Raw genomic sequence first — 87,058 nt, 5'->3', positions numbered from 1 at the left:
CTGCGAAAGTAGCTCATTTGGTAGAGCACGACCTTGCCAAGGTCGGGGTGGCCGGTTCGAGCCCGGTCTTTCGCTCTAAAGCCTGACTGATTATTCAGTCAGGCTTTTTTATGCATGCAACTTTCTGTACGCCACGAGGTAACAAGTAAAGAATATCCGTATAGCAACTTCCTTTTTCTTTTTCTACTATGCCAAGCGGCTTATCCAGGTCAGGAGATAAGCAAATCCAGCAAATGCTTCACTAAAATTTCCGCTGGAAATGCACCACTTTAGCTATTCTTGTATATTACATTTTCAGTATGGGTTAGGAAATCATTTCATGGCATATACACAACAAGCATGGGCCATATAAAGTATTTCACTATGGGGAACCCTCCGGCCCGGATTTACCATGGCTGCATTTGAACACTGCATATGAATGGGGCAATTGGATATTACTGTATAAAAGAGAGAAGGCATCGTTTTAAACGATGCCTTCTCTCTTTTATATGTTCTGAATCCTTTACTAATAATCCCCACTGGCGCCGCCACCACCACCGGATCCGCCTCCATACTGCATGTCATTGCCTGCAGGTTGTGCGCCTGGTGTATAGGTTTGTGCAATGATCAGGGATTCCAGCCGTAGTTTATCTGCCAGGGAAGGATCTTCGGATTCTTCATAGGTAAAACCATGTTTAGGTTCTTTTAGGTAACGGATCAAAGCCCAGGCGGCTACGGTCAGTACCAGTCCGCCCAGTGTCATCGCTGTTTCCAGCGGCATTACACTGTGATAGTAACGGATGGTGAATACAATAGCGGCGAGCAGGATCATACCGGTACGGAGCAATACCGCATTTTTATGACGGATACCGAGGTAGAGATATACAACCGGTATCACAACGGTATAGATCCAGAAAAATAATGCGCCGGGAATACTTTCTCCTTCTTTCAGTTGGAGATCAAACATCGCATCGCTCAGCTCCCGTACCACAAAGTAGTTGCCGGCAAGATAGAGTGTGAGCAGTGACAATACGGAGATAGCCGTGAGGCAGTGATGGTAATGCCTGCTGAAATGGTAGGCCGCTATTTTCTTTGCGGCAATATAAACAGCCAGTGAAATGCCCATGATCAGAAACGGCGTGATGATTTTGGCGGCCGGACCCAGTTTAACGGCTATATTGAATATAAGCCCCAGGAAGGCCAGGTAACATACGCTGGCTACTACCATGTCGGCAAAGCGTAAAGTAGCTACAAAAGTGGTGATAAACACCAGGCCGAGAACAGTTTCCACAGAAGGATGATTGGTAATGAAAGCGCTGCTGCAAATGAGTCCGAGGGCGCTCCATAGCAGGGCATCATCTACGCCTGCACGGAATAATTTTTTCTCACGGATAAATAATTCCAGTGCGCCGTAGCATGCGAGACCGGCGAAAATGCAGAGTCCTGCGAACCCGCTTTCATTTTTGATCGCCTCCAGCAACATGAGTGTGAGGAGGCCAAGCGAAAAGGAAACGATGATGGTGGTCAGTATAAAGAGACCAACTTTAATGATCGGGTTGGGTGTGTAAAAGTTTACCGGGTGGGCCGTTTCGATGGCCTTGTAGGTGGCAGCACTGATACAGTCTTTCCGCAATGCTTTTTCTGCTGCTTCTTTTATTTCCAGGTTGTCGAGGGTCTGGCTGTTATATGCTAGCATGTTTAATTTTTTTGTTGAGGTTAATCAAAAGCACAATTACACCGATGGCGGAGCCGATAAAATAGAGGAGCCCCAGGTAGAGGGCGCCGATATCGTCGATGGCGACCAGGGAGCGCACTACCACTATGCTAAAGCCGATATACCCATATAATACACTGATCAATACAAAGTAAAAGGAGCGGTCGCGGAAGGCTTGCTGAAGGATGAAGTATACCACCCCTGCGAGGCCCAGGCCAAAGATCAGCCAGCTCACATCAAACACGCACATGGCAGCAATTAACGCAATGAAAATAATGTGCGCACCAAAGTTCTGGTAAGTGAATGCAAAATGTTTTTTGAGATTTTTAGTGGTAGATATAAACGCCAGGGCTATCAGGAAAGCACCGAGAAAGATGCCGGTGTAAATGATCCGCTCACTGCCAAAGTCGTTGGCAGAAAGCACCTGGAACGGTGTTACCGCAATACCCAGCCAGGCGGCCAGGTTGGTGACCGCCATTGATAATACACCGAGATGATCAAAATAATAGGCGCTTAAAGTAAGCACCGCCAGTGGGATAAAGGTGGCCAGTCCGTATGCCGTACCAAAGGCAGTGTATTGAAACTGCAGGTACCCGATAAAGGTGATGAAAGTCAGACAGCCTAACAGTAACGCATAATCGAAAAATGCATTGGGCGAGCTGACTTTTGCCCAGGAGAAAGGTGCTTTTTTCCGGATACAGTAACTGAAGCAGCCGGCGCAGATTACACCAATGATCAGCAGGATTACCTGGTGTCCGATGGTATCGATATTTTTATAGATCAGGATGCCCAAACCTCCGCTCAGCAGGAGTACACCGAGGTACAGGAGGGTTTTTATTTCCCAGTGGAGAGAGAACAGTTCCTGTGCTTTCGCCGTTTTTACCGCCGCAAGTTCTGTATCATTTACCAGGTTTTCTGCGTGGAGTTTTTCAAAGATTTTTTGATTCATAGATGGCGTTAAAGAAGTTGGAATTAACAATCATTACCCGCTGCAATATACAATATCAGCGCACAAAACGATATATTGTGATACAGGGAAAATGACGAACAGTCCTGCTTTTATAAAAAACAACACGGTGACATGAAAGAATACAACGCTTCTTTATTCGTGAAATTAACAAGTGAATTGGGTGAAGGTGCTTGCTGGTGGCCCGAAAGGAGCAGCTGGTGCTGGGTAGATATTATGGGCCATACCATTTATATGCAGGATACGGATGGTCGTTTGCGATCTTTTGATGCGGGTGGTTATGTGACAACGCTGGTACGGGTAACTGGTCGGGATGAGCTGCTGGTGGGGTTGAAAGACGGTGTTGCTTTTTTTTCACCGGAGCAGGGTGTGGGAAAGCGGATAGCGGTACTGGAAGAAAAGGACCGGGTGCGTTGCAATGATGGTAAATGTGATCCGGCCGGGCGGCTCTGGATTGGCACGATGCAGATGCCGGCAGAAGAGGGCACGGGCAACCTGTATTGTATCACCGGATCCGGGGCGCCGGTACTAAAGCTGCCGGGTGTTACCATTTCCAACGGGCTGGTATGGAAAGATGATAAGATGTATTACAACGATACGTATACCCGAAGTGTGCAGGAGTTCAGTTATGACGCAGCCGGGGGTACGATTGCCTTTACAAGGATAGCTGTGCACATTCCGGCTGAACTGGGCTGGCCGGACGGTATGGCGATAGACAGCCACGGTATGCTCTGGATTGCGCATTGGGGTGGTTATGGGGTGTATTGCTGGAACCCGGAAACAGGAGAATTGCTTGGCAAGGTGGAGGTGCCGGCGCCACATGTATCTTCCTGTGCATTTGGTGGGCCGGAACTGGATGAAATGCTGATTACAACGGCCCGGGAACACCTCACTGAAGAGCAGATAGCGGAATATCCCCTTAGTGGGAGCGTGTTTCACGTAAGGCTACCTATTAAAGGCTTACCTGCCAACTACTTTAAGTATTAATTATTTTTACATATTAATGTTTCACAGTTTTCTGTTATATTATTAGTATATTTGCAGACGGAATCAGCTTTTTCAGGGTATTTTAATACCATTTCATACTATCTTATATCAACTTCCCTTTTGCATAAGATACTTCCCTTTAGTATGCTACCGCTAGAAAACATCATGTAAAAAATAATTATGATCATGAAGGATTTTAAAATTATTGACAACAAAGAGGCCAGACAGTTTGAGGCGCATATCGCTGGACAGATGGCTAAAGTTATTTACGAAAGAAACGGAAGCCGCATTTTCCTGACAGGTGCAGAAGTGCCACCGGTACTGGAAAAACAGGGTGTATTGCCAATGATGCTGGGAAAAGTAATGGAGGAGATTTCTGCACAGAATATCCGTATGGTACCTTCCAGCAAGAAAGTGGCAGAATTTGTACGCAGTAATCCTCAATGGAAAACGCTGCTGGCACACGGTTTACACATATAGCTCTTTATTTTACATTTGACATTTAGTTATTTAATTATTTGCCGGCCATCTTTATTATCAGAAAACTAGAATGGCGGAAGATTCATCAAACACGAGACCAGTCAAATAACTAAATAACTAAATACTCAAATGCCCTTCTACTTGATGCCCATCTTCAATTTCACGTCCGGCATCAAATCATCGGCTGCTGCGGATACCAATACCGCATCTCTGGAGTTATCAATCACCAGCGTATAGCCTTTTTCGTTAGCCACCGCTTTTAATAACTTTTTTGCTTTATCCATAATAGGCGTCAGTAACTGCTGTTCACGCTGATTCATTGCGTCTTCAGACATTTCCTTATACTTCTGGATATTGGCTTGTAAGCCTTTTAGCTCGGAAATTTTCACTTCCTGCATGGCTTCACTGAGTTTGGTACTCAGACTATCATATTCTTTTAATTTCTTCGTGTATTCTGCTACCAGCTGCTGGCCGTCGGCATTGAGTTTTTCCTGTAAAATATTTAAGGAATCACCTGCCAGTTTACTTTCCGGCATAAAGGCAATCATTTGTTGAAAATTAATATAGCCCGTTTTGGATTGGGCAAAAAGTGCAGTACTTCCTAACAGTGACAGGCAAAGTGTACAGATAAATTTCATCGGGATAATTTTCACAATAATAATAGTCCAGTTGTGAAATATTCTTTAACATGAATATAATGTAATGTTAAAATGAGTGGAATTACTAACATATGAAAGTCGCCTGAGGAGAAAATGCGCTGGCGAACGATTTACCGGGAAAAACATTTCTACGGTACATATCTCCCTATAATATTATTAATCATGAGTTTATGTATTTAAGATCCGGCAGCGCAAAGAAATATTTGCCCAAAAATAGGGGTAAGTACTTAGTAAGGTGTCGTATAATAAATCAGTTCAATTGGCAGAAGGAATTATATTTGACGTTAGATATCAAACCCTGAGCATGGAATTTATAAATCCGGGTAACACTGCAGTACCGGAAATGGAAAACTCATTAACTTTTGAACAGGTTTTTAAAACACATTTTAAAGGCTTGCATGCCTATGCATGTACGCTACTGAAAGATGAAGTGATGTCGGAGGAGATGGTACAGAACGTCTTTTGTAAACTCTGGGAAAAATCAGGTGACATAAAAATAAAGCAATCTGTTTCGGGATACCTGTACCGGGCGGTATACCATGAATGTATCAATTATCTGCGTCATCAGAAAGTGAAAGCCACGCATCAGGCGCATACCAAATACCAGATGAACAACGATCAGGATATTGGCAATGCCTCTGGTAAAGTGATGTTGCGCGACCTGGAAGAGAAGCTGGAAGCCGCTTTGATGGCATTGCCGGAAAAGTGTCGTACCGTTTTTCAACTGAGCCGCTTCGAAGAACTGAAGTACCAGGAAATAGCAGATCGCCTGGATATCTCTATAAAAACTGTGGAAAATCAGATGGGCAAAGCACTACGCTTATTACGACTCAACCTGGTAGATTTTCTGCCCTTGTTATTAATTTTGCTCCACCTGTAAAAGCGCATCCGTGAACAAACAATCCAATCATATAAACGACGACCTGCTGGTAAAACATCTGCTGGGCATTGACACGCCCTCAGAGAAAGCAGCAGTAACCACCTGGCTGGCAGAAAAGGAGGAGCACCGGCGCTATTTTGAACACTTCCGCCTTATCTGGGAAGAAAGCCGTAAGCTGGCCGCTGTAAGCACCGTGAATGAAAATGATGCCTGGTCACGATTCCAGCAACGGGTAGGCACCAACGAAAATACCACCCGCATCGTAAAACTGGATACCGGCATCTCCTGGCGCCCTATTCTACGTATTGCTGCGGTATTAATCATCCTGGCCGGTGCAGCCGGTGCATGGTTTATCTCACAACAACGTAATCAGCCACTGATACTGGCTTCCGGTGAACAGATCAAACAAGACGTTTTACCGGATGGCTCACAGATCACCCTGAATAAACAATCCCGTATCACCTATGCCGGCAACCGTAAAGAACGCCAGGTAAAACTGGAAGGAGAAGCCTTTTTTAATGTAGCGCAAGACCCGGGAAAGCCATTTGTAATCAAAGTAAACGAAGTAACTGTTACCGTACTGGGTACCTCTTTCAACGTGAAAAGTACTGCCGGTAAAACAGAAGTGATTGTAGAAACCGGTGCAGTAGAAGTGACCAAGAATAACAACAGCGTACAACTGAAACAACATGAAAAGGCAATAGTGACCGCAACAGAAAAAGCACCGGTGAAACAAAGTAATACCGATGAACTGTACAGCTATTACCGCACACAAACTTTTGTATGTAATGATACCCCTTTATGGAAACTGGTAGAGATCCTGAATGAAGCATATGGTGTGAACATCGTGATTGCCAATCCGGAAAAACGCAATCTGCAGATTAATTCTACCTTTACCAATAGTTCGCTGGATAGTACTTTACAGGTAATCGGGCTTACTTATGAGATCGCCGTGGAAAAACAGGGATCACAAATTATACTGAAATAATAATCGCCTTCGTACTGTATGTTACTACCAAAGCATTTGCTGACGTTATTTTTTATCTGTTGTTTTTCTTTACCGCTGTCCGCCCAGCAATTGCTGAATAAAACGGTGAGTATAGAAGTAAAGGAGCGGCCACTCGCGGAAGTATTGACCACTATCAGTAAGCAGGGCAATTTTTATTTCTCTTATCTTACTACCATCCTCCCGCAGGACAGCCTGGTAAGCATCTCCGTAAAAAATAAAACAGTCAGACAGGTACTCGATATTTTGCTGAGTGGGGATTATCAATATAAAGAATCGGGAAATTATATTATTCTCCTGAGAAAAAATCAGGGGCAGGTATATTACCTGATCAGCGGGGTGGTCACGGACCGGAAAACAGGACAGCGGCTACCGAATGCCAGTGTCTATGAACGACAGCAACTCATCTCCACATTAACAAACAGCGACGGTTACTTCAGGCTGCGGTTAAAGGATAAATATCCTTCCGCAGCCATTAGTGTTAGTAAGGACCTCTATGCAGATACCTCTTTGTTACTCACTACAGGCTATGACCAGGAAATTGCGGTGAGTATAGCTCCTGCTACCTATCAGCTGAAAGTAGTGGATATCACCGGGCATGCACAGGTAGAAAAAACCTGGTTTGGCAATATGTTTTTATCCTCCCGGCAGAAATTAACCAGTTTGAATATTGGTGGCTTCCTGGCCGATAAACCTTACCAGGTATCACTTACACCAGGACTGGGTACACATGGTCGTATGAGTGGACAGGTGGTGAATAAATTTTCCATGAATGTACTGGGTGGTTATGCCGCCGGGGTAGATGGCGTGGAAATTGGCACTGCTTTTAATATCGTGAAAAATGATATGCAGCATGTGCAGGTGGCCGGCATATTTAACATAGTAGGTGGAAAAACCCGTGGTGTACAATTGGCAGGTATGCACAATAATGTACTGGATTCTATGATCGGCGTACAAGTGGCGGGTATCAGCAATATCACAGAAGGCAATATGAAAGGTGTGCAGCTCACCGGCGCCATTGGCCAGGTATATGGCAACATCGATGGGGTACAGGTAGGCGGCATTGTGAGTGTTACAAAAGGCAATAGCAAAGGCTGGCAGGTATCAGGAGCTATGAACTATAATGGTAAAGATATTGACGGTGTACAGTTGAGTGGTATCATAAATGTGAACCACAAAGATGCGAAGGGCGTGCAGCTGGCAGGCGCCGGAAATATTAACCACGGCGTGATGAAAGGTGTTCAGATCGGAAGTCTTTTTAACTACGCCCGGGAAGTAAGAGGTGTGCAGATTGGCCTGGTAAATATTGCGGACAGCGTTACGGGGTACAGTATCGGTATTCTCAATATTGTGAAACACGGCTATAAGAAAGTATCCGTGTTCAGTACGGATGTACATCCGTTTAATGTGGCCTGGAAAGCGGGCCGCAGTGAGTTGTACAGTATCATTTTTGGTGGTTACAGTCCTGGTACAAACAATACTTCGTGGTCGCTTGGATATGGTATCGGTAAAGTAATTCCGTTTAATAAAGTATTGTCGTTGTCAACAGAAATAACCGCGCAAAATGTTTTTCTGCAAAGCTGGAAAGAGAATACAGACATCTACCGTTTACAGCCTTCCCTGAATGTAAAATTAGGGAAGCGCATTATTTTATTCGCGGGTCCTTCTTATGCGATCAATGTGCGCGATGAAACTTCTCCTGCTTCAGCAGCGGGTTTGGGGGCGCACTATCCTACTGTGAAGCTTGGAGATCATGTTTCTTCATGGTTAGGCTGGCAGGCAGGTATCAGTCTTTTTTAATTTTCATTTTTCTGCATAGGGGTAGAAGTTCTTCAACGTGTCGTTATATCGTACGAAATAACAAATACACATGAGAACATTTTATATCAACAGCCGGATCATTTGCTTTTTTGTTGCCCTTTTATGTTTAGCCACAACAGCTTACGCACAGCATCCGCTCACAAGTCCCGCACATATAGGATTGGTATATCCATTGAGCAGTAACGGTAAAAACGCTGCCGCCTATACGAATCATTTTTCCCTGAATATTATAGCCGGTGTTTCCAAAGCAGAAACGGGTGTAGCGGTCGCCGGTATTTCCAATATCATCAAAGATAGCGCTACCGGTGTGCAGGTAGCCGGATTCTCCAATCATATCGGTAAAACATTTCATGCGGTTACCGTAGCAGGTTTTATGAACCAGGTGAAAACAAGTGCGGATGGTGCGATGGTAGCAGGTTTCTTAAACTTGTCCGGTAGCTTGCATGGCTTTCAGATGGCGGGTTTTGGCAATCTGGTTTCCGGTGATGTACAAGGTACGCAGGTGGCGGGTTTCATGAATACGGCAGCCAACAATTCGCAGATACAGGTAGCAGGTTTTGCCAACATGGTAAAGAAAGATGCGAAGGTGCAGGTGGTTGGTTTTATGAACAAAGCAGAAAATGTGCATTCGCAGGTAGCGGGTTTTATCAATATTGCAAAGAAGGTAAAAGGTGTGCAGGTAGCTGGTTTGATCAACATTGCGGATAGCAGTGAATACCCGATCGGTTTAATCAATATTGTAAAGGGTGGAGAAAAACAGGTGAGTCTGAGTATTGATGAAACGGCGACCACCATTGCTTCCTTCAAGTCGGGTGGCAGGGTGTTGTACGGCATACTGGGTGTGGGTTACAACCTGAAAAATAACCCGGATCCTTTATATGCTTTGCAGGCGGGTATTGGTGCGCATCTTCCTTTGCTGTCTCATTTCAGGATCAATGCAGAAGCCACTACGATGGTACTCACAAATTTTAAATCGGGTTACTATCACCGTCAGTCGTTGGGTATTTTTCCCGCCTACCGTTTTGGCAGCAGGGTAGAAGTATTTGCTGGTCCTACGTTTAATTTCGTGGAAGCAGAAAACGGAGTAGGTGTAGATCTTACCAATCATTACATCTGGTCCAGGGACAAGCGTAACGACCGGTTCAACGGTGGTTACATCGGAGGTACCGCAGGTGTGCAGGTAAAGCTGTAGAGAGTGGAAAGGAGGTATCAAAAGTAATCGTTGACAGCTATTACTTTTGATACCTTCTTTTCTTATTTTTTCAGGGAGTACTTCAGTACGTTGCCTGCCATCATTTCGGGTGTGATGATATCGCCGGCGTCGAGTGTAAAGTCTGCCGGGCCTGCAATGCCTTCCTTATTCAGTGTCGTGATTTTTCCGGAGGCCAGGTCCAGTTCCAGTATGACGCCTTTCTTTTCAAAAGCTATCCAGTCGGAAAAGATCAATGTTTTACGATTGGCTGTCAGTGCCAGTCCGTCGTAGTAGCCGAGGCGACCGGTCAGGGTGGTGAATGTTTTTTCCGCCGCGCCCATATCGATATAGCCTAATTGTCCGTCTGGTTTATTATCGTTGCCGAATCCGCATACATAGAGTCTTTTGCTTTTTGCATCGTATACAATGCCATTGGCGCCATTGATGGGATTGGTATACACCAGTTCTTCCGTACGGGGATTTTTTCCGAGATGTACCAGGAAGATCTTGTTCACATCAGTGGCAGATACTGCCAGGGTAGAATCGTTGAGGGCGGTAATATCATTCAGGAAGATGGAGGCCGGTGCGAGATCAATATTATACAATTCTTTACCGTTGTCCAGATCATATCCTTTTACTTTATCCACATCGGCGACAAAGAGCGTGTGATGCAGTACAAATGCGCCTTTCGGGGCATCCAGTCCTTGGGCGAAGATAGTGCTGCCGCCTTTTTTATCCATGCGGAAAATGATGCCGTTGCCGTCTTTTTTGGTGGGATCTCCGCCTTCGCCGATATCGGCAATGTAATAGTAATTATTGTATACCGCTACGCTTTCCGGTGCTTTCATAAAGGCGGTTTTATTCAGTTGCTGTTGGGCAAAGGTGTGGCTGGAGAGCAGGATGCTGGCTGCTGTCAGTGCCAGTGAGGGGAATTGTTTCATCGTTGATTTATTTTTATCAAAGGTATAAAGGCGGGGTGTCAGGCGGGTAACAGGAACGGTTCAAAAAATAGCATTTTTGGTTCGTTGTGCATTTTTGGGTGTGGTACCATACTGTTGCCGGTATTGTTTTATAAAGTAAGATACATTTTCAAATCCGCATTCCCAGGCAATTTCATTGACATTTTTTCCGGATTGGAGCAGCAGGTGACGGGCGTGTTTCAGCCGTTCTTCGTTGATCCATTTTTTTGGAGGGGCATTGTACAGTTTGGAGAATTCTCTTTTGAAGGTGCTGAGACTGAGGCCGCACATTTTGGCATATTCTTCCAGGGTAAAGGGTTGTACCAGGTTGTCGCGGATAATGGTGGAAATATTTTCCGCGCTGCTATCGAACATTTGCTGCAGAAAAGCCTGCACCCGTTCCTGCAGGGGGCCAGATAGCAGCAGCAGCAACACTTCATGAATTTTGAGTTCCAGCAGTTTGGTGGTATGGTGGCCGGGTTGTTCCAGGTATCGAAGGATGGCGTTACGGATCTCCAGTACGGCATTTTCGCAGGTCACTACCATAGGCCCGGCAGATCCGGGCGATGGGGTCTTTCGGTTATCGTCATCTTCCGGAAGAAAAGAACGGAGGAGGGCATCATCCATACAGAGGAGGAGCGACTGGTAATCGGCGCCTCCGGTAATAAAATCAGTCATGAAATACACGCCTCTTTTCAAGAGTACCAGGTCGCCGGCATGGGCAATAAGGTCGCCATCGGCGAGGTGTATATGTTTGGTACCCCGGAGAATAAATACCAGGGTATTTTCTGTGAGAAATCCTTCTTCCCGTCCGGGCTCATCGGCCTGTCTGAACCAGGCTACTATTGATTTACCGGCATGGTGCAGCTGTACGGCGGGGATATTTTCAAAAGCCTTCGGATAACGCGCTAACATGAAGTAAAATTACGGATTAGCGTGGAATTATATGTTATGGCATTGTATTTGGTAAAATGAAGTTAAAAGCAAGTCAATATGAAAACATGGTTATACCTGCCGCTGTTGTTACTGGGTTTTATATTGCCCGGTTGTACCAAAACAACAAATGAAGTGGTGATCCCCAATCAGACCATTTTATACGAATTAAACCCCGGCGACTGGAAACAGGATACCAACGGGATGTATTACTTCGTAATCCCGGTACCCGAATTGAAGAATGTGAATCAGACTGATGGCGTGATCGTTTCTTTGGCCCGCTATGCGCCCAATTCATCCGAGGAGCCACAGAATTATGAGCTACTGCCGCAGGTATACAATAGCCAGACTTACTTAGTGACGCACAATGCCCAGGCAGTTGAAATCGATATCAAAGGACAAAACGGTACGGCTTCCACGCCACCGGCTACCAAAGTGAGGGTGAAAATAGTACTGATACCTTCTGTTCAGTAAATCAGCTTTACCATTTCTCAACATATATATACAGGGCTTCCGTGAAAACGGGGGCCTTTTTTGTTGGCGGTTTCCGCCTGCCATTGCACAACCGTAATAATAAGATAACGACCATTCTTCACAGGAATTAGCAGATAGCAGCAGATTTTTACTATTTTCCACCTTTCGTATAAATCCCTTACAGTGTACATGAAAATTTGTCAAACTAATGGATAACAGAAGAGATTTTATTAAGAAAGCAGCGCTGCTATCCGGTGCTGCCGGCGTTTTTAGTGCCTTGCCTGCCTCTATTCAACGGGCAATGGCCATTGATCCCAAGCCTGGTACCACATTCCTGGATGCGGAGCATGTGGTGATCCTCATGCAGGAGAACCGCTCCTTTGACCACTGTTATGGCACCCTGCGGGGAGTGCGGGGCTATAACGATCCCCGTGCAATTCAGCTGCCCAACAGAAACCTGGTGTGGCTGCAGAGCAATGCCAAGAATGAAACGTATGCTCCTTTCCGGTTAAACCTGAAAGACACCAAAGCCACCTGGATGAGCAGTTTGCCGCATTCGTGGGGGAACCAGGTAAATGCCCGTAACAATGGGAAGTACGACAAGTGGTTGCTGGTGAAAAAATCCGGCAATAAAGAATGGGCGCCTATGCCGCTCACCCTTGGATATTATAACCGGGAAGATCTTCCGTTTTACTATTCCCTGGCAGATGCTTTTACTATCTGCGACCAGAATTTCTGTTCTTCCCTGACAGGTACCACGCCGAACCGCCTTTACCTGTGGACCGGCACCCTGCGCGATGAACAGAATGCGCAATCCAAAGCCAATGTATGGAATGAAGATGTAGACTATGGCCGGGAAGCGCATTGGACCAGTTTCCCGGAACGCCTGGAAGACAATGGCGTATCCTGGAAAATTTACCAGAATGAAATCAGTGCCGCCGGATTGGAAGGCGAGAAGGATGGGATGCTGGCCAATTTTACCGATAACCCGATAGAATGGTTTGCCGCCTTTAATGTTCGTTTTGCTACCGGTCATATTCAATACCTGCAACGCAGGCTGCAGGCATTGCCTGGCGAAATAAAAGAACTAGAAACTAAGCTGGCCACCGTTTCCGGTGAAGAAGCGGAGAAGCTGAAGAAAAAGCTGGCACAACGTAAAGAAGAGCTGACGCGCACTACCAGCGACGCAGAAAAGTTTACCCGGGCCAATTTCGAGAAGCTGTCGCAGCGCGCCCAGAACCTCCACAATAAAGCATTTACCACTAATATAGCCGATCCGGACTACCACGAACTGGAAACCCTGAGGTACAAGGACGGTGATACCGAAAGAACCGTAGAAGTGCCGAAAGGAGATATCCTCCACCAGTTCAGAACAGATGTAAACGAGGGCAAACTGCCTACCGTATCCTGGCTGGTAGCACCGGGCGAGTTTTCTGATCACCCTGGATCGCCCTGGTATGGCGCCTGGTATGTATCGGAAGTACTGGATATATTAACCAAACAGGAAGAAGTATGGAAAAAGACCATCTTCATTTTATGTTATGATGAAAATGATGGCTATTTCGACCACGTACCGCCATTTACCGCACCGCATAAACCCGGCACCGGTAAAGTTTCCGCAGGCATTGATACTGGTATTGAATACGTAACAAAGGAAGAAGAGCAGGCGAAGAAATACCTGGGAGCAGATGAGATCCACGAGAGCCCTATCGGACTGGGTTACCGGGTACCTCTGGTGATCGCTTCTCCGTGGAGTCGTGGTGGTTATGTGAACTCACAGGTTTGTGACCATACCTCTATCATTCAGCTGATGGAGCATTTCCTGCAACACAAAACAGGGAAGCCCATTAAGGAAACTAATATTTCCGCATGGCGCCGTACGGTGTGCAGCGATCTGACCTCCGTATTCCGGCCTTTCAATGGTGAAAAAATTACCGTGCCTTTCCCGGAAAGGAATGAGTTCATAGAAACGATCTACAACGCAAAATTCAAGAAGCTGCCGGATGAATTTAAACTGCTGACAGCTGCTGAAATAGAGAAGATCAATACAGATCCGGCCAACGCAGAATGGATGCCTAAGCAGGAAAAAGGAACGCGCGTTTCCAATGCACTGCCTTATGAATTATATGTAGGAGGCAAGCTGGGAGCAGATAAGAAAACTTTTGAGATCAGCTTTGAAGCGGGTAACAAGATCTTTGGTAAACAGGCGGCAGGCTCACCTTTCAACGTATATGCACCGGGTAAATACTTACAGGAAGCCACGCAAACTATGGAGCCGGTACGTACCTGGTCTTATGCGGTAAAAGCAGGAGATCAGCTGAAAGATACCTGGCCATTGGCGGCTTTTGATGCGGCACATTATCACCTGAGGGTATATGGTCCCAATGGCTTTTTCCGGGAATTTGCCGGAGATGCCAATGATCCGCAGGTAGAAGTACAGTGTGGTTATCAGCGCGGGTTGACCAACAGTAAGAAACTGACCGGCAGCGTGGAATTGAAGTTGATCAACCATGGAGCGGCCGCAGTTACTTTTGCGATCAATGATCTGGGTTATCACAAAGGAGAGCTGAAGAAAACGGTGGCGGGCCGCACTACCGCTACATTGGTAATAGATCTGTCTAAAAGCCAGGGCTGGTATGATTTCTCCGTGAAGACAACGGGTAGTGCTTCTTTTGAGCAGCGTTATGCCGGCAGGGTGGAAACCGGCAAGGAAAGCATCAGCGATCCGGTGATGGGAAGAGTATAAAAATAAGCAGTACGATAAAAGAGAAAGGGGCTTCATTATAGGAAGCCCCTTTCTCTTTTATGGTTTTGGATACTTTTAAATTTTTCGCTATTGGCGTGGGATTACGGATTACACTTTGAACTAAATTATGCGCTTCTTGTTATTTGTTTTTTTGTATATTAACGGGAGCGTTATTGATCCCGTTGCCTCGAATCTGTCGCCATATAAAAGAATTATTTAAATCATCCAAAATCCTTCATTATGAAACTTTCCTCCCGTCACCTGCCCTTGATGTTTTTATTTGCTGCCCTTGTGGCTTTTGCCGCCTGTTCCAAAGATGGCGCGCAGGGTCCTGCCGGAAATCCGGGTGCAGCTGGCCCTGCCGGTCCTGCTGGTCCCGCTGGTGCTAATGGTCCCAAAGGAGATACCGGTGTTGCCAATGTAATTTATTCACAGTGGTTAAATGTGACATTTGATACCATCCGGGATCAGAACAACGTAGCTACCACTGATGGTTTTGTTGGCTTTGTAGATGTTCCTAAACTGACTAAAGACATCCTTACCAAAGGAACAATCAATGTTTATTTTAATCTCGATTCTGCTGATCACCCTTATATTGTGCCTTTACCTTATGTAGATCCTTACCTGTTTGTAAGCTTCCGTGCGGAAGAAGGCGGCCTTACTATCATTGCCAGCCATGATTTTTCAAGTGGTAATTTCCCGGGTCAGAAAATTATCCAGCAGTTCCGTTATGTGCTGATACCAGGTGGAGTAGCTGCGCGTAGTGCGAATGTGGTAGATTGGAAAGATTATAAATCTGTTCAACGTTACCTGGGACTGAAAGATTAGATAGCTATAAATATATTAAGAAATATAAAAGTCCTCCTGCGTTTTGCAGGGGGACTTTTTGTTGCCGTATATGCACAGTTTGTTCCCTGCCAGCTACGTCGATGGCCCTTTTAGCGGCTGTAAGCGGGCTTATGGGAACCGGCTTTCATTTTGCAGGATGTCCGGTATGAAAAGGCTATTACTGATTACATTGTTCGCTTACATCCTGCAAGGCTGTAGCTCCCCTTCTGCTCCTGCAACGTCAGATGCGCACATCAGCCCGGTGAATACCGGTATTACGCGTGAAAATGCTTATAACGACCTGTTCCTGGACAGTTCGGCGATCGCTGCGTTTATTACTGCTGAAAAGCTGGATGATACTACTGCCAACCGGCTGCGTAGTTTTTATAATGCCCGCAACTTTGAGTTCGCCTGGCTCGACAGCCGTGGACCTGTAGAACAGGCGGCCGCTTTCCGCAGTTTGTATAACTACAGTAAAGACAGTACCAGCAACCGGGCACTGGATAAGCGACTGAATGCACTTATGGATGAAGACAGCCTGAGCATCAGCGCCGGCGACAAAGAAATGGTTAAAACAGAACTGCAACTTACCTGGCGGCTGATCAACTATTTCAGGGAAACAGGCGGCAGCATTGACCAGCTGGAACATATGGTACCAGCACAACGTTATCCCGCCATGGCGCTGGCAGACTCTATGTTAAAAACAGATGATAAAGTATTTCCGGCAGTAGCTGCTATGAAAGCCCCACTTAAAGCTTACCGGGAATACGCTGGTAAGGGCGGCTGGGTGCAAATACCGGATATAAAGAAGGGACTAAAGAAAGGTCAGTCATCTCCCGAAATAATAGCCGTGAAAAAACGACTTTCCCTCACAGGTGAGCTGAAAAATAATGACAGCAGCGCCGTATTCACCGATGAACTGGAAACAGCCATCAATGCTTTCCGTAACAGTAACGGGTATACGCAAAACGGTGTGCTGAATGATACCGTGGTGAAAGCCCTGAATGTGCCCGCTGAAGAGCGGCTGCAGCAGTTACTGGTGAATATGGAACGCATGAAGTGGATGCCGGTGAAACCACAGGGGAAGCTGATCCTGGTGAACATACCTGCTTTTGTACTGCATGTAACGGACGGGGATAAACGCTTATTTGATATGGACATTGTAGTGGGAAAAGAAGGGCATAGCACTACTATGTTTTCCGGTATGCTGAACCAGGTAGTGTTCAGTCCTTACTGGAATATTCCCCGGAGCATTGTCAGAAAAGAGATCCTGCCGGCTATTCAACGGAATAAGAAATACCTGGCTTCCAAGCATATGGAAGTAACCGGGGAAGCGAACGGTTTACCCGTGATCCGCCAGTTGCCCGGCCAGCATAACGCACTGGGTAAGGTGAAATTCCTGTTTCCCAATAGTTATAATATCTACTTTCATGATACGCCTGAGAAGGGTTTGTTTGAGCGCGATAACCGGGCTTACAGTCATGGTTGTATCCGGCTGAAAGATCCGGTAAAAATGGCGCAGTTTGTTCTGGAAGACTCTCCTCAATGGACGAACGAAAAAATAGACAGTGCTATGAACAGCGGAAAGGAAAAGTTTGTAGCAGTAAAGAACCCGGTGCCGGTCATCATTACCTACTTCACGGCATGGACAAACGGAGACAAATTATACTTTGCCTCCGATGTATATGGACATGATGCGGTCTTTAAAGAAAAATTATTTAAGTAATCAGGAGGCGGTGCTGCCTTTAACGAGGATCCTGGTATGCGCGGAATAATATTTATCCGGGCTGTACAGGAACAGGCAGGTGCCATTTCTGATACTTCCGATTACTTTACGGTGGATATTTTCGGGGATAGCAGGGCATCCCAGGCTGCGGCCGATATAGCCCTGTGCTTTGCCCAGATTTTCATTTACATAATTGGCGCTGTGCATTACAATACCTCTGCTGAGGGCATTGTCATTGATACCGGCTTCTTCGCCTTCCAGTCGAAGGGATAAGCCATGTTCACCATTATAGGTATCGCCGGTGATATAGAAACCAAGGCTGCTCTTAAAGCTGTTCATCTGGTTTGAAAAAGCATTGGCGATATCTTTACCGGAATTTCTGCCATGAGATACCAGCGTGTTGAAGAGTAACAGTTTATTTTTAAGATCTATTACAAACAAACGCTTTTTGGTGCTGGGTAGGGAGAAGTCGATAATAGACAACACATCGGGATTTTTAATCCGGCCGCTCTCTTCCAGGTGTTCGTAGCCAATCATGGCATTATCGAACGCTTCCCTGGAAAGACCGAGGGTATCCAACCGCATGTTATCGTATAGACTTTCCCGTTGGGAAGAATCCACTTTTACTGCTGTTGCCGGTTGAATGGCCGCAGTAGATTTTTCCGGTGTGGTAAGGTTTGTAAAAAGAAATGCAAAGCTGCAAATAGTAATAACAAAAATTAACGGTTTGATCGTTTGCTTCACTGTCATGTTCACACTCCGTGTTTTAATTTGGTTTAGAGAAAAGGCATAAGCTCCAAAGATAACGATTTTTGCAGTGGGAATGTCTTGAAGAAGGCCGTCTGAGGCCGCTCCCGGACATTTTTTAACATGCTGTTCACATACATGAAAAATGTGTATAAGTGGCAAATTTTCGTTAAATGCCGGACAATATCAGTATAAGCGTATGTTTTGTAGTTTTTATCTTTGAGGAGACGTTTTGTAAGAAGAGAAAACTGCCATAAAAAAGAAGGGCCGGTTATTATTGCCGGTCCTTTATTATTTCCCCCGGAATCGTTAATTTTCTTTAAAATATCCATCATGCCAGAATTACCCGATTTGCAAGCGTTTAAGCACAACCTTGAAAAGAAACTGCTACATAAAAAGCTCACCACCCTCACGGTGAAAAATGCGAAGAAATTACATACTACAGAGAAGGCCCTGAAAGAGGCGTTGGAGGGACAGCCGCTGGATCATATTCAACGGGTGGGGAAAGAACTGCATTTTGTATTTAAAAACGGGCATGTGCTCGGTATGCACCTCATGTTGCATGGGAAATTGTATTTCTTTGATAAAGAAAATGAACAAAAATATACGATAGTAGAATTGTTGTTTACCGGTGGCGACGGGCTGGTGCTTACGGATTTCCAGGGTGCAGCGAATATCTTCCTGGACCCGGAACCTAAAACCGCGCCGGACGCTTTATCGAAAGAATTTAATGAAAGCTATCTGAAAGAGCAGCTGGCCAAAAAGAAAATCAATATAAAAAAATATCTGCTCGATCAGCATAATGTACTCGGTATCGGAAACGCTTATGCGGACGATATTTTGTGGGATGCAAAGATTTCTCCTTTTTCTATCTGCAATAAAATTCCGGATGCGTCTATCAAAGCATTATTGAAATCTATCAAAAAGATCCTGGAAGGGGCAGAAAAGAAGATCCTGAAAAGTAACCCGGACATCATTAATGGGGAGGTGAGGGATTTTATGCTGGTGCATAACGCCAAATTAACGGAAAGCCCCGATGGTGCGCCCATTAAGAAGGACACTGGTGGTGGCCGCAAAACCTATTATACAGATGAGCAGGTGTTATTTGAGTAGGGTGATTAATTGTTGTGCATTCTGCAAAGCATAGCCGTGGCCGTCGTTGTTAAAGAAAGCCCAGACGGTATGTTTATCCTGTTGCCATTCTTTTATTTTCCCTGCATATTCCGTGATGAGTTTTTCCGGGTATAAGGCATCATATCTGCCATTGGGGCCATGGAAGCGGAGATAGATGTGTTTGGCGGTAATTGTTTCTGCATATGGCCACCTGTTTCCGGAGAGGGCGATGACCCATGCGATCTTGTATTGCTGCAACATCGCAGTGGCTTCTTCCGACAACCAGCTTTTATGCCGTGCTTCCAGTGCAAAATGATAATCACCATAGTTTTTTGTGAGTACCTGGAAAAAATGATCTGCCCTGTCTGCCTCGAAAGCTGCAGAGGGCGGGAGTTGCAGCAGCACCGGTCCCAGGTGCTTTTTAAAAGGATTAAAGAGGTCGAAGAATTTTGGGAGTGATTCTTCCGGATCAGTCAGTCGTTTTACGTGGGTCACATAGCGGCTGATTTTCGGACAGAAATAGAAACGTGCTGGTACTTTTTCGATCCATCCTTCCACGGTAGATAACCGGGGCAGGTGATAGAAGCTAGTATTGATTTCTGTTACCTTAAAAGTTTTGGCGTACCAGGAGAGATAATCAGTGGGCTTCAATTCCTTTGGATAGAATATTTCCCGCCAGTGCCGGTAGCTCCAGCCGGAGGTGCCTATATGGATGCCTGTAGTTGCCATGATCTTTTACTGGCACTCTGCAAATGTTGTTCCCATATATAAGTGCGTTAAAGCCGCACCAACCGAATGATGCCGCTTTAGCGCGTATGTCCGCAGGCGTAATGGTTTCAGGCAGAAAGGGCTACTTCTCCCGCTTTTTCTTTGGGCTCGTAAATGCCGGCTGCAATCTTTTCCACAAATGCTTTGGGGAAAAATTTCGGCAGCCATGCATTCAGTTTGTTGGTGAAGCCGGGAATAATTTCTGCTTTCCCTTTGAAGAGCCCGTCTACCGCTATTTTGGCCACTTTTTCTGCGGTCATATTGAAGCGGTTGGCCACGTTGCGGGTGTATTCTCCCATCCTGGCGCGGTTTACAAAATCGGTGTCGGTACTACCGGGGCTTAAGGCGCTGACCGAGATGCCGGAGTGTCTTAGCTCATACCGGAGCCCACGTGTAAACGACAAGGCAAAGGCTTTGGTAGACGCGTAGATATTCAGGTAAGGAACGGTCTGGTAAGCCGTTGTGCTGGCCAGGTTGAGCAGGTAAGCCCTGGGGAACTGCCGCAATACCGGGATATAAGCGTAGGATAAACCAACCTGTGCTTTTATATTTACATCGATGATGTTGAATTGCTCTGCAAGGGTGAGTTGTTCGAACGGACCATTGATCCCATAGCCCGCATTATTCACTACTACAGAGAGCAGTTCATGATAGGGGCTGGTCCAGCCGGTGACACGTTGCAGTGCCCCCGGCGCCGACAGATCCTGATGCAACGTATGTGCGTGTACGTGATACCGTGCAGAGAGTTCTTCTGCAGTAGCAGCCAGTGCTGCTTCGTCAATATCTACCAGCAACAAATTATAATTTCTTTCTGCCAGTTGCGCTGCAATAGCTTTACCTATTCCTTTTGCTGCTCCGGTGATGAGTGCGTATGACATGCGATAATATTTAGAGGGATGGAGTATTCACTTCTGCCAGGCTTTCGGAACGGGCTTTTACATTCACCCATTGTGGTCTTCCGCCATAGAGATGTTGTTTGAGATGCGCCAGTTTGTGATAGAATGGCGTTGGGCTATTGGCCGTTTTAGGTGCGTAGGCGCCGGTGATAATCGGAATGTACATCACTCTCCTGCGGCTCTTTTCGCCGGTGTAGGGCGACTGCTGTACACGGTGCCAGAGGCGTCCATCATGTACGGTAAGATCGCCGGCGGAGATATCGAAACCTACTTCTTTTTTATCCGGGTTGTTATCGATGAAGTATTTCTTCCTGAATAATAATTTCAGCAGGCCTTGTTCATGTGTACCGGGGAGTACTCTTAATCCACCATTGTCCAGCGGGCAATCGTCCAGGTGAATACCTACATTCAGCATAGGGAGGATGCGGGTGCCGAGGAACAGATCACGCGGGCTGTCGGTATGCCAGCCGAGTTGTTTGAACTGGCTTTCGGTGGTATTCACATAATGATTAACTACCAGGCCGTCTTTTTCATTTTCACCAATCCTGCCGGTATAGGGGCCTAAGAGGCTGGTGAGACTCTGTAATCTTTTATCTCTCACCAGTTCACGTAAGGCGTTGCTATAGTGTGATGCGAATGCAATGCGTTGGATCAACGGGCTGCCGTCCACGTCGGTACCGAATTTCAGCGGAATACCATTTACTTTCTGGATGTTGTTGCGGAGCAGAAGTTCCTGCACCTGTTGCAGTTCATTGTGTACAATGGACAATTCATTTTTGTCCAGGAAGCCTTTAAACTGGATAATGCCATGTTGACGGAAATAGTCAAGATGTGCTTCAGTTACGCCGTCGGTGAGGCGGAATACGGGTTGGTTTGTCGTTTTCATGACGATGACTTTTTAGTTGACAGTGATAAATCAGTTGTTGAAATAGATGATGCTATAGCGGCGATTGGTGGAGTGGCCGCAGGTAGGAGGGGAAATTAACAACAACAATAAGATGCCGCTTTGGTGGGGCGGTATAAGAACGCACTTATCTGGTGCGGGTTTCGGTGATTTTGATCTGTGTTCATGGTGATATCGTTTTATTAGTCTACCATTCTTGTAGACAAATATAAGCATGTCGGTTAATTTACCAAAAAATATTTTTGCGGGAGTGGGTCAACTATTGGTGAGCAGCTGTTCATAGTCGCCACTGGTATCAATATCCACCGCGCCCTGTGGAAAATCGACAGTAGCCACCTGGTCGGGGTGGGCCAGTAGTATCTTTTTGGCGCCCTCCTGCCCACTGAGGGCCAGCAGCTGTGGAAAAAATGATTTATCAAACAAGGCAGGCGTACCAATGGAATCGCCATAGGAACATGCAACGATCGCCTTGCCGGAGGTATTTTTGAGGGCGTACATTTCTACCAGCAGGTTGGTGGTAATAAAGGGCTGATCGCATAGCAGGAGCAGCGCATTGCTTACTTGCGGGGCAATGCGGCGCAGTTGCTGTAATCCTGTCTGGATAGATCCGCCCATGCCGGCGGGCCAATTGGGGTTGACGACGGTATGTACCTTTTCATTGACCAGTTGTTCCCTGATCTGGGTAGCGAATGCGCCGAGTACGACTACAACAGGAATATTATTACCGGATTCACGGGCGGTATGAACGACGTTAAGTAAAAGACTTTTATTTTGAAAGGTGAGTTGTTGTTTGGGAGTACCGAGTCTTTTTGAGGCGCCGGCGGCCAGGATGATGATACCAGTTGTTTCCATTATAGTTGTTGTTGAAGGATGATTTGTTGTTCGCGGGAATGGATGGCGGTGGTTCTTTCGCGCAGCGAGGTGGCGGCAGCAGCGGAGAGCACGGACTTGATTTCGCTGATCACGGACAGCGCGATTTCTTCGGCGGTTTCTGCGCCTAAATCAAGTCCGGCGGGGCCGTGTATGCGTGCCCGTTGTGGACGGGTGATGGAAATGCCATTGTCCATCAGTTCGCCCAGCATGCGTTGCAATTTTTTTGCGGGGCCCAGCACACCGATATAAGGTATGGGTAGTGGCAGGAGCTGAGCCAGCAGTGCCAGGTCGTAGTTGTAGTTATGCGTCATCAGCACAGAGGCGGTGTATGCGTCTGTATGAACCAGTGGGAGTACCTGGGCTGGTTTGGCAGTGATTACCTGTGTGGCGTCGGGGAAACGGTTGGTGGTAGCGTAACCGGGGCGTCCGTCGATTACAATGGTATGCCAGCCGAGGAGAGCGGCCATTTTCACCAGCGGGATAACGTCGTTACCGGCGCCGGCAATCAGCAGTTGTGGCGCTGGTGGAATAAAGGCGGTATGCGTAGTATAGTCGTTACCGGTAGAGAGGTATGTTTTGGTGAAAGAGCATTGTGTTTGTAATGCGTGGTGTGCATCGGCGGTAATTGCATTTTGCAGATGGCAGTCGGGTATGCAGTGCTGCATTTGCCCGTTGGCCGTGAGTACCAGGCAGGTGCCGGGTTGTGGTGCTTTGCGCTGGTGCAGGCTAAACAAAGTTACAAGTACGGCAGGGGTACGGTGTACCGTGATTTCCTGCAGCATGGCTACCGGGTTGTCCGGGTCTTCTGTGTTTACGGGTTCCAGCAGGATATGGATGATGCCATTGCATCCCAGGCCTATGCCCAGTTTAGCATCGTCTTCATCATTGGTGTCGTAGGTGACCAGCATCGGGCGTTGCTGCATCATGACCAGTTGTGCTTTGCGTAAGGCATCGCCTTCGAGGCAGCCGCCGCTGATAGCGCCGGTAAGGGCGCCGTTTTCTGTAACAAGCATTTTTGCACCGGGTTGGCGGTAAGCCGATCCCTCCACATGTACCACGGTGGCCAATGCGGTTTTAAGCCTCTGGCGGCAGGCGGCGTGGTATGATTTTACGATATCTTCGAGTTCTTTCATGTTGTCATTTTATTTTCCACTTTCCATGGCTGATTCCCTTTATTATCGAGCACTTTATCCGGGGTAATGGGCAAATCGCGTACCCGCTTGCCGGTGGCATTGTATACTGCGTTGGATACAGCGGCGGCAAAGCCGATCAGCGCTATTTCTCCCATCCCTTTGGCTCCCATGGGATTGATATAAGGATCTTTTTTATTGATAAAATACACATCTGTAGGCGGTGTATCTGCATTTACCGGAACATGATAATCTGCATAGTTGTTGTTCACAAACCGGCCGAAACGATGATCCAGTATGGCCTCTTCTGTGAGCGCCATCCCGATACCGCCCACCACGCCGCCGATCATCTGGCTGCGGGCAGTTTTAGTGTTTACAATAGTGCCGGCATCTGCCACACTCACAATATGCTGAATACGTACAACGCCGGTGGCCGGATGTACATGTACTTTGGTGAAATGCACGGAGAAGGAGTACATGGAATATTGGTCCCTTTCTTTTCCGGCCTGGGAAGTAGCGGTAACAGTGACTTCCTGTTCAGCGCCTTTGAAATCGGGGCCGCTGATGCCCAGCGATGCCAGCTTTTGCAGTAATGCCTGACATGCATCTGTTACAGCGCTACCTACGGTAGATACGGTAGAAGAGCCACCCTGCTGTGGAGCAAACGGATAGCGGGATTCACCGAGCATGAATTTTATTTTTGAAGCCTGGATGCCGGTTACATCTGCCGCTATCTGCACCATGGCGGTAGCGGTACCGGGGCCAATGTCGCTGGCGGCACTCTGCAGTACCAGGGAACCGTCTGATTTCAGTGTAGCCGATACCGTAGCTTTACCACGATAAGCGCCGAATGTGCCGCTACTCATGCCATAGCCCACCAGCATTCCATTTTCCTGCAGGCTGCGGGGCACGGCATTACGATTCGCCCATCCTATTTTTTCTGCGCCGAGCAGATAAGCTTCTTTTAAATATTTACTGGAGAAAGGCAGGTTTCTTTCGGGATCTGTATCAGCGTGGTTCAATACCCGGAGTTGCAGGGGATCCATGTGCAGCTTATCTGCCAGTTCATCGATGGCGGATTCCAGTGCAAAAGCGCCGGTGGCCTCGCCGGGGCCGCGCATCCATACAGGGGTACTCATGTTCAGCGGCACCAGTTGATAACGGGTATTTACATTGGTGCAGGCGTACATGAATTTACTCATGGCAACGATGCCTTCTGTGAAATCTTCGTAAGGAGATGTAATAGCTACCGCTTCGTGGGTAATACCGGTAAGTTTGCCATCGGCCGTAGCGCCAAGGCTGAGTTGCTGCGTGGCATTTGGACGATATCCTACCAGGGTAAACATCTGCTCCCGCGTAAGCATCAGTTTCACCGGCTTGCGTATCTTCTTAGCCGCCAGGATGGTGGCCACTTCCATTGGCCACACCCGCAACGCCATTCCGAAACCACCGCCTACAAATTCAGAATGCACGGTGATGTTCTGTTCCGGCAACTGAAATAGTTTCTTCATGGTATCCTGCACATTTTTTACGCCCTGTGTTTTGGCATACAGTACCAGTGTGTCTGGTGTATCCCAGTGGGCGATGATACCACCCAGTTCCATAGGATTATGCACTTCCAGTGGAATGGTATAGGTAGCATCCACTGTTACAGGGGCTTTCTTCCAGGCGTCAGCTTCGCCGCGCAGGTAGTCTTTCATACGGTTGTTCTGAAAGGCTTTGTTCATGCTGGCGTTCATATCTGTATGATGCGTTTCCTGGTTGTATTGTACTTCCACCAGGGAGGCCGCATATACGGCGCGTTCCAGGGTATTGGCCACTACTACTGCTACCGGCTGGCCATTGGAATAGATGCGGTTGTCTTTAAATATTTTGAGTCCGTCTTTGGCACCGGCTTCAGCGTTTTTATATCCCGGCACCGGTGGTGCATTGAGATGGGATACTACGTCCTGTACGCCGGGCGCTTTCAATGCTTTTGTGGCATTGATACTGCTGATGGTGCCACTGGTAATAGGACTGCATACCAGTGCGGCATAAAGCATATCTGGCAGGTGGTGGTCAGCGAAATATTTTGCCCCGCCGGTTACTTTCAGGCGGCCATCCACGCGGTCCATAGACTGTCCTGTTTGTTGCTTTTTCATACGGTGGCGGCTTTAAGTAAGGCTGTTTGAATACTGTTGAGCGATAAGCCTGTTTTAAAGGCGTTATGCGGATAAGTTTTGGCAGATTGTATCGCGATGTTGGCGGCGTACCGGAAATTTTCTTCCGTGGGTGCTTTACCGGTCAGTGCTTTCTCTGCTTCATACAGGCGCCAGGGTTTATGTGCTACGCCGCCCATTGCCAGGCGGGCGCTCCGGATCTCGTTGTTGTGGATATCCAGTGCGGCAGCCACGGATACCAATGCAAAAGCATAGGAGGCGCGGTCACGTACTTTCAGGTAGTATACATATTTCGTATAGTCGTTAGCAGGAATTTCCACACCAGTGATCAGTTCTCCTTTTCCCAGGTTATTATCCAGTTGGGGAGTGTTGCCGGGCAGGCGGTGGAAATCGTGGAACGGGATGCGGCGGCTGCCTTTGGGACCTGTTACCAGTACGGTAGCATCCAGGGCAGCCAGTGCTACACACATATCGCTGGGATGTACGGCGATGCAGCTATCGCTGGCGCCAAAGATGGCATGCATGCGGTTGATGCCGCCGATAGCGCCACAGCCGCTGTTTGGATTACGTTTATTACAGGGCATGGTGGTATCGTAAAAGTAGGAGCAGCGGGTGCGCTGCATCATGTTTCCACCTACGGTAGCCATATTGCGGAGCTGCTGGGAAGCACCGGCCAGTAAGGCCTGCGACAGCAACGGGTATTGCGATTTTACGGTATCGTGTGCTGCCAGTTCACTGTTGAGTGCCAGGGCGCCGATGTGTAATGTCGCTCCGTTTACCTGGATCTCTTTCAGTGGCAGCCGGTTGATGTCTACCAATTTTTCGGGTGTGGTAACGCCGCTCTTCATAAGGTCGAGCAGGTTGGTGCCGCCGGCGATGAAGCGGGCGGAATTATCTTTTGCCACCGCATCAATAGCCGCTTTCAGGCTGGCGGGGCGTATGTAGGAGAATTGATTCATACGGCGGTTCCTCCCTGTTTTACATCCATAATAGCGTTTACAATATTATCGTAGGCGCCGCAGCGGCAGATATTTCCACTCATAAATTCGCGGATCTCTGTGGGAGATCCGGCATGTCCTTCCCGGATACAGGCCACGGCAGACATGATCTGGCCGGGAGTACAATAGCCGCACTGGAAGCCATCGTGTTTGATGAATGCTTCCTGTACAGGGTGGAGCTGATCGCCGTTTGCGATTCCTTCTATGGTAGTGATTTTTTTACCTTCCTGCATGACTGCGAGCGTGAGACAGGAGTTGATGCGCTGACCATTTACATGAACGGTGCAGGCGCCACACTGCCCGTGGTCGCAGCCTTTTTTGGTACCGGTGAGTTGTAGTTGTTCCCGGAGGAGGTCAAGCAGGGTAACGCGCGGCTCTACCGACAGCTGTACTTTTTTGCCGTTTATTTCCAGGCTCAGCGGCATCTTCTCAAAAATGCCCGCGATGGCTTCATCGTGCTGGGCCGCTTTCATGACCAGTGGCGGTGTGAGGGCCAGGGCCATCATGGCGGAAGACTGTTTCAGGAAGTCGCGCCGGGCTTCATGTTTTTCCTTTTTTTGCGGATAGTTTTGTTGGTCGTTTTCCTGTGGCATTTGCTACCAGATTTAATCACTAATAAGTTAGCAAATAAATCTGGTATTTCAGACTTTAATGGAGGAATGAAGTAGCGTTTTTTTATGGGTGGCTGCGCTTATCGAGTTGTAATAAGTCCTGTTTTATGCATAATCAATACCCGTAATTACGCAGTAGCTGTTTTACTTTCGTAACATTATGCGGATTATTTTATTACTGGGCCTGCTATGGATCCTGCATCCGGCGTGTGCCCAACAAAAAAGGGAAACGACTATGAGCGGAACGGCTATTTTCACTGCAGCGGCAACGAATGATACAAACGCCATCAAAGCGGCTATTGCCAGTGGCGCATCTCTCGAAACAAAAGACGACCAGGGAAGAACACCATTGCTGGTGGCTACGTATAAGCATCATACCGCCAGCGCGGCATTGCTGGTAGCGGCGGGCGCGGATGTAAATGCGCAGGACCGGCTGTTGAATTCCCCGTTTCTATATGCAGGAGCAGAAGGATATGCGGATATGGTGAAACTGTATATGAACGCCGGCGCGGATTACAAAGTCTATAACCGTTACGGTGGGTCTGCCTTGATTCCCGCCTGCGAGCGTGCGCATATCGAAGTGATCGCTTTGTTGCTGAGTGATAAAAATTTCCCGATAGATCATATCAACCGGCTGGGCTGGACAGGCTTGCTGGAAGCAGTGATCCTTGGGAGCGGCGGAGCGGAACATCAGCAGGTGGTGAAGATGCTGATTGCAGCAGGAGCTAATCTGAATATAGGTGATAAAGACGGTGTTACGGCATTGCAACATGCGAAAAGCAGAAGATATAAAGCGATCGTGCAGATGCTGGAACAGGCCGGAGCGAAGTAGTTTTACGCCTGCTCTTTAGGTGTCAGTTTTTTATTGATCAGGTAATAACCGGCAGAGAGTGCAATGATGAGGGCAGCCAGCGCGATTTCAGACATAGGGTTACCTTCAAAGATATCGAGCATGAGTATTTTCCTGCTTACAGCAATCATGCACACCATGAGAATGATCCTTATTTTCACTTCATGACTTTTTTCAAATACTTTCACGGTTTCCAGGATTTCGAGCGCCAGCAGCACGTTGAAAAAGAGCAGGATCATGCTGCGTCCGTATTCCGGTGCGTAGGTAAATCCTATATCCTGTATGCGTTTGATTAGCCCGGTAACCGTGAGCCATAGCAGCTCTATGATCTGAAAAGTAATATAGAACATGCCGATGCCGAGCAGGGTATAACACGTATATTTCTCAAAAGTACGGAGTGCTTTTTCCATGGTGCTGGTTTGCTGAGGTTCTTAGTTAACAAGCACTCCCGGTAAATAGTTTATAACCGGTATTTTTTCCCCGCATGCTGCGTTTCAAAATCTTTAAGTTGTTGTTGTAAAATTCTTTTTTGTAACATATAGGATTTCAGGTCCAATCCACCGGCCCTGGCAGATTCCAGCGTACGTAAGGCCTGGTGCAGTGCCATGAAGGCTTTTCGTAACTTATAGGTTTCTGATGAGCGGAATGCCACTACATCGGGCGCTTCGCGGAGTACATCCAGCGAAAATCCTCCTGCTACCCAGGCATTGAAATCATGACCGATTACTTCCATGCTGCCGGTATCCAATGCACCGTAGCCGGTGAGATAAACGGCGGGATCACCGGGTTCACAGTGCAGGCAGATGGCAGCCCCTCCGCTGTTATCGCCGATACTGATCCAGGAAGGAAGATAGCGTTGTACTTCATAGTCTGCATTGCGTTGCAGCAGTATGCCGGTGCCATATAACAACACCAGGTCGGTAGCGGGCAAGTCTTCCTGCATGGATGCCTGCGACAGGAAATCGCGGTAGGCACCCGGCAGTGTGATGCCGAGTGCTTTTTCGATCGCTGTCATCCTGTTATTATCCATTGCTTTTCAGATGTGCGAGCCACTGTTGTGCAAATTCATTTTCCGGTTCGAGTTGCAGCAGTTGCTCGAAAGATGCGATGGCAGCAGGGATTTGCTCCATATGATAAAACAGCACGGCGCGGTTCAGGTGCACATAAGGATTCTCCGGGGCAATGGCCAGTGCTTCGTTATACACGGCTAGTGCTGCATCGTATTGTTCCAGCAACATGAGGATAGAACCTTTATTCATGAGTAGGCCGGCTTCGGCGGGCGCCAGTTCCAGTCCTTTATTGGCGTATAACAGTCCTTCCTGCAGGCGGCTATATACGCTTTGTTGTATCGCATCATTGGGACCATTATCTTCCATTTCTGCAATAGCCGAATTGGCTTCCTGTAATATCTGTACTACCTGTTGCTCGTACCAGGCGGCGCTTTTTTCCACTTGTTCAGTGAAGGGTACTGCTTCCAGGTCTATTTCTTCTTCCGGGTCTGCGGTGGGTTTCATTTTGTCTGCTGCGGGAGCGTACCACCATTGGCAGAATTTACCCAATTCACCACCTACAGGCAGTTCGTCTGCCGGCGGTAATCCATCTTCCTGGATAGCGTCGTTGGCAACCACCAGGTCCTGTATGGCTTCCAGTGCTTTATAGTGAATAGGTTCGCCTTCCTGTTCTGCCTGCATTACCATATAGGGCAGCAGTTGATACCAGAGGCCGAGCAGGTCTTTATCTTTCTGTTCGCCTGCCAGTTCCGCTACTTCATGCGCCAGTGAAAAAGTATCGATCTTTTCCGGCACAAGGGCATCATCCCCGGTGAGGGTGCCATTGGCTACCAGGCTGGCCCAGAGGGCAGATCCGGCATCACAGTAAAGTATATACGTTTGGGTGGGGAAGTCGAAGTTGGCGTATCCGGCTACAGGATTGGTTTCCTGGTCCCATTCTTCGGTGGGGCGCTGGTAAATAAAACTGAATTTCTGACTGGCAGCCAGTGCATCAAACCATGCGGAATGTGCGGAATAGTCAGGATGCGCAGTTATCGGAAATGTATATACGAAATGATATTTGATCAACAGGTCCATTACGCGGAAATGGGTAAACCCGGTGTCGAACTGCTGTTGTAATTTGTACAGATTAAAAAAGAGGCTCCTGCGGTCCAGTCCTTCTTCCTGGCTTTTGTCCAGGCAATAAACGGAAAGTTCCACCAATGTTTCAATTTCATGCATCGCCATATGTAAACTTGCTTTGGTGCAAAACTACGCGAATTTATCTTATTCAGGATCAGGGCGATGCAGGGAGGAGCCTGATCCTGAATAAGAGGTTCGGTTGTTTACTTCAGCAATACATTCTTCACGTATTTAAAGCTCTGCGTAACGCTGGTAAATGGTTCTATGGTTATTTTATCCTGTTCTACGAAGAGGTGTTTTACACCCGCCAGTTTGGCCTGTGCAAAGATTTTTTTGAAGTCGATGCTACCTGTGCCTACTTCTGCGAAGGAAACGCCGGAAAGCAGTTCCATGGAAGTTTTATTTTCGGTACCGGCTGCGGTAAGACTGGCAGTATTAGCTTTATCCATGTCTTTCACATGCCAGGCCACAAATCTGCCGGGTGCTTCTTTGAACAGGGTAATAGGATCGTGTCCTGATTTTACTGCCCAGAAGAGATCCAGTTCAAAGGTAACGAGGGAAGGATCTGTTTCTTTCAGCATAATTTCATAGCCGGTGCTGCTGCTGTCTGCCAGTTTTTTAAACTCCCAGAAGTGGTTATGATAGCCGATTTTCAGGTTGGCTTTCTTACATTGTTCGCCGGCCTTGTTCAGTTGTTCGGCCATGAATTTATAATCGTCTGCACCGAGATGCTTATCCCAGAGGGAGAGGGGCAGTACGGGTACAATGAAGTATTGTTGTCCGAGTGCTGCAGCAAGGTCTATCTGCGGCTGTAATGCGTCCGCATTGCCATTGCCTTTGGTGAGGTAATCATTGAGCTGGTAATGCCCGCTGGGTGTGTTTAGTTTATATTGTTTCAGGAGGGCGCTGAGTGCTTTGGGTTTCAATCCCCAGAATTCACCTTTGTCGCCGCTACCCTGGTATCCGTAAAAGGTTTCTACTTCCTGGTAGCCGATGCCCGCTACTTTGGCGAGGGTACCTTTGGGATCTTTTTCCAGCTGATCGCGGAGGGTATATAACTGCAGTCCTATTTTCTTTGGCAGGGCAGGGTTGCCGGTCATGGCAGACAAACTGCCGGGTAGCATCATAGCAGCGGCCATCAGCCCTGTTTGCTGGATGAAAGAACGTCTTGAAGTATGCATGTCGGTATTGTTTGTAACGTGGGTGAATGTATAATTACTGAAGTGGTTATGCATAGCAATTTAAGAAAACGATTTAATCTTGTTGATTTTTTTTAAAAAGATATGGGGGAAGTAATACTTTTTTGCGAAAACAGCTGGAATAATATAACAAGCAGGCAGTTTTTATAACGGAAAAATACGCACGCAGATTTTTTTATTTTTGGTTGTATTGCTTTGTGGTAGATGGTTTCATGGGTTTGTTACTGCGTCATTACAGCAGGCTTTTTTATCTGCATAAATTGTGGTGGGAATTAATTAAATTGTTAGGAGTTACTTATCCAAAACCGCGTTTAAAATGAATTTTTCTTTCCCCAACGTAAAGCAGGCAGCCGAAGAGGTCAGGAAGAAATCGAAGGTCAGGGAATGGATAGAAGCTGCTCTCTTTGCTGTGGTTGCCGCTACCCTCATCCGTACTTTTATCTTTGAAGCGTTTGTTATCCCCAGTGCTTCCATGGAAAAGACCCTGTTAATCAATGATTTTATTTTTGTCAGCAAAATCAGTTATGGCCCACGTATCCCGATAACGCCACTGGCCTGGCCTTTCACCCATCACACCATGCCCTTTACCAAAAGTACCCGGCCCTTTTCCACTGCAATACAATGGCCTTACAGGCGCTTGCCCGGCTTCAGCGACATCCGCCGGAATGATGTGGTGGTATTTAATTATCCCTGCGGGGATACGGTATTGAAATCCATTACCGGGGAAGATGAGGACTACTACACGAATATGCGTTCGCCGGGACCGGAGTATGTGCATAAGAACTTTCCGCCGCCGCTTACCCGCCCGGTAGATAAAAGGGAGAACTGGATCAAGCGCTGTATTGCCATTCCGGGCGATACCATTCAGATCATGGATGGAGTAGTGTATATCAATCATGCTCCCACAACTCCTCCTGAGCATTTTGAAGCAAAGTATTATGTGACTATGCCGGATGGAAAAGAACTGACAGATTCCATGAAAGATGTACTGGGAACAGATCATATCCAACGTACTACCGGCGATTCCACCATGTTTATCTATAACCTTACGCCCGCCAACGTAGACACGCTGAAAGCCATGGGGGGTAAGATAAAACGTTATGTATTTGATGCGTTTGCAGATTCGCGGGTGTTTCCTTTTGATACTAAACATTACGAATGGAACGAAGATTGTTTCGGGCCATTGTATATCCCGCAGAAAGGCGCCACTGTGAAGCTCGATACACTGACGCTGCCTTTTTACAGCCGTATTATCAGCACTTATGAGCATAATACCCTCCGGGTAGTGGATAATAAAATTTACATCAACGGCCGGCAAACGGATACCTATACTTTCAAAATGAATTACTACTGGATGATGGGTGATAACCGCCGGGAGTCAATGGATTCCCGCTTCTGGGGATATGTACCGGAGGATCATGTGGTGGGAAAAGCGTGGATTATCTGGATGAGTATTCATAATAACCGCATCCGCTGGGGCAGGTTGTTTTCGGCGATCCGGTAATCGCCGGCAGGTAGTCATCTCCTGTTTTTTTTCCGGAGATGACTACCTGCGGCGGTACTATTTTGTTTGCGCTGTTTTTTCCCGTACTTCTTTTAACAGTCCATCGAGCGCGGCTCTGTCGAGCATTTTTCCTTTTACTACCAGTCCATAAATTTTTTGCGTGTTGTGGATATCTGCTACCGGGTTAGCATCCAGTAACAGGATATCTGCTTTTTTCCCTGGAGCAATAGCGCCGTAGTTGGTTTTATGCAGGAAGGCCGGGGAGTTGATCACTGAGGCCTGTAAAGCCTGGAGCGGTGTGAGTCCGGCTTTCACCATCAGCGCCAGTTCCTGGTGTAAACCGATACCTGGAAAATCGAATGAATTAAGATAGCCTGCATCGGTACCTGCCATGATGGTTACACCGGCTTTATACAGCAGTGGTAATACAGCAGATGATTTTTCGTACAGCATTTTCCGCCATGCAATGGCGGCGCTATCGTCTTGTGATACCCGTTTTACGCGCATTTCATACGTACGTTGCAGTCCTTTGCCGATGTATTGCAGGTAAGGATCATGCTGATGATTATCCTGATCGAAGTAGGCCAGCAGATGTCCCAGTGTAAGCGTTGGCGTTATGAACGTACCTTTTTCTGCCATGTGGCGGTAGGTGTTCATGGCTGCGGCGGTATCAAAGTTGTTAAGGATATATTTATTGATGTCTTTTCCTTTTATTTCACCGTTGGCGATGGCGCGTGCAAAGGCGGCATCATCTTTTACACCGGCTTTCCATGCATAGGTTAAATGTTCTACGGAGCTCAGTCCGGCGTCTGTTACCTGTTGCATGCTTAATACATAGGGTACGTGTCCGGAAATAGCGAGACCTCTTTTCCTGGCTTCTTTCAAAGCTTCCAGGTAGATATCCGGTTTGATGGTGTTTTCTGTGATCTTAACAAAATCCACTTTCAGTTTTTGCAGGGAATCCAGAGCCTGTTGCAGTTCTGCGGAAGTGCCGATTTCGAGGTCGCCCAGCCATACGGATTTATAGCCTTCCAGTTTAGGGCCGGAGGTGAAAATAGTTGGACCCTGTAATTGTCTGTTGTTAATAGAATCACGCCATTGTATAACATTCAGGCTGATATCAGCTGCGCAATCGCGGATAGTGGTAATACCATGGGCGAGATACAGCGGCAGGAAATTTTTGTTTTCTTCGGCCAGTGTGTCGCCGCCACCAAAGTGCATATGCATATCCCATAATCCGGGCATGGCATATCTGCCTTTACCATCTACGGTTTGTGCCGCCTGGTATTGGCCGGCCTGTTTGTTATTCATCACTTCCACGATGCTGTCGTTGCGTACTGCAATAGCCTGGTTGGCGGTGATGTTACCGGTTTTCACATCAATGATACGGACAGACCTGATCAGCAGGTCTGCCTTTTTTTGCTGGCTGAATGCGGCTACGCCACAGAGCAGGGCCAGGGAGGAGAAAAGTATTTTTTTCATGGTTCAGTTAAGTACGTTTTTTTAAATTGATCAATGCGGCGCTGCTGATGAACACAATGCCCAGTATACATACACCGGTCCAATGCCCGTAACTCCAGGCCTGGGCGCCCATCAGGGAACCCACGGAGCCGCCGGCAAAGGCGTTGGAAATATAGATGGTATTCAACCGGCTGCGAGCTTCGGGCACCAGTGCAAATACTTTCGACTGGTTGGAAATATGTGTCACCTGCATGCCTATATCCAGTAATATCACGCCGATGATTAAACCGGTGAGCGAGCCTGCAGAAAATCCCATGATCACAAAAGCCAGCAATGCGCCGATGATGCCGAGGCGGATAGCATACTGCGGACCTTTGTTATCGGCCGATTTACCGGCCATAGGAGCTGCCAGTGCGCCGCAGGTGCCAATCAGTCCGAAGAGCCCTACCATATCGCTTTTATAGTGAAAGGGAGCGCCTTCCAGCAGGAATACCAGTGTTGTCCAGAAAATGCTGAACGCGCCAAACATAAAGAAGCCGGTAAAGGCAGCCTGTCTTAAAGCAGGCAGTTCTTTCGTGAGTGTGCCCAGGGAGCGCATCAGGCTACCATAACTACCTTCAAAGGAAGGTGGATTTTGCGGCAGTTTTAGCGCCAGTACAATCCATAACAGCACCATGGCTATACTTCCGGAGAAAAAGACCGCCTGCCATCCGTAATGCGCACCAATGATGCCGCTCAATGTTCTTGACAACAGGATGCCGATCAGTAATCCACTCATTACCCTGCCCACAATTTTTCCCCTGGTGGCATCCGGCGCCATCGATGCGGCCATCGGTAGCAACAGCTGCGGTACAGCAGAAAAAAAGCCAATCAGCAAACTGGCAATCAGCATCATCCAATAGTTGACAGCCATCGCTGCCATGCCCATGAAAACCGCTGCTCCGGCCAGTTTAAGGAGGATCAGCTTTTTACGCTCTGTTTTATCTCCCAGGGATACAATAAACAGCAGTCCGAGTGTATAACCCACCTGTGTAATGGTAGCGATCACACTGATCTGTTGTTCATTCACCTGGAAGGAAGCTGCCATCTGCAGCAACAAAGGCTGATTATAATAAATATTGGCTACTACCAGTCCGCAGGTTACGGCCATCAGTACTACCAGCATATTGTTCACCGTTGTTCCCGCTTGCCGGGCTTTACTCAAAATCACCTGTTCCATACTGCAAAGGTATCCCCGGCAGGTGGCGGAAAATGGTACAGGTTATAATATCAACGGTACATTTTATAACTGGCGCCGGAAGTCCAGCGGGGTAAGCGAAGTATATTTCCGGAAGAAACGGGAGAAATAAGAGGTGTCGTTAAAGCCCAGTGTAAAGGCAATTTCCTTTACATCCATATCTGTGAGGATAAGCATCCGCTTTGATTCCAGCAGTAAGCGTTCGCGGATATAGGCGCCGGCAGTTTTACCCGTTTCTTTTTTACATACCTGGTTCAGGTAACTGGCGGTAACATGCAGTTGCGCGGCAAAATAGGCTACTTCATGATATTGGGCATAGTGCTTTTCCAGCAGCAGGAGAAAACGGTTGATGAGATGATTGGCTGCGGCAGCCACTTCTTCCGGGTGAACAGCAGCATACCAGCGTTGCAGCAACAGTAGTACAATCTGCAGGCGGTGCTGGATAATAGCGGCGGCGGTTTCTGTTTCCATGAGCTGCAGTTCCTGGATCAGCTGCCCGTACTGCACTGTTTCCAGTTTCAGGACCGGAGGGGAATCTGGTGTGAAGAAAGGCCATAGCGGACCTTTCTGTAGCATGAAGGCGGCCGAAAACATCACCTGGTAGCCGCTGGTGTTTTTAGCCAGACGCCAGTGGTGGGCCTGACCGGGAGCCAGAAAAAAAACAGTGCGTGGACTTACTTTATAATCATGAAAATCAATGGTGTGAATGCCGCTACCCTGGCCGATTATCAATAACATAAAGAAATCGTGCTTATGTGCTTCGGGGATCACCGTCATATTGATCGGTGTATGATGAACGATTTTAAAATCCTCTTTTTTATAAGGGAGGTTAAATATTTTTTCTATGCCTAAAATGGGTAGTGACATATGGCAAAAATACGGATTAAGGTGTATGAATTCGTAATTTCGCGCTATGCCCGTATTACACCACTCTGATTATCAGGCGCCTTTTTTATTGCGAAATCGTCATATGCTGACGATCTATCCTTCTTTATTCCGAAGCATCCAGCCAGTGGCATACCGCCGGGAAAGGATCATTACACCCGATGCAGATTTCCTGGACCTGGATTTCAGCGAACAGGGAAATAGAAGCATCGTCCTTATTTTACATGGCCTGGAGGGGAATGCCAGCCGCAAGTATGTGTTGGGCATGGTCCATATTTTTAATGGGGCGGGATTTGACACGGTATCCATGAACTTCCGTGGATGCAGCGGAGAGCCTAATAAAAATCTGCGGTTTTATCACAGTGGAGAAACCGGGGATCTGCATACCGTGGTGCAGTACCTTGTGTCGCTTGGAAAGTATGATGCCATCCACCTGGTAGGTTTTTCACTCGGGGGAAATGTGACCCTGAAATACCTGGGAGAGCAGGGAGCTGCGCTGGACCCTCATTTGAAATCGGCAGTGGCTATTTCTGTGCCCTGCGATCTGAAAAGCGGTTCTGCCGAGCTGGAGAAAAGACACAATATTATATATATGCAGCGTTTCATCCGCGACCTGGGAGAAAAGCTGCGTTTAAAAGAACAGCAATTTCCCGGAAGTATCCGGTTGGATCGTTATGCAGAGATCCGCTCTTTCCGGCAATTCGACGACCGTTATACCGCGCCCATGCATGGTTTTAAAGATGCGCTTACCTATTGGGAGCAGTGTAGTTCGCGGCCCTTACTGCGGTATATCCGCATTCCGGTGCTGGTGATCAATGCAAAGGACGATCCTTTCCTGGGGAAAGAATGTTATCCTTACGATATTGCGGCAGAGAGTCCGTATGTATTCCTGGAAACGCCACACCAGGGCGGACATGTAGGCTTTGTAAAGTTCGGGGACGACTTTTACTGGTCTGAAAGAAGGGCATTGGCGTTTATAAAGGAAATGTAGGAGATACGCTTATAAGAGGTCATTCGTGTTATTTGTATTTCTGCTGCTTTTTTATAATTTACATCTGAACGGTGTGCACACTTTAAATCTTGTTATTCTCATATGGAGCGAATGCCATCCGAAGAAGAAGTGTTGTTGCGGATGATAGGAGGTGATGAATTGGCTTTTTCCAGTATTTACCGGCACTACCATTCTTCTCTCTATATCTACCTGTTACGCTTTTGCAAAGTGCCTTCCCTGGCGGAGGACCTTGTGCATGATGTATTCCTGAAAGTATGGGAAATCAGGGAGCGTATCAATCCACAACTTTCTTTCTCCGGGTATCTTTACCGCATTGCGCGTAACCATGTTTTCAAGACCATTGCGAAACTGAGCACTGATGAGCAGATGCGGGAGCAATTATTTCTGCAGTTATCGCATCATGATGCCGGATTAACGGATCTGGCAGTCCGGGCCCGGGAATACGACCGGCTTTTCCAGGAAGCTTTGAGCCGTATGACAACTCAGCGTCTGAGTGTATTCCGTCTTTGCCGCCAGGAAGGCAAAACCTATGATGAAGCCGCTGCCATATTGGGTATTTCCCGCGATACCGTTAAAAAACATATGGTCCTTAGTATGCGGTTTATACAGGATTATATCTTCCGCCACGGAGATATCCTGGTGGCGGTGTACCTGCTGACCACCATTATTTAAAAAAATATTTTTTCAGAGGGGTACCCTCTTTCTTTATTTCCGGATATTATATACAGGACCTGTATGCAAGGGTTCATGAAAAATAATGAATTTACCGGAAGATCACCAGGAAGCACTATTGCAAAAATACCTTGACGGGCAATGTAGTCCGGATGAAATAGCCACGTTATACAGCTGGTTATTGACTTCCGATGCGCATCGTCCTTTGTTGGCTGTTATGCAGCAGGACTATGAGCGTATTATGCAGGAGCGTTCTTCTGTTCCGGAAGAAATCAGTGATCGCATTGAAACCAGACTGCTGCAATCTATCCAGATCACGAAAGAGAAGGTAATACCGATGCGGGTACCCTTCCGTCTGACCTGGAAAATCGCAGCAGCGGTAGCCTTGTTGGTAGCAACCGGCGTTACTATGTTGTATACACTGCGTAAGCCGGCCGGCCCTGTAACAGCGCCCCCGCTGATGGCAGAAGTAATGCCGGGTACCAACAAAGCAGTACTGACCCTCGCCGATGGTTCAGTGGTTACTTTGGACAGTGCGGGCAAACAGGTGATACAGCAGGGTGGAACCCTGGTAAAACAACAGAATGGTCGACTACAATATGCCGCAGCTGGCGGCAACGCAGCGATTGGTTATAATACGCTGAGAGTGCCGCGCGGCGGCCAGTTTACCATCGTGTTGCCGGACGGCACACAGGCCTGGCTCAACTCTGCTTCCAGCCTGCGCTATCCTACGGCATTCAGCGGCGGTAACCGCACTGTGGAAATGGAAGGACAAGGCTACTTTGAAGTAAAACAAAATGCGAAGCAGCCCTTTATCGTGAAAGTGAATAGCATGGAAGTACAGGTGCTGGGAACTTCTTTTGATATTATGGCTTATCCGGATGAAGAAGCCGTGAAAACCACCTTGCTAACCGGCGCCGTGAAAGTAAGATGGGGGAAGGCAGAGAAGTTGCTGCATCCCGGCGAACAGGCTGCAGTGGATAACAGTACCGGTGAAATGTCTGTGCGTGCAACTGATGTAGCGGGAGTAACCGCCTGGAAGACCGGTTTTTTTGAATTTGATAATGCCAACATAAATGTAATCATGCGGCAGTTAGCCCGGTGGTATGATATTGAGATAGATACAAGAAATGCGGACAATCGCCTGTTTGGTGGCAGAATCAACAGGAACCTCCCGTTGTCCGAAATGTTGAAGCTCCTGGAAACAGGTGGCGCTAAATTTAACCTGGAGGGAAGAAGATTAACCGTTATAAGATAAGACTAAAAGCTAATGAAAATTTTGTTGCTTCCACGTTGCAACAATCCACGTAAAAACTGATAAATATCTAACAGATGACAACAGCCGGAACAAGCTAATCGGGAAAGGTATGTCCATAAAAAACCGGAAGTGCTCGCAACACTCCCGGTATGGTTTGGGCATTCCCTTGAGTTTCAGTCCCTTAATCGAAGAACTATTTTCCAAGAATTCCCAAACACTACAAAAGTATGCAATTAAACTTTAGTGGTATAATTTCCTGTACCCGGAAATTACTATCAACCAAAATGCTCTGCGTTATGAAAATGACCGCCTTTTTGCTTCTTACAGCTTGCCTGCATATCAGCGCAAAAGGATTGTCGCAGCAGATCACGCTTTCGGAGAAGAATGCACCTTTAAAGAAAGTGCTGAAAGAAGTGGCGCGACAAGCAGGTATATCTGTCGTATACGACGAAGCTTTACTGTCTTCCTTTGCCCCGGTTAACGTTGATGTCAGTAACGTATCCGTGAAGGAAGCCCTGGACATCTGCCTTAAAAATCAACCCCTGGCTTATGTGATGGAAGGAAAGCGTATTACCCTGGTAAATGTATTGCCGGAAAGAGGCGCCGCCGATTCCACGATCACCGTTACAGGTGTTGTGTTGAACGAAGCTGGCGAACCCATTCCGGGCGCCACTATCCGCGTGCAGAATTCTACTGCGGGAACAGCTGCTGATGCCGAGGGAAGATTCACCCTCAAAGTGCCTAACAGCAGAACATTGCTGCTGGTATCCTTTATCGGGTACGACAGTAAATCCGTAGCACCTGCCAGCGGCCTGCTCAGAATACAATTGAAACCTGCCAATACAGCCCTTACCGAAACAGTGGTAGTGGGTTATGGTATCCAGAAGAAAAGTGTGGTAACAGGCGCTATCTCCAGCGTACGTGCCGCAGATATTGAGTCGCAACCCATTACCCGCATAGAGCAGGTATTACAGGGCCGCACTTCCGGTCTTACAGTGGCTTCCAGCTCTGGTCAGCCCGGATCTAATTCTTCTGTGCGCGTAAGAGGTATCACATCCTTCAACAATAATAACCCGCTGTGGGTAATAGATGGAGTGGTAGTAGACAATGGCGGTATCGGTTACCTGAACCAATATGATATTGAATCCGTAGAAGTATTGAAAGATGCGGCTTCCCAGGCTATCTACGGTGCGCGTGCAGCCGCCGGCGTTATCCTGGTAACCACCAAAAAAGGTAAAGCCGGTAAAATTACCGTGAGCTACAATGGCTATCTCGGTACTTCTGCTCCTGCCAAAAAATTGAACCTCCTCGATGCTACCCAGTATGCGAATATGATCAATGAAGCCAATACCAATGATGGTAAAGCGGCAGTGTATACTGATCCTAATTCCTTTGGTAAAGGCACCGATTGGCAGGGTACAATTTTCAATAACAATGCCTTCCGTCAGAATCATGAAATCAGCATCAGCGGTGGTGGAGATAAATCTACTTTCTATACTTCCTTTGGTTATCTGAAACAAGAGGGTATCGTAGCCAGCGACATCTCCAAATATGATCGCGCTAACTTCCGTCTGAACTCTACCCATAAAATTACACCCTGGCTCACCTGGGGCGAAAACGTAGGTTATGCCTATGATAAAGCTATCGGTATCGGTAACACCAATAATGAGTACGGCGGACCGCTGAGTTCTGCGATCAACCTGGATCCGATTACACCTGCAGTAGAAACAGATCCGGCCAAGGCTGCCGGCGCCCCTTATGCCGGTAATCCGGTAAGAAGAGATGCGCAGGGGCGTCCTTACGGTATCTCTAAAGTAGTAGGCCAGGAAATCACGAACCCGCTGGCATATATCAGCACCAGGCTAGGCAACTATAACTGGTCACACAACATTGTTGGTAATACTTACCTGGAAATGGAACCGTTGAAAGGGCTGAAAATCAGGTCTACCGTAGGTGCAAAAATTGCTTTCTGGGGAGATGAAACCTTTACACCGAAATTTTACCTGAATGCCACCAATGCGCCGTTGACAACTACTTTCAACCGTGGTCAGCATACCCAGTACAATTATAACCTGGAGAATATTATTTCGTATACCCGCGATTTCCATAAACATCACGTGACCTTATTAGCTGGTCAGGGTGCTTACATGGAAAACCGTATGAGAGAAACCAACGTTACCTTCTTTGATATTCCGGCGGAAACTTTTGAGCAAGCTTCCCTGAACTTCAAGGTAGCTGCGGCCAACCGTATCTCCAACGGTGCAGAAGGTATCGAACATAAAGTGTCTTCCCTGTTTGCCCGCGTGAACTACAACTTCGATGAGAAATATATGGTGGAAGGTATCATCCGTCGTGATGGATCTTCCCGTTTCGGACCTGAGAACAGGTATGGTGTTTTCCCTTCCGCTTCCGTTGGATGGGTGGCTTCCAAAGAAGCTTTCTGGCCGCAGAATAAAGTAGTGGAATTCCTGAAGTTCCGTGGTGGTTACGGTACTGTAGGTAGCGATGAAATTGGAGATCTGGCATTCCTTTCTACGATCGGCAGCGGCAGAAACTATACCTTCGGCAGCGAAAGCACTGCTGCACTGGTGGGTTACAGCCCGAATGCGCCTTCCAATCCTGCATTGAAATGGGAATCCAGCAGCCAGACCAACATCGGTTTTGAAGCTACTTTGCTGCAGAATATTACCCTGTCGTTCGACTGGTACAAAAAAGAAACAAAGAATATCCTGCAGAAGCCCCGTATTCCTTTCTATATCGGTGCGATCGATAATCCTGCCGCCAATGTGGGTAGTATGAATAACAGTGGTGTGGAACTGGAACTGGGCTATCGTACCAAGATCGGTCAGGTCGATTTCTCTGCCAATGGTAATGTTTCCTACCTGAAAAATGAAGTTACCTTCCTCGGTAATGGCGTATCTACTATTACAGAGCACACCGAGCGTTTCCAGGGTATGCCTGAAATTGTGAGAACAGAAGTAGGACATCCGTTCAACTCCTTCTATGGTTATCAATCACAGGGTATTTTCCAGAACCAGGCAGAAGTGGATGCCTGGACAAACAAGGCTGGTGGCAAACTGCAGCCAAATGCCAAACCTGGTGATTTCCGCTGGGCAGATCTGAACGGCGATGGTAGTATTAATGATCTGGACCGCACTTTCCTCGGTAACCCTACGCCGAGCTGGACTTATGGTCTTACTTTAAATGCCGCTTATAAAGGTTTTGATATCGTAGTATTCGGTCAGGGTGCATCCGGAAATAAAATTTTCCAGGGACTGCGCCGGCTGGATCTTGGTAACGCCAACTGGCAGACCCGCATCCTGGATCGCTGGCATGGCGAAGGTACTTCCAATGATAATCCACGCCTGACGGTAGAAGACAAGAACCGTAACTACTCCAATCTTTCCAACTACTACCTGGAAGATGGCGGTTACTTCCGCATTAAAAACCTGCAGTTCGGTTATTCCCTGCCACAAAGCGTTACAAAGAGAATCGGTTTACAGAAAATACGTGTATACGTGATGAGCGAAAACCTGGTGACCATCACCAAATACACCGGGTATGATCCTGAAATTGGGGGTACCAATGCATTGAGCATTGACCGTGGTATTTATCCACAGGCCCGCTCCTTCATGGGTGGTTTAAATGTTACTTTCTGATAATTTTAAAGCTGACTGAAAATGAAAAGAAAAAGTTTCAAATATATCATAGCGCTCGCCGCAAGCATGCAGTTGTTAAGCGCCTGCAGCAATAAATTTCTCGATGTAAGCCCGAAGGGAAACTTCCTGGAATCCAATTACTACCAGAATCAGACACAGGCCTTTAACGGGTTGATTGCTGCCTATGATGTACTTGGATGGAAGAGTGGCGGCTTCGTTACTAAAATTGGTGTACTCGATGCGGCTTCCGATGATCATTTCGCAGGTGGTGGTAGTTCTACCGATATCATGGCTTACCAGGCAGTTACCACCTGGTCGGCTTTAACACCCGCTACCGGTCCGCAGGACGTGCTGTGGCAGAAGGGCTTTGCCGGCGTATTCCGTGTGAATACGCTGCTGGCGAAATTACCCGGCGTACCCATGGATGAGAATTTAAAGAAGAGATATGCTGCAGAAGCAAAAATACTGCGCGCTTATTACTACTTTGACCTGGTGCTGTTCTTCCGGAACATTCCGTTGCTAACGGCTCCCGTGAATACCGCCGATATGTACAAAGTGCCACAGGCTGCCCCTGCAGATGTGTATAAACAAATAGAAGCGGATCTGAAAGAGGCTATTGCAGAAACGAATCTGCCGGATGCGGTAGACCGTAAAACGGAAGGTGGCCGTGTAACAAGAGGAACCGCACACGCATTGCTGGGTAAAGTATACCTTTTCCAGGAGAAATGGACCGATGCCGCCAATGAACTGAAAGAAGTGAATGGCGGTACTCCCGGTGAAACCAGCGCTAAATATGGCTATAAACTGGTGCCTGATTTTGCTTCCCTGTGGAAGTCCGATGCTGCTTCCAAGTTCAATACAGAGTCTATCTTTGAAATATCCTATAATTCCACTTCCGGAGGAACCTGGGAAACGGTTCCGGGTTCTGAGGGAAATATATTGAACATTATCGTAGGGCCAAGGGATTATGTGGCCTTATCGCCTAATGCCGGCGATTATGTGTCGGGCTGGAGCTTCCTGGTAATCACAAAAGAATTGTTCAATGTTATTCATTACGATCCCCGCTACAATGCTACCGTGTTGAATATGGATAGCCTCCGGGTAAATAAAATTGCTAAATACGATACCACCGGTTATGCAAACACCGGTTATTTCCTGAACAAATTTGCAGGTCGTAAATCGAACATCGGCGTAGGTGGTAATGCGGAACTGAACTTCCCGCAGAATACTTATGAGATCCGCCTGGCAGATACTTACCTGATGGAAGCAGAAGCCAGTGTGAGAGCAGGCGGAGGTTCCGGTGCAGGCACCCGTGCGTACCAGCTGCTGGCCGCTGTACGTGCCCGTGTTGGTCTTGGCCCTATTGATGCTACTATCGATAACATCTTTAAGGAAAGACGCCTGGAACTGGCTGGTGAAGGTCACCGCTTCTGGGATATCGTAAGAACGAAGCAGGCAGAAACTTTACTCAATGCACAAAAGCGACCTTTTGTAGCCGGTAAAAATGAAATTCTCCCGCTGCCTTTGCTGGAACTGCCTAACACACAGCTCAAGCAGAATGATAAATACTAATCCCTATACATCCATCGCTTCCTTAACGATCAATCAACAACAGCTGGTTTCCGGATTTTTCCGGGAACCAGCTGTTTAGTTAAGGAAATCCGGGATTTCGGGATTAAATTTACCGATTATTAATTCGTTTTGCTATGATGAAGAGAACCGGACAACTGCTATGTTGCCTCGCCTTGCTGACAGGAAGTGTACAGACCATTACCGCCCAGCAGAAAAAAAATAAGGAGATCAGTTACTGGTTAACGGCTCCCGATAAATCTATTGCACTGCAGCAGCAATCTGCTACACTGCCTTTCACTGGAACCGGCAAAAATATAGCGACCATCCAGGTAGATGCCACAAAGAAGTACCAGTCGATCGACGGTTTTGGTTTCACCCTCACCGGTGGCAGCGCCACCCTCATTCACCAGTTACCCGCTGCACAGCAGGATGCCTTACTAAAGGAATTGTTCCTGACAAAAGGTGATGGTATTGGTATCAGCTACCTCCGTCTCAGCATCGGTGCCTCCGACCTGAGTGCTTCTGTATTTACCTATGATGATATGCCCGACGGACAAACAGATCCGGAGCTGAAACATTTTAATATCGACGAAGAAAAGAAAGACCTGATCCCGGTGTTAAAGAAGATCGTAGCCCTGAACCCGGCTATTAAAATATTAGGCTCTCCCTGGACACCGCCTACCTGGATGAAAACCAATAACTCGTTTATTGGTGGAAGTCTGAAACCCGAATACTATGGCGCTTACGCACAGTATTTTGTAAAGTATGTGAAGACCATGAAAGCGGTTGGTATCACGATTGATGCCATCACTATCCAGAATGAACCTTTGCATCCGAAAAATAATCCCAGTTTGCTGATGCTGGCAGAAGACCAGGCCATCTTTATCAAAGATCACCTCGGACCCGCATTTAAAAAGGCAGGTGTAAAAACAAAGATTATCCTCTACGATCACAACTGTGATAAGCCGGAATACCCACTTACCATTTTGAGGGACAAAGCCGCTTATCCGTATGTAGATGGTTCCGCATTTCACCTGTATGGTGGTACCATTGATGCGCTGAGCAAAGTACACGATGAGTTTCCGGCAAAACATCTGTACTTCACTGAGCAGTGGTCTGATGGCAAAGGCAGTTTCTCCCGGGAACTGAAAAACAATGTCAGCAAACTGATTGTAGGTGCTACCCGCAACTGGAGCCGCAACGTGCTGCAATGGAATCTCGCAGCCGATGCACAATGGAATCCACATACCGATCAGGGTGGCTGTACACAGTGCCTGGGCGGTATCACTATCGATGGGCAGGCCGTATCCCGTAACTCTTCGTATTATGTGATCGGACACGCTTCTAAATTTGTACCTGCAGGTTCTGTACGGATCGCTTCCAATATTGCCGGTAAACTGGACAACGTAGCGTTCTTAACACCTGCTGGTAAAACCGTGCTGATCGTCGTAAACACCGACGATGCCGCACAGGATTTCCAGATTAAAGTAAAAGATAAAGTAGCAGCTGCCTCCCTTCACAGCGGAGAAGTAGCTACCTATGTTTGGTAAAAAAATGATAACTCATTATATATGAAGAAAATACTTCTGACAGGCGCAAGCCTGCTGGCATTGTGGGGTGTTGGATTTGCGCAGCAGAAAAAAGTGACGGTGATCACCACCGCAGAAAATACCAACCTGCGACTCACCAATACCGCCACCCTGGAATTTACCGCGATGCCACAGCCGCTGGAAACAGAGCCCTGTGTATTTGTAGATACAAAGAAAAGCTTCCAGACCTTCATCGGAATTGGTGGCGCCCTCACAGATGCTTCAGCAGAAACTTATGCCAAACTGCCGAAAGATAAGCAACAGGAACTGCTGAAAGCTTACTATGATATCAATAACGGTATCGGGTATACGTTCTCAAGAACCAATATCCAGAGTTGTGATTTTTCCAGTGGTACTTACAGTTATACAGCGGAATATGATTCTACGCTGAAAACCTTTAGTATTGACCACGACAAGCAATACCGGATTCCTTTTATCAAGGCAGCCATTGCTGCCGCCGGTGGAAAGCTGCCGCTGTTTGTAAGTCCGTGGAGCCCACCCGCATGGATGAAAGACAACAATAACGTTTTACAGGGCGGCCATCTGCTTAAACAATACTACCCTGTATGGGCTAATCATTATGTGAAGTTCATCAAAGCATATGAAGCACTGGGCATCCCGGTATGGGGCCTTTCCGTGCAGAATGAACCGATGGCGAAACAGAAATGGGAATCCTGCATTTACACCGCCGAAGAAGAACGCGATTTCATCAAGGGGTATCTTGGTCCCACGTTGCAGAAAGCCGGCATGGGCAATAAAAAGCTCATCGCCTGGGATCATAACCGCGACCTGATGTATCAGCGTGCCAGCACCCTTTTGCACGACAAGGAAGCTGCGAAGTATATCTGGGGAATCGGTTATCACTGGTATGAAACCTGGACCGGCAGCGAGATGCAGTTCCAGAACGAAAAACTGGTACACGAAGCATTTCCTGATAAAGCCCTCGTTTTCACCGAAGGTTGCATCGAGAAATTTGACCTGGCGAAAGTACATGACTGGTTTATCGGAGAGAAGTATGGCACTTCCCTGATCGGCGATTTTAACGCCGGCACCGCTGCCTGGACCGACTGGAACATCCTGCTGGATGAACAGGGAGGCCCCAATCACGTGGGTAACTTCTGCTTTGCACCGGTACATGCAGATACGAAGAAAGGAGAGTTGATTTATACCAACGCTTATTACTACCTCGGCCACTTCTCTAAATTTATCCGACCGGGTGCAAAACGTGTGGTTAGTTCCTCCAGCCGATCTATGCTGCAAACTACCGCTTTCGTGAATACAGATGGTAAGCTGGCGGTAGTGGTCATGAACACTACTGATAAAGAAATTCCTTTCCATTTATGGATAGAGGGGAAAGCTGCGGCTACCAAAAGTTTGCCACACTCTATCAGTACCCTGATCGTACAGTAAACAACGCACACTTTTATCTATTATACAGGGGGAGGGCCATTGGTCTTCCCCCTTTTCTATGATGATTTTTTCACCATTCATGACGCTCCTTTAACAACCGGGAGCAACCTTCCCCAAGGTTGTATATATTGTTACTGCACTCGTTATGATTAACGCCTGGCAGGGAAATATTACTTTGAACAATGATAGTAATGCTTTGAAGGCATTACGCATGCATCTCACGCCAGAACTTTCCTTCCTCGATAATAGCTCTTACAAACAAGTGCCTCGAAACAAAACATTGTATTATGGGTATTGAACGTAGAAAGTTTTTAAGAAATATTGGTTTAACCATGGCCGGCACTCTCGCTGTACGCCTGCCTGTGGTAGGCAGCACACTGGCTGCCAGTGGCCGTTTACCATTGACCCGTCAACCGGATGCCGCCTGGATTGCATCCCTGTACGAACGTGGCACCGTGACCACCTATCTTAAAAGTAAAAATGAACTGCAGTATATCGGTATGCCGGTAGGCGGGATCATGTGCGGTACCGTTTACCTGGGTGGCGATGGGCGCTTATGGCTCTGGGATATTTTTAATAAGAACCAGGAAGGAATTGAGCCCAAGGTGGTAGCCTATAATGCGGATGTATTGGATGGAGGGAAAAAAGTACGTTCCCGTGATGGCGCCTGTTATATTGAGCCTTCGAAAAATATCCGTCCGCTTGACCAGGGATTTGCACTGCAACTCAGCTGGGGCCAGCAAACGATCATCCGCCGGTTTGATGAAGCTAGCTGGCCGGAGATCAGCTTTGAGGCTACTTACCCCATAGCTACTATCCGTTATATAGACCCGGCATTACCGGTGAGCATTACGCTGGAAGCTTTTTCCCCTTTTATCCCCCTGAATGAAGATGATTCCGGTTTACCGGTCACGATCCTGTCTTACCAGGTACATAATACCGGCAAGGTGCCGGTAACTGCTACTATTCTCGGGTGGCTGGAGAATAAGACGGCTCTCTACAGCGCCGGCGAAGCACATGAGCGGGTGAATACGGTGGTGAAAGGGAAAAACTGGCAGGGCGTATATGAAATCGTTCATCCTCTAAGTGGTAATGATAGCGATTTCCGTCAGCAGTACGATTATGGTAGCTTTTGTATTGCTGCATCCGGAAATAATGTAATGGTGAATACGGCATTGCCGGCGGGTGAGCTGACAAAGGCACACTTTACCGGTGCAGCGGCGAAGCAGACGATGAGGAACGCAATGGAAAAATTAACCGGTTCCGTTGCCACCCGCTATACGATACTACCTGGGAAGACTATACGAACTGATTTTACTATCAGTTGGCATGCCCCCAACCTGCGTTTTAAAGGCATACAGGGAGAAGGACGGTATTATGTCAACAAGTTCGGCGATGCCGGAGCTGTGATGGCGTATGTACAGGAAAATTATGTGCGTCTTACGCAGCAAAGCCGCTTATGGAAAGCTACCTGGTATGATGCATCGTTACCATGGTGGTTTATGGAACGTACTTTCCTCAATATCTCTACGCTGGCTACTACTACGGCGCACCGTTTCCGTTCCGGCCGCTTTTATGCCTGGGAAGGCGTAGGCGCCTGTGAAGGTACGTGTACGCATGTATGGCAATATGCGCAGGCGGTAGGGCGTGTATTTCCGGCATTGGAGCGTGATACCCGGCAACGGGTAGATCTGGGCATCGCACAACAGCCCGATGGAGGTATCCTGTTTCGCGGAGAAGCCGAGAAACGCCCTGCTATCGACGGACAGGCAGGAACGGTACTGCGTATTTACCGGGAACACCAGATGAGTAAAGACAATACCTTCCTGCAACAGAACTGGGCGAATATTAAAAAAGCGACCTTGTTCCTGATTCACCAGGACCGTAACGGCGATGGTATGGAAGATACGCCGATGGAGAATACACTTGATGCAGTCTGGTATGGCGAAATTGCCTGGATCGTAGGGCTTTGCATAGCGGCGGTCAAGGCGGCCGGGCTGATGGCTGCAGAAGTAAATGATACCGCTTTTGAAGCTATCTGTAACGACTATACGGAAAAAGGAAAACGGAACATGGAAACGCAGTTATTCAACGGCGAATATTTTATTCATCAGCCGGATAAAGTAAAAGGCAGATCCGTTATCGGTTCCTACAATACCTGTCATATCGACCAGGTATATGGCCAGAGCTGGGCTTTCCAGGTGGGAATGGACCGGGTCATTGACCGGGAGAAAACATTGTCTGCTTTAAAAGCATTGTATAAGTATAATTTTAAGGCAGATGTAGGCCCATATATCGCTGCTCATCCCGGAGGCCGGCCCTATGCCCTCGCCGGCGAAGCGGGTATGATCCTGAATACCAATCCGCATAATGAGGAGTTTCCTTTTGGTGTAAAAGATGCCTGGCAGTTGGGGTACTTCAATGAATGTATGACCGGCTTTGAACACCAGGTAGCGTCGCATATGATGGCAGAAGGTATGACTGAGGAGGCACTCACGCTCACCCGTGCGGTACACGACCGTTATCATGCAGCAAAACGGAATCCGTTTAATGAAATAGAATGTAGCGATCATTACGCCCGTGCCATGGCCAGCTATGGTACCTTCATCACAGCCAGCGGATTCCGGTATCATGGACCTAAAGGCTATATTGCTTTTGCACCAGCCATGAATAAGGAAAATTTCAAAGCGCCATTTGTAACGGCAGAAGGCTGGGGCACGTATACGCAGCAAGGGAGTAAACATTCACTGGCGTTAAAATACGGCCGCCTGCTATTAAAGACCCTTTGTTTTGAGCGTAGCGGCGTAAAACAGGTGCTGATAGAGAACAAACCGGTGGTGTTCACAGAAAAAAACGGCGCTGTTACTATTCAATTGGCCACTCCTTTGCACCTGTTAGCAGGTCAGCATTTGCATCTCACTATAGTATAACGGGGAAGGATATATTTTCAGAGATACCTGTGTAGCGCAGTAAAAAAATCCTGCGTAACAGCAAAAGGAAGTAAAGTAAAAATACTGTACCTTCCTGACTGCAAACAAACGAAAATGGCGCAGTTAAAATTGTTTATGTTGTTGCTGGGATGTAAGCCAGAAGGGCGTCATACCGAACAACACGATGTGTTTTTTGGAATAGGGGAGCAGTTACGTGATCTTATTCCTGATATGAAAGCTTTCTGGCCGGAAGCAAAAGATAAGCTGCATATCGATGGTTACCGTGAAGTAAATATCGTGGACGGTTACCAGGTTAAAGTGGTGGAGAAAAAAGAAAGTACCGGTCAGGACGTGCAATTGTTTTTCCTGAACCTGGGTGGATATAAGCCGGACGAAATGGAAGAGTTCCATTATAAGATTCTCAGTGTACAAAAAGACATTGGTGTTGCGATCCGCGAGTCGAAGCAGACCACCTTTTTCAAACACACTACTTTCGGTAATGCTACTTCGCATGTAGATGATAAATATGGCGTGGATGTGGATGATGTGCATGCCGTAAAGGATATTCTGCCGGCATATCTGAAAGAGAGATATACATTGGAGATTACACCGGTTACCGATGCAGGCGCCGATGTCCTCCATCTTGGATATTTTCAGCTGAGTAAAATATGACAACACCGTCACCCATCAATTGGCCAAAGTACCAGCACCTCTATGAAGAGATCAGCGTGCCTGCGAAAACTGTTCTGCTGGAAGAAGGCAAAACATCGAGGTATGCTTATTACATCGTGGAAGGTGCGGTGCGCCTCTGGTTTAACAACAAAGGAAAGGACACTACTTTCCAGTTCTTTTTTGAAGGTGAAGGGGTATCGTCGATCGAAAGTTTCCGTACCGGACAGCCCAGCATGTGTACGATTGAAACCATTTCTGCCGCAAGGTTGTTGAAGGTGTCCAAAGAAAACCTGGACCTGATTATCGATAGTGAGCCCGGTTTCAGGGCTAACCTGGAAGGAATTATTTTTCATCGCTTATTGCGTTACACCAAAATGTTTATCGCCCAGATCAGGGATACACCACAGGAGCGTTATGAAGCGCTGATCAGGGATCAGCCGCATATCCTGCAACGGGTACCCCTGCAATACATTGCCTCCTACCTGGGAATTACCCCTGTTTCCCTGAGCCGGATCCGGAATAAGCTCCAGCGGGAGAAATAGCCCTCCTTTGATTTCTTAACAAATGTAAAGAGAACTTGTTTTTTCATCATGGACCTTTGTGATACACAAAAAATAACATGATGAAAGCAGCAATAGTAACACCACCCGCAGGCATACCACAATATGGTTTTTTTGAAGATCCGGTAGCGGGTGAAAATGAACAGTTGATCCGGGTAAAGGCAGCCGCCATACATCCGGTAGCAAAATCCGTTGCCGCCGGCCGGCACTATTCCGCCGCCGAAGGCGCTCACCCTTTTATTGCAGGAGTAGATGGCGTAGGCACGCTGGCTGATGGCACCCGGGTTTATTTCGGAGGCATGCGCAAGCCTTATGGTACGATGGCAGAACTCAGTATTGTGTCGCAGGGTTTCAGTGCGCCGCTTCCCGCAGGTATTTCAGATACCACTGCCGCCGCCATTTTTAACCCGGCGATGTCGTCCTGGCTGGCACTTACGCACCGCGCGCAATTGCAACCGGGAGAAACGGTATTGATCCTGGGTGCAACCGGTGTAGCGGGTAAGCTGGCGGTGCAGGTCGCCAAACTGCTGGGTGCCGGCAAAGTGATTGCGGCAGGTCGTAATCAGACGGCGCTGGACCAATTATACGCATTAGGGGCTGATGAATGTATTTCACTGGAGCAATCGCCGGAGGCACTTATAAAAGCCTTTGCCACGCAGCCTTATGATGTGGTGATCGATTACCTGTGGGGCGCTCCGGTAACAGCCCTGATCACCGCCATCACCGGAAAGAGCATGACGAAGGAAGCACCGCGTACCCGGCTGGTACAGGTAGGCGCTATGGCAGGCGATCCCATTTCCCTTCCTTCTGCAGCATTGCGCAGTTCCCGTCTTGAGATCATGGGTAGCGGCGGTGGCAGCGTTTCTATGGAGGCCATTTTCGCATCTTTCCCAGCCATTATGGAACATGCAGCAGCAGGCCGGCTTACGATAGAGGCCATTGAAATGCCCCTGGAAGAAGTGAGCGCAGCATGGACACGCGAAACGAATGGTGGCCGGATTGTATTGGTACCGGGAGTATCCAGCTGATGACGGTTGCCGGCGTCGGGGCACCGGAGGCAGCCATTGCAGCGGCTGCTCTCAGAACGGCAGCTTCCCACCGGTAATCACGGTCCACTTACCGCCCGTCATTATGCTTTTGAAGGATCTGTTGCCTTTCTATACATTCGGGGCAAAACCAACCAATCACTCAAGGTATGAAGAAATTAATGCTTGGCTGCCTCGCAATGGCAGCTGTATCCGGCGTATCTGCACAGAAAAAGTCGGTGATCACCGGTAAAGTGCCCGCCGAATTTAACAACGAATACATTTTTCTCCTCAACGCATCCGGCAATGGCTACAAGAAACTGGATTCTGCCCTGGTAGAAAAAGGTGCTTTCAAACTGTCGTATGAAGTGGCTGATACCCAGCAGGCCGTGCTGAATATCCGGTTAAAAGCCGGTGAAGCTGCAAAGTCAGGCTTCCAGCAACTGTACATTACACCAAACGACAAAATGACCTTTACCCTGAAAACAGCCGGTGATCCAAACCTGTTTACCGGTGGGGTGATCAAAGGTTCTCCGCTGACAAGCCAACAGCAGGAACTGGAGAAAGTGCTGGCGACCAACACAAAAGGTATTGACTCCCTCCAGAAAATCGGTCAGGCTATGATGATGACCGCCAACCCGGATACTACCGGGTTGTACAACCTGAGATATGCCTACCAGCAAATGATAGACGAAAAGGGTAAACTGGAAGAGAAATTTATGCAGGCGCATAATGATTATTATGTGAGCCTGGCGATTCTTTGCGGTAACATGGGCGGCCGCGTAGAAGACGTAGAAGGTACACAAAAACAGTTTGATAAATTTCCAGTGGCTTTACGTCAATCCAGCCTGGGCCTGAAAGCAGCTGAACTGCTGAAAGCTTCTGCATTACTGGGCCTGAACCAGGTAGCACCGGATTTCTCCGCTGCTACGCCGGATGGTAAAACGCTGAAGTTGTCCGACCTCAGAGGAAAATATGTATTGCTCGATTTCTGGGCCAGCTGGTGTGGTCCCTGCCGCGCAGAAAATCCTAACGTGGTAAAAGCGTACAACAAATTCAAAGACAAGAATTTTGATATCCTGGGTGTGTCTCTCGACAGAACCGGTGATGAAGCAAAATGGACAGCTGCTATCGAAAAAGATGGTCTCGTATGGCATCATGTGAGCGACCTCAAATGGTGGAAAAGTGACATCGCTAAATTGTATATGATCAATTCGATTCCGCAAAATTTCCTGCTCGATCCTCAAGGCCGCATCATTGCTACAAACCTGCGGGGTGAAGCATTGGAGCGCCAACTGGAAAAAATATTACACTAATCCGTTTCTTCATTTCCGGCATGGTATCTGCTCTATGCCCGTAACGAATTATTTATTCGGTGAAATGGATGACAATGGACCACCCGTCCCGGTTTCCCGGGACGGGTTTTTTTATGAAAAATGTAATTTATTTTATTACTTTCAATACGTGTAACGATGACAATTAATTTTTTCCACGTATATGAAATACATCCACCGGATCTTTTTCCTGGTACCCGTGCTTATCAGCGCGTGCCAGTCCCACAAGCCAACGGTTGCCTCCCTGCCACTCACAGAAGCGCAGCAACGCCTGCCTGAAAACGCTGTAGGCGGATTGAAAACCGCTGCGGGCCTTCAAACTACCCTGTTTGCCAGCGAACCTGCCATCATGAACCCCACTAACATGGATATCGATGAAAAGGGCAGGGTATGGATAACAGAAGCCTACAACTACCGCAATGAACTGAACCCCGGTCATCCCTACAAAGCCGCCGGCGACCGTATCATGATCCTGGAAGACAGGGACGGAGATGGTAAAGCCGATACGGCTAAAGTATTTTACCAGGATACCTGTATTAATGCGGCACTGGGTATTTGTGTATTGGGCAATAAAGTAATTGTTTCCTGTAGTCCCAATGTATTTGTATTTACAGATACCGACGGAGATGATAAAGCCGATAAAAAAGAACTGTTGTTCCGTGGCATCGGTGGTGTGCAGCATGATCACGCGATCCATGCTTTTACCTTCGGACCCGATGGTAAATTGTATTTCAATTTTGGCAATGCAGGCGATAGTATCCTGGATAAAAACGGCAACGTGATCCGCGATGCAGACGGGCAGCTCATTGCCAACAAAGGCAAACCTTACCGGCAGGGAATGATTTTCCGCTGTGATGAAGACGGAAGCCATCTTGAAGTGATGGCGCATAATTTCCGCAACAATTATGAAGTGGCGGTGGATGCCTTTGGTAATATGTGGCAGAGCGATAATGACGATGATGGTAACCGGGGCGTCCGTATCAACTATATCCTTGAGCACGGGAATTACGGATATACCGATGAGATGACCGGCGCCAGCTGGCAGTCGCGGCGTATGAACATGGAAGATTCCATTCCTTACCGCCACTGGCATCTCAATGATCCGGGCGTGGTTCCCAACCTGTTGCAAACAGGTTCCGGCTCACCCACCGGCATGGTGGTTTACGAAGGCGATCTGTTGCCGGCTGTTTTTCATAACCAGATGATCCACGGTGAACCGGGGCATAATGTAGTGCGTTCCTATCCGGCAAAGAAATACGGCGCCGGCTATACGGCCACTATTGAAAATATCCTGGAAAGCGCTACAGACCGGTGGTTCCGGCCTTCAGACGTATGTGTTGCACCGGATGGGTCCCTGTTTGTGGCCGACTGGTACGACCCCGGTGTAGGTGGCCACCAGGTAGGCGACCTCGACAGGGGACGCATATTTCGTATAGCCCCACCCGGTAGCAGTTACAAAGTGAAACCACCAGTACTCAACACCGCTGCCGATGCAGTTGCCGCATTGAAAAGTCCAAACCTCAGCACCCGCTACCTGGCATGGACAAAACTTCGCGGTATGGGTGCTTCCGCCGAAGGGGCATTGAAGGAAATGTACCACGACGGTAACCCCCGGTACCAGGCACGCGCACTATGGCTGCTTAGTAGGCTTTCTAACGGTGCTGACTATGTGAAAAAAGCCTTCGAAGATAGCAATGAAGACATCCGTATTGCCGCCATCCGTGCAGCCGGGGAAATGAGCCTTTCGTCAGATACCCTGTATAAGGCAATGTATCGCACGCTGGTAACAGATACTTCTGCTGCTGTAAGGCGGCAGTTGCTGCTGACGATGTACCACCGCCGCGAAAAGGAAATGCCCCTCAACTGGGCATTACTGGCCGCACAATATGATGGCAAGGACCGTTGGTACCTCGAAGCCCTCGGTATTGCCGCTGATGGCAATTGGGATGCCTGCTTTAATGAATGGCGCAAACTGCCTGCCAATACACAACACCCTGCATCGGATCATGACATTATCTGGCGGGCCAGAACAGCCGCAGCACTGCCCTTACTGGCAGCGCTTATCCAGGAACCCGACCAGGATCCATTGCAAAATAAACGCTATTTCCGCGCCTTTGATTTTTATCCGGCCGCAGAAAGTACACCCGTGTTACTGAGTCTGTTGCAGGGAACTCATCCCCAACAGGCCAGTATCAACGCATTGACTTTCCTGCAGCTGGATGCCAACGCGGTGCCCCAAACACCCGCTATGGCGGCATTGCTGCATAACAGTTTGCTGGTGTTCAACGGACAGATGGAGTTCGTGGATCTCGTGCTAAAGTATCACCTGCGTGATCAGAACGACCACCTGCTGCAAATGGTGCTGGATACCAAACGCGACGACCTCTCCGGCTATGCCATGAAAACATTACTGGAATGTGGTGGAAAACCGCTCGTAATAAAAGCCATGTCGAAGCAGGATACAGCCGCTGCATTTACCCTGGTTAATGCCATCGGACGGGCACAGGACCGTACCAACCGTGAACTGCTCCGTTCACTGATGCAGAATAACGTGTATGCGTTGACGTTAAGGCAACAGGCTACGCGTAATCTCGGTCACGGATGGGATGGATATGCAGACCTGTGGAATATGGTGGAACGGAAAGTATTACCGGCCGATCTGGATACCGTGGCACAGGCAGTTCTTACACACGCATGGCGCCAGGATATCAAAGCCAAAGCCGTAGCTCATTACCAACCTGCAAACGTACGCCACGACCTGGCGCCTGTTGATAAATTAGTGACCCTCCCGGGTAACATCTCCGGAGGGAAAAAAGTATTTGCCAGCTATTGTGCTACCTGCCACCTGGCAGGTAATACCGGCGTAAACTTCGGCCCTGCCTTAACAGAAATTGGCAGCAAGCTCACCAAAAGTGCGCTCTATGATGCGGTCATAACGCCGGATGCAGGTATCAGCTTCGGTTTTGAAGGATATTTCTTTAAGCTGAAAGATGGCTCCACAGTACTGGGATACATTGCCAGCGAAACGAAGGACGAAGTAGATGTACGGACCGCCGGCGGACAAGGCGTGAAAATTCAACAAAAAAACATCAGCTCCAGGAAACCGTATGAACATTCCCTGATGCCAACTGGTCTGGCTACCGCCATGCCGCAACAGGAACTGGTAGACCTGGTTACTTACCTGTCTTCCCTGAAAAAGTAATAAGTTTGTGCCGTGATTTAATTTATTCTCATGGCATTGTCACCCACCAATACACAGCTCCTCACGGACGGATTTACGATCCGTGAAGAGCTGTTGCCAGCCGGTATACAAACCGCCACAGACAACGAGATGTGCTGGATCATGCGGGGAAATGGCGCCATGCAGATCGCCGGTGCCGGTTTCCCGCTAACGCCGGGTACCCTGATCCTGATAGGTAAAGGACAATCCTGGAAACTTACCCAAAAGCATCCTGTACAAGCCATCCACCTGGTATTCGGTGATTGCTTCTGGGACCGTACCCCGGTGAGCGCCCGTAACTGCAAAGCCACACTATATGGCGATATCAAAGCGCATCAGCACTTTAGTCCATCTGTGGCCACTACATCGGAACTGGATCGCCTTTTCCACGATATGCTGACAGAATACCAGCGCCTGGATTATTCCAATAAAGCAGATGTGCTGGCCGCTTACCTCAAGATCCTGGTGATTAAAATTGCCAATATCAACGAGGAATTGCTCGCGGATACCAATAATCATCATTATAAAATCTATCAGCAGTTTATTACCCTGTTACAGGAAGAGGTACATCCTTCGCACCAGGTACATGCGTTTGCGAAACAACTGCATATTGCACCACGCAAGCTGATAGATATTTGCCAGCAATACAGTCGTAAAACCCCCAAGATGCTGATCAGCGAACAGCTGATAGCAGAAGCCAAACGTCTCCTGCAGTTCACCACGATGCCGGTGAAGGAAATCGCTGCACGGCTTCACTTTAGCACACCTTTTCAATTCAGTAACTTCTTTAAGAAAAATACCGGTCATTCTCCACTCGGCTATCGTCAGGATTTTGCACAAATTGGTATGTAATACACTGCTTTTGTTATTCCCGCTAATGCTTTGCCAGTCTACCTTTGTAGCATAAAAGCAAATCGTATGTGTAAAACAATTGCAGGGGTGAAAATACCCGATAGTCAACTGGCCGTACAAGCCACGGAGTTATTACGCGAACATGGAACGGAATTCCTGTATAATCACTCTCTCCGCGTTTATATTTTTGCAGTATTAAACGGGCAGCGCAGGAACCTGCCTTTTGATCCTGAGCTGTTGTATATCAGCGCCGCCTTTCATGACCTCGGATTACAGCCGCATTACAGCAGTCCGGATAAGCGGTTTGAAGTAGATGGCGCCAATGCCGCCCGTGATTTTTTACGCTCGCATGGCGTGCCACCTGCCTCGCAGCAATTGGTATGGGATACCATCGCATTGCACACGACTATTGGTATTGCGGAATACAAGGAGCCGGAAGTGGCGTTGATGTATAGTGGAGTAGGACTGGATGTAATGGGAGAAGGATATGAACACCTGAGCGAAGAACACCGGTTGGCTATCCTGGCCGCATTTCCGCGTAATGGCTTTAAGAAAAAGATTATTCCTACCTTTTTTGGAGGGTTTGAACATAAAACGGAAACAACCTTTGGTAATATCAAGGCAGATGTATGTGCTTATATGATTCCGGAATTCAAACGTAAAAACTTCTGCGATTGTATTCTGCATTCTCCGTGGAGCGAGTAACATTTATCTTTCCAGGATAGCTACTACGCCCATGCCGCCGGCGGTACAGATAGAGATCAATGCCCTGCCGCTGCCGCGTTGCTGCAATATTTTAGCCGTTTGCGCCAGGATCCGCGTACCGGTGGCTGCAAAAGGGTGACCGATAGCAACACTTCCTCCTTTTGTATTCAATTTGCTGCGATCAATGCTGCCGAGTGGCGCCTCCCATCCCAGCTTTTTACAGTAGGCGGCATCTTCCCAGGCTTTCAGTGTGCAGAGTACCTGCCCGCTGAAAGCTTCGTGGATTTCATAGATATCGAAGTCTTGTAGTTTCAGGTGATTGCGTTTCAGCATCCGTGCTACCGCGTAGGTAGGCGCCATAAGCAATCCTTCACCGTTCACATAATCTACTGCTGCTGTTTCTGCATCCACCAGGTGCGCCAGCACCGGCCAGTTCTGTTGTTGTGCATACTCCTCTGAGGCCATCAGTAATGCAGACGCACCATCGGTATACAAGGTGCTGTTCCCGGCGGTGAGAGAGCCATTGCCGCTGAAGTCGAACGCAGGTTTTAGTGCTGCCAGTTTTTCAGGGGTAGTATCTGCCCGGATGATGGTATCTTTTTTAACGCCTTTGAATGGCAGAAGCAGATCACTGAAAAAGCCTTCCCCGTAGGCTTTGGCGGCATTCATATGACTACGGTAGGCCAATGCGTCCTGTTCTTCCCGGGTAATGCCCCATTCCTTCACCATTTTTTCTGTATGTTGTCCCATCGATAGCCCCGTTCTGGGCTCTACAATAGAAGGATATAAAGGTTTCAGGTCTTTCAGGCGGATGGAAGCGATGATTTTCAATCGCTGTGAAAATGTTTTCGCCGCGCGCAGATCGGCGAGCTTCCACGCCAGGTGCTGTTGAAACAGTAGTGGAATATCGCTGTTGGTATCGCTGCCGCCGCTAATGGCGGTATCTATCTGTCCGCAGGCGATGCGCAGCCCCAGTTGGATGGTGGTATCCAGGCTGGTACCACAGGCTCTCAGTACGCTATAGCCTGGTGTATGCGGATCCAGCGCAGTACCCAGCACACATTCGCGGGCAAAGTTCCAGTCGGTAGACCGGTTTAAAAGCGCTCCCAGCGCTACTTCTCCCAGGCGTTTGCCGGCCAGACCATATTTTTCCACCAGTCCGTTTAAACAGAAAGTGAGCATTTCCTGGTTGCTGATATGATTATATTCTTTAAAGGACTTAACGAAAGGGATCCGTAATCCGCCGATGATAGCGACCTTTTTCATGAGGGAGAGCTTTAGCTAAAGTTAATGAATATGTATTAACCCAACAATCACCGTCAACATTTGTTTATGGAGGGCAAACCAGACACATGAAACTCTTTCCCGCTACTATCCGCAAAACAATTCTCCGTGGTTGTATGCTGATTCTCCCGATCATTGTGGTGTGCTTTTTCATTGGAAAAATGTGGATGGCCATCCACCTGGTGGTAAGACGCATCATGGCCTATTTTGATATCGAACGTCTTTTCGGATTTACTTTACTGGCACTGCTGACAACGGTAGTATTGCTGTTGTTGTGTTACCTGGCGGGCTTGCTCACGCGACTGGAAAAGGTGGGCGTGGTGCATCGCTGGCTCGATAAAAACGTACTGCGTTTTATGCCCGGATTTATTTTTATCCAGATGTTAGCGCAGGAGAGTGCCGGTGAGGAAACCGGTCGCCACGGTGTGCTGATCTGGCTGGAAGAAGCCTGGCAACCGGGTATTCTCATAGAGAAAAATGCAGCCGGCTGGCATGTGGTATACATCCCTAACGCGCCCAATGCGAGTTCCGGAAGAATTTATATTGTGAAAGAAGAGCGCCTGAAATTATTACCCGGCTCCCTGCATCATATGAAAGAAAGCATCGAGGGCTTTGGAACTGGGTTGTCGCAGTTGGTATGATTGTAAATTACTCCTGTTCATCTGCGGACTTCCTGTCCGTTTGCGGACAATCGTGCTGGTAAAGGCTCGCGTTGGCAAAGGGTTTCAGGATTGGCCTGTTTTATGCAGCCCTGGTTTTCTGAAAAAATACTCCCATATGCTGCAACTTAACTGGTTTCGAACAGCCTGGAGAAATATCCGTCATCAGCCGTTATTTACATTCATCAATCTCGCTGGTCTTACTACCGGGTTTGCAGGTGCGATGCTGATTGCCTGTTTGCTTCACTATCACCTGAGTTTTGATAATTTTCATAAAGATAAAGAACGTATTTACCGGGTGGTTTCTAAAACTACCTTTGGAGGGGACGACTATTCACAGGGTTTGCCGCAACCCTTTGGTAAGGCGTTTGCAGCCGACTATACCTTTGCAGAAAATGTAGCGATGCGCGCCGATTGGGGAGAACCACAGGTAACTGTGGGCAACGGCGAGGTACGCAAAATGTTCCATAGCGCTGCGGCATACGTGGAACCCGCATATTTCAATATTTTTAATTATCCATTGGTGAGTGGTACGGTAGATGCCCTGCAGGCACCTTACCAGGCGCTCATTACAGAAAAAGAAGCCCGGCGCTTTTTTTCAGGCACAGATGTGATCGGCAAGCAGATTTTACTGAATAATAAGTACCAATATACCATTGTAGGGGTCATGAAGGATATCCCGGAGAATAGCAGCAACCAGCAGCAGATCTATCTCTCCTATGCCAGTTATAAGATAGCCAACCCCTGGTTGGGTAGCGACAGCAGCTGGGGGGGTATTTCTTCTTCTATTCAATGTTTTATGAAACTCCGGCCAGGTGTAACCGCAACTACAGTAGAAGGCGCTTTTCCGCAATTGCTCAAAAAAGTAGGCCACAAGGAGATGATACTTTATATGCAGCCCTTATCTGATATTCATTTTAACCGGATCTACGATGGCCAGATAGAAAAGAAACAATTATGGGGATTGTCACTGGTAGGGCTTTTTCTGGTACTGATGGCGGGTATCAATTTTATAAATCTCACTACAGCCCGTCTTTTTTACCGGTCACGGGAAGCGGGAGTACGAAAAGTACTGGGTAGTTCTGCAACTATGATACGCTGGCAGTTTATCATGGAAACCGGCATCCTGGTGCTGGCAGCTATTCTTTTATCAGTGGCCGTAACCTACGCTGCTTTCCCTTCTTTCAACCAATTGTTTGACACAAAGATCAGCCCCCGGAATTTATATCAACCCTGGTTCCTGGGCTTTGCCATCAGTTTATTCGTTGTGGTTACCTTACTGGTAGGCTACTACCCGGGAAGTTTGCTGGCGCGTCTGAAACCGGTGGAAACAATGCGGGGAAAAGTACTGGGGGGGCAAACAGCCGGTATTCCATTGCGGAAAGTGTTGGTAGTAGCGCAGTTTGCGATTGTATTGTTCCTGATCAGTTGTACCCTTATCATATCAAAACAATTGCGTTCATCTATGGACACGGATATCGGTTTCAACAAATCAGGCATCCTGATGATCAATATCCCGGAAGAGAATAAACGCTCGGTAGATCTGTTGCGTAACCGTTTTTCAGAAATGAGCGGGGTAAAAGCCGTGAGCTTTTGCCTGACATCTCCTATGTCTGTGGTGAATAACGAAGACGATTTTGTGTATGATGGCCGCCCCAAAACAGAGTCGTTCCGGATGAGTACCAAAACGGCAGACGCCAATTACCTGGCTACCTTCGGATTGCAATTGATCGCCGGACGCAATTTATATGGAGGCGATACCCTGAATGGTTGCCTGGTGAATGAAACATTTGTAAAGCGCGTAAAAGCAGCTTCCCCGGAAGCGGTTATCGGCAAAACCATTGGCGTGTATGATGTAAAGGCTACCATTCTGGGCGTGGTAAAAGACTTTCATACCGGTGATTTTCATGGAGAAATTGATCCGCTGTGTTTGTACAGCGACTTCCAGGGTTACTATTCCTGTGCCGTGAAAATGAATGTCCGGGATGCGAAAACATTGTTACCAGCATTGGAAAAAGTCTGGAAAGACACTTATCCGGACTATACCTGGTCTTATCAGTTCCTGGATGAAAATATCAGCCGGATGTATCATGCGGAAGAAGTGCTGCTGGGAATGATCCGTATTTTCTCTTCCCTGGCGGTATTGGTAGGTTGTATCGGTTTACTGGGGCTGGTATCGTTTATGGCTATACAACGGCGTAAGGAGATCGGCATCCGCAAGGTGCTGGGCGCCAGCGTTTCATCCATACTATGGTTATTTCTGAAAGAATTTATTGTGTTAATCTTCTTCTCCCTGATTATAGCCATACCGGTAGCCTGGTATGTGATGCACGAGTGGTTACAGGATTTTGCTTACCGCCTGACGATTGGCCCGGAGGCTTTTGCATGGCCGGTAGTTATTACGGTGGTTATGGTAGTGACTACCATTGGCGTAAAATCCGTGCGGGCGGCCCTGGCCAATCCTGTCAGTAATTTAAGAAGCGAATAGTTACAGGTTATACAGATGATTTACGGGGTTCGGTACCGGATTACCTTTTAACGCAGCAATCACATTTTCCGCTGCGATACGCGACATAGCGTTCCTGGTTTCTGAAGTGGCAGAACCAATATGTGGCAACACCGCTACCGTAGGCATTTCCAGCAATGGGTTATCCGGGTGCATTGGTTCCGGGTTGGTAACATCCAGCCCGGCGCCCCAGATAATGCCTTCCTGTAAAGCGGCAATCAGGTCGGGTTCATTGTGGATGCCTCCCCGGGCCGCATTGATGAAAATAGCGGTGGGCTTCATTTTCCGGAAGGTGTCTTTATTGAATTTATCTTTTGTTTCAGGTGTGAGTGAAGTATGTACGCTGATGACATCACTTTGTTGCAGTAGCTCTTCAAAAGAAACAAAGGTGGCATCGAGCGATTTTTCTGCGGCTTCATTACGGTGACGATTGCAGTAAATGATCTTCATGCCAAACGCAGCGCGGCAGCGTTGTGCCATCACTGCACCGATGTTGCCCAATCCCCATATCCCCAGTGTTTTTCCTTCTATATCAATTCCGAGATTGGAGGTAGGTGTGGAGAAGCCCCAGTCGCCTTTTAAAATTCTTTTATGCTGGAAGAATGCTTTCCGTGCAACAGACAACATCAGTAGAAATGCAGTATCGGCCGTGGCATTGCTCAGGACACCCGGTGTGTTGGTGATCTGAAGTCCCAGTTCTGTGGCTGCTTTCAGGTCTACATTGTCGTAGCCTACAGACAACAGGCTGATCACTTTCAGGTGCCTGCATTGTTCTAAAAAAGCACGATCCAGTTTGTCACCGCCGGCAAACAACAACGCATCATTTTCCTTGCAAAATTGTACTCTTTGTGCCGGTGTCATCTCATGCGGTTCGGACCACTGTGTAACGGTAAAGCCTGCACGCTGCAGCAATGACAATCCTTCTTCGGGAATAATCCTGGTGGTAAATACCTTCATCATATCCATTTAATTACGTTGAAATGTTCTTTTCCATAATTTCCATACTTCAAACCACAACACCGATACTGCACTGATCGCAGCGCTTATCAGCAGCTGCTGCATAGAAAGCGCTGTAATACTGAAAAACTGCGCCACCGGGGGAATGTATAGCATTACTGCCAGCAGTAACAAGGTGATGATAATAACGCCCACCATTAATTTATTCCGGTTGCGCATGCTGTGTATAAAGGAGTAATAGAACGAACGGTTTACCAAGGTAAGAAAAATATTGGCGAGCACCAATGTGGTAAACACCATGCTCCGTGTAATGGTTTCGCCTGCGTCCTGTGCCACGCTCCACTGGTAGGCTGTAAGCACGCCTGCGGTAATGAATAATCCCTGGAGCAGACTGATATTCATTTCCCGGAACGACAGGAACGTTTGTGTAATGGGTCGTGGTGGTTGCAGCATGGCATTTTCTTCCATGGGTTCGTTTTCATATACAATGGAACAGGTAGGCCCCATAATGATTTCCAGGAAAATAACATGCACCGGTGTAAAGATATTCGGGTAAATCCATCCAAGGAACAGCGGCAGGGACACGGTGAGGATAATAGGGATATGAATGGAAATAATATACTGTACCGCTTTTTTGATATTGGTGTAAATTCTCCGGCCCATGGCAATAGCATCTACCATGCTGCTCAGGTCATCATTCACCAGGATCAGTGCGGCTGCCTGTTTGGCGATCTCGGTGCCTTTTTTGCCCATGGCGATGCCGATATGTGCGGCTTTCAGGGCGGGCCCGTCGTTAACGCCGTCGCCCGTCATGGCTACTATTTCATTATCAGCCTTGAGTGCATTGATGGCGGCCAGTTTCGCTTCGGGAAACATGCGTGTAAAGATATTGACCGACTGCAATGTAGCCAGCTGTTTGCCGGCATCCATTTGCATGAGGTCGGCGCCATTTACCGCTTCACCAGGTTGCTGCAAACCGGCCAGCCGCGCGATGGCGCAGGTAGTTACGGCATTATCGCCGGTAATGATTTTTACCTGGATTCCTGCCTGGTAGAAATGCCGGAACACCTCATTGATATTGCTTTTCGGTGGATCGTAAAAGGCGAGTAAACCGGTAAACACAAACGGTAATGCCTGTTGTTCCACCGGATAGTCCTTGCCGGTAAAGTCGGAAGTGGCAACTGCCAGTATCCGGTACCCCTTTTGAGCTAAAGCATTGATCTGCCCGGTGATTTTCTCTTGTTCTTTTTCCGGGAGATGACAAACGGCCAGGATAGCTTCCGGCGCTCCTTTCGCGGCCACAATGCGCTGACTCGCTGTATTTTCATAAATATGCGTCATCATCGGCGGTTTGCCAGACAGCGGATACTCATGCACCATGGTATAATCTGCGCGCAAATCGGTGGCCGTCATTTCTTCGTATAGCCGGTGGAGTGTTTTCTCCATTGGGTCAAACGGTACCGGTTCACTCGCCCACATCGCTGTGGTGATCAATGCTTCCGGGAAATGACCGCTTTCATATAACGTGTGGTCGGCGCCGTTATACACCGCCTGCAGGCTCATTTTATTTTCCGTGATGGTGCCGGTTTTATCAGTGCAGATAATGGTAGCACTCCCCAGTGCTTCCACAGTGCGGATCTTTTTTACAATGATGCCCATCTGCATCAGTCGCCGGGAACCCAATGCCATAAAGGTGGTAAATGCCACCGGGATTTCTTCCGGTAAAATGGACATGGCCAGTGTCAGCCCTTTCAGCAAACTATCGGTTAAATTGCCGCTGCGAATAAAATTAAATCCCCATACAGCCAGGAATACAACAGCGCCCACAATGGCCATCCACTTCACAAACTGACGGATCTGCAATTGCAGCAGCGTGGGTTCTTCCCTGATGTTCAGGATCGCTTCTCCCAGTTGCCCTATTTTTGTATGGGCTCCGGTTTGCGTAGCTTCACAGATGGCCAGCCCGGATACCACTACTGTTCCGCTGTATACGTTGTTATCTTTGCTGTCTGCCTGTTTGAACACGGCAAAAGCTTCACCGGTAAGGGCCGACTCGTTTACAGAAAAATCATTGCTGTGTACAATAATGCCGTCGGCATTAATCGTATTCCCTTCAGATACCAGCATCATATCTCCCACTACTATTTCACTGGTGGGAATACTGATCAGTATGCCCTGGCGGATTACCTTGCTCAGAGGCTCATTCATTTTCTCCAGTGCTTCCAGGGCCTTGCGGCTGCGACTATCCTGGTAAAAGGAAATGCCCGATACCAGGGCTATCGCGGCGAGCATAAAGTATGCTTCTCCCAGTTCACCCATCACAAAGTAAATGGCAGTAACCGCGATGAGCAGTACCAGCATTGGTTCTTCCACGATCTCTTTCAGTATAGCCGTCAATGTATTTGCGGCAGGCGCCGGTGGAATATTGCTGCCATGCTGCTGCCGGGAGGCATTCACTGCCGCTTCATCCAAACCTTTGATGTGTTCCGGTAAATTGATCTGTACAGCCATGAAGGATGTTTTGGTGAAAGTGCTTCCTTAAATTTACGAATTATGAAGGAAGGAACTGTTATTCATCATTTTTCATCATCTTTAAAAATTCATCTGGTGAGATGCGATCTGCCCGTTCATTTCCGGCAAATGGCAATAGGTTATCCTATTGTTCGAAAATGAACAGGCTGCACCCGGAAATGAACAAAAGGAGTGATCGCGGGAGTTGTAAGCGATTGATTACCAGAGATAGCCTTATCCGGCACCTTTTTTATATCATAGCAGCAAATACTTATGCAATGTTTCGGAACTATTGTAAAATCGCTTTCAGGAATCTGATGAGAAACAAATTTACCGCTATGGTAAATATCGGAGGATTGGCGGTTAGTCTCGCAAGCTTCCTGATTATCCTGTTATACCTCAATTTTGAGCTGAGTTACGATCGCTGGGATCCTTCATTGAAAAATGTATACCGGGTATCACAGCAAACAGAAAACAATTATGCCAACAATCCCGCGCCGGCTCCATTGGCGCCGCTGCTGGCAGACCATCTGCCGGAGGTAAAGGCATATACCCGCATTATTCCTTCCGGTAACCACGAGCTGCTGATCAGCTACAACAATACCAAAATATACCAGAAGGATATCCTGATGGCCGACAGTGGTTTCCTGGATGTATTTCCATACAAGCTGCTTGCAGGTAATGCTACCAATGCTTTCCGGGAACCATCTTCTGCGCTGATCACCCGGGAAGTCAGTGAAAAGTTGTTTGGTAAGACAGATCCTATCGGTAAAATTATCAAAGTATATAACCAGCTGCCCTTCACCGTTACGGGTATTATTGCGGCACCTGCCACCCCTTCACATATCAGCGCAGCCATTATTCTCAGGGATCCTTTTATGGCGCAGAACAGCGGCTGGAGCAATATCTCTTACATTTCGTATATCCGTTTAAGAGAGCCTGTCACCAATGCGTCACTGGAAGAAAAAATAAACCGTACTTTTTATGATCATCACCTGAAAACAGGAACCGAAAGTTATGAAGCGTATGTAAAAGCCGGGCACGCACCATCCCTGATGACAGATGTGGTACCTGATATTCACAATCATCCGCGTTTTGGTAACAGTCCTTTCAAAACCACGCTGATCCTTTTCGGGCTGGCGGGCTTGCTGTTGCTGAGCGGCGCGCTGAATTCCAGCAACCTGTCGCTGGTGAAAACGTTGAAACGTTCACGGGAAGCAGGTGTACGAAAAGTGATGGGCTCCAGCCGTACTCAGATTCTGCTGCAATTTATGCTGGAAGTAAGCATTCAATGTGGTATCAGCCTGTTACTGGCACTTGGCCTGTCGCTGCTATTGTTGCCGTTATTTAACCAGGTGTTCGGTCTGTCGTTATCCTTCTCCTTCTCCGGACAACTTTATTCTTATACGATGATTGCGCAGTGTGCTGCTGCGTTGATCGCTATTATACTTATTTCGGGATTATATCCGGCTATTGTGTTTGCCCGCCAGGGTGCGGTGAATGTGATGAAGGGACATTTCAGTACTGGTACTACCGGTAAGCGTTTTAGTCATTCGCTGATTGTGGCCCAGTTTACCGTATCTGTGTTTTTCATTGTCAGTGTATTGGTAATGGCGCATCAGATGAATTTTATGAAACACCGGGATATTGGCTTTAATCCGGCGCAGGTGCTGCAGATAGAAGCCATGCAACCTACCCGTGAAAATAATTTTGAACAGACAAGGGCCAAACTCCTGCGTATCCCGGGTGTGCAGCTGGTGTCTAAAACAACGGCTGTTCCGGGTAGCGAGGTAGATACGTCGTTTCATACCTTCCATTATGCAGGCAGCAGCAGGATGTTTTCTTCTGTAAGGGTGAGCACCGACTTTTTTGCTACACTGGGGATCTCTGTATTAACCGGTCGCATGTTTTCAGATGCACATCCGGAAGATCAGAATAATACGGCCGTGATTAATGAGTCGGCGGCAAAATCGCTGGGGGTAAATGATCCGGTAGGTTCACAGATCAGTTATGCGAGTTGCGACAGTGTACCTTACCAGATTGTGGGAGTGGTGAAAGACTTCCAGGTACAGGGTTTCGACAGTTATGTGCGGCCTACGCTGTACAGTATCTCCAATGCGCATTGTACGTACCAGTCGGGCGGCGCTTTGCTGGTGAAAGTGAATACGGCTAATCTCGATAAAACCCTGGCGGCGATTACACAGCTGTGGGATACCGTGGAACCCGGGTTCCCGCTGCGTTATTCTTTCCTGGACGATAATTTCCAGCAGCTGTTCAGCAGTTATACCCGCGTGCAATATATTATTCATGTGTTTACGGTTATTTCGGTATTTATCTCCGTAATGGGCTTACTGGCCTTAACGGTGTATATGACAGAACAGCGTACCCGCGAAATAGGCATCCGTAAGGTATTGGGCGCCAGTGTAGGAGGTATTGTGGCGTTATTGTCAAAAGATTTCCTCAGACTGGTGATCCTGTCGGTACTGATAGCTACGCCGGTGGCCTGGTACCTGCTGGAGCGCTGGTTGCGTGATTTCGCTTACCGGGTACAGATCAGCTGGTATCTCTTTGCCGTTGCAGGCGTGGGGGCGCTGCTGATTGCTTTCGCAACGGTAGGGTTACAGGCATTCCGGGCTGCCCGTGCTAATCCGGCGCATAGCCTGAAAGCAGAATAGGCGGTTGGCATTGAACCGAAACAGGATCCTTGTGTTAATTATAGTTAAGCGGCGGGTGTATTACCACCATGCGGCACAGAGATTGCGGGAATATATTTTCTTAAAACCATCTGTCACAACTATAACTGTCAGCTCAGCATATGCGGGATCAAGCCGGGGATAATCGTTTTATTGCCTATATCACAGCGAATAAATGGATGGCAGCGGCCATCGGATTCATTATACTATTAAGATTTTCGTTCATAGGCATCATGGGAGCCATGCCCCAGGATGCCTATTATTATTTTTACGGGCAGCATTTTGCCCTTTCCTATTTTGATCATCCGCCGGCTATTGCCTGGATTCTGAGAGGTTTTACTGACCTGTTTGGCCGTCATGTGTTTGTGATCAAGCTGGCAGATACGCTGGTAACGATCGGTACCCTGCTGGCTTTCTATCGCCTGTCGCGCTGCTTCCTGCCCCGGAAAAGGGCCTGGAATGGCTTCCTGCTATTGTATGCAACATTGATGATCACTATCCTGTCGCTGGTATCCACGCCGGATGTGCCTTTGCTGCTGTTCTGGTCTTTATCGCTGCTGGCGGTGTACCGGGCGGTTTTTGAAGGAAGGAAGGCGTATTGGATCTGGGCGGGCATTGCTATGGGATTGGCATTCGACAGTAAATACACGGCTATCTTTCTGCCGGCGGGCGCCGTGTTGTACCTGTTATTATCCAGGCAGCACCGGCATTACCTGTGGTCGCCCTGGTTTTTTGCAAGTATTCTCCTGTTTTGCATCACCATTTTACCGGTGGTGCTGTGGAATGTGCAAAATGATTTTGCCTCTTTCCGGTTCCAGTCTTCCGGACGGGTAGGAGGGGTGGAATTTCATCCGCTGGATGTTTTTGGGGTGATTGGCCACCAGGCAGCCATCCTGTTACCGGTGCTTTTCTTTGCCCTGCTGTATTATGTGTATAAGCTGGTGCGTAAATATGGCTGGCATGTCTCGCACATTCCGGCTTCACAGCTCTTCCTGTTATGCTTTTTTATACCCATTTTTGGTATTTTCCTGGTGATCTCCCCGGTGTACTGGGTAAAGATCAACTGGATGATGCCAGCCTATATCACCGGTATTATCTGGATCAGCACCTGGATCACTGTTAAATACGTACGCTGGCAGTGGATCTGTGCTGTGGTGGTGCACCTGGCGCTGGCGGTAGAAGTCATTTTCTACCCGGTGCCCATTCATTCTGATGATACCATGATTGGCTGGTCGGGTTTGAGCGAGGGTGTAAAAGCACTGGCAGATGAATATCCGGACGATTTTATTTTTTCTGCAGATGACTATAAAACCAGTGCGATGCTCAACCTCTACCTGGGACGTATGGTATATTCCCGGAATGTGCTCGGAGAGAACGCTTTACAATTTGATTTTATCGGTACCGATGTCAATACCCTGAAAGGGAAAAATGCCCTCTTTATTAATTCCCTGACAGATGTGAACGATGAAGTAGATGAACTGGAGTTTGCCGAAGAGGACCTGGCCCCTTATTTCCGGTCGGTTCGCCCGCTGCCTCCCATCGTTGTGCACCAGCACGGCCGCGTAGTAAGGAAATTCCTGGTTTTTCGCTGTATGGATTACCAGCCTCCGCTGCCGGGACATGATCCCCGTCATGTCGAAAAATGATGACAGTCAACCCGGGTAGTAATGCCCGTCATTGTTCAGCAACACAAACCGCCTTAGTTTTACGTTAACAATCGGACATCCACCTGGATTTCCTGAGCGTAAACAAATAACGGAGATGTGCTGTTGGAAGGTATCACCGTTTCTATCGACGGTGATACTTTTATTCGGGGATCAATAAAAATGCAAATCATGTTTAGCGGATTAACTCCTACCTCCCGTCAGCGGAAATTTTGTGAAGGTTTCCTCTTTTTTCCCATCCGGCACCTGCGCAAATATGGGAATTTCATTTTCAGACAGTACGGACGTCATGCCGGTGTGAAAACATTACTGGATATGCAACTGGGCATAGCGGGATACGATGCCAGTCATACGGATGCTATTGTACGTTGTATTACAGATACAGCGGCGCCACAGGTGGCATCGGTGATGAGCAAAGTAGAAGATTTCTATACGCGGATCCAGGCGGAAGCAGGAAGTTCACCGGTTTTATTCGGAGACTTTACCAACATCGTGATTCATTTTTACCGGGAGGTATCTATTTATCATAACGTTATCCTGCGCAATCTGAAACAGGAATTACAGCCGGCAGGAAAATCAAACAAAAATGCGGCAACATTATCAGAAGCCGGTCAGGATCATATCAATAAAGTACAGAAGGTGGTGAAGGAGTTTGTTTTGCAATGCAAAACAATGGTAAATGCACTGGAAGAAATGGCGCAGCGCGATCATTACTCGCCTATGGACGAATCCTATCTTCAGGCAACAATGGCCTTAATGGGAGACATCCGCCAGATGGCGCGCCATCAGCAGCATCTCAGTCAGTTGTTAAAGAAATGGGTATCAGATAAAAACCTGCATGTATTGCAAACCTATTACAACTAGTAATATTTTATATGTCTTATGAACTATGAACCACAGGGGACAGATCTTGCTGTATACCGGGAGGCATGCAGTAGCTGGATCCGTATCCTGAAAACCTTAAGAGAAGAAAATGCTTCGCTGATCAACCGGCTGGCAGCGGCGTTGAAAGAAACAACGCGGCGCTCGTTTATTGAAGAGGCGGAAGAATTTCAACTCACCATGCTCGACCGGGAGGAGTCGCTCATCCTCCTGCGCCATGAAATCAACGAACAACTCGTATGGCTGGATGCACAACCATCGGACATGCCAGCACCTCATCCTTTCGCGGTTTTGAAAAATGATGTGGAAGGAATGATCAGGGAATATGAGCGGATAAAAGCGGCGTTCCTTATCTTTATTGCGGCAGAAAAAGTATAGGTATCAGTTGATCAGTGCTACCAGTTTTTTGATAGACAGCAATGCAATCTGACCTTCCTTTAAAGCTACCAGTTCCTCGTCCCTGAAATCGCCCAGTGTGCGTATCAGTGATTCTTTCGCCACACCTGCCACTGCGGCAAGGTTTTCCCGGCTGATATCTATGGTGAAATGTTTGCTGCCGGCAGTGTTATATTTCCGGTCCAGCATCAGCAGTGCTTCTGCTACTTTTTTACGCAGGGAATTATAGGCAAGTCCAATCAGTTGCTGTTCTTTTTCCACCATTTCCCTGGATAATAACTGAATGAATTTTCCCAATACTTCCGGGTTGCTGCCAATCAGCTGTTCAAAGTCTTTCTGCGGAATAACTGCCAGCACCGTATCTTCCAGCGCTTCTGCATATTCCTGGTAATTACCACCTTCCAGCAATGCATTATAACCCAGGAAATCTCCTTCATTATACAGGCCGATGATCAGTTCTTTACCTTCATCATTGCGTTTATAGGTTTTTACTTTGCCTTGCAGGAGATAGTATAAATGGTCAGGGCGGTTGCCTGCGGCGTAAATGTTTTGTTTCTTTTTATAATGATTGGTGTTGCGGTCTTCTTTCAGCATGGCCAGCTGTTCCTTTCCGGTGCTGGCAGACAGCAGTACGTTCAAGCCATGTAAACCTGTTACGGAATCCTGTTTGATTTCTGCACACCTTTTCAAACGGCTTTCGATGGCGCTCAGTAACTCGGTTCCTTCAAAGGGTTTGGTAATATAATCATCGGCCCCGAGTTCCATCCCTTTTCGTATATCCGTTCTTTCTGCTTTGGCAGTCAGGAAGATGAAGGGGGTTTTTTGCAGGGCCTTATTTTTATGCAGCATATGTAATACGCCATAGCCATCCAGTACCGGCATCATAATGTCGCATACAATGAGATCAGGGTGGTGTTCCAGGGCCATAGCCACACCTTCTTTGCCGTTGCCGGCTGTGAGTACCTGGTAATTGGCCAGTTCAAGGATCTCCGCTACATTATCACATATAGCAGGATTATCTTCAATCAGCAAGATTTTTTCCATAAGCATCAGTTTTGAGGAAAGGGAACAGTCACGATGAACTCTGTGCCTTTATCCGGTTCACTTTTGCAGGTTACGCTGCCGTTCATGAGTTCTGCATATTTGGAAACAATATGCAGGCCCAGACCGGTGCCCTGGATGTTGGATACATGCTGACTACGGAAGAAACGCTCGAAAAGATGCAGCCGGTCTTCCTCAGAAATACCTATTCCCTTGTCTTTCACTGACAACTGGAATGTGGTATCGCTGCATTGGGAGCGGATGGAGATAATGGCTCCCTCCGGAGAAAATTTGATGGCATTGGATACAAGGTTCATAACAATGTGTTTAAGGAGCGTAGGATCCAGGCAGGCCTGGGCTGCGCCGTGATGGGCATAGTAAATATTCTGTTTTGGCTTTTTGAGTCCGTCCATTTCCCCGATAATATTGCCGATATGTTTACCGGCATCAAAAGTGCTGTGTCGCACCTGGATTTTTCCTTCTTCTATTTTTCCTACCGACAGGAAGTCGTTCAGAATATCTGTGAGCATATTCACTGCGGAAATAATCCGCTGAATATGTTTCCCCCGTTTGGCCACGTCGTCTGCCGCCTCGTATTTGGATACCAGGTAAATGGAAGACAGGATAGCGCTGAGAGGGGTTCTGAATTCATGCGACGCCAGGGATACAAACCTAGATTTCAGTTCATTGAGTTCCCTTTCTTTTCCCAGGGAAATCCTTAGTTCTGATTCTGCCTGTTTGATACCGGAAAGATCGATGGCGATACCGATGTAACCGGTAATATCACTGGCATCGCGGATGGCAGACACCGTCAGGGATACCGGTAACCTGGTGCCGTTTTTCCGGATATATTGCCATTCATATTCGTTGGGCTGGTTGAGTGTAGCCTTGATCGTGAGTGTTTCCATACCTGGTGCCACCGGTTGATGCAGTTGCGCAGAAAATTCCTCCGCACGCAGTGCTACTTCGTCGGCGTCATGGAGCAGGAGCGGGGTGCATACATCTACTACTTCACTGGCTTTGTAACCGAGTATCCTTTCTGCTGCCGGGTTGAACCAGCGTATAAATCCATCTGTATTGATCACGATGATCATGGCGCCGGTGCTGGTCCATAAGCTGTTGAGGAAACTGGTCATGCGTTGCAGGGAGGCATCTTTTACCGCTGCTTCCTTCCGTTGCCGCGAAAGTTCCCGCAGGGTCATTTCCGCATTCCGCCGGTCGGTGATATTGGTGACATAGGTGATGGTTAGTATTCCTTCCGGGGTGGCATGAGCAACCGGGGAGAGTTCTACGGGGAACTTACTGCCGTCCTTTCGCACTGCATAGGGATCGTGTTCGCCGTACGGAGGAAGCAGCAGTTGCGCCGGCTGGCCGGTCAACTCCTCTTTCGTATAGCCGAACTCGTTAAGCAGGAAGGGATTAGCCATCTGTATCCGTTGTTCACTATCGGTGATCAGTATGCCCGCGGAGGCATGGTTAAAGAGTGCGTCGAAACCTATGTAATTATTTTGAGAGGCATTAATCATACAGGTAATTGACCCTTTGGAACGGTGCAATATAAATTTAATGATTCCGGTTGGAATAAATTACTGGTAGGAAAAAATAGAATGTTATTATTTTATAAAAGTAATAATATATCTGTATTTAATATGTATTAGGGAAAGACTTACTTCTGATTGACAGGTGTTTCGATAATCAGGAATTCTGTTTTTTCGGCGCACTGCAGCATTACTTCGTTTGTTTCCCAGATACCGATCGCATCCCGAGGTTGCAGCACCTGGTCCTGTACCCTTAATCCGCCGGCGACTGAAAAAATAAACAGGCATTTATTCACCGGGTTAAAAGTATAGGCAACGCTTGCCGGATGCTCGTAGTATCCCCATGAAATTTTTGCGTTCTGATTAATCCAGCAATGCTGTAAACCCTCTTCACCGGATACAACGGTCACCAGTTTATTTTTCCTGGCAGTCAGGGGGAAACTCCGCTGCTGATAACGGGGAGCTATATTCTGTTGTTTGGGTTGGATCCAGATCTGCAGGAAGTTCACCTCTTCATCTCCGATGTTATATTCTTCATGTCTCAATCCGCTGCCTGCACTCATGATCTGCACGGCGGGCGCTTCAATTTCAGTAACATAGCCCATGGTATCTTTATGATTCATTTTTCCTTTCAGTAATATGGAAATGATTTCCATATTTACATGTGGATGGATGCCGAACCCTTTACCTGGTTCTACAAAATCATCATTAAAAGCGACCAGTGTGCCGAATGCACTGCGCATGGGTTGGTAAAAATCGCTGAAGCTGAAGAAAAAATTGCTTTTCAGCCAGCCGATATCTTTAATGCCCCGGTTACTGGCAGGGAAGTGTTGCATTTTCATATATTAAGGAACAGGTAAACGTTTAAATTGTTTGACAACCGGCTTGTTTTCCGGATATACGAAAATTACCTCAATTTTCCGGATCTCGTAAATAACTTTCCCGAACTCGTAAAGATGATGAGAAGGTAAGCCCCTAATTTTGCCCGACAATTTCAGATAAACTTTAAGATGTATAGATATTTATTCCTGCTCACCTGCGTTATGCGGGTAGGGACTCTTTTTGCCCAAACAGATACTGCTGCCGGTAGTAAAGTGTTACAGGAAGTGGTAGTTACTGCTACCAGGAACGAACAACTGTTAAGTAAAGTACCGGTACCCGTTACCGTGATCCATAAACAACAGATACAGTCCATGGGAGCGGTATTATTGCAGCAGGTACTGGCAGAACAAACCGGCCTGTTCGTCACTTCCAATCACGGCACCGGTGTGCAGATGCAGGGACTGGAAGCAGAATACACCCTCATCCTGCTCGACGGAGAACCACTGATAGGCAGAACGGCCGGTACGCTGGACCTTTCCCGGATCGTGGTCAGCAATATAGAAAGAATTGAAATTATAAAAGGTCCCGTGTCATCCCTGTATGGCAGCGACGCACTGGCAGGTGTGATCAATATCATCACCAGTAATAACAACAAACAGGGAACCAGCAGCATCAGCGGCCGCTATGGCTCAAATGATACCTGGACGCTCGATGGCAACACCCGCATTCCCTATGGCAAAGGAACTTTTTCTGCCGGCGTGAATGCGTATAACAGTGGCGGATATACGCTCGGAAGCGGTACCGGTTCGCCTACCGTGGCGCCGTTTAAGGCGTATACGGCGCAGTCGCGCTGGCAGCACGACTGGTCAGGGAAATGGCATACCATTCTCTCCGGCAGATATTATGAACAACGCTACAACAGCTATTTCGCAGATACCAAAGGACTGGTAGATGATATCGGGAAAGAAAAGGACCTGAACGGCTCCCTGCAACTGATTCATACGCCCAACAAAAACTTCCGGCAAACTTTGCGGCTGTACTATTCACGGTACGCCACCAATGAAGACATGAACTATCAGCAGGATAAAAGCTTGTACGATGCTTCTTTCTTTACACAGCAGTATCTGAAACCGGAGTACCAGGCTGACTGGACCCTCCATCCCAAACATCAGCTCACTGCGGGAATGGGGTATGTGCATGAGTCGCTGGAAGCCACCCGCTATGATGAACGCATGGCCTTTAATACCGGGTATGTATTTGTACAGGAAAACTGGAAACCTGCCGACGCCTGGAATATATTGATCGGTGGCCGCTTCGATACGCATAATCAATATCCTTCCCAGTTCAGTCCGAAGCTGTCGGTGTCGTACCAGCTGTCGCCCAACTGGCGCGTATTGGGCACGGTTGGCAGAGGCTACCGCGCACCCGATTTCAGACAGCTGTACCTGCACTTCAATAATGCCGCTGTGGGATACACGGTAGTAGGCACCAAACTGGCCGCTGAGATCCTGAAAGAAATGACCGCACAGGGACAGATCAAACAGGTAAACATCGATCCGGAACAATTAAAAAACCTGGATGCGGAAAGCTCCTGGTCCTATAACCTGGGGGTGGATGGGAAACTGTTTCCACTCACTACTGCCAAAGTAAATTTCTTTTACAACAGCGTAAAGAACCTGATTGATACCCGCGCCATTGCCGTAAAAACCAATGACCTAGCGGTATACAGCTATATTAATGTAAACAGTATCACTACTGCCGGTGCGGAAGCGGAACTGGGACAAAGCATCGGCAAATACTGGCAGGTAGCTGCCGGTTATCAATACCTGCGCTCCAGGGACAATGAATTGTATAAAAAAGTAAAAGATGGTAAAGTATATACGAAAGATCCGGCCACCGGAGAAACCCGTGCGCTGAAACGCAGCGAATATTTTGGCCTCTTTAACCGTTCACATCATTCCGGCAATCTGAAAATTGCGTATATCCAGCCCCGTTTGGGCATAGATGCCAACGCCAGGCTGCTTTACCGCAGCAAGTACGGGTTTACCGATGAAAATGGGAACAATACGCCCGATACAAAAAGTGAATTTGTGCCTGGCTATGCGACAGTAAACCTGGCTGCCGCCAAATACCTGTTCAAACGCCAGCTGCGTATACAAGGCACTATAGAGAATATTTTTAATTATACAGATCCAAACCATATCACCACTTTACCCGGACGGATTTATTCCGTGGGGCTGACGTGGAATTTTTATCATCATACAAATCATTAATTAAGCACTATATGAAACTGCAATCCCTCACAGCTTGTATGCTGTCTCTGTCACTCTTTTCACTTGTTTCCTGCAGCAAAAGCGACGATGATAAAGTAGTACCCGCCGATGTACCACCGGTAGTAACACCAGTAGTAACACCGGTTGAAGTAAAAACTGTTACCAATTTAGACGCGGATGCCGCCAATAAAGGCAGCTTCACGCTGTACAGCCTGGCCGACGGCAAAATAATACCCAACAGCGATTCCGCCACCACCAAATGGGATATCGGGTTCAAAGCCACTACCATCATCATCAATGGCGGTAGCAGCGGTCCCGGTAAAGCAGAAGCACAGGTATTGAGCACCGTATTCAAAGATCTCGCAAAAGCGCCTGATGCAGGCTATGCTACAGATGCCGCAGCAAAGAAAGCCATCAGCGGATGGTATTCCTACAACATGACCACGCACGTTATTTCACCCGTAACCGGCGCCGTGATTGTACTGAAAACAGCTGCCGGTAAATATGCCAAGATAGAAATCACCAGTTATTATAAAGATGCACCGGCTTCACCGGACGAAAATTCACTCAGCCGTTATTACAATTTCCGGTTCGCATATCAGCCGGACGGCTCTGCGAAGCTCAACTAAACTACTCATTTTATTTTTTATGAAACGAATTTCCATTTTAACCATGATGGCCGGTTGTTTAACACTGGCCGCCACTGCCCAGCAGAAAGGTGGTGATAAATTATCACAGGATAAAGCCGCCATCAAAAGTATGTGCGGCTGCCAGGACGTTACTTTTGAATATACAGAAACCTTCCCGGCAGACAGTAGTTATAAACCTAAAGGGTATCACAAGATTATAGACGCGATAGAGTATGTGACCGTTGCTGCGGAAGACAGGAACAGGATTGTATTGCAGCACCTGCTGATAGCAGACAGCTTCGTGATCAAACACTGGACGGAAGACTGGCAATACGAAAACCAGCAATTGCTGGCCTATAATCAGGATAACCAGTGGAAAAAAGTAACCCTGCCGGCGGCACAGGTAAAAGGCCAGTGGACACAGAAAGTATATGGCGTGGATGATGAACCCCGCTACGAAGGTTCCGCTACATGGGTGCATACCGATGGCCGTCATTACTGGGAGTCTACCAGCGATGCCCCTTTGCCCCGCCGCGAGTATACTACCCGTAACGATTATAACGTATTACGCCGCACCAATCACCATGAAATTACTGCTACCGGTTCTGTACACGAACAGGACAACCAGAAAGTAGTGCGTGCAAATGGTACCGACAAAGTGATTGTTGGGGAAAAAGGTTTGAATACCTATAACCGCACCAGCGAAAGCAAATGTCAGCAGGCGAAGGAATGGTGGGAACAGCACAAATCATTCTGGGCAGTAGTGCGCAAAAGCTGGGACAAAGTATACGGAGAAAACAGCGAAATCAATCTTCAGAAAAAAGTAAATGAAGAACCATTATATAAAGTAATGTCTGCCCTGGAAGAGAAAGCCTTTAAAAAGGAGCTTGCAGGCGCCGAGCTGGAGAAAACAATCTTACTGACTTTACAACAGTTTTCGCATAATACAACGTTGAGTTTACATCGATAAACGAGTGGATAAGAAAAGCGACGCAGCCATTCCTGGCTGCGTTTTTTTTGGTATTGCTAAAATATTTTGAACTATTTTGGCAGGGCAATCATAGTATGTGGGTATGCCTTCCTGGAGTAATTACGATGAAAACAGAATGCTGGAACTGCTGGCAAAAGGTAGTGAATATGCTTTTACGGAGCTGTTTAGCCGCTACCGTACCAAGGTGTATTCCGTTGCCTTCCGCTTCCTGCGATCGCAGGCGGCAGCCGAAGAAGTAGTCCAGGATGTATTCCTGAAGTGCTGGCTGAAAAGGGAAGCACTCACGGAGGTAAAGAATCTCGATGCTTATCTGAAAACAGTTACCCGCAACCTGGTTCTGAACCGCTTTCGCAAGCTGGCCAATGAAGCTGCTGCACAACAGGAACTGAGCCGCCGCGATATAATGGTCAATGATACAGACCATCTCATACTCGATCACCAATACCAGGAAATTATTCAGGCCGCCCTGGGCCAGCTACCGCCGCAACAACGGGAAGTATACCGGCTGGCCAAAGAAGAAGGGCTCAGTCATGAAGCCATTGCGGCCCGCATGCAGATATCAACGGTAACCGTTAAATCCCATATGGCCAGGGCATTGCAGTCGATCCGCCGCTACCTCAACGGTAGCATCAGCATCCTCCTGCTGATGACGCTTCTTAAATAAATAAAAAAAATATATTTACTTATCCTCCACCCTCTGTGTTTTCCAGGTGTCTATTATGATATAAGCTGTAAAAAGCTACCTGTAAGACCTGATAATATTATCACAATCGTTATGATGAATAACCCTGGATTCAATGAACTAATGGATAAATACCTTGCAGGGAAAGCCAGCAAGGCAGAGTGGGACGAATTGAAAGGGATGATCAACAAAGGAGATGCAGACGAGGCCATTAAAGACCGGATTGATGCGGAATGGGACAATGGCGCACTGGAAACGGATGTTCCCTTTGAACGCTATCATGAGATGATCGCCAATATTATGTCGGCCGAATCACATATTGCCAACATCATCCCTTTGAAAAGGAGTCGCCGCAATCATCTGCGGAAACTGGCCATCGCAGCCATCATGGTGGGGGTATTGGTACTTCCGTTTGCAGGATGGTGGTGGTGGCATGCCGGTACCACAAAAGCGCCGGTAGCGCAAACGGTGCCTGCAAAAGCAGCGGATGATATCGTGGAAGTACAAACGAAATTTGTAAGACTGCCGGATGGAAGTACGGTGTTACTGGCAGACAACAGCCGCCTGGAATATAACCGCGACTTCAATGATGGCAAAAGAGAAGTAAAACTGTGGGGAGAAGGATACTTTGATATTAAAGATCTGCCGGGTAAACCTTTTGTGGTAAAAACCGGTAAACTGAGTACCCTGGTACTGGGAACGGCTTTTAATGTGAAGTCATCCGCAGACCAGCAGCAGGTAGTGGTAACGGTTACGCGTGGTAAGGTGAAGGTAGCCGATGAAAAGAATAACTATGGTGTACTGGTAGCAGATCAGCAATTGTCTGTAGACATGACCACCAGCAAAGTGGCCTGGGCAAAAGTGAAGAGTAAGGAAGTGGTGAAATGGAAAGATGAATTCCTGGTGCTGGATGATGTGAGCCTGGAAGAAGCTGCAGTAATGATCGGAGATAAATATCATGTGAAAATATTATTTGCCAACGAGTCTTTAAAACGTTGCAGAATCGCGGGAACATTCTTTCATCATCAGCCATTGGAAAAAGTGCTGACTATTGTTTGCGGCGTGGCAAATGCGGAATATACCATTTGTCCGAATGATAAGGTAATCTTAAGCGGAGAAGGATGTACTAATCAATAAGTAAATACATATAGGTCGGGACCAGTCAACCAACAGATTGTTCATGCATATATAACATCGGTGAAGATCTTCACCCGGTACGGGCGCGCTGTGCACCGCGCTGACGGGCTGTTTTTTTTATTGTAACTATCTAAAATCAACCATCAGTATTATGGATCTAATTTCCGTAAGGGATCGCTATGTCCCGATACGAATCAACCAATCATATATTAAGAAAAAGGGAAAAACAGGTTTTATTATGAAGATCATTTTCTTGTATTTTTTTCTGCTGACGATGTCCGCACAGTTGCTGACGGCAGCTTCGGTATCAGGACAGGAACTGGGAAAGAAAACAATTACCCTGGGTTTGAAAGATGAAACCCTGCATGGGGCCATCAGGAAAATAGAACAGGCCAGTGGTTTTCTCTTTGCTTATCCGCCTACTGCCGTTGCGAAGTACAAACACATCAATCTGCCGGCTGCCAGCCGTTCCGTAAGCGCCACGTTGAATGCCGTACTGGAAAACACCAACCTCGCTTACCGCGAAGTGGACAGCAGCGTTATATTGTTCGTAAAACCTGCTTCCCGCGCAGGTATCACCGACAATGAAGAAGCAGATCAGCAACAACCACCTGTAGTGATCACCGGTCGTATTCTCGATGAAAAAAATGGCGACCACATCGTAGGCGCCACTATCATTGAAAAAGGTAATAAGGTATTGAATGGTACCACTTCGAATGAAGTAGGTGCCTTCAGTATACCTGTAACACTTTCTGGTGGCAAAGCCACTTTGATGATCAGTTATGTTGGTTATGAAACGAAAGAAGTGGAAGTGCGGAAATCCGCCACCCTTACGGTTAAACTGAGCACCAGCTCCAAATCCCTGAATGCCGTGGTGGTAACCGGGTTATTTTCCAGACCCGCAGAAAATTTTACCGGCGCCGCATCCTCCTATACCAAAGAAGAACTGACAAAAGTAGCCGGCAATAATGTGCTCAGTGCCCTTCGCGCGCTGGACCCCTCTTTCCAGATGCCGGAAAATATCAATAACGGCTCCAATCCAAACGCATTACCCAACGTAGTAGTCAGGGGAGGGAATAGCCTTGGTAGCCTGAATGGCACCAATCAAAGCAGTGTATACGACTTTACTACCAACCCCAACACACCGCTCTTTATCATGGACGGTTTTGAAGTATCACTGCAACGGGTCAACGACCTCGATATGAACCGCATTGCCAAAGTAACGATCCTGAAAGATGCGGCGGCCACCTCTATCTATGGTTCACGTGCCGCGAATGGTGTGATTGTGCTTGAAACCATACGGCCACGCGAAGGTAGTTTGCGTGTAACCTATACCGGTAGTGTGGTGGCGGAATTGCCCGATCTGAAAGGATATGACCTGGTAAATTCCAAAGAAAAACTCCAGCTGGAAAAAGAAGCCGGTTTATATAATGGTTATCCGAACCCGGTATGGCAGGAAAGAAAAGATTTTATGTATAACTACCGCCTGGCAGAAGTAGCCAAAGGCGTTAACACCGATTGGTTATCTGTTCCCCTGCGCAATGGTATCGGCAGCACCCACAATCTTTACCTCGAAGGCGGCTCTGATGCGGTGATGTACGGCATGAGCGGCACTTATAATAATTTTGAAGGGGTGATGAAAGGATCCGGACGTAAGAATATCTCCGGTAACACTTATCTCTCTTACCGCTATAAAAAATTTTTATTCAGAAATGACCTCACCCTCAATTTTAACAAGGCCGTTAATTCACCCTATGGTTCATTTTATACTTATACCACATTAAATCCTTACTGGTCGCCATATGATGAAAATGGCAAAGCGAAATATTACCTGGAAGATATCCGGTTCAACGACGGCTCCCGCCTGGCGTCTGCCATCAACCCGGTATATGATGTGTCGCTGCATACGCTCGACCAGTACAGTCAGCAGAATATTACCAACAACTTTTTTGCACAATGGCAGGCAAAGGAATGGCTGCGTTTTACCGGGCGTTTCGCTTACCAGCGTACCACCAACGGTTCTGATCAGTTCCTGCCGGCACAGTCTACCGCATTTGATAGTATCCCTGTAGAACGCTCTTATGACAAAGGTAGCTACACCAAGGGCTATGGCCTCCGCAATACCTTAGACGGTTCCTTTATGATAGATGTAAATAAATCTTTCGACCGTCATATGTTCTTTGGTTCCCTGGGTACTACCATACGGGAAGATAAACTCTCGGCAGAGTCCTATACCGTATCCGGTTTTCCGAACGACAAGCTCGACCAGGTGACCCTTGGCAATGGTTATAAAACAGGTGCACGCCCGTTTGGGACAGAAGGTATTACCCGGCTGCTGGGATATTTTGCCAATGTAAGCTATGCCTATGATAACCGTTACCTGCTGGATGTATCCTACCGACTGGACGGCTCCTCGCAATTTGGCTCCAGCAAAAGATTTGCTTCCTTCTGGAGCGTAGGCGGCGGCTGGAATCTGCATAAAGAACGCTTCCTGCAAAACAGCCGGGCTATCAATATGCTGAAGCTCCGTTACTCTTACGGTTATACAGGGTCTTCCAATTTTGCCAGCTATCTTGGCTTAACCACCAGTAAATATTACACTGATCAGGATTATCTGTATCATCTGGGTACAACCCTCATGGGCTTTGGTAACCCGAACCTGGCCTGGCAGCAGACCGCGAAAAGTAATTTCGGACTGGATGGTACTTTCTTCAACCGCCTCAACATTACCGCCAACTATTTTGAAGAAAAAACAAAAGGTTCCGTAGTGGCCATTACCACGGCGCCATCTACCGGTTTCTCCATGTATATGGATAACATGGGCGATGTAGTGAGCAAGGGATATGAAGTAAAGCTGAACTACACCATATTTTCCAACCCGCGTAACCGTGATAGCTGGTCCGTTTTTGCCAATGGCATGCACATAAAGAATAAAATTGAAAAGATCTCCAACACACTGGAGCAACTGAACAAGAAAAATACAGATTCCTTCAGTACTGCGCCCCTGGCGCGTTATGCGGAAGGTCGCAGTACTACTGCTATCTGGGCGGTACCTTCTCTGGGTATTGATCCTGCTACCGGACGGGAAATATACCGCACGCGCAACGGTGGTACGTCCATGGAATATGATCCGCTCGACCAGGTGATCGTAGGCGATGCCCGCCCCATACTGGAAGGCACCTTCGGTACTAATTTTGAAAAAAGAGGGATCGGAGTAAATCTTTATTTCCGCTACCGTGTAGGTGGTGATGCATATAATCAGACCCTGATAGACCGCGTGGAAAGTGCAGATATGAAACTGAACGTGGATAGGCGCGTATTTGAACAACGCTGGAAAAAACCGGGCGATGTTACTTTCTTCAAAGGTATCGTAGACGCCAACGGCTATACGATTACTTCCACTACTTATGCTACGTCCCGTTTTGTACAGAAAGACAACTGGCTGAGTCTTGAAAACGCTTCCGTTTATTACCGTTTAAGTGATGCACAGAACCGGCAGATCCACCTGCATGATACCAAGATCACTTTCTTTACCAGTCAGTTGTTCTGGTGGTCGAGTATTAAGCGGGAACGTGGATTGGCCTATCCTTTCAGCCGCAGCTTCACTTTACAGTTACAAACTACTTTTTAATTTTAACAGGATCTGAACATGAAATATCTGCATAATATACTTTTCCTGGCAGCTTCCATCGGGATGCTCTCCCTTACTTCCTGTAAGAAATGGCTGGACGTAAGACCTAAAACAGAGGTGAAGGAATCAGAACAGTTTTCTACAGAACAAGGGTTTAAAGATGCGTTGTATGGTACGTATCAGAAAGCCGCCGACGGGCAACTGTATGGTGAAAATCTTACTTTCGGTTTTCTCGAAGTGCTTTCCCAGGGATATGAAAGTACCACGAAAATTGACCATGATTTTTTCTACTCCGCCACCTATCAGTACAACAATGCCGGGGTTACTTCCCGCATCAACAGCATCTGGAATAATATGTATTCCACCATTGCGCAAACAAACTATATCCTGAAAAATATCGATGACAGGAAATCACTGTTCACCGGAAATAACTATAGTATCATACGGGGAGAAGCGCTGGCGTTAAGGGCCTTTCTGCATTTCGACCTGCTGCGCTTATACGCGCCTTCGCCTAAGTCGGATGTAACGGCTACGGCTATACCTTATATGACCGCCTTTACCGTTACGCCACAGGCAAGATTGAAAGTCGGCGAGGTGATTGCTGCCTGTGAGAAAGATCTGAAAGAAGCCGAAGCTTTGCTCAGGGTTTATCCACAGATGAGCAACCCTTCCGGCAACGACGACTTCCTGGCTTTTCGCAGCAACCGGATGAATTACTGGGCAGTAAAGGCCATTCTGGCGCGGCTCTATCTCTATAACAACGACCGTGTTCATGCACTCGCCTACGCGAAAGATATTATCAACAGTAATAATTTCCGCTTCATCACTTCTGCAGAACTGAATGCCGCTGCGAAAGACCTGAACCGCACTTTTACACCGGAACATATTTTTGCTATTTATGTGGCTAAGCTGAAAGACCCGGTGAGCAGCTATTTCATGATGGCTACCGGTGATAAGCTCTATAGAAAATTCACCATCACAGAAGATCGCCGCAAAGCACTGTTTGAAGTGTCTACCGGTGGGGGTACAGATCTCCGGTTTGTCAGCAATAGCCTCTGGTCGGCCAGCAACGGTATCATCTTCCCCAGTAAGCTCTGGCAGATCGATGAAAACCGTGAAGAGTTGAAGAAAAGAATACCGGTACTTACCCTGTCAGAAATGTATTACATCGCAGCTGAAAGTGAGCCGCTGACTGCCGATGGCCTGAAATGGCTGAATAAAGTAAGGTCTGCCAGGAATATCGCGGAACTGCCCGCCGGAATTGATGCTACCACGCTGCAGAATGAAATATTCAAAGAGTACAGGAAGGACTTTATCTGCGAAGGTCAGCTCTTCTATTATTATAAACGCATCAATAGAAACAAGATTGAAGGCGCGCTGAACAGCAATATCAGTAATGATCAGTATGTACTGCCATTGCCTCAGCAGGAAATCGAGTTTGGCAAATAATATCTGCATCTTCAAAAAATATCAA

General features: G+C 47.6%; 67 protein-coding genes, 1 tRNA gene and 1 pseudogene. 42 read left to right on the top strand and 27 right to left on the bottom strand.

The window, feature by feature from the left end; translation table 11 throughout:
- The first annotated feature begins 2 nt into the window (after positions 1 to 2).
- A tRNA-Gly gene (locus BMW79_RS29795) sits at positions 3 to 75 on the top strand.
- A 430-nt stretch (positions 76 to 505) separates the two neighbouring features.
- Here the strand turns inward: BMW79_RS29795 and BMW79_RS29790 are convergent.
- Positions 506 to 1,675 carry a hypothetical protein gene (locus tag BMW79_RS29790; RefSeq protein WP_089902069.1) on the bottom strand — a complete coding sequence of 390 codons (1,170 nt, stop codon included), beginning with the start codon at positions 1,673 to 1,675 and terminating at the stop codon, positions 506 to 508.
- Positions 1,662 to 2,642, bottom strand: coding sequence for a DUF2157 domain-containing protein (locus BMW79_RS29785; RefSeq protein WP_089902066.1), 981 nt, complete (start codon positions 2,640 to 2,642; stop codon positions 1,662 to 1,664). Before BMW79_RS29785 ends, BMW79_RS29790 begins: the two co-directional genes overlap by 14 nt.
- A 132-nt stretch (positions 2,643 to 2,774) precedes the next feature.
- On the opposite strand from BMW79_RS29785, the gene BMW79_RS29780 reads away from it, so the two are divergent.
- A complete protein-coding gene (locus tag BMW79_RS29780; protein WP_089902063.1) occupies positions 2,775 to 3,647 on the top strand; it encodes an SMP-30/gluconolactonase/LRE family protein in 873 nt (290 codons plus the stop codon).
- Positions 3,648 to 3,833: 186 nt separating this feature from the next.
- Positions 3,834 to 4,127 (top strand): GNAT family N-acetyltransferase, encoded by a 294-nt coding sequence (locus BMW79_RS29775; protein ID WP_159454320.1) that lies wholly within the window; start codon positions 3,834 to 3,836, stop codon positions 4,125 to 4,127.
- Positions 4,128 to 4,264: 137 nt separating this feature from the next.
- On the opposite strand, the gene BMW79_RS29770 is transcribed toward BMW79_RS29775, so the two are convergent.
- Positions 4,265 to 4,765 (bottom strand): OmpH family outer membrane protein, encoded by a 501-nt coding sequence (locus BMW79_RS29770; protein ID WP_089902059.1) that lies wholly within the window; start codon positions 4,763 to 4,765, stop codon positions 4,265 to 4,267.
- Positions 4,766 to 5,090: 325 nt separating this feature from the next.
- Here BMW79_RS29770 and BMW79_RS29765 point away from each other — a divergent pair, with 325 nt between their 5' ends.
- The 4 genes from BMW79_RS29765 to BMW79_RS29750 all read left to right on the top strand — a co-directional run bounded on the left by BMW79_RS29765 (position 5,091) and on the right by BMW79_RS29750 (position 9,685).
- Positions 5,091 to 5,666, top strand: a complete 576-nt coding sequence (locus tag BMW79_RS29765; protein WP_218150479.1) for an RNA polymerase sigma-70 factor — start codon at positions 5,091 to 5,093, stop codon at positions 5,664 to 5,666.
- Between the two features lie 10 nt (positions 5,667 to 5,676).
- Positions 5,677 to 6,654 carry a FecR family protein gene (locus BMW79_RS29760; RefSeq protein WP_089902056.1) on the top strand — a complete coding sequence of 326 codons (978 nt, stop codon included), beginning with the start codon at positions 5,677 to 5,679 and terminating at the stop codon, positions 6,652 to 6,654.
- Between the two features lie 18 nt (positions 6,655 to 6,672).
- Complete coding sequence (locus BMW79_RS29755; RefSeq protein ID WP_143059298.1) at positions 6,673 to 8,472, top strand: STN and carboxypeptidase regulatory-like domain-containing protein; 1,800 nt, start codon at positions 6,673 to 6,675, stop codon at positions 8,470 to 8,472.
- A 70-nt stretch (positions 8,473 to 8,542) separates the two neighbouring features.
- Entirely contained in the window at positions 8,543 to 9,685 is a 1,143-nt protein-coding gene (locus BMW79_RS29750) for a hypothetical protein (RefSeq protein WP_089902050.1), read from the top strand.
- A 62-nt stretch (positions 9,686 to 9,747) separates the two neighbouring features.
- Here the strand turns inward: BMW79_RS29750 and BMW79_RS29745 are convergent, their stop codons facing one another.
- Entirely contained in the window at positions 9,748 to 10,626 is an 879-nt protein-coding gene (locus tag BMW79_RS29745; RefSeq protein WP_089902046.1) for a hypothetical protein, read from the bottom strand.
- 60 nt (positions 10,627 to 10,686) lie between these two features.
- Positions 10,687 to 11,559, bottom strand: a complete 873-nt coding sequence (locus BMW79_RS29740) for a helix-turn-helix domain-containing protein (RefSeq protein ID WP_089902043.1) — start codon at positions 11,557 to 11,559, stop codon at positions 10,687 to 10,689.
- A gap of 78 nt (positions 11,560 to 11,637) precedes the next feature.
- On the opposite strand from BMW79_RS29740, the gene BMW79_RS29735 reads away from it, so the two are divergent.
- From BMW79_RS29735 to BMW79_RS29720, 4 genes are all read left to right on the top strand, one after another.
- Positions 11,638 to 12,051: a hypothetical protein gene (locus BMW79_RS29735; RefSeq protein WP_089902041.1), complete on the top strand. Its 414-nt coding sequence runs from the start codon at positions 11,638 to 11,640 to the stop codon at positions 12,049 to 12,051.
- 208 nt (positions 12,052 to 12,259) lie between these two features.
- Positions 12,260 to 14,797, top strand: coding sequence for a phosphocholine-specific phospholipase C (locus BMW79_RS29730; RefSeq protein WP_089902038.1), 2,538 nt, complete (start codon positions 12,260 to 12,262; stop codon positions 14,795 to 14,797).
- A gap of 240 nt (positions 14,798 to 15,037) precedes the next feature.
- Positions 15,038 to 15,625 (top strand): hypothetical protein, encoded by a 588-nt coding sequence (locus BMW79_RS29725; protein WP_089902035.1) that lies wholly within the window; start codon positions 15,038 to 15,040, stop codon positions 15,623 to 15,625.
- Positions 15,626 to 15,791: 166 nt separating this feature from the next.
- Positions 15,792 to 17,351, top strand: a complete 1,560-nt coding sequence (locus tag BMW79_RS29720) for a L,D-transpeptidase family protein (RefSeq protein ID WP_089904431.1) — start codon at positions 15,792 to 15,794, stop codon at positions 17,349 to 17,351.
- Here the strand turns inward: BMW79_RS29720 and BMW79_RS29715 are convergent, their stop codons facing one another.
- Positions 17,352 to 18,101 carry a murein L,D-transpeptidase catalytic domain family protein gene (locus tag BMW79_RS29715; RefSeq protein ID WP_089902033.1) on the bottom strand — a complete coding sequence of 250 codons (750 nt, stop codon included), beginning with the start codon at positions 18,099 to 18,101 and terminating at the stop codon, positions 17,352 to 17,354. It abuts the gene before it with no gap.
- Between the two features lie 330 nt (positions 18,102 to 18,431).
- Here BMW79_RS29715 and BMW79_RS29705 point away from each other — a divergent pair, with 330 nt between their 5' ends.
- Positions 18,432 to 19,211, top strand: a complete 780-nt coding sequence (locus tag BMW79_RS29705) for a DNA-formamidopyrimidine glycosylase family protein (RefSeq protein WP_089902027.1) — start codon at positions 18,432 to 18,434, stop codon at positions 19,209 to 19,211.
- Here BMW79_RS29705 and BMW79_RS29700 read toward each other — a convergent pair.
- From BMW79_RS29700 to BMW79_RS29665, 8 genes are all read right to left on the bottom strand, one after another.
- Positions 19,200 to 19,940 (bottom strand): DUF72 domain-containing protein, encoded by a 741-nt coding sequence (locus BMW79_RS29700; RefSeq protein ID WP_089902024.1) that lies wholly within the window; start codon positions 19,938 to 19,940, stop codon positions 19,200 to 19,202. The genes BMW79_RS29705 and BMW79_RS29700 overlap by 12 nt on opposite strands.
- 107 nt (positions 19,941 to 20,047) lie before the next feature.
- Entirely contained in the window at positions 20,048 to 20,857 is an 810-nt protein-coding gene (locus tag BMW79_RS29695; protein ID WP_089902022.1) for an SDR family NAD(P)-dependent oxidoreductase, read from the bottom strand.
- Positions 20,858 to 20,867: 10 nt separating this feature from the next.
- Positions 20,868 to 21,761 (bottom strand): phytanoyl-CoA dioxygenase family protein, encoded by an 894-nt coding sequence (locus BMW79_RS29690; protein ID WP_089902019.1) that lies wholly within the window; start codon positions 21,759 to 21,761, stop codon positions 20,868 to 20,870.
- Positions 21,762 to 22,034: 273 nt separating this feature from the next.
- Entirely contained in the window at positions 22,035 to 22,631 is a 597-nt protein-coding gene (locus BMW79_RS29685) for a nucleotidyltransferase family protein (RefSeq protein ID WP_089902017.1), read from the bottom strand.
- On the bottom strand, positions 22,631 to 23,785 hold the full coding sequence (locus tag BMW79_RS29680) for an XdhC family protein (RefSeq protein ID WP_089902014.1): 1,155 nt from the start codon (positions 23,783 to 23,785) through the stop codon (positions 22,631 to 22,633). Before BMW79_RS29680 ends, BMW79_RS29685 begins: the two co-directional genes overlap by 1 nt.
- Positions 23,782 to 25,923, bottom strand: a complete 2,142-nt coding sequence (locus BMW79_RS29675; protein WP_089902011.1) for a xanthine dehydrogenase family protein molybdopterin-binding subunit — start codon at positions 25,921 to 25,923, stop codon at positions 23,782 to 23,784. The genes BMW79_RS29680 and BMW79_RS29675 overlap by 4 nt, the downstream gene beginning before the upstream one ends.
- On the bottom strand, positions 25,920 to 26,900 hold the full coding sequence (locus tag BMW79_RS29670) for an FAD binding domain-containing protein (RefSeq protein ID WP_089902009.1): 981 nt from the start codon (positions 26,898 to 26,900) through the stop codon (positions 25,920 to 25,922). Before BMW79_RS29670 ends, BMW79_RS29675 begins: the two co-directional genes overlap by 4 nt.
- Positions 26,897 to 27,532 carry a (2Fe-2S)-binding protein gene (locus BMW79_RS29665; protein ID WP_089902004.1) on the bottom strand — a complete coding sequence of 212 codons (636 nt, stop codon included), beginning with the start codon at positions 27,530 to 27,532 and terminating at the stop codon, positions 26,897 to 26,899. The genes BMW79_RS29670 and BMW79_RS29665 overlap by 4 nt, the downstream gene beginning before the upstream one ends.
- 178 nt (positions 27,533 to 27,710) lie before the next feature.
- Here BMW79_RS29665 and BMW79_RS29660 point away from each other — a divergent pair, with 178 nt between their 5' ends.
- A complete protein-coding gene (locus BMW79_RS29660; protein WP_089902001.1) occupies positions 27,711 to 28,382 on the top strand; it encodes an ankyrin repeat domain-containing protein in 672 nt (223 codons plus the stop codon).
- 2 nt (positions 28,383 to 28,384) lie between these two features.
- On the opposite strand, the gene BMW79_RS29655 is transcribed toward BMW79_RS29660, so the two are convergent.
- From BMW79_RS29655 to BMW79_RS29640, 4 genes are all read right to left on the bottom strand, one after another.
- A complete protein-coding gene (locus tag BMW79_RS29655; protein ID WP_089901998.1) occupies positions 28,385 to 28,810 on the bottom strand; it encodes a phosphate-starvation-inducible PsiE family protein in 426 nt (141 codons plus the stop codon).
- A 50-nt stretch (positions 28,811 to 28,860) separates the two neighbouring features.
- The gene (locus tag BMW79_RS29650; RefSeq protein WP_089901996.1) at positions 28,861 to 29,430 is read right to left on the bottom strand and encodes an SMI1/KNR4 family protein; all 570 of its coding nucleotides are present in this window, start codon (positions 29,428 to 29,430) and stop codon (positions 28,861 to 28,863) included.
- Positions 29,423 to 30,637: a tetratricopeptide repeat protein gene (locus BMW79_RS29645; protein ID WP_089901993.1), complete on the bottom strand. Its 1,215-nt coding sequence runs from the start codon at positions 30,635 to 30,637 to the stop codon at positions 29,423 to 29,425. The genes BMW79_RS29650 and BMW79_RS29645 overlap by 8 nt, the downstream gene beginning before the upstream one ends.
- A 98-nt stretch (positions 30,638 to 30,735) precedes the next feature.
- The gene (locus BMW79_RS29640) at positions 30,736 to 31,713 is read right to left on the bottom strand and encodes a sugar phosphate isomerase/epimerase family protein (RefSeq protein ID WP_089904429.1); all 978 of its coding nucleotides are present in this window, start codon (positions 31,711 to 31,713) and stop codon (positions 30,736 to 30,738) included.
- 334 nt (positions 31,714 to 32,047) lie between these two features.
- Between BMW79_RS29640 and lepB the strand changes: the two genes are divergently transcribed.
- Entirely contained in the window at positions 32,048 to 33,235 is a 1,188-nt protein-coding gene (gene lepB / locus BMW79_RS29635; protein ID WP_089901990.1) for a signal peptidase I, read from the top strand.
- Positions 33,236 to 33,292: 57 nt separating this feature from the next.
- Here the strand turns inward: lepB and BMW79_RS29630 are convergent, their stop codons facing one another.
- From BMW79_RS29630 to BMW79_RS29620, 3 genes are all read right to left on the bottom strand, one after another.
- On the bottom strand, positions 33,293 to 34,717 hold the full coding sequence (locus BMW79_RS29630; RefSeq protein ID WP_089901985.1) for an amidohydrolase family protein: 1,425 nt from the start codon (positions 34,715 to 34,717) through the stop codon (positions 33,293 to 33,295).
- Positions 34,718 to 34,724: 7 nt separating this feature from the next.
- On the bottom strand, positions 34,725 to 35,915 hold the full coding sequence (locus tag BMW79_RS29625; protein WP_218150478.1) for an MFS transporter: 1,191 nt from the start codon (positions 35,913 to 35,915) through the stop codon (positions 34,725 to 34,727).
- Positions 35,916 to 35,978: 63 nt separating this feature from the next.
- Positions 35,979 to 36,800: a helix-turn-helix domain-containing protein gene (locus tag BMW79_RS29620; protein WP_089901981.1), complete on the bottom strand. Its 822-nt coding sequence runs from the start codon at positions 36,798 to 36,800 to the stop codon at positions 35,979 to 35,981.
- Between the two features lie 46 nt (positions 36,801 to 36,846).
- Between BMW79_RS29620 and BMW79_RS29615 the strand changes: the two genes are divergently transcribed.
- The 15 genes from BMW79_RS29615 (at position 36,847) to BMW79_RS29545 (ending at position 59,288) form a co-directional block, all read left to right on the top strand.
- Positions 36,847 to 37,809: a YheT family hydrolase gene (locus BMW79_RS29615; RefSeq protein ID WP_089901976.1), complete on the top strand. Its 963-nt coding sequence runs from the start codon at positions 36,847 to 36,849 to the stop codon at positions 37,807 to 37,809.
- 102 nt (positions 37,810 to 37,911) lie between these two features.
- The gene (locus BMW79_RS29610) at positions 37,912 to 38,502 is read left to right on the top strand and encodes an RNA polymerase sigma factor (RefSeq protein ID WP_089901973.1); all 591 of its coding nucleotides are present in this window, start codon (positions 37,912 to 37,914) and stop codon (positions 38,500 to 38,502) included.
- Positions 38,503 to 38,587: 85 nt separating this feature from the next.
- Positions 38,588 to 39,760: a FecR domain-containing protein gene (locus BMW79_RS29605; protein WP_089901970.1), complete on the top strand. Its 1,173-nt coding sequence runs from the start codon at positions 38,588 to 38,590 to the stop codon at positions 39,758 to 39,760.
- A gap of 296 nt (positions 39,761 to 40,056) precedes the next feature.
- A complete protein-coding gene (locus BMW79_RS29600) occupies positions 40,057 to 43,419 on the top strand; it encodes a SusC/RagA family TonB-linked outer membrane protein (RefSeq protein WP_089901967.1) in 3,363 nt (1,120 codons plus the stop codon).
- A gap of 21 nt (positions 43,420 to 43,440) precedes the next feature.
- A complete protein-coding gene (locus BMW79_RS29595) occupies positions 43,441 to 44,991 on the top strand; it encodes a RagB/SusD family nutrient uptake outer membrane protein (protein WP_089901964.1) in 1,551 nt (516 codons plus the stop codon).
- 134 nt (positions 44,992 to 45,125) lie between these two features.
- Positions 45,126 to 46,541, top strand: a complete 1,416-nt coding sequence (locus BMW79_RS29590) for a glycoside hydrolase family 30 protein (RefSeq protein ID WP_089901961.1) — start codon at positions 45,126 to 45,128, stop codon at positions 46,539 to 46,541.
- 21 nt (positions 46,542 to 46,562) lie between these two features.
- Positions 46,563 to 47,990, top strand: coding sequence for a glycoside hydrolase family 30 protein (locus BMW79_RS29585; protein WP_089901958.1), 1,428 nt, complete (start codon positions 46,563 to 46,565; stop codon positions 47,988 to 47,990).
- Positions 47,991 to 48,277: 287 nt separating this feature from the next.
- Positions 48,278 to 50,920: a GH116 family glycosyl-hydrolase gene (locus BMW79_RS29580; RefSeq protein ID WP_089901955.1), complete on the top strand. Its 2,643-nt coding sequence runs from the start codon at positions 48,278 to 48,280 to the stop codon at positions 50,918 to 50,920.
- 114 nt (positions 50,921 to 51,034) lie between these two features.
- Positions 51,035 to 51,592: a DUF1543 domain-containing protein gene (locus BMW79_RS29575; RefSeq protein ID WP_089901952.1), complete on the top strand. Its 558-nt coding sequence runs from the start codon at positions 51,035 to 51,037 to the stop codon at positions 51,590 to 51,592.
- Positions 51,589 to 52,134, top strand: a complete 546-nt coding sequence (locus tag BMW79_RS29570; RefSeq protein WP_089901949.1) for a Crp/Fnr family transcriptional regulator — start codon at positions 51,589 to 51,591, stop codon at positions 52,132 to 52,134. Before BMW79_RS29575 ends, BMW79_RS29570 begins: the two co-directional genes overlap by 4 nt.
- Positions 52,135 to 52,214: 80 nt before the next feature.
- Positions 52,215 to 53,180, top strand: coding sequence for a quinone oxidoreductase family protein (locus BMW79_RS29565; protein ID WP_089901946.1), 966 nt, complete (start codon positions 52,215 to 52,217; stop codon positions 53,178 to 53,180).
- Between the two features lie 167 nt (positions 53,181 to 53,347).
- A complete protein-coding gene (locus BMW79_RS29560) occupies positions 53,348 to 54,493 on the top strand; it encodes a TlpA disulfide reductase family protein (protein WP_245752721.1) in 1,146 nt (381 codons plus the stop codon).
- A 181-nt stretch (positions 54,494 to 54,674) separates the two neighbouring features.
- Positions 54,675 to 57,713: a PVC-type heme-binding CxxCH protein gene (locus BMW79_RS29555; RefSeq protein ID WP_089901942.1), complete on the top strand. Its 3,039-nt coding sequence runs from the start codon at positions 54,675 to 54,677 to the stop codon at positions 57,711 to 57,713.
- 30 nt (positions 57,714 to 57,743) lie between these two features.
- On the top strand, positions 57,744 to 58,583 hold the full coding sequence (locus BMW79_RS29550) for a helix-turn-helix domain-containing protein (RefSeq protein WP_089901938.1): 840 nt from the start codon (positions 57,744 to 57,746) through the stop codon (positions 58,581 to 58,583).
- A 66-nt stretch (positions 58,584 to 58,649) separates the two neighbouring features.
- Complete coding sequence (locus tag BMW79_RS29545) at positions 58,650 to 59,288, top strand: HD domain-containing protein (protein WP_089901935.1); 639 nt, start codon at positions 58,650 to 58,652, stop codon at positions 59,286 to 59,288.
- 3 nt (positions 59,289 to 59,291) lie between these two features.
- Here the strand turns inward: BMW79_RS29545 and BMW79_RS29540 are convergent, their stop codons facing one another.
- Positions 59,292 to 60,554: an acetyl-CoA C-acetyltransferase gene (locus tag BMW79_RS29540; RefSeq protein ID WP_089901932.1), complete on the bottom strand. Its 1,263-nt coding sequence runs from the start codon at positions 60,552 to 60,554 to the stop codon at positions 59,292 to 59,294.
- Positions 60,555 to 60,640: 86 nt separating this feature from the next.
- Between BMW79_RS29540 and BMW79_RS29535 the strand changes: the two genes are divergently transcribed.
- Both BMW79_RS29535 and BMW79_RS29530 read left to right on the top strand, forming a co-directional pair.
- On the top strand, positions 60,641 to 61,213 hold the full coding sequence (locus BMW79_RS29535) for a hypothetical protein (protein WP_089901930.1): 573 nt from the start codon (positions 60,641 to 60,643) through the stop codon (positions 61,211 to 61,213).
- 136 nt (positions 61,214 to 61,349) lie between these two features.
- Positions 61,350 to 63,719, top strand: coding sequence for an ABC transporter permease (locus tag BMW79_RS29530; protein WP_089901927.1), 2,370 nt, complete (start codon positions 61,350 to 61,352; stop codon positions 63,717 to 63,719).
- Here BMW79_RS29530 and BMW79_RS29525 read toward each other — a convergent pair whose 3' ends face one another.
- Together BMW79_RS29525 and BMW79_RS29520 are read right to left on the bottom strand one after the other, a co-directional pair.
- Positions 63,720 to 64,697, bottom strand: coding sequence for a 2-hydroxyacid dehydrogenase (locus tag BMW79_RS29525; RefSeq protein WP_245752719.1), 978 nt, complete (start codon positions 64,695 to 64,697; stop codon positions 63,720 to 63,722). It abuts the gene before it with no gap.
- Positions 64,698 to 64,703: 6 nt separating this feature from the next.
- A complete protein-coding gene (locus BMW79_RS29520; protein WP_089901924.1) occupies positions 64,704 to 67,205 on the bottom strand; it encodes a cation-translocating P-type ATPase in 2,502 nt (833 codons plus the stop codon).
- Between the two features lie 317 nt (positions 67,206 to 67,522).
- Between BMW79_RS29520 and BMW79_RS29515 the strand changes: the two genes are divergently transcribed.
- The 4 genes from BMW79_RS29515 to BMW79_RS29500 all read left to right on the top strand — a co-directional run bounded on the left by BMW79_RS29515 (position 67,523) and on the right by BMW79_RS29500 (position 72,822).
- On the top strand, positions 67,523 to 69,880 hold the full coding sequence (locus tag BMW79_RS29515; RefSeq protein WP_177192388.1) for an ABC transporter permease: 2,358 nt from the start codon (positions 67,523 to 67,525) through the stop codon (positions 69,878 to 69,880).
- Positions 69,881 to 70,020: 140 nt separating this feature from the next.
- The gene (locus BMW79_RS29510; RefSeq protein ID WP_089901917.1) at positions 70,021 to 71,544 is read left to right on the top strand and encodes an ArnT family glycosyltransferase; all 1,524 of its coding nucleotides are present in this window, start codon (positions 70,021 to 70,023) and stop codon (positions 71,542 to 71,544) included.
- A gap of 189 nt (positions 71,545 to 71,733) precedes the next feature.
- Positions 71,734 to 72,426 carry a hypothetical protein gene (locus tag BMW79_RS29505; RefSeq protein WP_089901914.1) on the top strand — a complete coding sequence of 231 codons (693 nt, stop codon included), beginning with the start codon at positions 71,734 to 71,736 and terminating at the stop codon, positions 72,424 to 72,426.
- Between the two features lie 18 nt (positions 72,427 to 72,444).
- On the top strand, positions 72,445 to 72,822 hold the full coding sequence (locus BMW79_RS29500) for a hypothetical protein (protein WP_089901912.1): 378 nt from the start codon (positions 72,445 to 72,447) through the stop codon (positions 72,820 to 72,822).
- A gap of 3 nt (positions 72,823 to 72,825) precedes the next feature.
- On the opposite strand, the gene BMW79_RS29495 is transcribed toward BMW79_RS29500, so the two are convergent.
- From BMW79_RS29495 to BMW79_RS29485, 3 genes are all read right to left on the bottom strand, one after another.
- On the bottom strand, positions 72,826 to 73,884 hold the full coding sequence (locus tag BMW79_RS29495) for a response regulator (protein WP_089904417.1): 1,059 nt from the start codon (positions 73,882 to 73,884) through the stop codon (positions 72,826 to 72,828).
- Positions 73,885 to 73,889: 5 nt separating this feature from the next.
- Complete coding sequence (locus BMW79_RS29490) at positions 73,890 to 75,407, bottom strand: sensor histidine kinase (protein ID WP_089901909.1); 1,518 nt, start codon at positions 75,405 to 75,407, stop codon at positions 73,890 to 73,892.
- A gap of 140 nt (positions 75,408 to 75,547) precedes the next feature.
- The gene (locus BMW79_RS29485) at positions 75,548 to 76,261 is read right to left on the bottom strand and encodes a pirin family protein (RefSeq protein ID WP_089901906.1); all 714 of its coding nucleotides are present in this window, start codon (positions 76,259 to 76,261) and stop codon (positions 75,548 to 75,550) included.
- Positions 76,262 to 76,429: 168 nt separating this feature from the next.
- Between BMW79_RS29485 and BMW79_RS29480 the strand changes: the two genes are divergently transcribed.
- The 7 genes and pseudogenes from BMW79_RS29480 (at position 76,430) to BMW79_RS29450 (ending at position 87,033) form a co-directional block, all read left to right on the top strand.
- Positions 76,430 to 78,514 carry a TonB-dependent receptor plug domain-containing protein gene (locus tag BMW79_RS29480; RefSeq protein ID WP_089901903.1) on the top strand — a complete coding sequence of 695 codons (2,085 nt, stop codon included), beginning with the start codon at positions 76,430 to 76,432 and terminating at the stop codon, positions 78,512 to 78,514.
- Between the two features lie 11 nt (positions 78,515 to 78,525).
- Positions 78,526 to 79,041: pseudogene (locus BMW79_RS29475) on the top strand (HmuY family protein); the annotation flags it as partial.
- A 121-nt stretch (positions 79,042 to 79,162) separates the two neighbouring features.
- Positions 79,163 to 80,113 carry a DUF6607 family protein gene (locus tag BMW79_RS29470; protein WP_089901898.1) on the top strand — a complete coding sequence of 317 codons (951 nt, stop codon included), beginning with the start codon at positions 79,163 to 79,165 and terminating at the stop codon, positions 80,111 to 80,113.
- A gap of 103 nt (positions 80,114 to 80,216) precedes the next feature.
- Complete coding sequence (locus tag BMW79_RS29465; protein WP_089901895.1) at positions 80,217 to 80,798, top strand: RNA polymerase sigma factor; 582 nt, start codon at positions 80,217 to 80,219, stop codon at positions 80,796 to 80,798.
- A gap of 111 nt (positions 80,799 to 80,909) precedes the next feature.
- A complete protein-coding gene (locus BMW79_RS29460; RefSeq protein ID WP_089901892.1) occupies positions 80,910 to 81,953 on the top strand; it encodes a FecR family protein in 1,044 nt (347 codons plus the stop codon).
- Positions 81,954 to 82,191: 238 nt separating this feature from the next.
- The gene (locus tag BMW79_RS29455; protein WP_177192387.1) at positions 82,192 to 85,584 is read left to right on the top strand and encodes a SusC/RagA family TonB-linked outer membrane protein; all 3,393 of its coding nucleotides are present in this window, start codon (positions 82,192 to 82,194) and stop codon (positions 85,582 to 85,584) included.
- Positions 85,585 to 85,602: 18 nt separating this feature from the next.
- A complete protein-coding gene (locus BMW79_RS29450) occupies positions 85,603 to 87,033 on the top strand; it encodes a RagB/SusD family nutrient uptake outer membrane protein (protein ID WP_089901886.1) in 1,431 nt (476 codons plus the stop codon).
- The last annotated feature ends 25 nt before the right edge of the window (positions 87,034 to 87,058 follow it).

It is taken from the genome of Chitinophaga arvensicola (assembly GCF_900110835.1).
In the GTDB taxonomy this organism is placed as follows: Bacteria; Bacteroidota; Bacteroidia; order Chitinophagales; family Chitinophagaceae; genus Chitinophaga; species Chitinophaga arvensicola.
This window is presented reverse-complemented; position numbering and strand designations above follow the sequence as displayed.

Bases quoted from the DNA above. Each gene is read 5' to 3' on its own strand.
- BMW79_RS29555 (WP_089901942.1), top strand. From the start codon at position 54,675: ATGAAATACATCCACCGGATCTTTTTCCTGGTACCCGTGCTTATCAGC.
- BMW79_RS29730 (WP_089902038.1), top strand. From the start codon at position 12,260: ATGGATAACAGAAGAGATTTTATTAAGAAAGCAGCGCTGCTATCCGGT.
- BMW79_RS29605 (WP_089901970.1), top strand. From the start codon at position 38,588: ATGAATTTACCGGAAGATCACCAGGAAGCACTATTGCAAAAATACCTT.
- BMW79_RS29630 (WP_089901985.1), bottom strand. From the start codon at position 34,717: ATGAAAAAAATACTTTTCTCCTCCCTGGCCCTGCTCTGTGGCGTAGCC.
- BMW79_RS29580 (WP_089901955.1), top strand. From the start codon at position 48,278: ATGGGTATTGAACGTAGAAAGTTTTTAAGAAATATTGGTTTAACCATG.
- BMW79_RS29740 (WP_089902043.1), bottom strand. From the start codon at position 11,559: ATGTTAGCGCGTTATCCGAAGGCTTTTGAAAATATCCCCGCCGTACAG.
- BMW79_RS29520 (WP_089901924.1), bottom strand. From the start codon at position 67,205: ATGGCTGTACAGATCAATTTACCGGAACACATCAAAGGTTTGGATGAA.
- BMW79_RS29785 (WP_089902066.1), bottom strand. From the start codon at position 2,642: ATGAATCAAAAAATCTTTGAAAAACTCCACGCAGAAAACCTGGTAAAT.
- BMW79_RS29595 (WP_089901964.1), top strand. From the start codon at position 43,441: ATGAAAAGAAAAAGTTTCAAATATATCATAGCGCTCGCCGCAAGCATG.
- BMW79_RS29755 (WP_143059298.1), top strand. From the start codon at position 6,673: ATGTTACTACCAAAGCATTTGCTGACGTTATTTTTTATCTGTTGTTTT.
- BMW79_RS29650 (WP_089901996.1), bottom strand. From the start codon at position 29,430: ATGGATAATAACAGGATGACAGCGATCGAAAAAGCACTCGGCATCACA.
- BMW79_RS29745 (WP_089902046.1), bottom strand. From the start codon at position 10,626: ATGAAACAATTCCCCTCACTGGCACTGACAGCAGCCAGCATCCTGCTC.
- BMW79_RS29565 (WP_089901946.1), top strand. From the start codon at position 52,215: ATGAAAGCAGCAATAGTAACACCACCCGCAGGCATACCACAATATGGT.
- BMW79_RS29600 (WP_089901967.1), top strand. From the start codon at position 40,057: ATGAAAATGACCGCCTTTTTGCTTCTTACAGCTTGCCTGCATATCAGC.
- BMW79_RS29735 (WP_089902041.1), top strand. From the start codon at position 11,638: ATGAAAACATGGTTATACCTGCCGCTGTTGTTACTGGGTTTTATATTG.
- BMW79_RS29690 (WP_089902019.1), bottom strand. From the start codon at position 21,761: ATGAAAACGACAAACCAACCCGTATTCCGCCTCACCGACGGCGTAACT.
- BMW79_RS29530 (WP_089901927.1), top strand. From the start codon at position 61,350: ATGCTGCAACTTAACTGGTTTCGAACAGCCTGGAGAAATATCCGTCAT.
- BMW79_RS29750 (WP_089902050.1), top strand. From the start codon at position 8,543: ATGAGAACATTTTATATCAACAGCCGGATCATTTGCTTTTTTGTTGCC.
- BMW79_RS29685 (WP_089902017.1), bottom strand. From the start codon at position 22,631: ATGGAAACAACTGGTATCATCATCCTGGCCGCCGGCGCCTCAAAAAGA.
- lepB (WP_089901990.1), top strand. From the start codon at position 32,048: ATGAATTTTTCTTTCCCCAACGTAAAGCAGGCAGCCGAAGAGGTCAGG.
- BMW79_RS29545 (WP_089901935.1), top strand. From the start codon at position 58,650: ATGTGTAAAACAATTGCAGGGGTGAAAATACCCGATAGTCAACTGGCC.
- BMW79_RS29640 (WP_089904429.1), bottom strand. From the start codon at position 31,713: ATGCATACTTCAAGACGTTCTTTCATCCAGCAAACAGGGCTGATGGCC.
- BMW79_RS29535 (WP_089901930.1), top strand. From the start codon at position 60,641: ATGAAACTCTTTCCCGCTACTATCCGCAAAACAATTCTCCGTGGTTGT.
- BMW79_RS29645 (WP_089901993.1), bottom strand. From the start codon at position 30,637: ATGGCGATGCATGAAATTGAAACATTGGTGGAACTTTCCGTTTATTGC.
- BMW79_RS29515 (WP_177192388.1), top strand. From the start codon at position 67,523: ATGAGAAACAAATTTACCGCTATGGTAAATATCGGAGGATTGGCGGTT.
- BMW79_RS29480 (WP_089901903.1), top strand. From the start codon at position 76,430: ATGTATAGATATTTATTCCTGCTCACCTGCGTTATGCGGGTAGGGACT.
- BMW79_RS29485 (WP_089901906.1), bottom strand. From the start codon at position 76,261: ATGAAAATGCAACACTTCCCTGCCAGTAACCGGGGCATTAAAGATATC.
- BMW79_RS29675 (WP_089902011.1), bottom strand. From the start codon at position 25,923: ATGAAAAAGCAACAAACAGGACAGTCTATGGACCGCGTGGATGGCCGC.
- BMW79_RS29460 (WP_089901892.1), top strand. From the start codon at position 80,910: ATGATGAATAACCCTGGATTCAATGAACTAATGGATAAATACCTTGCA.
- BMW79_RS29495 (WP_089904417.1), bottom strand. From the start codon at position 73,884: ATGGAAAAAATCTTGCTGATTGAAGATAATCCTGCTATATGTGATAAT.
- BMW79_RS29455 (WP_177192387.1), top strand. From the start codon at position 82,192: ATGAAGATCATTTTCTTGTATTTTTTTCTGCTGACGATGTCCGCACAG.
- BMW79_RS29500 (WP_089901912.1), top strand. From the start codon at position 72,445: ATGAACTATGAACCACAGGGGACAGATCTTGCTGTATACCGGGAGGCA.
- BMW79_RS29775 (WP_159454320.1), top strand. From the start codon at position 3,834: ATGAAGGATTTTAAAATTATTGACAACAAAGAGGCCAGACAGTTTGAG.
- BMW79_RS29570 (WP_089901949.1), top strand. From the start codon at position 51,589: ATGACAACACCGTCACCCATCAATTGGCCAAAGTACCAGCACCTCTAT.
- BMW79_RS29540 (WP_089901932.1), bottom strand. From the start codon at position 60,554: ATGAAAAAGGTCGCTATCATCGGCGGATTACGGATCCCTTTCGTTAAG.
- BMW79_RS29660 (WP_089902001.1), top strand. From the start codon at position 27,711: ATGCGGATTATTTTATTACTGGGCCTGCTATGGATCCTGCATCCGGCG.
- BMW79_RS29765 (WP_218150479.1), top strand. From the start codon at position 5,091: ATGGAATTTATAAATCCGGGTAACACTGCAGTACCGGAAATGGAAAAC.
- BMW79_RS29525 (WP_245752719.1), bottom strand. From the start codon at position 64,697: ATGATGAAGGTATTTACCACCAGGATTATTCCCGAAGAAGGATTGTCA.
- BMW79_RS29725 (WP_089902035.1), top strand. From the start codon at position 15,038: ATGAAACTTTCCTCCCGTCACCTGCCCTTGATGTTTTTATTTGCTGCC.
- BMW79_RS29615 (WP_089901976.1), top strand. From the start codon at position 36,847: ATGCCCGTATTACACCACTCTGATTATCAGGCGCCTTTTTTATTGCGA.
- BMW79_RS29625 (WP_218150478.1), bottom strand. From the start codon at position 35,915: ATGGAACAGGTGATTTTGAGTAAAGCCCGGCAAGCGGGAACAACGGTG.
- BMW79_RS29695 (WP_089902022.1), bottom strand. From the start codon at position 20,857: ATGTCATACGCACTCATCACCGGAGCAGCAAAAGGAATAGGTAAAGCT.
- BMW79_RS29550 (WP_089901938.1), top strand. From the start codon at position 57,744: ATGGCATTGTCACCCACCAATACACAGCTCCTCACGGACGGATTTACG.
- BMW79_RS29680 (WP_089902014.1), bottom strand. From the start codon at position 23,785: ATGAAAGAACTCGAAGATATCGTAAAATCATACCACGCCGCCTGCCGC.
- BMW79_RS29700 (WP_089902024.1), bottom strand. From the start codon at position 19,940: ATGGCAACTACAGGCATCCATATAGGCACCTCCGGCTGGAGCTACCGG.
- BMW79_RS29510 (WP_089901917.1), top strand. From the start codon at position 70,021: ATGCGGGATCAAGCCGGGGATAATCGTTTTATTGCCTATATCACAGCG.
- BMW79_RS29610 (WP_089901973.1), top strand. From the start codon at position 37,912: ATGGAGCGAATGCCATCCGAAGAAGAAGTGTTGTTGCGGATGATAGGA.
- BMW79_RS29790 (WP_089902069.1), bottom strand. From the start codon at position 1,675: ATGCTAGCATATAACAGCCAGACCCTCGACAACCTGGAAATAAAAGAA.
- BMW79_RS29585 (WP_089901958.1), top strand. From the start codon at position 46,563: ATGAAGAAAATACTTCTGACAGGCGCAAGCCTGCTGGCATTGTGGGGT.
- BMW79_RS29770 (WP_089902059.1), bottom strand. From the start codon at position 4,765: ATGAAATTTATCTGTACACTTTGCCTGTCACTGTTAGGAAGTACTGCA.
- BMW79_RS29720 (WP_089904431.1), top strand. From the start codon at position 15,792: ATGAAAAGGCTATTACTGATTACATTGTTCGCTTACATCCTGCAAGGC.
- BMW79_RS29670 (WP_089902009.1), bottom strand. From the start codon at position 26,900: ATGAATCAATTCTCCTACATACGCCCCGCCAGCCTGAAAGCGGCTATT.
- BMW79_RS29780 (WP_089902063.1), top strand. From the start codon at position 2,775: ATGAAAGAATACAACGCTTCTTTATTCGTGAAATTAACAAGTGAATTG.
- BMW79_RS29465 (WP_089901895.1), top strand. From the start codon at position 80,217: ATGCCTTCCTGGAGTAATTACGATGAAAACAGAATGCTGGAACTGCTG.
- BMW79_RS29450 (WP_089901886.1), top strand. From the start codon at position 85,603: ATGAAATATCTGCATAATATACTTTTCCTGGCAGCTTCCATCGGGATG.
- BMW79_RS29655 (WP_089901998.1), bottom strand. From the start codon at position 28,810: ATGGAAAAAGCACTCCGTACTTTTGAGAAATATACGTGTTATACCCTG.
- BMW79_RS29490 (WP_089901909.1), bottom strand. From the start codon at position 75,407: ATGATTAATGCCTCTCAAAATAATTACATAGGTTTCGACGCACTCTTT.
- BMW79_RS29590 (WP_089901961.1), top strand. From the start codon at position 45,126: ATGATGAAGAGAACCGGACAACTGCTATGTTGCCTCGCCTTGCTGACA.
- BMW79_RS29560 (WP_245752721.1), top strand. From the start codon at position 53,348: ATGAAGAAATTAATGCTTGGCTGCCTCGCAATGGCAGCTGTATCCGGC.
- BMW79_RS29715 (WP_089902033.1), bottom strand. From the start codon at position 18,101: ATGACAGTGAAGCAAACGATCAAACCGTTAATTTTTGTTATTACTATT.
- BMW79_RS29470 (WP_089901898.1), top strand. From the start codon at position 79,163: ATGAAACGAATTTCCATTTTAACCATGATGGCCGGTTGTTTAACACTG.
- BMW79_RS29665 (WP_089902004.1), bottom strand. From the start codon at position 27,532: ATGCCACAGGAAAACGACCAACAAAACTATCCGCAAAAAAAGGAAAAA.
- BMW79_RS29620 (WP_089901981.1), bottom strand. From the start codon at position 36,800: ATGTCACTACCCATTTTAGGCATAGAAAAAATATTTAACCTCCCTTAT.
- BMW79_RS29705 (WP_089902027.1), top strand. From the start codon at position 18,432: ATGCCAGAATTACCCGATTTGCAAGCGTTTAAGCACAACCTTGAAAAG.
- BMW79_RS29505 (WP_089901914.1), top strand. From the start codon at position 71,734: ATGTTTAGCGGATTAACTCCTACCTCCCGTCAGCGGAAATTTTGTGAA.
- BMW79_RS29575 (WP_089901952.1), top strand. From the start codon at position 51,035: ATGGCGCAGTTAAAATTGTTTATGTTGTTGCTGGGATGTAAGCCAGAA.